General features: G+C 39.3%; 105 protein-coding genes, 5 tRNA genes and 1 pseudogene (1 of these 111 cut by a window edge). 37 read left to right on the forward strand and 74 right to left on the reverse strand.

The genetic code is table 11. The features are described from left to right. Nucleotides 1-344 precede the first annotated feature (344 nt). From QQK09_RS01435 to QQK09_RS01450, 4 genes are all read right to left on the reverse strand, one after another. Nucleotides 345-435 (reverse strand) — tRNA-Ser (locus QQK09_RS01435). 296 nt (nucleotides 436-731) lie between these two features. Then, nucleotides 732-822 (reverse strand) — tRNA-Ser (locus QQK09_RS01440). A 453-nt stretch (nucleotides 823-1,275) separates the two neighbouring features. Beyond that, nucleotides 1,276-1,366: transfer RNA gene (locus QQK09_RS01445), tRNA-Ser, on the reverse strand. Between the two features lie 123 nt (nucleotides 1,367-1,489). Beyond that, nucleotides 1,490-2,128, reverse strand: a complete 639-nt coding sequence (locus QQK09_RS01450; RefSeq protein WP_284202321.1) for a PilZ domain-containing protein — start codon at nucleotides 2,126-2,128, stop codon at nucleotides 1,490-1,492. A 224-nt stretch (nucleotides 2,129-2,352) separates the two neighbouring features. Between QQK09_RS01450 and leuS the strand changes: the two genes are divergently transcribed. The 3 genes from leuS (at nucleotide 2,353) to holA (ending at nucleotide 6,600) form a co-directional block, all read left to right on the forward strand. Further along, nucleotides 2,353-4,932: a leucine--tRNA ligase gene (gene leuS, locus QQK09_RS01455; RefSeq protein WP_284202322.1), complete on the forward strand. Its 2,580-nt coding sequence runs from the start codon at nucleotides 2,353-2,355 to the stop codon at nucleotides 4,930-4,932. Between the two features lie 140 nt (nucleotides 4,933-5,072). Then, nucleotides 5,073-5,603, forward strand: a complete 531-nt coding sequence (locus tag QQK09_RS01460) for an LPS-assembly lipoprotein LptE (protein WP_284202323.1) — start codon at nucleotides 5,073-5,075, stop codon at nucleotides 5,601-5,603. A 4-nt stretch (nucleotides 5,604-5,607) separates the two neighbouring features. Then, nucleotides 5,608-6,600: a DNA polymerase III subunit delta gene (gene holA / locus QQK09_RS01465; RefSeq protein WP_284202324.1), complete on the forward strand. Its 993-nt coding sequence runs from the start codon at nucleotides 5,608-5,610 to the stop codon at nucleotides 6,598-6,600. Nucleotides 6,601-6,783: 183 nt separating this feature from the next. Here holA and bamJ read toward each other — a convergent pair whose 3' ends face one another. The 5 genes from bamJ to grpE form a co-directional block, all read right to left on the reverse strand. Beyond that, the gene (gene bamJ, locus QQK09_RS01470) at nucleotides 6,784-7,404 is read right to left on the reverse strand and encodes a BamJ family beta-barrel-assembly machinery protein (protein WP_284202325.1); all 621 of its coding nucleotides are present in this window, start codon (nucleotides 7,402-7,404) and stop codon (nucleotides 6,784-6,786) included. Nucleotides 7,405-7,500: 96 nt separating this feature from the next. Then, complete coding sequence (locus QQK09_RS01475; RefSeq protein ID WP_284202326.1) at nucleotides 7,501-8,052, reverse strand: bifunctional adenosylcobinamide kinase/adenosylcobinamide-phosphate guanylyltransferase; 552 nt, start codon at nucleotides 8,050-8,052, stop codon at nucleotides 7,501-7,503. Nucleotides 8,053-8,135: 83 nt separating this feature from the next. Then, complete coding sequence (gene dnaJ, locus QQK09_RS01480) at nucleotides 8,136-9,266, reverse strand: molecular chaperone DnaJ (protein ID WP_284202327.1); 1,131 nt, start codon at nucleotides 9,264-9,266, stop codon at nucleotides 8,136-8,138. A gap of 145 nt (nucleotides 9,267-9,411) precedes the next feature. Further along, nucleotides 9,412-11,328: a molecular chaperone DnaK gene (gene dnaK / locus QQK09_RS01485; protein ID WP_284202328.1), complete on the reverse strand. Its 1,917-nt coding sequence runs from the start codon at nucleotides 11,326-11,328 to the stop codon at nucleotides 9,412-9,414. Nucleotides 11,329-11,536: 208 nt separating this feature from the next. Beyond that, nucleotides 11,537-12,124 (reverse strand): nucleotide exchange factor GrpE, encoded by a 588-nt coding sequence (grpE, locus tag QQK09_RS01490; protein ID WP_284202329.1) that lies wholly within the window; start codon nucleotides 12,122-12,124, stop codon nucleotides 11,537-11,539. Between the two features lie 140 nt (nucleotides 12,125-12,264). Between grpE and nadK the strand changes: the two genes are divergently transcribed. The 3 genes from nadK to ggt are packed head-to-tail and all read left to right on the forward strand — an operon-like array spanning nucleotide 12,265 to nucleotide 15,605. Beyond that, a complete protein-coding gene (gene nadK, locus QQK09_RS01495) occupies nucleotides 12,265-13,164 on the forward strand; it encodes an NAD(+) kinase (protein WP_284202330.1) in 900 nt (299 codons plus the stop codon). Between the two features lie 46 nt (nucleotides 13,165-13,210). Beyond that, nucleotides 13,211-13,849: a nicotinate-nucleotide adenylyltransferase gene (nadD, locus tag QQK09_RS01500; protein ID WP_284202331.1), complete on the forward strand. Its 639-nt coding sequence runs from the start codon at nucleotides 13,211-13,213 to the stop codon at nucleotides 13,847-13,849. A gap of 10 nt (nucleotides 13,850-13,859) precedes the next feature. After that, complete coding sequence (gene ggt / locus QQK09_RS01505; RefSeq protein ID WP_284202332.1) at nucleotides 13,860-15,605, forward strand: gamma-glutamyltransferase; 1,746 nt, start codon at nucleotides 13,860-13,862, stop codon at nucleotides 15,603-15,605. A 21-nt stretch (nucleotides 15,606-15,626) separates the two neighbouring features. Here ggt and QQK09_RS01510 read toward each other — a convergent pair whose 3' ends face one another. Both QQK09_RS01510 and QQK09_RS01515 read right to left on the reverse strand, forming a co-directional pair. Continuing rightward, complete coding sequence (locus tag QQK09_RS01510) at nucleotides 15,627-16,622, reverse strand: lipid A deacylase LpxR family protein (protein ID WP_284202333.1); 996 nt, start codon at nucleotides 16,620-16,622, stop codon at nucleotides 15,627-15,629. 287 nt (nucleotides 16,623-16,909) lie between these two features. Continuing rightward, a complete protein-coding gene (locus tag QQK09_RS01515; RefSeq protein WP_284202334.1) occupies nucleotides 16,910-17,575 on the reverse strand; it encodes a flagellar brake domain-containing protein in 666 nt (221 codons plus the stop codon). 343 nt (nucleotides 17,576-17,918) lie between these two features. Between QQK09_RS01515 and QQK09_RS01520 the strand changes: the two genes are divergently transcribed. Continuing rightward, the gene (locus tag QQK09_RS01520) at nucleotides 17,919-18,431 is read left to right on the forward strand and encodes a hypothetical protein (RefSeq protein WP_284202335.1); all 513 of its coding nucleotides are present in this window, start codon (nucleotides 17,919-17,921) and stop codon (nucleotides 18,429-18,431) included. Nucleotides 18,432-18,433: 2 nt separating this feature from the next. Here QQK09_RS01520 and mnmL read toward each other — a convergent pair whose 3' ends face one another. Next, nucleotides 18,434-19,342, reverse strand: a complete 909-nt coding sequence (mnmL, locus tag QQK09_RS01525) for a tRNA modification radical SAM protein MnmL/YtqA (protein WP_284202336.1) — start codon at nucleotides 19,340-19,342, stop codon at nucleotides 18,434-18,436. A 138-nt stretch (nucleotides 19,343-19,480) separates the two neighbouring features. On the opposite strand from mnmL, the gene QQK09_RS01530 reads away from it, so the two are divergent. Together QQK09_RS01530 and mqo are read left to right on the forward strand one after the other, a co-directional pair. Then, nucleotides 19,481-20,059 carry a thymidine kinase gene (locus QQK09_RS01530; RefSeq protein ID WP_284202337.1) on the forward strand — a complete coding sequence of 193 codons (579 nt, stop codon included), beginning with the start codon at nucleotides 19,481-19,483 and terminating at the stop codon, nucleotides 20,057-20,059. Nucleotides 20,060-20,440: 381 nt separating this feature from the next. Further along, nucleotides 20,441-21,961, forward strand: a complete 1,521-nt coding sequence (mqo, locus tag QQK09_RS01535; RefSeq protein ID WP_284202338.1) for a malate dehydrogenase (quinone) — start codon at nucleotides 20,441-20,443, stop codon at nucleotides 21,959-21,961. 76 nt (nucleotides 21,962-22,037) lie between these two features. Here the strand turns inward: mqo and QQK09_RS01540 are convergent, their stop codons facing one another. The 5 genes from QQK09_RS01540 to QQK09_RS01560 form a co-directional block, all read right to left on the reverse strand. Continuing rightward, entirely contained in the window at nucleotides 22,038-22,268 is a 231-nt protein-coding gene (locus QQK09_RS01540) for a hypothetical protein (RefSeq protein WP_284202339.1), read from the reverse strand. Between the two features lie 306 nt (nucleotides 22,269-22,574). Continuing rightward, nucleotides 22,575-23,252: an ABC transporter permease gene (locus QQK09_RS01545; RefSeq protein WP_284202340.1), complete on the reverse strand. Its 678-nt coding sequence runs from the start codon at nucleotides 23,250-23,252 to the stop codon at nucleotides 22,575-22,577. 2 nt (nucleotides 23,253-23,254) lie between these two features. Continuing rightward, complete coding sequence (locus tag QQK09_RS01550) at nucleotides 23,255-23,995, reverse strand: ABC transporter permease (protein ID WP_284202341.1); 741 nt, start codon at nucleotides 23,993-23,995, stop codon at nucleotides 23,255-23,257. Nucleotides 23,996-24,056: 61 nt separating this feature from the next. Then, the gene (locus QQK09_RS01555) at nucleotides 24,057-24,824 is read right to left on the reverse strand and encodes an ABC transporter substrate-binding protein (protein WP_284202342.1); all 768 of its coding nucleotides are present in this window, start codon (nucleotides 24,822-24,824) and stop codon (nucleotides 24,057-24,059) included. A gap of 55 nt (nucleotides 24,825-24,879) precedes the next feature. Then, a complete protein-coding gene (locus QQK09_RS01560; RefSeq protein WP_284202343.1) occupies nucleotides 24,880-25,647 on the reverse strand; it encodes an ABC transporter ATP-binding protein in 768 nt (255 codons plus the stop codon). Between the two features lie 291 nt (nucleotides 25,648-25,938). Between QQK09_RS01560 and QQK09_RS01565 the strand changes: the two genes are divergently transcribed. Further along, entirely contained in the window at nucleotides 25,939-26,499 is a 561-nt protein-coding gene (locus QQK09_RS01565; RefSeq protein WP_284202344.1) for an acetate uptake transporter, read from the forward strand. A 792-nt stretch (nucleotides 26,500-27,291) separates the two neighbouring features. On the opposite strand, the gene QQK09_RS01570 is transcribed toward QQK09_RS01565, so the two are convergent. After that, nucleotides 27,292-28,821, reverse strand: coding sequence for a hypothetical protein (locus QQK09_RS01570; RefSeq protein WP_284202345.1), 1,530 nt, complete (start codon nucleotides 28,819-28,821; stop codon nucleotides 27,292-27,294). Between the two features lie 629 nt (nucleotides 28,822-29,450). Between QQK09_RS01570 and QQK09_RS01575 the strand changes: the two are divergent. After that, nucleotides 29,451-29,594, forward strand: a pseudogene (locus QQK09_RS01575) (DUF2061 domain-containing protein); the annotation flags it as partial. A gap of 24 nt (nucleotides 29,595-29,618) precedes the next feature. Further along, a complete protein-coding gene (locus QQK09_RS01580) occupies nucleotides 29,619-29,843 on the forward strand; it encodes a DUF2061 domain-containing protein (protein ID WP_284202846.1) in 225 nt (74 codons plus the stop codon). Nucleotides 29,844-30,850: 1,007 nt separating this feature from the next. On the opposite strand, the gene QQK09_RS01585 is transcribed toward QQK09_RS01580, so the two are convergent. Then, complete coding sequence (locus QQK09_RS01585) at nucleotides 30,851-33,505, reverse strand: TrlF family AAA-like ATPase (RefSeq protein ID WP_284202346.1); 2,655 nt, start codon at nucleotides 33,503-33,505, stop codon at nucleotides 30,851-30,853. Nucleotides 33,506-34,279: 774 nt separating this feature from the next. Beyond that, complete coding sequence (pnp, locus tag QQK09_RS01590) at nucleotides 34,280-36,385, reverse strand: polyribonucleotide nucleotidyltransferase (protein ID WP_284202347.1); 2,106 nt, start codon at nucleotides 36,383-36,385, stop codon at nucleotides 34,280-34,282. A 266-nt stretch (nucleotides 36,386-36,651) separates the two neighbouring features. On the opposite strand from pnp, the gene QQK09_RS01595 reads away from it, so the two are divergent. The 3 genes from QQK09_RS01595 (at nucleotide 36,652) to secF (ending at nucleotide 40,050) form a co-directional block, all read left to right on the forward strand. After that, on the forward strand, nucleotides 36,652-37,119 hold the full coding sequence (locus QQK09_RS01595; RefSeq protein ID WP_284202348.1) for a hypothetical protein: 468 nt from the start codon (nucleotides 36,652-36,654) through the stop codon (nucleotides 37,117-37,119). A 204-nt stretch (nucleotides 37,120-37,323) separates the two neighbouring features. After that, on the forward strand, nucleotides 37,324-39,129 hold the full coding sequence (secD, locus tag QQK09_RS01600; RefSeq protein WP_284202349.1) for a protein translocase subunit SecD: 1,806 nt from the start codon (nucleotides 37,324-37,326) through the stop codon (nucleotides 39,127-39,129). Nucleotides 39,130-39,138: 9 nt separating this feature from the next. Then, nucleotides 39,139-40,050, forward strand: a complete 912-nt coding sequence (gene secF, locus QQK09_RS01605) for a protein translocase subunit SecF (protein ID WP_284202354.1) — start codon at nucleotides 39,139-39,141, stop codon at nucleotides 40,048-40,050. 57 nt (nucleotides 40,051-40,107) lie between these two features. Here the strand turns inward: secF and QQK09_RS01610 are convergent, their stop codons facing one another. Continuing rightward, nucleotides 40,108-41,304, reverse strand: coding sequence for a potassium/proton antiporter (locus tag QQK09_RS01610; RefSeq protein ID WP_284202355.1), 1,197 nt, complete (start codon nucleotides 41,302-41,304; stop codon nucleotides 40,108-40,110). Nucleotides 41,305-41,640: 336 nt separating this feature from the next. On the opposite strand from QQK09_RS01610, the gene QQK09_RS01615 reads away from it, so the two are divergent. Beyond that, nucleotides 41,641-42,924, forward strand: a complete 1,284-nt coding sequence (locus tag QQK09_RS01615) for a cation:proton antiporter (RefSeq protein WP_284202356.1) — start codon at nucleotides 41,641-41,643, stop codon at nucleotides 42,922-42,924. A gap of 132 nt (nucleotides 42,925-43,056) precedes the next feature. Here QQK09_RS01615 and rpsO read toward each other — a convergent pair whose 3' ends face one another. The 4 genes from rpsO to QQK09_RS01635 form a co-directional block, all read right to left on the reverse strand. Beyond that, the gene (gene rpsO / locus QQK09_RS01620) at nucleotides 43,057-43,326 is read right to left on the reverse strand and encodes a 30S ribosomal protein S15 (protein WP_284202357.1); all 270 of its coding nucleotides are present in this window, start codon (nucleotides 43,324-43,326) and stop codon (nucleotides 43,057-43,059) included. Between the two features lie 147 nt (nucleotides 43,327-43,473). Further along, a complete protein-coding gene (locus QQK09_RS01625; RefSeq protein ID WP_284202358.1) occupies nucleotides 43,474-44,277 on the reverse strand; it encodes an ABC transporter ATP-binding protein in 804 nt (267 codons plus the stop codon). Further along, the gene (locus QQK09_RS01630; RefSeq protein WP_284202359.1) at nucleotides 44,274-45,179 is read right to left on the reverse strand and encodes an ABC transporter permease; all 906 of its coding nucleotides are present in this window, start codon (nucleotides 45,177-45,179) and stop codon (nucleotides 44,274-44,276) included. Before QQK09_RS01630 ends, QQK09_RS01625 begins: the two co-directional genes overlap by 4 nt. A 15-nt stretch (nucleotides 45,180-45,194) precedes the next feature. After that, the gene (locus tag QQK09_RS01635) at nucleotides 45,195-46,154 is read right to left on the reverse strand and encodes an ABC transporter substrate-binding protein (RefSeq protein WP_284202361.1); all 960 of its coding nucleotides are present in this window, start codon (nucleotides 46,152-46,154) and stop codon (nucleotides 45,195-45,197) included. Nucleotides 46,155-46,955: 801 nt separating this feature from the next. On the opposite strand from QQK09_RS01635, the gene QQK09_RS01640 reads away from it, so the two are divergent. Further along, nucleotides 46,956-48,260, forward strand: coding sequence for a serine/threonine transporter (locus QQK09_RS01640; RefSeq protein WP_284202363.1), 1,305 nt, complete (start codon nucleotides 46,956-46,958; stop codon nucleotides 48,258-48,260). Between the two features lie 97 nt (nucleotides 48,261-48,357). Then, nucleotides 48,358-49,725 carry an L-serine ammonia-lyase gene (locus QQK09_RS01645; RefSeq protein WP_284202364.1) on the forward strand — a complete coding sequence of 456 codons (1,368 nt, stop codon included), beginning with the start codon at nucleotides 48,358-48,360 and terminating at the stop codon, nucleotides 49,723-49,725. A 77-nt stretch (nucleotides 49,726-49,802) separates the two neighbouring features. Here the strand turns inward: QQK09_RS01645 and QQK09_RS01650 are convergent, their stop codons facing one another. The 12 genes from QQK09_RS01650 to rlmE all read right to left on the reverse strand — a co-directional run bounded on the left by QQK09_RS01650 (nucleotide 49,803) and on the right by rlmE (nucleotide 62,347). Beyond that, entirely contained in the window at nucleotides 49,803-50,012 is a 210-nt protein-coding gene (locus QQK09_RS01650; RefSeq protein WP_284202365.1) for a hypothetical protein, read from the reverse strand. A gap of 147 nt (nucleotides 50,013-50,159) precedes the next feature. Next, a complete protein-coding gene (gene truB, locus QQK09_RS01655; RefSeq protein WP_284202367.1) occupies nucleotides 50,160-51,092 on the reverse strand; it encodes a tRNA pseudouridine(55) synthase TruB in 933 nt (310 codons plus the stop codon). Then, nucleotides 51,092-51,517, reverse strand: a complete 426-nt coding sequence (rbfA, locus tag QQK09_RS01660; RefSeq protein ID WP_284202369.1) for a 30S ribosome-binding factor RbfA — start codon at nucleotides 51,515-51,517, stop codon at nucleotides 51,092-51,094. Before rbfA ends, truB begins: the two co-directional genes overlap by 1 nt. A 93-nt stretch (nucleotides 51,518-51,610) precedes the next feature. Next, on the reverse strand, nucleotides 51,611-54,241 hold the full coding sequence (gene infB / locus QQK09_RS01665) for a translation initiation factor IF-2 (RefSeq protein ID WP_284202371.1): 2,631 nt from the start codon (nucleotides 54,239-54,241) through the stop codon (nucleotides 51,611-51,613). A gap of 19 nt (nucleotides 54,242-54,260) precedes the next feature. Beyond that, nucleotides 54,261-55,763 (reverse strand): transcription termination factor NusA, encoded by a 1,503-nt coding sequence (gene nusA / locus QQK09_RS01670; RefSeq protein ID WP_284202373.1) that lies wholly within the window; start codon nucleotides 55,761-55,763, stop codon nucleotides 54,261-54,263. 15 nt (nucleotides 55,764-55,778) lie between these two features. Beyond that, nucleotides 55,779-56,237, reverse strand: coding sequence for a ribosome maturation factor RimP (gene rimP, locus QQK09_RS01675; protein WP_284202374.1), 459 nt, complete (start codon nucleotides 56,235-56,237; stop codon nucleotides 55,779-55,781). A 386-nt stretch (nucleotides 56,238-56,623) separates the two neighbouring features. Then, nucleotides 56,624-56,708 (reverse strand) — tRNA-Leu (locus tag QQK09_RS01680). A gap of 16 nt (nucleotides 56,709-56,724) precedes the next feature. Further along, nucleotides 56,725-57,048, reverse strand: a complete 324-nt coding sequence (secG, locus tag QQK09_RS01685; protein WP_284202375.1) for a preprotein translocase subunit SecG — start codon at nucleotides 57,046-57,048, stop codon at nucleotides 56,725-56,727. Between the two features lie 159 nt (nucleotides 57,049-57,207). Then, nucleotides 57,208-58,539, reverse strand: coding sequence for a phosphoglucosamine mutase (glmM, locus tag QQK09_RS01690; protein WP_284202376.1), 1,332 nt, complete (start codon nucleotides 58,537-58,539; stop codon nucleotides 57,208-57,210). Between the two features lie 14 nt (nucleotides 58,540-58,553). Further along, nucleotides 58,554-59,390, reverse strand: coding sequence for a dihydropteroate synthase (gene folP / locus QQK09_RS01695; protein WP_284202377.1), 837 nt, complete (start codon nucleotides 59,388-59,390; stop codon nucleotides 58,554-58,556). 80 nt (nucleotides 59,391-59,470) lie between these two features. Then, nucleotides 59,471-61,453, reverse strand: coding sequence for an ATP-dependent zinc metalloprotease FtsH (gene ftsH, locus QQK09_RS01700; protein WP_284202378.1), 1,983 nt, complete (start codon nucleotides 61,451-61,453; stop codon nucleotides 59,471-59,473). A gap of 225 nt (nucleotides 61,454-61,678) precedes the next feature. Further along, nucleotides 61,679-62,347 carry a 23S rRNA (uridine(2552)-2'-O)-methyltransferase RlmE gene (gene rlmE, locus QQK09_RS01705; protein WP_284202379.1) on the reverse strand — a complete coding sequence of 223 codons (669 nt, stop codon included), beginning with the start codon at nucleotides 62,345-62,347 and terminating at the stop codon, nucleotides 61,679-61,681. 88 nt (nucleotides 62,348-62,435) lie between these two features. Between rlmE and yhbY the strand changes: the two genes are divergently transcribed. Then, entirely contained in the window at nucleotides 62,436-62,732 is a 297-nt protein-coding gene (gene yhbY / locus QQK09_RS01710) for a ribosome assembly RNA-binding protein YhbY (RefSeq protein WP_284202380.1), read from the forward strand. 69 nt (nucleotides 62,733-62,801) lie between these two features. On the opposite strand, the gene greA is transcribed toward yhbY, so the two are convergent. From greA to prfC, 4 genes are all read right to left on the reverse strand, one after another. Next, the gene (greA, locus tag QQK09_RS01715; RefSeq protein WP_284202381.1) at nucleotides 62,802-63,281 is read right to left on the reverse strand and encodes a transcription elongation factor GreA; all 480 of its coding nucleotides are present in this window, start codon (nucleotides 63,279-63,281) and stop codon (nucleotides 62,802-62,804) included. 62 nt (nucleotides 63,282-63,343) lie between these two features. Next, nucleotides 63,344-64,117, reverse strand: a complete 774-nt coding sequence (locus QQK09_RS01720) for a TatD family hydrolase (RefSeq protein WP_284202382.1) — start codon at nucleotides 64,115-64,117, stop codon at nucleotides 63,344-63,346. Nucleotides 64,118-64,132: 15 nt separating this feature from the next. Further along, entirely contained in the window at nucleotides 64,133-64,975 is an 843-nt protein-coding gene (locus QQK09_RS01725) for a DMT family transporter (protein WP_284202383.1), read from the reverse strand. Nucleotides 64,976-65,028: 53 nt separating this feature from the next. Continuing rightward, nucleotides 65,029-66,615 (reverse strand): peptide chain release factor 3, encoded by a 1,587-nt coding sequence (prfC, locus tag QQK09_RS01730; protein ID WP_284202384.1) that lies wholly within the window; start codon nucleotides 66,613-66,615, stop codon nucleotides 65,029-65,031. A gap of 380 nt (nucleotides 66,616-66,995) precedes the next feature. Here prfC and QQK09_RS01735 point away from each other — a divergent pair, with 380 nt between their 5' ends. Next, on the forward strand, nucleotides 66,996-67,427 hold the full coding sequence (locus QQK09_RS01735; RefSeq protein WP_284202385.1) for an RNA recognition motif domain-containing protein: 432 nt from the start codon (nucleotides 66,996-66,998) through the stop codon (nucleotides 67,425-67,427). Between the two features lie 72 nt (nucleotides 67,428-67,499). Here the strand turns inward: QQK09_RS01735 and QQK09_RS01740 are convergent, their stop codons facing one another. Together QQK09_RS01740 and QQK09_RS01745 are read right to left on the reverse strand one after the other, a co-directional pair. Then, the gene (locus tag QQK09_RS01740; protein ID WP_284202386.1) at nucleotides 67,500-67,835 is read right to left on the reverse strand and encodes a hypothetical protein; all 336 of its coding nucleotides are present in this window, start codon (nucleotides 67,833-67,835) and stop codon (nucleotides 67,500-67,502) included. A gap of 56 nt (nucleotides 67,836-67,891) precedes the next feature. Next, complete coding sequence (locus QQK09_RS01745; protein ID WP_284202387.1) at nucleotides 67,892-69,118, reverse strand: cystathionine gamma-synthase family protein; 1,227 nt, start codon at nucleotides 69,116-69,118, stop codon at nucleotides 67,892-67,894. 114 nt (nucleotides 69,119-69,232) lie between these two features. On the opposite strand from QQK09_RS01745, the gene QQK09_RS01750 reads away from it, so the two are divergent. Beyond that, complete coding sequence (locus tag QQK09_RS01750) at nucleotides 69,233-70,801, forward strand: ATP-binding protein (RefSeq protein ID WP_284202388.1); 1,569 nt, start codon at nucleotides 69,233-69,235, stop codon at nucleotides 70,799-70,801. 151 nt (nucleotides 70,802-70,952) lie between these two features. Here the strand turns inward: QQK09_RS01750 and QQK09_RS01755 are convergent, their stop codons facing one another. Then, nucleotides 70,953-71,162, reverse strand: a complete 210-nt coding sequence (locus QQK09_RS01755) for a cold-shock protein (protein WP_028866731.1) — start codon at nucleotides 71,160-71,162, stop codon at nucleotides 70,953-70,955. 366 nt (nucleotides 71,163-71,528) lie between these two features. On the opposite strand from QQK09_RS01755, the gene QQK09_RS01760 reads away from it, so the two are divergent. Next, entirely contained in the window at nucleotides 71,529-71,978 is a 450-nt protein-coding gene (locus QQK09_RS01760) for a YaiI/YqxD family protein (RefSeq protein ID WP_284202389.1), read from the forward strand. 66 nt (nucleotides 71,979-72,044) lie between these two features. On the opposite strand, the gene nqrM is transcribed toward QQK09_RS01760, so the two are convergent. The 9 genes from nqrM to QQK09_RS01805 all read right to left on the reverse strand — a co-directional run bounded on the left by nqrM (nucleotide 72,045) and on the right by QQK09_RS01805 (nucleotide 79,828). Continuing rightward, entirely contained in the window at nucleotides 72,045-72,269 is a 225-nt protein-coding gene (nqrM, locus tag QQK09_RS01765; RefSeq protein WP_284202847.1) for a (Na+)-NQR maturation NqrM, read from the reverse strand. Next, nucleotides 72,269-73,300: an FAD:protein FMN transferase gene (locus QQK09_RS01770; protein ID WP_284202390.1), complete on the reverse strand. Its 1,032-nt coding sequence runs from the start codon at nucleotides 73,298-73,300 to the stop codon at nucleotides 72,269-72,271. Before QQK09_RS01770 ends, nqrM begins: the two co-directional genes overlap by 1 nt. Before the next feature lie 6 nt (nucleotides 73,301-73,306). Next, on the reverse strand, nucleotides 73,307-74,527 hold the full coding sequence (gene nqrF / locus QQK09_RS01775; RefSeq protein WP_284202391.1) for an NADH:ubiquinone reductase (Na(+)-transporting) subunit F: 1,221 nt from the start codon (nucleotides 74,525-74,527) through the stop codon (nucleotides 73,307-73,309). Nucleotides 74,528-74,712: 185 nt separating this feature from the next. Further along, a complete protein-coding gene (gene nqrE, locus QQK09_RS01780; protein WP_284202392.1) occupies nucleotides 74,713-75,321 on the reverse strand; it encodes an NADH:ubiquinone reductase (Na(+)-transporting) subunit E in 609 nt (202 codons plus the stop codon). A 5-nt stretch (nucleotides 75,322-75,326) separates the two neighbouring features. Beyond that, entirely contained in the window at nucleotides 75,327-75,959 is a 633-nt protein-coding gene (locus QQK09_RS01785; RefSeq protein WP_284202393.1) for an NADH:ubiquinone reductase (Na(+)-transporting) subunit D, read from the reverse strand. After that, complete coding sequence (locus tag QQK09_RS01790) at nucleotides 75,952-76,725, reverse strand: Na(+)-translocating NADH-quinone reductase subunit C (RefSeq protein ID WP_284202394.1); 774 nt, start codon at nucleotides 76,723-76,725, stop codon at nucleotides 75,952-75,954. The genes QQK09_RS01785 and QQK09_RS01790 overlap by 8 nt, the downstream gene beginning before the upstream one ends. Further along, the gene (locus QQK09_RS01795) at nucleotides 76,718-77,923 is read right to left on the reverse strand and encodes an NADH:ubiquinone reductase (Na(+)-transporting) subunit B (RefSeq protein ID WP_284202395.1); all 1,206 of its coding nucleotides are present in this window, start codon (nucleotides 77,921-77,923) and stop codon (nucleotides 76,718-76,720) included. The genes QQK09_RS01790 and QQK09_RS01795 overlap by 8 nt, the downstream gene beginning before the upstream one ends. Nucleotides 77,924-77,925: 2 nt before the next feature. Next, nucleotides 77,926-79,266 (reverse strand): Na(+)-translocating NADH-quinone reductase subunit A, encoded by a 1,341-nt coding sequence (locus tag QQK09_RS01800; RefSeq protein WP_284202396.1) that lies wholly within the window; start codon nucleotides 79,264-79,266, stop codon nucleotides 77,926-77,928. Between the two features lie 250 nt (nucleotides 79,267-79,516). Further along, nucleotides 79,517-79,828 (reverse strand): BolA family protein, encoded by a 312-nt coding sequence (locus QQK09_RS01805; RefSeq protein ID WP_284202397.1) that lies wholly within the window; start codon nucleotides 79,826-79,828, stop codon nucleotides 79,517-79,519. A gap of 51 nt (nucleotides 79,829-79,879) precedes the next feature. Between QQK09_RS01805 and QQK09_RS01810 the strand changes: the two genes are divergently transcribed. Continuing rightward, a complete protein-coding gene (locus QQK09_RS01810; protein ID WP_284202398.1) occupies nucleotides 79,880-80,602 on the forward strand; it encodes an arginyltransferase in 723 nt (240 codons plus the stop codon). Between the two features lie 139 nt (nucleotides 80,603-80,741). Next, entirely contained in the window at nucleotides 80,742-80,960 is a 219-nt protein-coding gene (infA, locus tag QQK09_RS01815) for a translation initiation factor IF-1 (RefSeq protein WP_015465665.1), read from the forward strand. 77 nt (nucleotides 80,961-81,037) lie between these two features. Here infA and arfB read toward each other — a convergent pair whose 3' ends face one another. After that, nucleotides 81,038-81,457 carry an alternative ribosome rescue aminoacyl-tRNA hydrolase ArfB gene (arfB, locus tag QQK09_RS01820; protein WP_284202399.1) on the reverse strand — a complete coding sequence of 140 codons (420 nt, stop codon included), beginning with the start codon at nucleotides 81,455-81,457 and terminating at the stop codon, nucleotides 81,038-81,040. A 31-nt stretch (nucleotides 81,458-81,488) separates the two neighbouring features. Beyond that, nucleotides 81,489-82,091, reverse strand: coding sequence for a tRNA-uridine aminocarboxypropyltransferase (locus QQK09_RS01825; RefSeq protein ID WP_284202400.1), 603 nt, complete (start codon nucleotides 82,089-82,091; stop codon nucleotides 81,489-81,491). A gap of 30 nt (nucleotides 82,092-82,121) precedes the next feature. Between QQK09_RS01825 and rrtA the strand changes: the two genes are divergently transcribed. Then, a complete protein-coding gene (gene rrtA, locus QQK09_RS01830; RefSeq protein ID WP_284202401.1) occupies nucleotides 82,122-82,706 on the forward strand; it encodes a rhombosortase in 585 nt (194 codons plus the stop codon). A gap of 12 nt (nucleotides 82,707-82,718) precedes the next feature. Here the strand turns inward: rrtA and flgL are convergent, their stop codons facing one another. From flgL to flgJ, 3 genes are all read right to left on the reverse strand, one after another. Further along, on the reverse strand, nucleotides 82,719-84,230 hold the full coding sequence (gene flgL / locus QQK09_RS01835; protein ID WP_284202402.1) for a flagellar hook-associated protein FlgL: 1,512 nt from the start codon (nucleotides 84,228-84,230) through the stop codon (nucleotides 82,719-82,721). A gap of 355 nt (nucleotides 84,231-84,585) precedes the next feature. Next, a complete protein-coding gene (flgK, locus tag QQK09_RS01840; RefSeq protein WP_284202403.1) occupies nucleotides 84,586-86,607 on the reverse strand; it encodes a flagellar hook-associated protein FlgK in 2,022 nt (673 codons plus the stop codon). Continuing rightward, nucleotides 86,600-87,616, reverse strand: a complete 1,017-nt coding sequence (gene flgJ / locus QQK09_RS01845; protein ID WP_284202404.1) for a flagellar assembly peptidoglycan hydrolase FlgJ — start codon at nucleotides 87,614-87,616, stop codon at nucleotides 86,600-86,602. Before flgJ ends, flgK begins: the two co-directional genes overlap by 8 nt. 153 nt (nucleotides 87,617-87,769) lie before the next feature. Here flgJ and QQK09_RS01850 point away from each other — a divergent pair, with 153 nt between their 5' ends. Next, nucleotides 87,770-89,092 (forward strand): Na+/H+ antiporter family protein, encoded by a 1,323-nt coding sequence (locus tag QQK09_RS01850; RefSeq protein ID WP_284202405.1) that lies wholly within the window; start codon nucleotides 87,770-87,772, stop codon nucleotides 89,090-89,092. Between the two features lie 163 nt (nucleotides 89,093-89,255). Here the strand turns inward: QQK09_RS01850 and QQK09_RS01855 are convergent, their stop codons facing one another. The 10 genes from QQK09_RS01855 to QQK09_RS01900 all read right to left on the reverse strand — a co-directional run bounded on the left by QQK09_RS01855 (nucleotide 89,256) and on the right by QQK09_RS01900 (nucleotide 97,961). Further along, the gene (locus QQK09_RS01855; protein ID WP_284202406.1) at nucleotides 89,256-90,356 is read right to left on the reverse strand and encodes a flagellar basal body P-ring protein FlgI; all 1,101 of its coding nucleotides are present in this window, start codon (nucleotides 90,354-90,356) and stop codon (nucleotides 89,256-89,258) included. A gap of 46 nt (nucleotides 90,357-90,402) precedes the next feature. Further along, a complete protein-coding gene (flgH, locus tag QQK09_RS01860) occupies nucleotides 90,403-91,086 on the reverse strand; it encodes a flagellar basal body L-ring protein FlgH (RefSeq protein ID WP_284202407.1) in 684 nt (227 codons plus the stop codon). 11 nt (nucleotides 91,087-91,097) lie between these two features. Further along, nucleotides 91,098-91,886: a flagellar basal-body rod protein FlgG gene (gene flgG / locus QQK09_RS01865; RefSeq protein WP_284202408.1), complete on the reverse strand. Its 789-nt coding sequence runs from the start codon at nucleotides 91,884-91,886 to the stop codon at nucleotides 91,098-91,100. A 35-nt stretch (nucleotides 91,887-91,921) separates the two neighbouring features. After that, nucleotides 91,922-92,668, reverse strand: coding sequence for a flagellar basal body rod protein FlgF (locus QQK09_RS01870; protein WP_284202409.1), 747 nt, complete (start codon nucleotides 92,666-92,668; stop codon nucleotides 91,922-91,924). A gap of 156 nt (nucleotides 92,669-92,824) precedes the next feature. Then, nucleotides 92,825-94,222: a flagellar hook protein FlgE gene (gene flgE, locus QQK09_RS01875; RefSeq protein WP_284202410.1), complete on the reverse strand. Its 1,398-nt coding sequence runs from the start codon at nucleotides 94,220-94,222 to the stop codon at nucleotides 92,825-92,827. A gap of 12 nt (nucleotides 94,223-94,234) precedes the next feature. After that, complete coding sequence (locus QQK09_RS01880; protein WP_284202411.1) at nucleotides 94,235-94,927, reverse strand: flagellar hook assembly protein FlgD; 693 nt, start codon at nucleotides 94,925-94,927, stop codon at nucleotides 94,235-94,237. Between the two features lie 10 nt (nucleotides 94,928-94,937). Beyond that, nucleotides 94,938-95,357 carry a flagellar basal body rod protein FlgC gene (flgC, locus tag QQK09_RS01885; RefSeq protein WP_284202412.1) on the reverse strand — a complete coding sequence of 140 codons (420 nt, stop codon included), beginning with the start codon at nucleotides 95,355-95,357 and terminating at the stop codon, nucleotides 94,938-94,940. A gap of 20 nt (nucleotides 95,358-95,377) precedes the next feature. Beyond that, complete coding sequence (gene flgB / locus QQK09_RS01890) at nucleotides 95,378-95,779, reverse strand: flagellar basal body rod protein FlgB (protein ID WP_284202413.1); 402 nt, start codon at nucleotides 95,777-95,779, stop codon at nucleotides 95,378-95,380. 397 nt (nucleotides 95,780-96,176) lie between these two features. After that, nucleotides 96,177-97,007, reverse strand: coding sequence for a CheR family methyltransferase (locus tag QQK09_RS01895; protein ID WP_284202414.1), 831 nt, complete (start codon nucleotides 97,005-97,007; stop codon nucleotides 96,177-96,179). A 24-nt stretch (nucleotides 97,008-97,031) separates the two neighbouring features. Next, the gene (locus tag QQK09_RS01900; RefSeq protein ID WP_284202415.1) at nucleotides 97,032-97,961 is read right to left on the reverse strand and encodes a chemotaxis protein CheV; all 930 of its coding nucleotides are present in this window, start codon (nucleotides 97,959-97,961) and stop codon (nucleotides 97,032-97,034) included. 116 nt (nucleotides 97,962-98,077) lie between these two features. On the opposite strand from QQK09_RS01900, the gene flgA reads away from it, so the two are divergent. From flgA to QQK09_RS01915, 3 genes are all read left to right on the forward strand, one after another. Then, complete coding sequence (flgA, locus tag QQK09_RS01905) at nucleotides 98,078-98,767, forward strand: flagellar basal body P-ring formation chaperone FlgA (RefSeq protein WP_284202416.1); 690 nt, start codon at nucleotides 98,078-98,080, stop codon at nucleotides 98,765-98,767. 97 nt (nucleotides 98,768-98,864) lie between these two features. After that, nucleotides 98,865-99,173, forward strand: a complete 309-nt coding sequence (gene flgM / locus QQK09_RS01910) for a flagellar biosynthesis anti-sigma factor FlgM (protein WP_284202417.1) — start codon at nucleotides 98,865-98,867, stop codon at nucleotides 99,171-99,173. Nucleotides 99,174-99,188: 15 nt separating this feature from the next. Next, complete coding sequence (locus tag QQK09_RS01915; protein ID WP_284202418.1) at nucleotides 99,189-99,608, forward strand: flagella synthesis protein FlgN; 420 nt, start codon at nucleotides 99,189-99,191, stop codon at nucleotides 99,606-99,608. 12 nt (nucleotides 99,609-99,620) lie between these two features. Here QQK09_RS01915 and QQK09_RS01920 read toward each other — a convergent pair whose 3' ends face one another. Further along, nucleotides 99,621-100,079 (reverse strand): LPP20 family lipoprotein, encoded by a 459-nt coding sequence (locus QQK09_RS01920; RefSeq protein WP_284202419.1) that lies wholly within the window; start codon nucleotides 100,077-100,079, stop codon nucleotides 99,621-99,623. A 93-nt stretch (nucleotides 100,080-100,172) separates the two neighbouring features. Continuing rightward, the gene (locus QQK09_RS01925; protein ID WP_284202420.1) at nucleotides 100,173-100,934 is read right to left on the reverse strand and encodes a FlgO family outer membrane protein; all 762 of its coding nucleotides are present in this window, start codon (nucleotides 100,932-100,934) and stop codon (nucleotides 100,173-100,175) included. Between the two features lie 164 nt (nucleotides 100,935-101,098). Here QQK09_RS01925 and QQK09_RS01930 point away from each other — a divergent pair, with 164 nt between their 5' ends. The 3 genes from QQK09_RS01930 to QQK09_RS01940 all read left to right on the forward strand — a co-directional run bounded on the left by QQK09_RS01930 (nucleotide 101,099) and on the right by QQK09_RS01940 (nucleotide 103,918). After that, a complete protein-coding gene (locus QQK09_RS01930; protein WP_284202421.1) occupies nucleotides 101,099-102,247 on the forward strand; it encodes a flagellar assembly protein T N-terminal domain-containing protein in 1,149 nt (382 codons plus the stop codon). A gap of 18 nt (nucleotides 102,248-102,265) precedes the next feature. Further along, nucleotides 102,266-102,341: transfer RNA gene (locus QQK09_RS01935), tRNA-Arg, on the forward strand. A gap of 416 nt (nucleotides 102,342-102,757) precedes the next feature. Then, complete coding sequence (locus tag QQK09_RS01940; protein WP_284202422.1) at nucleotides 102,758-103,918, forward strand: hypothetical protein; 1,161 nt, start codon at nucleotides 102,758-102,760, stop codon at nucleotides 103,916-103,918. Nucleotides 103,919-104,606: 688 nt separating this feature from the next. Here QQK09_RS01940 and QQK09_RS01945 read toward each other — a convergent pair. Then, on the reverse strand, nucleotides 104,607-105,131 hold the full coding sequence (locus tag QQK09_RS01945; RefSeq protein ID WP_284202423.1) for a hypothetical protein: 525 nt from the start codon (nucleotides 105,129-105,131) through the stop codon (nucleotides 104,607-104,609). Nucleotides 105,132-105,919: 788 nt separating this feature from the next. Between QQK09_RS01945 and QQK09_RS01950 the strand changes: the two genes are divergently transcribed. The 5 genes from QQK09_RS01950 to malE all read left to right on the forward strand — a co-directional run bounded on the left by QQK09_RS01950 (nucleotide 105,920) and on the right by malE (nucleotide 113,320). Continuing rightward, a complete protein-coding gene (locus QQK09_RS01950; RefSeq protein WP_284202424.1) occupies nucleotides 105,920-106,240 on the forward strand; it encodes a cupin domain-containing protein in 321 nt (106 codons plus the stop codon). 1,045 nt (nucleotides 106,241-107,285) lie between these two features. Next, nucleotides 107,286-108,659 carry an MATE family efflux transporter gene (locus QQK09_RS01955; protein ID WP_284202425.1) on the forward strand — a complete coding sequence of 458 codons (1,374 nt, stop codon included), beginning with the start codon at nucleotides 107,286-107,288 and terminating at the stop codon, nucleotides 108,657-108,659. Between the two features lie 697 nt (nucleotides 108,660-109,356). Continuing rightward, on the forward strand, nucleotides 109,357-110,502 hold the full coding sequence (locus QQK09_RS01960; protein ID WP_284202426.1) for a HAMP domain-containing protein: 1,146 nt from the start codon (nucleotides 109,357-109,359) through the stop codon (nucleotides 110,500-110,502). Nucleotides 110,503-110,633: 131 nt separating this feature from the next. Next, nucleotides 110,634-111,884, forward strand: coding sequence for an early set domain-containing protein (locus QQK09_RS01965; RefSeq protein ID WP_284202427.1), 1,251 nt, complete (start codon nucleotides 110,634-110,636; stop codon nucleotides 111,882-111,884). Between the two features lie 200 nt (nucleotides 111,885-112,084). Continuing rightward, on the forward strand, nucleotides 112,085-113,320 hold the full coding sequence (malE, locus tag QQK09_RS01970) for a maltose/maltodextrin ABC transporter substrate-binding protein MalE (protein ID WP_284202428.1): 1,236 nt from the start codon (nucleotides 112,085-112,087) through the stop codon (nucleotides 113,318-113,320). A gap of 187 nt (nucleotides 113,321-113,507) precedes the next feature. Here malE and QQK09_RS01975 read toward each other — a convergent pair whose 3' ends face one another. The 3 genes in view from QQK09_RS01975 to QQK09_RS01985 are tightly spaced (at most 10 nt apart) and all read right to left on the reverse strand, a layout consistent with a single transcriptional unit that may run on beyond the window. Beyond that, nucleotides 113,508-114,371 carry an ABC transporter permease gene (locus QQK09_RS01975; RefSeq protein ID WP_284202429.1) on the reverse strand — a complete coding sequence of 288 codons (864 nt, stop codon included), beginning with the start codon at nucleotides 114,369-114,371 and terminating at the stop codon, nucleotides 113,508-113,510. A gap of 10 nt (nucleotides 114,372-114,381) precedes the next feature. Continuing rightward, on the reverse strand, nucleotides 114,382-115,263 hold the full coding sequence (locus QQK09_RS01980; protein WP_284202430.1) for an ABC transporter permease: 882 nt from the start codon (nucleotides 115,261-115,263) through the stop codon (nucleotides 114,382-114,384). Then, nucleotides 115,260-115,343: the 3' portion of an ABC transporter ATP-binding protein gene (locus QQK09_RS01985; protein WP_284202432.1), read on the reverse strand. The gene runs 1,035 nt beyond the window's last position; the window shows 84 of its 1,119 coding nt (coding positions 1,036-1,119); its start codon lies beyond the right edge, outside the window; its stop codon occupies nucleotides 115,260-115,262. Before QQK09_RS01985 ends, QQK09_RS01980 begins: the two co-directional genes overlap by 4 nt.

Raw genomic sequence — 115,343 nt, forward strand, 5'->3', positions numbered from 1 at the left:
ACTAACAACGATCATGACAATAAATTAGCAAGTGAATAGCCTTGCTAATTTTAATGCCTCGCAACTTTCCAAATAGCATCAAGATAGATTAAAAGATTAACCGCAATCTAATCTATCAAAAAGCATGAGCTGATTTACATACTCCCATTCCCCTCTACTCGACCTAAGGTAATACTAATTTGCATAATAATAAGTGAGTAATAACAGGTGTGCTGTGGTTTTGGCGCGTCTGGTTAACTTGAAAAGGTTTAGCGTCAGAGTGCATATGACTCAGTATAGAAGAGTTTAGCTAGGCAAGAATGCAAAAAGGCGCTAACTGTAAACAGTTAGCGCCTTTTCAAATGTGGCGGAGGAGGTCGGATTTGAACCGACGGAGAGCTATTAACCCTCGCTGGTTTTCAAGACCAGTGCATTCAGCCGCTCTGCCACCCCTCCGCAGAACGAGACGAATAATACAGAGTAGATGGGGCTGTTGTAAAGAAAAATAAACACAAAAAAAACCAACCGCTCAGATATCAAACAAAACACTTAAAATAATCGTAACAAGTCGAATAAAAGAACCTCATTAAGCAGAAGTTACATAGCAATCGCAATTTAACGTTTTTAACTAGAAATATCATTAATGGTATTTCTTCGCAGTGACTTGGCTTCTAATACCAATTACATTAAATTTTTTATGCTTAGAAATGCAAAAAGGCGCTAACTGTAAACAGTTAGCGCCTTTTCAAATGTGGCGGAGGAGGTCGGATTTGAACCGACGGAGAGCTATTAACCCTCGCTGGTTTTCAAGACCAGTGCATTCAGCCGCTCTGCCACCCCTCCGCAGAACGAGACGAATAATACCGACAATTGGGTAGGCTTGTAAAGTGAAATAAACACAAAAAAAAACAACCGCTCAGATATCAAACAGAACGTTTAAAATAGTGCCAACAAGATCGATTTATAGCCACAATCAACTAAAAAAGTAGCCCATCAAATTGCACTTAACGCCAAGGGGATGAACAACAGTCAACATAGGCCGCATTAAGACCAAAAGAATTAATACCATGATCATTCTTGCTGATTAACATCATCCCTAACTGCGTTGCGATTTTCATGGTGAACATCCTGATCACCACCGCTACTGCATAACCAGCTAAAACTGTTCAAAATCGTTCCATAGGATTTGATGAAGTGAGAAGCACTATCAGTAACGCATTTACCATGAATAACAATTATTTATCTTTAGAAAAGCAAAAAGGCGCTAACTGTAAACAGTTAGCGCCTTTTCAAATGTGGCGGAGGAGGTCGGATTTGAACCGACGGAGAGCTATTAACCCTCGCTGGTTTTCAAGACCAGTGCATTCAGCCGCTCTGCCACCCCTCCGCAGAACGAGACGAATAATACCGACAACAGGGTGGGCTTGTAAAGCATTAAAATAACAAAAAAGCACTGACTGCTAGTTTATTAAACAAAGCGTTCAAATAACCCTCGTCAGACTACCTCTCATCATTTAAAGTGATCTTTGTATGCATCTGGATATTGGGCTAAATGGCACTCAAAGAGATACTCTGTAAGCGTTGTTAATAACGTATCATCGACTTTATTGGTTAATAGGTAAGCAACCGTTTTATTGTCTACGCGATGGATTTTCGCCCCCGATATATCTAAGCGTTCCCGGTTTGGCAACTGTAGATAGATATGATTTAACAATTCAGGAAATTCGCCTTCATCTTGCGTATCAATTGATATTGATATACCAGACGCGGAGAGATCTTTTATCTTGTAATGCAGCGCTTCACCATGGTCATCAACAAGTGATATTGTTTTATCAGCAATTAAGCGCCATGACCGTAAATGCTCTCCATTTTCAAAAATTTTAGGCGCTTTAAAAGTCATTCGAAAATCAGAGAAATCGCCCGAATTAATTTGTACAGGAAAAACCAAGCGATGCTTTCCGTAATTAGCAACGAGTTGCAAACTGTCAGCAACACCTAACTGCGATAAAAGCGTTCCCTTACCATTCTCAGCACTAATATAATAATCGAGATCTTTTTTATCATCAGACTCTTTGTTATCCAAATTTAATTCAGATAACAGTTTAAATTCATCATCATTTATTATTGAGTTAATTGAATCACCCCTCATAGAACACTCACTACGTTGTATTTAAAAACAAAAAAATGAACCGACGCAATAGAAATCAAGTCACAGTCAAATAAATATACCGCACAATTCATTTTTTTGCTGCACATATACTATTTGATGGTTAAAAAGTAAGTCATACCCCTCATAAATATTGTTGCAATCCGCTCTCTGCTGTATCCTTACGCTTTACTTTTTTTCATTTATCATTGCTAGGCAGAATTAAGATGCAAGAGTTATATAATCCAAAAGAGATTGAAGCTAAATTCCAGAAAAACTGGGATGAAAACCAATCATTTAAAGCAACAGAAGATCCATCAAAAGAAAAATATTACTGCCTATCAATGTTCCCTTACCCAAGTGGTAAATTACATATGGGTCACGTGCGTAACTACACAATTGGTGATGTAGTCTCTCGTTATCAACGTATGCAGGGCAAAAATGTAATGCAACCGATGGGTTGGGATGCATTTGGTCTACCCGCTGAAAACGCAGCTATTAAAAATAATACTGCACCAGCAGGTTGGACGTACGAAAATATTGAATACATGAAGAAGCAGCTTAAACAGCTAGGTTTTGGTTATGACTGGAGCCGTGAATTGGCGACTTGTCAGCCTGAATATTACCGTTGGGAACAGTGGTTCTTCACTAAATTGCTTGAAAAAGACCTTGTTTACAAAAAAATGGCAACGGTTAACTGGGATCCAGTGGATCAAACAGTACTTGCAAACGAACAAGTTATCGATGGTCGTGGCTGGAGATCTGGCGCAATTGTTGAACAAAAACAAATTCCACAATGGTTCATTAAAATCACTGCATACGCACAAGAACTGCTTGATGATTTAGACCAACTTGATGAATGGCCAGAGCAAGTACGTACAATGCAACGTAACTGGATCGGTCGCTCAGAAGGTATTGAGATGGACTTTAAAGTAGTAGGAACAGATGAAACAGTTTCTGTTTACACGACTCGTCCTGACACAGTAATGGGGGTGACTTACATCGCTGTTGCAGCACAACACCCTATCGCACTTGAAGCAGCTAAAAACAACGCAGTCTTAGCAGCATTCTGTGATAAATGTAAAAACCAAAAATTAGTTGAAGCTGAACTTGCGACTATGGCAAAAGAAGGCGTAGATACTGGCGTTAAAGCAATTCACCCAATTACCGGTGAAGAAGTACCAGTATGGACAGCTAACTTTGTATTAATGGGTTACGGTTCAGGCGCAGTTATGTCTGTACCTGCACATGACCAACGCGACTTTGAATTCGCTAAAGAATACGGCTTAGATATTAAAGCAGTTATCAAACCAAGCGACGCTGACGTTGATGTTTCTGAAGTGGCTTACACTGAAAAAGGCATTTGTTTTAACTCTGGTGAATTTGACGGTTTAGACTTTACCGCTGCATTTGATGCGGTAGAAGCAAAATTAGAAAGCGAAAACAAAGGTAAGCGTCAAGTTAACTTCCGTTTACGTGACTGGGGTGTTTCTCGTCAACGTTACTGGGGCGCACCAATTCCAACATTAACACTAGAAGATGGCACGGTTGTCGCGGTACCTGAAGACCAGCTACCAGTTGTGCTACCTGAAGATGTTAAAATGAATGGTATTACTTCACCAATCAAAGCAGATTTAGAGTGGGCTAAAACAACTTATAACGGTCAACCAGCAACACACGAAACAGATACTTTTGATACCTTCATGGAATCAAGCTGGTACTACGCACGTTACTGTTCACCACAAAGTGATGATCAGATGCTAGACCCTGCAAAAGCAAACTACTGGTTACCTGTTGATCAATACATCGGCGGTATCGAGCATGCTATTTTGCATCTTTTATACTCACGTTTCTTCCATAAATTATTACGTGATTTTGGATTAGTTGACTGTGATGAACCGTACAAGAAACTACTAACTCAAGGCATGGTATTAGCAGATGCTTATTACTATGAAGATGAGAAAGGCGGTAAAGTTTGGGTTGCACCGACTGAAGCAATCACAGAAACCGATGAAAAAGGTAAAGTGATCAGCGCTAAAATGGAAAATGGCCAAGCACTTATTTTTGATGGCATGTGTAAAATGTCTAAATCAAAAAATAACGGTATCGACCCACAGGATATGATTGATAAATACGGCGCAGATAGCGTACGTTTGTTCATGATGTTTGCAGCACCTGCTGAGCAAACACTTGAATGGTCAGACTCTGCACTTGAAGGTTCATTACGTTTCTTAAAACGTCTATGGAAAGTAGCAAACGACCATGTATCTGCGGGTGATGTTGAAGCGTTAGATATTAAAGCACATAACGACAAGCAAAAAACACTACGCCGTGAACTGCATAAAACGATAAAGAAAGTAACCGATGATTTAGGTCGTCGTCAAACTTTCAATACTGCGATTGCATCAGTCATGGAGTTGATGAATAAAGTAAGTAAAGCACCAACTGCTGACGTTCAAGATCGTGCTATTATTCAAGAAGCATTAGTGGCGGTGGTTAAACTACTTTCACCAATCACGCCGCATATTTGTGCAGAGCTGTTTGAAGCACTTGGCGAGCAAGGCGAACTATTAACAACGCCTTGGCCAACGGTAGATGAAAGCGCATTAGTTGAAGATTCAAAACTAATCATCGTACAGGTAAATGGTAAATTACGTAGCAAGCTTACGGTTGCTGCTGATGCAACGCAAGAATCTGTTGAAGCATTAGGCTTAGCAGACGAAAACGTAGCTAAATTTACTGATGGAAAAACAGTACGTAAAGTAATTTATGTACCGGGTAAACTACTGAACATCGTAGCGAACTAAAGAAAGCGATAAGGCTGGAAAGCGGTAACGCTTAAAGGCCTAAAAAAGCTAGAAGGCGATAATGTTAACGATTCAGCCTTCTAGCATATTTTTCTGTAATGCCTTCTAGCATTTATTCCTCCTTTCTTAAAAGGCTAATTATGCAAATTTCGTTTAAATCGTTTAAAACCCTGCTATTACTAACTCCTTTACTGTTTTTAAGCGGTTGTGGATTTCATCTAAAGCATAATGATGGTCTAGTAGAAAAGTACCCTAAATTGCTATTACAAAGCTCACCTAACAGTGAATTAACACGCCTTATTAAATTACGTTTACGCGGTGCAGGTATTGAGTTAGTAACGACCCCTTCTGACGATATTGCAATTTTAAAAGTCGACAATGAACGCCGTTCATCACGTATTATCTCGTTAAATGTAAAAGCACAAAATGCCGAAACTGAATTAGGATTTACGCTAAATTATTCAATTCAAAGCCCGGGTTATGAGGCTCAACACTTCAATGTGAACCTGTATCGAGACTTCGTAGAAAGCTCGTCGCAAGCATTGGCTAAATCTCGAGAATCTGAGTTATTAACACGAGAGTTACGTGCAATCGCCGCCGATCATATTATCAGTACTATGCTAACTTTAGATGCCAAAAACAGCGCTAAAACAGATAACAAGAGCGATTAAGTAGATGCGTATTTACCCTGAACAACTGCATCAACACATCAAACAGCAACTACCGAACTGTATTCTTATTTTTGGTGATGAAGCGCTACTAACCTTAGAAGCGCATGATATGGTGCAACAAGTTGCAAAGTCCCAGGGCTATTTAGAAACGTTTAGTTTTAGCCTTGATGCTAACTTTGATAAAGATGGTATCTATTCACATCTACAAAGTTTATCGCTATTTTCAGAAAAAAAAATCATCTCATTAACACTTACTAAAACCAGTAAAGAGAATACTGCTTTTTTACGTGAGATAGCACCATTGCTAAATAGTGATATTCTCTTATTGCTACAGGGTCCGAAGCTTAATAACCAACAGTTAAATGGTGCCTGGTTTAAAAAACTAGAGCAGCAAGGACTATTTGTAGCAACGAATGCTCCGACAGCGCAACGCTTTCCACAGTGGATTTTTCAGCGTTTAAAGGCACTTGAACTGCAAGCTAATAAAGAGGTGATTGATTTTCTGTGTGTGCATTTTGAAGGTAACCTGTTAGCAGCAAAGCAAGAGTTTGAAAAGTTAGCTCTGCTCTATCCAAAACAAACACTGACACTAACCTTAGTTGAGCAATCAATAACGACACATAACCACTTTTCTATTTTCCAATGGGTTGATAGCCTGCTCGCCGGTGAGAAACAGCGTAGCAAACGCATTTTACATCAGCTTAAAGCAGAGGGTACGGAGCTACTATTATTAGCAGGTACATTAAGTAGTGAAGTGCAAAAACTCCTCAAGCTAAGCTATCAATCACAACATACGCCCTTGCCTACGTTATTAAATCAGCATCAGCCTAAACTATGGGCGAGCAAACAAGCCTTAGTATCAACTGCATTAGCACGTTTAAACAGCAAGCAATTAGAACAACTATTGATTCAATGCGCTGAATTAGAAGTATCGGTCAAAGTAGAAAACAGTAGCGATAATTGGTTAACGTTAGAATTAATGAGTGCAAGCTTTTAAGCGCTACGAGTCATGAGTTACGAGTTACGAGCAATGAGTCGCAATCAATGAGTCACGAGCAATGAGTTGCGAGGCAGTTCGAAGCTCGCAGCTAGAAACTCGAAGCTACAAAAAAGCCCCTAATCGGTTTCCAGATCAGGGGCTTTTTTATAGTCATTCATCAGGTTTCCCTGAGAGGAATACTTATTTAATAGCTAATAGCTCAACTTCGAATGCAAGTGTTGAGTGAGGACCAATCGCCGCACCAGCACCACGTTCGCCGTAAGCAAGCTCAGCAGGGATAGTAAGCTTGTATTTTGAACCAACAGGCATTAGTTGTAGTGCTTCAGTCCAACCAGCGATAACGCCGCCTACAGGGAATTCAGCAGGTTGACCACGTTCAACAGAGCTATCAAATACAGTACCGTCAACTAATGTACCGTGGTAATGAACACTTACTGTAGATTCAGCAGTTGGGATCTCACCTTCACCTTGTGTGATAACTTCGAATTGAAGACCAGAAGCCGTTACTTGAACGCCCTCTTTTTTAGCATTTTCAGCTAGGAATTCAGCGCCAGCAGCACCTAGAATTTTAGCTTGCTCTTCAGCAGCAACTTGCATGCGAGCAGAAATAGTTTGGAATGCTTCTTGTAGTTCTTGTTGAGAAACTTTACTTTCAGCGCCTGCAAATGCATCAGCAATACCAGCTGCAACAGCTGAAATGTCTAGACCTTCAAAAGGTTGTGCACGCAGTTGCTCACCCATTTGTAGACCAATACCGTAGCTTGCTTGAAGTTCTTGTGTGTTTAAGTTTAATTCAGACATGTTTCTCTCTTTCCTATTTAATAGTTAGATAATTATTTCTTACATAATAAATAAATGGGGAGTGAAATTTGTTTTTAAAGGGTTATTTAAAAAAAATTACACTTTTATTTTTTGTGCGATACCCGCAGTCACAACAGTCACATTATTAGCTAACCTTGCCACTTGTTGATTCAGTTCACCAAGCTTGTCGGCATAGACTCGCATCAATTTCGTTTCACCAATCAAACCACAACCAACTTCGCCAGTAACAATAATAACCGTTGCTTGTAAATTATTTAACTGCTCTAAAAATTGTGCCTTCACATGCTCATATTCAACAACACATTGCTTTAATGGTTTATCCTGAGAAAGATACCAACCTACCCAAGTAGATAAGCATTCGATCAATATAAGTTGCTTAGGCGTGTCATATTTGGTTAAGAAAGAGCTTAAGGTACGTGATTGATAATCGAGTTCACAAGTCATTATTTTACTATCTCGATGAAGTTGATGACGTGCAATACGACTTTTGGTCTCCTCACCAATAGCAAGGCTCGTGGCAATATAGATAGCATGTTCTTGTGCAGTGTCTTTTAGCAGTTCAGTTAATTGCTGCTCTGCAAAATCACTTTTACCACTACGCACACCGCCAATCACTAAATGTTTCATATTCTCACCTTTTTAAAGTTAAAAAAATACCATCACTAGGATGGTATTTTTATGCATACTTTCATCAAACCACCACTAAGTCATTATTTACTTAGGTCATCAAAAAAGTTTTTTAGATTATTTAAAAAACCATCTGATTTTGGTTTATGTTTTTTAGGGCTTGAAGAACACGTTTTCTCAAACTCTTTTAATAGTTCACGTTGCTTAGCAGATAGTTTAACTGGTGTTTCAACGATCACTTTACACATTAAATCACCCGTGCTGTGACTACGCACTGATTTCACGCCTTTATTACGCATACGGTACATACGACCGGTTTGCGTTTCTGCAGAAATTTTCAGTTTTACACGACCGTCTAATGTTGGTACTTCAATTTCACCACCAAGCGCAGCTTCAGTGAAACTAATTGGTACTTCACAGTATAGGTTATTACCGTCACGTACAAAAACTTCATGCTCACGTACATTCATCTGTACGTACAAATCACCTGCTGGAGCACCATGATCGCCCGCTTCACCTTCACCGCTTAAACGGATACGGTCGCCAGTATCAACACCGGCTGGGATTTTAACATTGAGTTTTTTACTGCTCTCGTAATGCCCATCACCATGACACTTATTACATGGATCAGTAATAATCTTACCTTTACCACGACACGTTGGACAGGTCTGATTCACCGCAAAGAAGCCTTGACGCATCTGTACTTGGCCTTGGCCATGACAAGTGCCACATGATTTGCTATCAGTGCCTTTTTTCGCACCAGAGCCATTACACTGCTCACAATGTACTTGTGTTGGAATCTCAATCTCTTTAGAGATGCCGTGAACCGCTTCTTCCAAGGTAAGTTCCATGTTGTAACGAAGATCTGCACCTTGTTGAGCACGCTGTTGACCACCGCGACCGCCGCCAAAAATATCACCAAAAATATCGTCAAAACCACCGCCGCCGCCGAAGCCGCCGCCACCAAAACCACCGCCTTGGCCTTGTTGGTTAACACCCTCATGACCATATTGGTCAAAGGCTGCTTTTTTATTTGGATCGTTAAGAATTTCGTAAGCTTCTTTTACTTCCTTGAATTTTTCTTCCAGCGCATCATCACCTTTGGTTCTATCAGGGTGATATTTCATCGCAAGACGTTTATAAGCTTTTTTAATCTCTTTTTCCGTTGCACTACGGCTTACACCAAGTACTTCATAACAATCACGTTTTGACATTTTTAGTTCTCAAATCTTATTTTTACATACAATAACGCGGATTATAGAGAACTCTATAACCCGCGTCATTCATTAAATAATGAACCTACCTTTATCTAACTACGATATTAGACTGCAATATCGAATTAAAGCAGAGGCGAGCTAATTACTTTTTATCTTCTTTTACTTCTTCAAACTCAGCATCAACGATATCGTCGTCTTGCTTAGCTTGTGCTTCTGGTTGTTCAGCGCCAGCTTCACCAGCTTGTGCTTTTTGTTGTGCAATTTCGCCTAATTTTGCAGACGCTTCAGCAAGTGCAGCAGTTTTAGCTTCGATTGCTTCTTTGTCTTCGCCTTTAGTCGCTTCTTCAAGCTCTTTTAGCGCTGCTTCGATTTTTTCTTTTTCGTCAGCTGGAAGTGCATCACCCGCTTCTTCGATTTGTTTCTTCGTTGCATGAATCATTGCATCAGCTTGGTTACGTGCAGCAACTACTTCTTCAAAGGCTTTATCCGCTTCAGCATTTGCTTCAGCATCTTGAACCATTTGTTCAATCTCTTCATCGCTTAGACCAGAGCTAGATTTGATCGTGATTTTTTGCTCTTGGTTAGTATCTTTATCTTTAGCAGATACGTGTAAGATACCATCAGCATCCATATCGAATGTTACTTCGATTTGTGGCGTACCACGGCTTGCTGCACGAATACCTTCAAGGTTAAATTGACCTAGAGATTTGTTATCACTCGCACGTTTACGCTCACCTTGTAAGATGTGAATCGTTACAGCAGACTGATTATCTTCAGCTGTTGAGAACGTTTGAGATTGTTTCGTTGGGATTGTTGTGTTTTTGTCGATAACTTTAGTCATCACACTACCCATTGTTTCGATACCCATTGATAATGGCGTTACGTCTAATAGAAGTACGTCAGTTTTATCACCAGAAAGTACCGCACCTTGAATCGCCGCGCCCATTGCTACTGCTTCATCAGGGTTAACATCTTTACGAGCTTCTTTACCGAAGAACTCTGCAACCGCTTTTTGTACTAGTGGCATACGTGTTTGACCACCAACCAAGATTACGTCATCGATTTCACTTACGCTTAAGTCAGCATCTTTAAGTGCAATACGTAATGGTTCAAGCGTTGCTTTAACCATGTCTTCAACTAGAGACTCTAACTTAGAACGTGTAATTTTAACGTTTAAGTGTTTAGGACCTGTTGCATCAGCAGTGATGTAAGGCAGGTTAATATCTGTTTGTTGTGCAGCAGAAAGTTCAATTTTCGCTTTTTCAGCAGCTTCTTTAACACGTTGCATAGCAAGTGGATCGTTAGTTAGATCGAAGTTTTGCTCGTTTTTGAACTCTTCAACAATGAAGTTAATTAGACGGTTATCGAAATCTTCACCACCTAAATGTGTATCACCGTTCGTTGATAATACTTCAAATGTTTTTTCGCCATCTACTTCGTCGATTTCGATGATTGAGATATCGAATGTACCACCACCTAAGTCGTATACAGCAACTGTGCTATCGCCTTTCGCGTTGTTAACACCGTATGCAAATGCAGCAGCAGTTGGTTCGTTGATGATACGTTTAACATCAAGACCTGCGATACGACCAGCATCTTTCGTTGCTTGACGTTGTGCATCATTGAAGTAAGCAGGAACTGTAATTACAGCACCAGAAACTTTCTCACCTAAGTAATCTTCAGCTGTTTTTTTCATTTTTTTCAAAACTTCAGCAGAGATTTGTGGTGGTGCCATTTTTTCGCCTTGTGCTTCTACCCATGCATCACCATTGTCAGCTTTAACAATTTTGTAAGGCATGATTTTAAGATCACGTTGTGTTTCTTCATCTTCGAAACGACGGCCGATTAAACGCTTGATAGCGAATAATGTATTAGTTGGGTTAGTAACAGATTGACGTTTAGCAGGTTGACCTACTAATGTTTCGCCATCTGTGTAAGCGATAATTGAAGGAGTAGTACGTTCACCCTCTGCATTTTCAATGATTTTAGCTACATCACCATCCAATACAGAAACACATGAATTGGTTGTACCTAAATCAATACCGATAATTTTACCCATTTTACTTCTCCAAACTTAATTTTGTTTTGTTTAATTGGTTTAATGACCTGGCGTTAAAGCATCATGTTTAAAGCCGTTGTCGTTTTGATACATACTATATGAGGGGCTATTTTTTACTTTCAAGGGAATTTGAAAAAAAAATTGAATTTATTTTGAAATAAAAAAAGGCACTCGAAAGTGCCTTTAATTTTTAATCACTTATTAACAACTATGCAGAAGCAACCATCACCATCGCAGGACGAATGATTACGCCGTTGTACTCGTAACCTTTTTGCATTACGACAACAACTTCGTTTGCCGCTTTGCCTTCAATTTTTTGTTGGCTAACGATTTGGTGTTTTTCTGGGTTCGCCTGTTCGCCAACTGGGTTTAATTGCACAATGCCAACTTTAGCAAATGAATCGATCATCGATTTAAGCGTTAACTCTACACCTTCAGCCATTTTAGCCAGTGCTTCATTTTCTTTATCGATGTGGCTAATTGCCATTTCTAACGAGTCTGCTACTGGTAATAACGCTTCAGTGAAACGCTTTAGGGTGCGTTTAACTTTGCTTTCAGCATCAATACCCGCTTTACGGATCTCATTTTGAGCATGGGCTTTAGCACGAATAACCTGATCTTTTTGCTCTTTTAACGCTTCTTCTGCAAGTGCTAGTTTTGTACCTAGCTCTTCGATCATATTAATCTCTTCAGAAGCCTCTGGCTCAACTAACTCAGCTTCAACGGCTGCAGCTTGCTCTTCACCTAGTACGGTTTCAATCGCTTCTTCAACGCTTACTTTTTGCTCTTCGCTCATTTTTTTAATCCTAACTGAATACAAATTGAATTTTAATAGCACTATTATGGGGATTCAAACAATAGTTTCAAGTCTGTTAATAAAATGATTTAAACAAGTTATACTTGCAACTATCTATATGGGTCATTAACAAGGTTATTATGAGCACTCAACAAACTGATTTTAGTGAATTTAAAACCATTGGTTTGATCGCCAAAGGGCAACATACTGGCGCGCAACAAACTTTACAATCACTATACAATTTTTTACAGAAGAAAGGTTTGACGGTTATTGTTGATCGACGTGTTGCTTGCGAACTAAATAATAACAATGTGGAAAGCAATAGTTTAGTCGGGATAGGTAAGTCATGTGATTTGGCTATCGTGATTGGCGGAGATGGTTACATGCTTGGTGCTGCACGTGTCCTTTCTCGTTTTGATATCGCAGTAATTGGGGTTAACCGAGGTAATTTAGGTTTTTTAACGGATCTTGATCCTGATAACTTTGAGGCACCACTCTCTGAAGTTTTAGCCGGTAAATACCTGGTTGAAAAACGTTTTTTACTTGAAGCTAAAATCTATAGCCATGGGCACCTAAAAAGTTGTAATACCGCGGTGAACGAAGCCGTATTACACCCCGATAAAATTGCTCATATGATTGAGTTTGAAGTGTATGTCGACGATAATTTTATGCTTAATCAACGCGCAGATGGATTAATTATCTCCACACCGACAGGCTCTACCGCCTACTCTCTTTCTGGTGGAGGACCAATTTTAACGCCTAATTTAGATGCGATTAGCTTATTGCCTATGTTCCCACATGCTTTGAACAGCCGTCCGATTGTTATCGATGCGAATAGCACGGTGCGCTTAAAAGTGGCAGAAACCAATAGCACTGAGATGCAGATAAGCTGTGATAGTCATGTCAATTTATCGGTTTTACCCGGCGATGAAGTGATCATCACAAAAACAGTACATCAATTAAAGCTTGTTCATCCTAAGGACTATAACTACTTTCATGTGCTGCAAAACAAATTAGGCTGGGGAAATAAATTCTTTTAAATGAGTTAGCCGCTATCTGTGATCAAATTTTAAGGCGTAATATATCGTGAAACCACAAGCAATTGGCTTTTTAGGCGGCAGTTTCGACCCTATCCATAATGGTCATTTAGTACCTGCTCTTGACGTGGCTCAACAGTTACAATTGCAGCAGTTGTTTTTAATGCCCAATCACATTGCCCCACATAAAGCAGGTAGCCACTGCAATGTGGAGCAACGTACAGAGATGGTGAAGCTTGCGATAAAGCAGTCACCACAGCTCAGTATTGATACCCGTGAACTTAATCGTGATAGTGCCAGCTATACCGTAGAAACCTTAAAAGAGATTCAAGCTGAATATCCGAATACACCGATCTGCTTCATTATGGGCATGGACTCTTTAATCCATTTTGATAGCTGGTATCAATGGCAAGATATTCTTAACTATTGCCACCTTGTTATCTGTGCACGACCGGGCTGGAAAGGTGAATTCAATGCAACGGTGCAAGCATTAGTCAATTCACACCAGACTCATTCAATGAAAGATTTACATCATCAACGATCTGGTAAAATCTATTTTCAAAAAGCCACCCTGCTTGATATATCCTCTACCCAAATCCGCCATAATATTAAACATGGTATTAGTATAGAAAATTTACTGCCCACGCTAGTTTGCGACTATATTAAAGAACATCAACTTTATAAATAGGGACGCCATTATGCGTTTAATGATGTATTTAACGAAACCACTCGTGCTGCTTGGTCTGTTTTTTAGTGTCTCTGTTACTGCGACTCCCCTACCAGCAGCAAAACAACAGGCCATTTATAGCTCAATGTCGATCCATCATCCTGTATGGGCAAAAAATGCAATGGTAGCAACACAAGAGGCGCTTGCGACACAAATTGGCGTTGATATTTTACAACAGGGTGGTAACGCCGTTGATGCAGCTGTGGCGGTGGGTTATGCCCTTGCCGTGACACTTCCACGGGCAGGTAACCTTGGCGGTGGCGGTTTTATGCTGGTTTATCTCAATAAACAGCAAAAAGCGATTGCTATCGATTATCGCGAAAAAGCCCCCTCTGCAGCATCACGAGACATGTATTTAGATAAACAGGGTAATACGCAAACACAACTATCCCGCTTTCACGGTCTAGCAGTAGGCGTACCTGGTACGGTGATGGGACTTGAACTTGCACGTAAAAAATATGGCACCCTGAGCCGCGAGCAACTGATTGCACCCGCTTTAAAACTTGCTTCAGAGGGCATTATTGTCAGCCCCGATTTAGCAAAATCACTCAATAAAGCACAGCCAAGATTAAGCAAATGGTCAGCCAGCAAACAGGTTTTTTATAAAGCAGATGGCAAAAGCTATCAAGTTGGTGAACGCCTCAAACAACTAGACTTAGCAAACAGTTTACGATTGATCAGTGAACAGGGAGAAAACGCCTTTTACCAAGGTACAATAGCGAAACAGATTAGCGACTCGGTGCTGCAAGCTGGAGGATTAATTACTCTTGAAGATATGAAAAATTATCATGCGGTTGAACGACAAGCGATTCAAGGGAATTATCGTGATTACCAAGTGCTCTCGATGCCACCGCCCTCTTCAGGTGGTATTCATATTGTGCAGTTACTTAATATGTTAGAAAACTACCCTCTGTCTGATTATGGGCATAACAGCGCCCAAAGTATCCATATAATGAGCGAAGCAATGCGCCGCGCTTATGCTGATAGAGCCCTTTATTTAGGTGATAGCGACTTTGTTGATGTCCCTATTGAAACGCTAACTTCTAAAGCTTATGCACTGCAACGCAGCAAACAGATAGATCCCAAAAAGGCAACACCCAGTAGTGAAGTTAATGCAGGGAAAGTTGCACCCTATGAAAGTAATGAAACAACCCATTTTAGTATTGTGGATCGCTGGGGAAATGCAGTTTCCAATACCTATACACTTAATTTCAGTTATGGCATGGGCATGGTGGCTAATGGAACAGGTATTTTACTCAATAACGAGATGGATGACTTTTCAGCTAAACCCGGCGAACCCAATGGTTATGGTTTAATTGGTGGGGAAGCCAATGCTGTTGCTGCAAATAAACGCCCATTAAGTTCAATGAGTCCAACCATTTTATTAAAAGACAATCAGCCTTATTTAGTCACCGGCACCCCCGGTGGCTCGCGTATCATCACCACCACACTGCAAATTATTTTAAATGTGGTGGATCATCAAATGAATATTGCTCAAGCAACTGCTGCACCGCGTATTCACCACCAATGGTTACCCGATTATATTCGTTACGAACAAGGTATTAGTGTTGATACCCTTAATTTGTTAAAAGCAAAAGGTCACGTGATGAAGCAACAGGCAACGATGGGCAGTACACAAACCATTATGCGTAATGAATATGGCGTCTTTGGTGCCTCAGATCCACGCACACCTTCGGCATTAAGTTTAGGTTATTAGGCACCGATAGGTTCAATCGCCTTAAAAATGATAAGTAATGGCGATCGAACCAAAACGTGAATCCTCTGCTTGCCCTTGGTATTCATCGGTGGCATATAAGAGGGTATATAAAATAGAAAAATTATAGATATTTGCCATAAAGCCCACAGAAACAGTTGCTTGAGGGTGGATAAGATCAACGCTATGGCTATCTTGAAAGGTATTACCATTGATAAAAATATCGTTAGCGACGTAGGATGCAGAAGCATTCAAGAATAGATACCAACCATAAGGTGTATTATTTAAACCATTAAATTTTTGCACTGGAAAAACGGTTGCTGATGAAAAGCTTTCAGTTAATCGTTGACCAAACCTGACACCAATCCCGGTTGAAAGATCACTGCGTAAGTTACCAACCCCACCATCAAGACCAGTTAATAGATCAAATTCAGCTCCTGCAAAATCGCTTTGATAAGCTCGCCATATACGCCTTGTTTGTAACCGAAACACCAACTCGTTACTAATCTGATTATCCCAGCCCTGTGGTTCTCGTCCCGCTAACACACTGTGCACCATCGATTGCACAAACTCCCCTCCCGCTATTGGCCCCACCGCTCCGAGAATTAACCCGACTTCATCACTCATCTGCTCATCATAAGCTAATAAGCTTACCTCCCAGGCGAGTAATCCGACATAAGGTGCATCCTCTTCTACCAACTCCTCAAGGGAGATATCGGTTGCGGTTTGTAACTGCTGGCCAAAACCATAACTGATCGAGTAGTTATTATTTGTATTGCCAGTTAGGTGTGTTTTGTTCGCCAAGTAGGCAATCCAAGCCGGTAGATTTTGATCATCTAATGCAGCAACATGGTTATAACCCCAATTTAAAAACAACCCATTGCTATACAGCCCATCATCTCTAAAAAAAGTATCGTTTTCAAAAATGAGGCTAGCAAAGGCGCGTTTCTCTGCTTGCTGGCTAGCCTGCAACATAAGTGGGAAAAAAATAAACAATAATATAGCGAAATTAATTTTCATATATCCCTCATTGACGGATCATATTGTTAGCTTGTTGCGTAGGAAAAATTATTACTAATAAGGCATGAGTTGTAGCCTTTCGAGAGGCTAACTCCATTAATCCTCTATCGGAGAATTAAATTAAAAATTTTAATTCTTTAATAGTGCTCTCACTTCATAAAATCGTATGCAACGATTTTGAACAGCTTTAGTTGCCCACCAGTGGTGGCGGAATAAAACTCACAACGCAGTTAGGGGTGATTTTAACCAGCAATAATGCTCACTTTATTAATTCTTTTGGTATTTTATTAATGGAATACATATTCGATAAGTAAAGGCTCAACAAACAGTTTCAAGGTATCTTCATCCCCTTCTAAAACACCTCCATATTGCATATAACCACTTTGCATATCTACTTTTTTACGGTTTTTTATAACGATGATAGTAGACTTAATATTATCTGAGATAGGTACTTGTAGCAGATATTTTTCCGAAGATGACGCCTGCGTTATTGCTTCCCCAATAAACGCACAACCTTGAATCGAAAGGTCACTCAAAAAACCTGCAGAGCATACTTTTTTAGTCTCGGGGTCTAATAACTTCGCTTCAATATGTATGGGTAAACGTTGGTCTTTACGTAACGGGACTTGCTGTAACTCTTTAGGGTAATCAAGTACTAACCAACGCCCTGCAATGCTCATTAATTTTTGTATATTAGATTGAAAAGCCACTATATTTGCATTCGGCTGCTCTGTATTCATTAAGCGCACAATAACTTTTTGCCCTTCACGTATGTACTGCTTTGCGGCAAGCCATTCACTATTATTGCCCATTGACAAAATAACCGACATATTCGGATCAACACCAATTAGTCGTGTTTTTAAACGTATCGGCTTAGTAGGGGTAATAATCTGTAAATGTACTTCGGTCGCACAGGCTATTTTATTGAGATAACTGCATTTATTCTCAGGCATACACCCACCTTTTTTTATTTTTAGTATAGCGACAAAATTAGCATGCTTAATAAGTTCTCTTCAGAGAAAGTTTAAAATATGTGAACAATAATAGGAAGATAGCATTGCTAATGCCTCGGTTATTACAAATACACTAACAAGTCGTCCCTAGATGTGGATAGGTTTAACAAAGCAATAGTATTGACTGTATTCTGACAAGCAACAAGCTAATCCATTCAATTAATCGTTAGCTATTGATTTTATAACAATAAAAATCGTTTATGCTCTCACTTTTCTACCCCGAGTACATACATTAAGAAGTACTATTTTATAATGCCTTTTTTATCATTAAAAAGTTACAAATATGCCTTCTCGTTTATTGTTTTTTTTACTTGCCTTTATGCTCTTTCCGATAAAAAGTTATGCTGAACGCACGACCTTGTACTCTGTTAATACAGGGTCTTTTTTATTTCATATTGCCCCTTTTGATACCGACTCTAATCAATATTTTGATAATCAATACTTATCTATTGAAAGAAAATTCAGCAAAGATTCAGACTATAGTTTATTTGCGGGCACCTTTTTAAACAGCCAAGCAAACCGCTGTCTACTACTTGGTTTACGCAAAGATTGGTACCGAGTGAATGATAAACTGGTCATTAAGGGGGTCTATTCATACGCAGGGGAATTTTTCTTTGATGCCTTTGAAGATTGTGGTGATGGTGGGTTTTATAATACCGTTAAAGAAAAAACGGGCGTTGGTTTCGCCCCTTATCTTTATCATGCGGCACAATATAATTTTACCGATTATTTTGCATTAGAGGCCGGTTTTATTTTACCCGTTATTTTTGTAATGAGTATGCAGTGGTCCTTTTGAACCTATTTTAACGCACTACCCTGACCGCCAAACTCTTGCATTAACTGACACATTCTATTTTGTACTGGCCAGCGTTTTTCACACCATAAAGGCGCCAACAGTTCGATTAATTTTGCCGTTGCAGATGTACGATGATAAACAACATCCATCGGCGTTTGCTGGATAAGTTGAACCGCTGATTGGCTATATTGCTCTAGCGTTAATGTTTCTAAACGGTGTGCCTGCCATGACTTTTCCATTAATGAGCCACGCACTACATGTAACGGGTGTAATTTTAATCCATCAACACCTACGTCAACGACCTGTTTTAATGTCTGCTGATAATCACTATCAGACTCTTTAGGTAAACCTAAAATAAGATGAGTACACACTTTAATACCACGTGCTCGCGCTTTACGCGTCACCTGCTCATACTCCTTAAAACCATGACCGCGATTAATACGCTTTAATGTTTTATCATTAGCGCTCTGTAAACCTAACTCCAGCCAAACTTCATAACCACGCATGATATAACTACTGAGTAAATTTAATACATCATCAGAAACACAATCAGGACGTGTTCCAACACAGATACCAACGATATTGGTTTCTGCAACAGCCTGTTCATAAAGTGATGAGAGCAATGATATTTCAGCGTAGGTACTGGTATAGGCTTGAAAATAAGCGAGATATTTTTGAGAACGATGCGCAACTTCATCAGCGCGTAAACGTAATTGTTCTGCAATCGTTAATTTTGACTGTGACTCATCACTAAAGGCTGCCACGTTACAAAAAGTACAGCCGCCTTTTGCTAAGGTACCATCTCGATTAGGACAGCTAAAGTCACCATGCAATGTGAGTTTATGTACCCGCTCACCATAACGCAGCTTAAGATCTTTCCCGATGGTGTTTACAAAATCAGTTAGTTGCATTGCACACTTTCTCATTACGAATAAAGTCGCGTATTTTGCATTAAAAAAAGCAGACAACCATGACGTTAGATCAAACATTAGCGCGCAAAATTGCTATTATGCTTTTTTTATTTCATCTGACTTTATTAGGCATCCATTTTGGCTCAACTCTATTTTTATTACTCCTCTATGAATGCGGGCAAATCAACCGCACTTTTACAAAGCTCTTATAACTACCGTGAGCGAGGCATGAATACCTTTGTTTTAACCGCTGCTATTGATGATCGCGCAGGTATCGGTAAAGTTGCTTCACGCATTGGCATTGAAACCGACGCTTACGCTTTTAATAGTAGTGATGACCTAAGTGAAATAATCAAAAAACAGCATGATAAGCAGCACCAGCATTGTATCCTCATTGATGAGTCACAATTTCTGAGTAAAGCGCAAGTAAGACAACTTACCTATGTGGTTGATTGCTTAGGCATTCCGGTACTATGCTATGGCATAAAAACAGACTTTCAGGGTGAACTATTTCCTGGTAGCCACTATCTACTTGCATGGGCAGATAAACTGATTGAGCTGAAAACCATCTGCCACTGTGGACGCAAAGCGAATATGATTTTGCGCCTCGATAGTAATGGCAAACCAGTCAGTGAAGGCGCACAAGTAGAAATCGGTGGCAACGACAGTTATGAATCGGTTTGCCGAAAACATTTCCGCCCTTTCTTTTGGGATTAATAGATAACTAAGTAATAACTAATAAGCAAAAAGTAGTGCACTTTATATTAACTCAGACAACTTGAGACCTTTTAATAAAATATTTAGTGCACTGCCAGCAAATAACATCACCCTAGCTAATACCTACTAACCTCTTCTAAATTAGGCAGTTAGCATCATATAACTCAGACATTAAATTCACATAAGCTGCCAAATACCCCCATTAAAAGCAATGACTTATAGTCAAATAAAAAAAAAGACTAAAAACCAAACAAAAACATCATGATATTTTATTAACTGGTTTCAGCAACAAAATTTAGCTAATATCCATCCTTTTTGAATGACAGGAAAAGCGTACAGGGAAACTTGTTTAGCTGTCGATGATTGTAAAGGGAAATTTCAATGAACGTAAAAAATGCAGATGTGCTGTTAGTTGGCGGTGGTGTAATGAGCGCTACATTAGGCATGATGCTGACACAACTGGACCCATCTTTAAAAATCATCATGGTAGAGCGACTAGATCATGTTGCACATGAAAGTACACATGGATGGAACAATGCAGGCACCGGTCATGCAGGTTATTGCGAATTAAATTATACCCCTGAAAATGACGACGGCACTGTTAGCATCAATCGTGCTCAAGCGATCAATGCCTCATTCGAAGTGACACTGCAATTTTGGTCTTATTTAGTCAAACATAGTGTATTGCCTGAGCCGAATCAATTTATTAACTCTATCCCTCACCAAAGCCTTGTTTGGGGTGACAAAGATGTTAACTTTTTACGCGAACGCTATAAATTACTGAGCGCACACCACCTCTTTAAAGATATGCAATACAGTGAAGACCCGAAAGTCATCAGTGAGTGGATGCCATTAGCGATGAAAGATCGCGATCCCACTCAGCCTGTTGCTGCGACGCGTGTTAACTACGGTTCTGATGTCGATTTTGGTGCGTTAACACGTAACATGATCAACAGCATGCAGAAATCGCCTAACTTTGAACTGGTATTAAATTATAACGTTCACCGTATTAGACAACAAAAAAATAAAAACTGGTCAGTGCGTATTAAAGAACGTACCGGTAAACACTCTGCCGTTATCGATGCAAAATTTGTATTTCTTGGCGCAGGTGGTGGTGCACTGCCTCTCTTGCAAAAATCAGGTATACCAGAGCGTAAAGGTTACGGAGGTTTCCCTGTAAGTGGTCAATGGTTAGTCTGTACTAAACCTGAAATCGTTGAGCAACATTACTCAAAAACCTACGGTAAAGCACCTATTGGTGCACCACCGATGTCAGTGCCACATCTTGATACGCGTATTATTGATGGCAAACCAGCACTATTATTTGGGCCCTTTGCAGGTTTTACTACGAAGTTTTTAACCAAAGGATCTAAAATGGATCTGTTTGGTTCAGTAGGAAAATCAAATCTTAAACCGATGCTTTCTGTAGGGTCTAAAAATATAGATTTAACCCATTACCTGATTAAAGAATCATTACAATCACATAAAGAACGTGTGAGTGCTTTACGCAACTTTTATCCTGAAGCGAGAGATGAAGATTGGCATTTAGCAAAAGCAGGCCAACGCGTCATGATCATCAAAAAAGATGAGGCAGGAAAAGGTAAACTAGAGTTTGGTACTGAGATGGTAGCAGCTGAAGATGGCTCACTTGCGGTATTATTAGGTGCTTCTCCTGGTGCATCAACATCGGTTCAAGCAATGATTGATGTTATTGAACGCTGTTTTGAAGATAAATTACAAACACCACAGTGGAAAGCAAAAATGTTAGAGATGTTCCCTTCGTACGGGCACTCTTTAATTGATAACGAACTCATACTTAATCAGGTTAAAAAAGAAAATCTAGCAACCTTGAAATTGAATACTAACAAAAAACAGGATCCAGATACGTTAAAATTAGCGTAGTTAAAGAAATTAAAGCAAGAGTGCACAATCAATGTCTGCTCTTGCTTTAAACAACAATAACCAATTTAATTAGCGATTAGTAGCTGTAGAAGTATGATTGCCCATTACTACTCTGCATTGCCACAACATCCACCTCAATCGTATCCCCTTGCTTATAATCATTAAGCGCTTTAAAGCACTCGATTTTCACAGCAGGATACAGCTCACTATCACATGGTAGTAATGTCGGCTGACCTTTTTTAGTTTCAAAACAGATTTGTGCTTCTAGACGAAGTGACTCTAAAGCGATAATATTTTCAGGCATCATTATTTGTTACTCCAGATAGGAGAAGTAACAGAAAAAGCGTTATTTTGGTGAAGAGTATTAGTTTGTTGCAGGTTTTTCATCGATCATGGCCTTATATAAGTTTAATAATAAGTCCATTTATTAGTTATTGTCATTTTGTGTGATTATTGTACCAAAAATGATCTTTATTTGTAGATTAAATGACACCAGTTACATTTCGTTACACTTGAGTTTGTGTATTCGCAACCGATTGGGGGGCAAAAGAAAAGTCATGATTGAGGGGATAAAATAGAGCAAGCATTCAACCTACTCTATTTTATAATTAAACTACTGCTCGATACGGTAATGTTTTTCCCACTGCTTAAAGATATAAATAGCACTAAATGTTAAGCACATATATAAAACAGCTGCCGCTAAGTAAGCTTCAAAAGGAGCATAATAGCGCGCATTAACAACGCGAGCAGCACCAGTAATATCAACAATAGTGACGATACCTGCAATGGCACTACCATGAATCATGAAAATAACTTCATTACTATAAGCAGGCAAAGCGCGACGCAGAGAGTTAGGTAGTGTAATACGGCGTAATGTTTGCCACTTGCTCATACCGTAAGCTTTAGCGGCCTCTAATTCGCCCTGGGGCATAGTAGAAATAACACCACGAACAATCTCAGCAGTATAAGCGCCCGTATTAAGGGTAAATGCTAATAGCGCACAAAACCATGCTTCTTGGAAATAGTGCCACATCCAGCTTTCACGTAACCAATCAAATTGTGCTGCACCGTAGTAAATAATAAACAGTTGCACTAAAAGAGGAGAACCCCGAAAGAAATACATGAATGCCCAGATAGGAAAGCGTATCAGTTTATTTTCACTGCTGCGTAATATGCCAGCAGGGATTGCAATACATAATCCGAGTATAAGTGACAAAGCAACTAGCCATGTAGTTGTCCATAAACCTTCAAGGTAAAACTGATATTCATTGATGATGATTGAAAAATCCATCTTTACCTCGTTTGTATGGAATATTTGTCTTCAAGACGCTTTAGCAGTGCACTTGAAATCGCTGTGAAAAATAGGAAGATAAAAGCAACAGCAAGGTAGAAAGTAAAAGGTTGCTGTGTAGAGCCTGAAGCATCCCCTGCTATTTTAACCATATCCTGCAAACCAATAATCGAGACTAATGCGGTTGTTTTAAGCAGCACTAACCAGTTATTACCAATGCCAGGTAGCGCATGACGCATCATCTGCGGAAAAGTAACACGGAAGAATATTTTATATTTACTCATGCCATAAGCTTTTGCCGCTTCTATTTGCCCTTTTTCAACTGATAATATCGCACCACGGAACGTCTCAGCCATATAAGCGCCAAAGATAAAGCCAATGGTTACAATACCTGCAATATAGGGGCTAATATCAATATAATCAGGTAAATATGCGTACCATTCATGGCTTGCATCTTGCTGAGTAAAATATTCATTAAGACTTTCATTGATGCTGTAACAGACGTTATTAATGAGCATCTGCCCACCAAAGAAAATAAGCAGCATTAAGATAAGATCCGGGATCCCACGAATAATCGTAGTGTACAGAGTCGCAATTGAACGCAATAAACGTGAAGGAGAAATTTTTGCGAGTGCACCTAGCAAGCCAAGTGTTATCGCAAGCACCAAGGAAAGCAGTGCAACTTGTAACGTTAGCCAAGCACCTTGTAGTAATAAGGATTGATAATTTAACAGTTCTTGCATAATGATTCTTTAATTAAGAGACAAAAAAAAGGATGGTTACCCATCCCTTTCGATACGATGATTAACCACCGTAGACATCAAAGCTAAAGTATTTATCTTGAATCTCTTTATAAACACCGTTTGCACGAATCTCTTTAAGTGCAGCATTAAATTGTGCCGCTAAATCTTTATCTTTCTTACGAATTGCAATACCAGCACCTTCACCGAACCATTTAGGATCGTTTAATTGTGGGCCTACAAATTCAAATTTATCACCACCCTCTTTTTCAAGAAGACCACCGGTGATCGCTGCTGAATCAGCCATTACGTAATCTAAACGTGATGCTTTAAGGTCTAAGTACGCTTCATCTGCTGAGCCGTAACGTTTAATTTTTGCTGATGGGTAGTTATCAGAGATATATAGGTCCATTGATGTTGCACGTTGTACGCCAATATTTTTACCCTTCATGAACTCATCAGTTGCTTCATAACCAGTATCTTTTAATGCAACAAAGCGTGCTGGAATATGTTGGTATTTATCAGTAAATGCCACTTTCTTTTGACGTTCTGCGGTAATGTCCATTGTTGCGATAATCGCATCAAATTTACGTGCCATTAAAGCCGGAATAATGCCATCCCAATCTTGCTTAACCAATGTACATTTAGCCTTCATTTCTGCACATAATGCATTGGCAATGTCGATATCAAAACCAGTTATGCTGCCATCAGCTTCGGTTTGACTAAACGGAGGATAAGCGCCTTCAACACCAATACGAATGCTTTTCCATTCTTTTGCTACTACATTAGATGATAAAATAACTGCTGCGATTAATAGGCTAATCTTTTTCATTGTATTTCCTTATTTTTTTGTGGGTAAAAATTATATTACTGATAAAAATAAACGTTTAATAAACCGACGAGATAAACTGTTTAAAGCGCTCAGATGATGGGTTTTCAAAAATATCTTCTGGTTTCCCTTCCTCTTCCACTAAACCTTGATGTAAAAATAATACTTTATTAGAAACATCACGAGCAAATGCCATCTCATGTGTCACAACAAGCATTGTCCTGCCCTCTTCTGCAAGACCACGCATAACATTTAATACTTCACCGACTAATTCTGGATCAAGTGCCGATGTAGGTTCATCAAATAACATCACCTCAGGCTCTACCGCTAACGCACGCGCAATAGCAACACGTTGCTGTTGCCCGCCAGAGAGTTGCCCAGGGTAATAGTCTTTGCGTTCATATAAACCAACACGCTGTAAGATAGCCTCTGCTTTTACGATCGCTTCTTTTTTAGGCACTCCTAATACATGTACAGGGGCTTCAATGACATTTTCAAGTACCGTCATATGAGACCATAAATTAAAGCTTTGAAACACCATTGCTAAACGACTACGAATACGTTCAACCTGCTGGTTTGAAGCAGGAATAGCGCCGAGTTTTTTATCTTGTTTCATGGCAATTAACTCACCATTAACACGAATCTCACCAGATGTTGGCGTTTCTAATAAATTAACACAGCGCAATAGTGTACTTTTACCCGATCCAGAAGAACCTAAGATAGAGATCACATCGCCTTTATGGGCCTCTAAATCGATCCCCTTTAATACTTCATTATCGGCGAAAGATTTGTGCAAATTTTTAATAGATAAAGTAGCTTGGCTCATCGTTCAACTTAAATTAGTGAAATAGAAAATGTTAATAACATTGTACATAAGTTTTAACAGCTAAATAGTAAAATTATTACAATAATCTTGAACCACCTTACATTTACATCAATTACATACATCAACGCAACCAAAGTGCAACAACAGAGATCTTGCTTTTAAAAAAAATATTATTAAAAAGTTTGTTCAAGTGCAAAAATAACAAAAATACCAAAAATACTTTACAAACTTATTTAGCATGGTATCGTGCGCGAAATTTCATTTTATCATACAAATATTAAGGTATAACCCGTGTCACAAACTATAAAATTAGCAAACCCAGCACCACTAGGCCTAATGGGCTTCGGTATGACAACTGTATTACTTAACATCCATAATGCAGGATTTTTTCCATTAGACTCTATGATTCTTGCAATGGGTCTTTTTGTTGGTGGTTTAGGGCAAGTTTGTGCCGGACTTTTAGAATTTAAAAAAGGTAATACGTTTGGTTTAACAGCATTCACTTCGTACGGCTTTTTCTGGATCAGCCTTGTTGCTTTATTATTCTTCCCGAAACTAGGTCTTTCTGAGCCTACTTCAGCAGCATTCATGGCATGGTACTTTATTATGTACGGTATTTTCACTGGCTTCATGTTTATTGCTACATTACGTGGTAACCGTGTATCTCAGTTTATCTTTGCTAGCTTAACTGTATTATTCTTCTTGCTAGCAGCACGTGACTTAACGGGCTCTGCAACGATTGGCGTGATTGCTGGTTATGTTGGTATTATCTGTGGTTTATCTGCAATTTACGACGCAATGGCACAAGTTATCAATGAACAATACGGAAAAGAAGTAATGCCTCTTTTCTAAATTAGAAAATTAATTTTCTAATATAAAAAACCGAGTTTACGCTCGGTTTTTTTATGCCTGCAATTTATTACCCCCACGCGCCTATGACGAACTGAACTAGCCTCTACTCATAGCGCAATACTGCCGTATAATTCGCTGCCCTTACTTGTTAAGAAAATCATTGATGCAGAAAAACGAAAACGGGACATTATTTCAGCCACGTTGTACACCTGTTTTACGTTTAACTATTTAAAGCTTTGTTATCTTACTCGTCTTCGCTCGTCGTGGTTGTTCAAAGAAAAGTAACTCGCCAAAGGCGAAATGCTCACTAAAAAACACAAAGAATGCCTGCATTTATCAGACTAAAGCAAAAGGAAAGGCCTGATCCTATTCACACTCGATAGAGTTCTTGCTCATCTGACGCTCGTTCAGTCTATTTTAAGTATTATTAGCAGTGGTTTCGCCTGTAGGCGAGTTACTTTCTTTTGCTTGCCCAAAAGAAAGTAACCAAAGAAAATGTGATGGTTAGGTTAATGCGTATTAAGTAAGTAAAGCGTGCAAGATTAGAAGCTTTCTAACCTATCATTCAAAACATATTTCGATTCTAGATTAGCGGGTCGCCAGAGACGAAACACTCACTAAAAACACAAAGAATGCCTGCATTTATCAGACTAAAACAAAAGGTAAAACCTCCCCCTATTCTGACCCATGTCGAATTTCGTCACCTAAAAAAAAAGGGAGGTGATACTTAATGTATCCCCTCCCTTTTAGCTTCTTGATTAGCGATTAACAGCTAATAGTTAAGTGCCACTGCTAGATAGACAACAGTGAGACAACCATGCCCACAGCACCTATCGAAGCTAATAGTAATACGATTTTCGGTGACATACTGCCATCTTTCTCAGCCGCTTTACCAAACAAACCAAATACTAATGGGTGAATTAAAAATGGCATCGCGAAGATAAACGCAATCAGACCAGCAGATTCACTACCAAACATCCCATCTTGAACGGCAGCAAATAGGCCGAAGTGAGAAAGTGCTGACGAAACGGCTAATGAAACATGCTCTAATGGCATACCCGCTAGATTTAATAGTGTGAAACTACCGAATACAGCAACTACCTGCCAACCCATTGAAAATTGCATCAGACCTTTTATTTCCAATGCTTCATCACCTTTTGATTTACGTAGGTTACGAATAGCAAACACAAGGAAGGCAAAACCAACCAAAATCAGTGGGATAGTCCATTCTGTTAGGATACTACCGCGCTCTGCACTAGCCGCTAAAATAGTAAATACAAAGATGTGCCCGACAAATGGAACATTAATCATGATAGGCGCACGAGCAGCAGCTTTATCGCCCAAATCACCAGCGGTACACGCACCCGTTAAACCAGAATGAGAAAGGCCACCAGCCATACCAGGTGCTAAATTACGTAGATGGTTTGCTTTAGCCAAGAAGATCATCACCGCAAGGCCTGCGAACATCCAGAATAGTTGACCAGAGAAACCATATAACATCACACTTTGCATACCGTCAATGGTGAATGCTTCTAGCATTCTTGAACCACCTACTAAGAAACTACCCCCTAATACCACAGGGATACCTGCAAATAGTAACGCATTTAATGTTGGGCCCAATTTCCAGTTATACAGGAAACCACCAAGGCTTGACGCAAGAATCATCGCAAAGAAGATCTGTGGTAATTTGATACTCGGTTCAATCCACTGCGCTAGCATATAAGATATTTTCATTACCAATAGAATGGCAATAACTTCAATAAATCCTTTACGGATATAGCTTTGTTTATTTAAGAACTTGGCTTTGTTATCAATAAAGATAAAAGCAACAATCAAACTAATATAGCCTAACAGTAGGTACGACTGACCAAGCGGGTTAGTCAACCCCTTGCCACTTAATAGAGAATGCACCATCTCTATCCCCATTAAGATGAAGAAAGAGCGAATCACATAATAAAGCTGTGTACTTGTTGTACCGAGCACCAGTTCATTACTTGAAGGCACTAAGTGCGCCTCTCCAGCATTATCTTTTTTCGACAATAAACGGCGGATCTCTTGTCCACCTACAAAAAATGAAGCAATTAATGCAATTACCGTTGTTTGACTAATAAGCGTGATAGCAGGTAACTCAGCAAGTCCAGGCGTTGCCATACCACTTTTAACTAACATGGCCCCCATCGCTAAACCGATAAGTACAATAACTAAAATTGATGAGTATTTTGTACCAGCAACAATAGTACGCGAAATTAACACCATAGAGATGATAAGTAACATCGCAATAAAAAAGTGGCCAAAGGCCGAAGTATGTAGCAACTGTTCCATTAAAGATAAGTCCAAGTAATGAATTGGAATGAGCACAATGCTCATTTAAGTAAAGTAAATTGAAAGCATTAAAAAAATTGTACTTTTATTATGCAATCACAATAACCATATAATAACACAAATAAAACCACCCAATTAAACTGCAACCCTATGATTACTAGTAAATAAATATAAAAAACAAACAAAATAAACAGTGTAAATAGCAGCTAAAAACAGAAAGCAACCAATAATAACCATGTATATCAAATGGTTAATAAAGCACCCTCAATCTTTACACTTTAAATGACGATAATTAGCCGTTGCTCCTTTATAGAGAACTTCAGCTCACTTAAACGAAATGCATTAACAAATGGATGCTTTAAAGGATTGGTAAAACGTTGGGGGGAGTCTTGATTTTCGCAGGTAGATGGCAAGTAAAATCAAGTTTACAAAATGAAAGGGATAATTCTCTCTGCTTTATTCAGCCTTTAAGCCAAGGCGAGTGGCTTTCTTTTCATGCCCAAAAGAAACCGATACCTACATGACAAGCAAAAGCTATCAATAAGATAGAAAACAACCATTGGCACAAATGATAATTGTTATCAATAATAGATTTATAAACAGGGACAACTTATAGGGATATCATTATTATGATTAAAACAATTACTTTTGCAGCTATACACTTTACTATCGCAACTTTGCTTGCTTTTACATTAACGGGTGACTTTTTATTAGGTAGTTTAATTGCCATTATTGAACCATCAATCAACACAGTGGCGTTCTACTTTCACGAGAAAGCATGGCAAACTTCCCCTTACTTGAAGCAACGTAAATCAAATACACAGGTAAAAACAGCAAGCTTTGCTGTTATCCATTTCAGTGTTGCTTTTACGGTAACTTACGGATTAACGGGTGATGCATTTCTCGGCGGCTTAATGGCTACGATTGAACCCGCAATTAATTCCGTTGCCTACTTCTTCCACGAAAAAGTATGGACAAATAAAGAGGCCAATCGCCACCAAACACATATTGTTTGCGCATAATCACAATACTCTGCTTCCCATCCCTGTTTTAGCCTCTTAATTAAGGCTTTTTTATGTGGGGTTTCACCTCTCAGCGAGTCACTTTCTTTGTTTGCTCGGTAACCGGTAAGACCTTGCTCGTCTGCGCTCGTCGAGACGGGTTCTATTGCTATCAACAGTGGTTTCGCCTGTAGGCGAGTCACTTTCTTTGTTTACTCGGTAACCGGTAATGACCTTGCTCGTCTGCGCTCGTCGAGACGGGTTCTATTGCTATCAACAGTGGTTTCGCCTGTAGGCGAGTTCATTTTCTTTGTACGGACTAAAGAAAACAGAACCAAAAGAAAACCGCCCATGCATTTTTTAATCTAGCTAAATTAATTCCTTTTTAACGCACCAGTTCGGACCGCACATCCCTGTGCGTAACCGAACTTAGCAACGGCATCCATGCCGTCGCTTGCTAAAGGAATTGATTGAGCTAGAAAAATACAGATGGGATCCGCGCAGCCACATTGATTCTACTTCTAGTCAGGATTTGAATGAAATTAATATAACAGATTGATTTAAAATGAACTAAGTTATGGATGTCCCGCTTTATTTCTCGTTTTCTTTGACTGTTCAAAGAATCTTGCTAATTCAGACTGCGAAACACGTTTCGGTTCTGAAAACGCCCCACTACTTTCACTGAACAGCGAGAAATGAGAATCAATGCGTACCCCCCCCCCCTTTCTATTTTCTTGCTAAGGCATGATTGCTTAGCAAGGATCGGCAGGGATGCCGATACTAAGCTCGATTCAGCACATGGATGTGCTGTACGAGCTGGTGCGTTATAAGCAATTTTGACGTGCAAATTAGAAAATAGTTAGGGCAGCCTTTCTTTTGGTTACTTTTCTTTGGCTGTTCAAAGAAAAGTAACTCGCCAGAGGCGAAATACTCACTAAAAAACACAAAGAATGCCTGCATTTACCAGACTAAAGCAAAAGGAAAGACCTGAGCCCAATATTTTTTGTAAACGACATGTTATTTAGCCCTTACTTAAAGCCATATTTTTCTTTTCTTCTATTAAATGCATCCTCGCCACCTTCAAGAATTTTGGCTGCAAGACTTTGAATATTTGGCTGATCTATTGAGCCTTGATTCTGAATAGGCAAAGTTGCATTTTCATTCGTTGACTCCAAAACTCCAATCCACTCAGCGTCACCAAAAACAGGTATGTTTGCGTTATGAGTAGCAAAAATAAACTGTCTAGTTAGTTTGCCATCTCGCACCTGAGTAACAATTCGCTCTGCTATAAATGCGTTGTCGAGATTATCTTCCGGTTGATCTAAAAGTAGAGGATCTTGGTTATCAAGTAAGAGCATGTGCAATAAGGCTGTGCACTGTTGACCTGTTGATAATGAATCAAGTTTTTTATATAAAGGCTCATCATTACTCGAAACATTCAACTCAATGCTAACCAAATCATCGATCTTAAACTCTTCAATTTCCATTATTTGTTTATTGCTGATTTTTGATAATCTGTCAGCGGTAGTGGAAGTCATCCCCCAATCTTTCTCTAATAAAGCAGCCTGTCCTTTCTTGATAGTCTCAGCTAATAGAGGTGCCGAGAACTCCTCTACTCCTTTCATCCAAGAAAGTCTTCCCTCAGCGACATCAGATAAACGATAGCTTACGATAAGTTTTATTAATCCAAGTCTGTTTTTTTCTGCTGAGTAATTTACCTTTATATTACCCTTTAACTTTCTATTCAGCCTTTTTACGCCCTTTTCAAAGGCGGTAGCTCTGTTGGTTTTTTTCTCAGACAACTCAGCCAGTAGCGCCTTTCTTGTTGCTATTTCTTTGTCCAGTTTACCTTGTTCATTTACAAGTTCCGCACGTTTGGGTTTTAATCTCTCGATATTTTTAATTAGATCCCGATATTGTTCACCAATTTGTTTTCCAGTTAAACCTTCCACAGGAGCCAACTTTTTAAACTCTTTAGTGATGGAGTCTTCTTGTAACTCTATGCTTTCTTGAAGTTCTTTATCAAGTAGTTCTATCTTCTGCTGAGAACTGTCTGAATCAAGTTCCATTTTTTCAATAGATAGATTGATGTTATCTTTTAATTCAACTAAGGCTAATTTAGCATTTTCAAATATTGTTTTATCGGGAAATTCCTTAATCGACTCTTCAGTAATAAAGTCAGCGCATGGGATAGATTCAGAAAACTCTTTTAGTGCTTCCTTTAACGTTTCCATCTTTCCTGAAACAGTTTTGAAGGTACTTCTTTCCGACTCAACGATTGGTAATAGTTTCAATTGTTGCTCTATTCCAAGCTCTTTATACCTATTTTCATCTTCCTCGTGAGCCTTCAAGTCTTCCACATCAGATTCCATGCTAGAGACACTAGATGTTAAATCAGATATATTATTTCTTGTTGTAACTAATGACTCTTTAACTGTTGAAATACCTGACTCTTGCTCAATTTTATCTGTATTTAGAAATCGCTCTACTACTTTTAGTTGTTCACTTGATTCTTTGGCGATTTCATGGATTTCATTTTGACCAAAGATTTCAATATCAGGTAATAAGTCTCTAGGAGAAAAAGTAGAAACAGATCCGCTTTCATCTTTTACTATCGGGGATTCACCATAGCGTCTTGATATTTTATATAATTTCCCATGTTTTACTGCTGATTTGACAGTCAATTCAGCGAATCCTGAACCAAGATTCTGCTTTATAACTTTAAGGTGCTGTGCTTTTGTTTCTTTACTAATAGGTTCAATATTTAACACATAACGAATTGATTCTATTAAAGTCGATTTACCTGTTCCTCTACCGCCTATTAAAGCATTTAAATGCTCGGAATAGTTGATATGAATTCCATCGAGAAACCCACCAACAAACCTAACAGCCTCTATTCTAGAGTAATATTTCTCTTTAATATCAGAGTTGAGGCGAACACGAGATTCAGAATCTGAAAACGCTAGTTTAAATGAGGAAAAGCAAGGTTTTGTCATCTTCACCAAGCAAGTCGCATTTTCCTTTCTTAATGTTTCAGGATCTTCTATATCTTTAGCATTTATAATCGCAATATTTTTTTCACGCTTATAATCTGGATTTTTATTAAGAAGGATCTGGTGATTTGCTTGATCACCTTGCTCTTTAAGTGCTTCTAATGAAGTAGGGATTTGTGCAGCATGTAAATTCGGGTTTTTCCAAATGTTGTTTAATTTTTGTTTTAAAACCCCGCTGTCATCTGTGCAATGTGCAGCATACACAAAGCCACCTTTATCTATAACGGTTGACAGAATAAAGTCTGCACTTTTAGTTGATGGATTTGTGCCGTTAGAAGTATCTATGTCAAACTCATATAAATAATTATTTAAAGTTTGAAGACTTGTATGTTCTGGGTATAAACAAACTAAATGTATTTTCTCACTAGATGCAATTTCAAACCCAGGAAAGACGATGACTCCTTGAACATTAAAGGTTTCTTTGATTTTCACAACAGAATCAACATTGCCATGATCGGCTATTCCAACAACTTTTATCGATTCCTCAAGGCAGACCTCTAATAATCTCTGATTGTAGTCATCTTCTGAAATATTCTGATTTTTCCCTCGGTACTGTATATAACTTGCAGGGTTTACTTGTAATGCGCACTTCCAGAATTTTGCCCTAGTGTGCTCAACAGCCATATTCATATATTCATCCTTAAATTTAACACCGAGGCTAGCTGGGCTTAATAACAGCTGAACTAACAAAACAATTTCTATAATAAATACATTATTAAAGAATAAACACTAACTTTCCCCATTATAATCAAACTGTAAAAACAAAAAATGGCCTAAAGCTCGTTTTCTATTTTAAATCAATTTTTCTTACAAACTAGGCCCTCTTAAATCGCCAAAGCAACGACTCTGAATTGGCTCAGGTCTTTTTTACTAGTAATAGATACAGCTTTAATTTAACTCCCCAAAAGGCAAAAGATCAGCCCCAACAAGCGCAGGCGAGCTAATACACAATGCAGCTGCGACTAGTCACCGTAAAGCTTTCCCAAGCAATGAACTCATTTTAGTAAAGACAAACAGGATGTTTGGATTAGTTTTGGCTAGTGCATGGATGCACGTCCGAAACGGTACGTTTAAAATGCGTTTGTTGATTGGATTAGAAAGCGTCTCGGTGTGCCTTTTTCTTTGCTCTTTTATGTACAGGTTTCTTTTGGGCAAACAAAAGAAAGTAACTCGCCTACAGGCGAAACCACTGCAAATAACAACCAGTAATGCCCCGACGAGCGATAGCGAGCTAATTCCAACGTTAGAACATAGAAGCTAATAAAAATAGTCTCAACGAGCGCAGACGAGCTATTCACCACACAGTTAAATCATCACCAACAACTTTCCTACAGGCATAAAAAAAGGAAGCCGAAGCTTCCTTTATAAAAGTAATGTAAGACTCTTCATCGAAGAGTCACAAGATTATTCAGCTGCAGGAGCTTCTTTCTTTTCCATTGCTTCTTTAATACTTAGACGTACACGGCCTTGGCGGTCTACTTCTAGTACTTTAACTTTAACTTCTTGACCTTCTTTCAAATGGTCAGAAACTTTCTGTACACGCTCTTCACAGATTTGTGAGATGTGAACTAGACCATCTTTACCAGGTAAGATGTTAACGAATGCGCCGAAATCAGCTAAACGTACAACTTTACCTTCGTAGATAGTACCAACTTCAACTTCAGCAGTTAGCGTTTTAATGCGGTTGATTGCATCATCAGCTTGCTCACCAGAAGTTGCAGCAATTTTAACTGTACCGTCATCTTCGATTTCAATCGTAGTACCCGTTTCTTCACATAAAGAACGGATAACTGCGCCGCCTTTACCAATAACGTCACGGATTTTATCCGTTGGGATTTTGATAGTGTGAATACGTGGTGCGAATTGAGAAATCTCTTGACGACCTTCAGAAATCGCTTCGTCCATTACCGTTAGGATATGTAGACGTGCAGCTTTTGCTTGGTTTAAAGCAATTTGCATGATTTCGCGTGTGATACCTTCAATTTTGATATCCATTTGAAGTGCTGTAATACCAGCATCAGTACCCGCTACTTTAAAGTCCATATCACCAAGATGATCTTCATCACCTAAGATATCAGAAAGAACAACGAACTCTTCGCCTTCTTTAACTAGACCCATTGCAATACCAGCAACAGACGCTTTAAGTGGAACACCAGCATCCATAAGAGCTAGTGATGCGCCACATACAGAAGCCATTGAAGATGAACCGTTAGATTCAGTGATTTCCGATACAACACGAACTGTGTACGGGAATTCTTCAACTGTAGGCATTACTGCTAATACACCACGTTTAGCTAGACGACCGTGACCAATTTCACGACGTTTAGGAGAACCAACAAAACCAGTTTCGCCTACACAGTATGGAGGGAAGTTGTAATGTAATAAGAAGTGATCTTTCTTCTCACCCATTAGGCTGTCGATGATTTGTGCATCACGTTGTGTACCAAGTGTTGCTGTAACTAATGCTTGTGTTTCACCACGTGTAAATAGTGAAGAACCGTGAGTACGTGGTAAAACACCAGTACGAACGTCAAGAGCACGAACGCTCTCAGGATCACGACCATCGATACGTGGCTCACCTTTAATGATGCGCGTACGTACAACAGTTTTTTCTAAATCATGTAGGTATTCGCCTACTTGCTTAGCTACTAATGTTTCATCAGCTTCTAATAATTTAGCTTTAACTTCTGAAGTGATCGCTTTGATTGCATCGTAACGATCGCCTTTATCACTGATTTGGTAAGCTTCTTCGAAACGTGCTTGTGCTTCAGTAGCAATCGCAGTATCTAATGCTTCGTTACGTGCAGGAGCAGCCCAGTTCCAAGCAGGACGTGCAACTTCTGCAGCGAATGCTTTGATTGCTTCAACAACAACTTGTTGCTCATCGTGACCGTATACAACAGCGCCTAACATTACGTCTTCGCTTAGGATAGCAGCTTCAGATTCAACCATTAATACAGCGTTATCAGTACCAGATACAACAAGGTTAAGATCACTTGTTTCTAATTCTGTTTTAGTTGGGTTAAGTAGGTATTGACCTTCTTTGTAACCAACACGAGCACAACCGATAGGACCGTTAAAAGGCATACCAGAGATAGAAAGAGCCGCAGATGTTGCGATCATTGCAACGATATCTGGGTTAACTTCTGGGTTGATTGAAACAACAGTTGCAATCACTTGTACTTCGTTTTTGAAACCTTCAGGGAAAAGAGGACGAACTGGACGGTCAATAAGACGTGCAATTAACGTTTCTTCTTCAGATGGGCGGCCTTCACGTTTGAAGAAACCACCTGGAATTTTACCTGCAGCGTATGTTTTTTCTTGGTAGTTAACAGTAAGAGGGAAGAAATCACGCTCTTGATCATCTGCATTTTTACCAACAACAGAAACGAATACACACGTATCGTCCATGCTACACATTACAGCGGCAGTCGCTTGGCGTGCAATTACGCCAGTTTCTAGTGTTACAGTATGTTCGCCATACTGAAAACTTTTAACAATAGGAGTCATTTTTTTTCCTTTAATAGTATTATTTTCATTTTGCTTTTTATCGCGCCCATAGTATACGTCAAAGGCTTTGCTTTAAAACATTTTTGCTGTTTTTTTTTAGGGTTAATAATCAGCCAATGAAATATAGCGTACTGTTAATTTTACGGTTTGTTTATTATTGGCACTTTAATCTATTTTTTTGCTCATTTAATTCTGATGGTTGGGTTGTGTTAGCCCTTTCAATGGGTATAATCAGCTCCTACTCTGTTAATAGGAAATAGACAAATTTGTTTCGAATAGTTGCAATATTCATCACACTATTTTTATCTACTTCAGTCTTTTCTGACGTCGTAGAAAATAACTTATCGGTGCCTCAGGCAAAATCGATTGAGTTGATGAGTGACAACCAAAATTTGAACATGGCTATTTCTGATAGTTACGTTTTAGAAACAGAGTTAATAGAAACCAAAGACTCATCTCTACAGCCAGTCTCTGATCAGCAAGGTGAATTAATTGATTTTATAACACCTCTTCGTGCAAATTTATTAAACTATAAACAGTTTCAGTCACCTGATTACATATTTGTCTACGCATTATTAACTGCACAGCTTGATATTTTTGAAAATAATGAAAATACACTAGCAGAAACTCCTCCTGCTTGGTTTATGTCATTCTCTGGTAATAGTTCTCGACTATCTGGCTGGAAAGAAAGTAATAGTTTATACACTGCCAAAAACACCTACCACCTTAGTTAACCTCCTGCTTTTGGGTAAGTACTTTACTTAAAACCCGTAGCAATATTATAAATTTATCGTTCTAACACCACTTTATGGGGTTCGTTTACGCTGAAATTTCTATGATGGAAAATATACATTCATCTATTCAGCATCAATCGTTACTCCGTGGCTAATAATTTTATTTTACTACATGCATTCATTGTTATGCATGTTGAGGTTCCTATGAAACAACCACATAAAACGATTAATCGTTACTCTAAATGGCAATATATAGTGATTATTTTCACGCTTGTCATTCTTGGCTTAAATGCTTTACCTAACTGGTTTGGTGAGAAAGCAGCACTGCATATACAAAGTAATTCAAATGACGCCGTCATGCTTAGTAGCACCACTATTTTTAACCAGCTATCTGAACGCGGTATTGGTGTTGAACTGATTGAACAAAAACGCAATCAAAACATCGTATTACTTGAAGATGAAAGCCAACAGCAAAATGCTCGCGATATCTTAGATTCTTTATTAGGCGATGATTACAGTGTGGCAATGGCAATGGAATCAGCAAGCCCAAGTTGGTTAAAAAAGGTGGGTGCTAAGCCCGTTAAATTAGGGTTAGATTTACGTGGCGGCGTACAATTTGTCATGGCTGTTGATACCGATGCAGCCATTGCTGAGCGAGAGGTGAAAATAAAAGAGGATCTCAGCCAGTTACTACGTGAATATAAAGCTCGTGGTGCACGTATTGGCACCCTGCAAGATGGTTCAACTGTATTACGTTACCCAGCACGAGTGGATCAACAAATTATTGAAGTGATGGCTGAACTCACCACGCTTTACCCTGAGCTATCGCAAACAAAAAATAGTGCTAGAGAGATCATCATCAGCACCAATGACCAATTCGCTCAAACCTACCATCAAGAGTTAATGCGTCAGAATATTACGACTATGCGCGATAGAATTGAAGCGCTTGGTATCACTGAAGCTGTCGTACAACGACAAGGTAATAACTTCATACGTATTGAACTGCCTGGTGTACAAGACCCTTCACAAGCAAGACGTATTATTGGCGCAACCGCTTCGCTAGACTTCCATCAACTGCAAGCACAAGGTGGCAGTTTATATAAAAGTAATTCTGGTGAAATGGTACGCCTCAATAACTCACCTATCTTATCTGGCACACATATCACTGATGCACGATCTCAGTTTGGAGAGATGGGCCTACCAGAAGTGTTTATTACTTTAGATAGCGCTGGCGGTAAATTAATGTCGGACTTTACAAAAGATAATATCGGTAAACCGATGGCAACACTGTATTCCGAATATCAACAAAATGAGCAAGGTGAATTAGAGAAAAATAGCAAAGTCATTAGCGTTGCAACAATACAAGCACACCTTGGTTCGCGATTTACAATTAGTGGCATGGAAAGTGTACAAGCAACACAAGATTTAGCCATGTTACTTAAATCAGGTAGTTTAACAGCACCCGTTACGATTGTTGAAGAGCGTACACTTGGGCCCTCACTTGGCGAGCAAAACATTAACAATGGCATGGCGGCAATCATGCTAGGTTTAAGCATGATGTTAGTGTTTATGGCACTTTGGTATCGTAAATTAGGCTTAATCGCCAATGTTGCATTGATTCTAAATGTGGTTTGTTTACTCGGTTTATTATCATTGGTACCAGGCGCGGTTTTAACCCTACCAGGCATTGCAGGTTTTGTATTAACGATTGGTATGGCCATTGATACCAACGTGCTTATTTTTGAGCGTATTAAAGAGGAACTCAAACGAGGAAAAAGCACCGCGCTTGCCATTCATCATGGCTATAAAAATGCATTAAGTACCATTATGGATGCCAATATCACTTCGCTGATTATTGCCCTCATTTTATTTTCCGTCGGTTATGGCCCTATAAAAGGCTTTGCTATTACTCTAGGCTTTGGGATCTTAAGCAGTATGTTTACAGGTATCTATGTCTCGCGCGCTTTAGTGAATACGTTTATCACTAAATTACCTGAATTAAAGAAGTAGGAGAAACTTATGAAAACAACTAAAACAGGCTTTACCTTAGCGCGCTATATCGGCTTTTATAGCTCATTAGTCATTATTTTATTTTCACTACTAACTATCCAATTTAAAGGGTTTAATTTCGCGGTCGACTTCACCGGGGGCGTTATTACCGAGATACAAACTGATCAACCAGTCAGCGAAACGCAATTACAAACAGCCTTGAGCGAAGTGATAGACACTCCTTTTTCATTAATTAATGTAGGCAGTGATTTACAATGGTCAATACGCCAAGGCATTGATAGCGAAAAGATGCCTGAAACCTCATTGCTAATGGGCAATCTCGATGCCGACTTTTCCGTTGAAGTATTAAGCGCGAGTGTTATCGGACCGCAAGTCGGTGATGAGCTTTTTGAAGCAGGCGCATTAGCAATCATCGCATCATTAATCGCGATGTTACTGTACCTATCATTGCGATTCGAATGGCGCTTAGCAAGTGGCTCTGTTGCCGCACTGTTTCATGACATTATTATTGTGTTAGGTATTTTCTCTTTATTACAAATCGAATTTGACCTAACCGTATTAGCTGCATTACTTGCGGTGATTGGTTATTCATTGAATGATTCGATTGTTATATCCGATAGGATTCGAGAGATGCTCAGAACAAAAATGAAAGGAAGCTTAAATGAGATAATTAACAGTGCTATTTTATCAACTTTAACACGTACTTTAATTACATCAGGTACAACATTAGGCACTGTATCTGCTATTTGGTTATTAGCAGGGCAACCTTTAGAAGGTTTCTCTATTGCCCTCTTCACCGGTATTTTAGTAGGTACATTTTCATCGGTCTGTATTTCGGCAACAGTACCGGAATTGTTAAGCCTCAAGAGAGAACATTATCAACGCCCTGAAGAGGTAAAAGAAGTTGAAAACTACCGCTAACACAAATGGTTAGCACTTCAAGCCAGACATATTCCTGTCTGGCTTTTTATTACCTTATTACTTATCGTCTTTCACTAAACCTAGTTTCTTCGCTAGTGGCTCAATCGCGCCACCTTGTAATAGCACCGAAAATAACACCACAAAGAACACCATGTGTATCATCTCTACAGAGCCTTCAATACCAGCGGTAGCGGGGATCAATGCAAACACGATCGGTGTTGCGCCTTTTAACCCAATCGATGAGATAAACAAGCGTTTCTTCCACGTTGCTTTTGTAAAAGGCAAATAACAAATTTGTACAGCGAGTGGTCTTGCAATAAAAATAAGCAGCAGCGCAGGGATGACTGAGATCCAAAATACCTGCATTAAGTTTTGTGGGAAAATTTGCAAACCAATCAAAATAAACATCAATGACTGCGCTAACCAAGCAAGACCATTGAAAAAGTGTTTATTTACTTCGCAACCACGTACCAGTTGATTACCGATCACCACACCCGCGATATATACCGCCACTAATACATTGCCACCAATGACCTCAGTGCCATAAACAGTGATAGTGAAACACGCTAAAATAAACACGGGAATTAAACCGTATTCTTCTAATTTAATATGATTAAGCGCTATTACGCATAATTTACCTAAAACAAAGCCAACAATCGCACCAAATAAAATCTGCTGAGCTAATAAAACACTAATACTAGAAATGGTAGGGGCAAGACCAGTGCTGCTCACGAGAATATCAGTCAGCATAACCACCATTAACAGTGCCACAGGGTCGTTCGTCGCCGATTCAAACTCTAAAACGGTATCCGTATTTTCTTTTAGTTTTAGTTTTTTTGATTCTAAGATAGAAAAAACAGCAGCGGCATCTGTCGATGAAACAACCGCAGCAAAAAGCAGGCAGGTTAAATAATTAAAATCTAATAAATAATATAAGATCACAGAGAAGAATAGCGTCGTTAATAACACCCCTGCACTGGATAAAGTACCGCCCTCTTTCCAAGCTAATTTAATGCTCTTAGTGGATGTATTTAACCCCCCAACAAAGACAATGACATTTAACGCCATGCCACCAATAAAAGAGGTTAATTGTAAATTATCGTAAACAAAATCAAACTCGCCATTACCAAAAACCAAACCGACACACATAAAAATAATTAACGACGGGATACCGACTGTTTTCGAGGGATGGTGTAATAAGATACCAATAGCCACTAAGCTAGCAACCCCGATCATTATCATTTCAAAAGACATACTTTCTCCGTTTTAAGGTTTATATTAGTAAGTTTAGAGTAGATTTCAGCGTTACTTTAGATCTGCAATGAATGATTCAGAATGCAGGCAACAATGACCTCATATTATACTAAATAATGACTTAAGTTATTCATGTAATTATGAAAAAAATCAACAACAAGGTGACAAAAATAATACTTTTAAAAGCGGAAATGCTCAAAAAATAAATTCAGTAATTTCCTTAAAAACAGTAAAGTATAACCATACGCTTTTTTAACCTTAGCAATTAATACCAAAATGGCGTAATTAACTATACTTAGCCTCCAGTTAGCCCTATTTCTAAAAGATGAGATTACTATGACAGTCTATGCAACGCTTTGCTTTCTTGGTGCCGCAGCAATATTGATCGCCTTTTTAAATACTAAAATAGGTAAGATGCAAAATACGATTGCTATCACGGCAGGCTCATTAATCTTATCCCTTATTATTGTAATTGCAGGTAAAAATGGCTTTACCGCATTAGAAACACATGCGGCCGAGCAACTTGTAAAAATAGACTTTAATAGCTTTCTCTTAGATGGCATTTTAGGCTTTCTATTATTCGCTGGCGGATTAAATATTAAGATCAGTAATATTAAAGATCAGAAATGGGAAATCACCGTATTAGCGCTTGGGGCGACACTTTTTTCAACGTTTTTTATCGGTTATGTCCTATTTTATAGTTGCCAGCTTTTAGGTTTTCAATTCGACCTTATTTATTGTCTTCTTTTTGGTGCCCTCATCTCTCCAACGGATCCGATCGCGGTATTAGCCATAGTAAAAAAACTCAATGCACCAAAACGCATCTCTACACAAATAGAGGGTGAATCCCTATTTAATGATGGCTTTGGCTTAGTTATTTTTATTACTTTGTATAGCATTGCTTTTTCTGGTGGAGATGTCTCGGTAGCCAGCGTGAGTGGTGTTTTTTTACATGAGGCGATTGGCGGTATTGTTTATGGTTTGGTTTTAGGCGTACTGTTTCATTTCCTGATCCGCGCAGCCAACGACCACTCGATGGAACTTTTATTAACTATCGGTATCCCAACCGCAGGTTATGTATTGGCGGGTACACTCGGTGTATCCGGTCCTTTGGCGATGGTTGTATCGGGGATTATGATCGGTAACTGGACACGCATAAAAGGCTTTTCAGATGAAGGTAAGGTTTTACTTGATGGATTTTGGGAGTTGGTGGATGAATTTTTAAACGGCATTCTCTTTCTATTAATTGGCCTGAGTATGTTGCAATACAGCTTTCATCAAGAGGATTGGATATTGATGGTGATTGCGATTCCAATTGTATTAATTGCACGTTACTTAAGCATTAAGCTTTCCTACGTAGGATTTCAACGATTTCGTCAATATAACCCCTACTCGGTATCAATTTTAACCTGGGGTGGTTTACGAGGCGGACTTGCATTAGCGATGGCGATGGTTATTCCTGCCGGCGTCATGGTGATTCCTGATAAGCAGATCGATGTGCGCGAGATCATTCTGGTGATGACCTATTCGGTGGTATTTTTCTCTATCTTGATACAGGGTTCGAGCATCGTGCCATTAATTAATAAAGCCAAAGCTTGGCAAGAGAAACAAGACAGCTGAGGGCTAGAGGCTGTTGTTAGTGGTTAGCCGTTTGTTGAAAGCTTGAAAGCTGATCGCTTGATAGCATTTCCCAAACTCCAGATACAAAAAAAGAGCCATAAGGCTCTTTTCATTAACAAGGTTAAGTCGAAATTAACGACGTAGACCTAGTTCTGCGATAAGTGCTGTGTAAGCAACAACGTCTTTACGCTTAAGGTAATCAAGTAATTTACGACGCTGAGCAACCATGCGTAATAGACCACGACGGCTGTGGTGATCATGGATGTGCTCTTTGAAGTGACCTTGAAGGTGGTTGATTTGAGCTGTGTACAAAGCAACTTGTACTTCAGATGAACCAGTATCGCCTTCTGCGCGACCAAATTTTGCTACAATTTCAGCTTTCTGTTCTGCACTTAGTGACATAACATACTCCGATATTTTGTGGTTATGTGAATAACCTATTTAAATTATTATCGCCGATCACTAATTCAGCGATAAAGTGAACGGCGAATTTTACGGCGTATTAATTAATTAATCAATACTTATTCACGTTAATTTCGCCGCTATTAATTAACTGCCTAAAAGCAATTTATCATCGTCAAGCTCTTCACCGTCATTACGCGCCTGTGCAAACAAATTAAGTAGATCTTTCACTTCATAATTAGCACGCTCTTTACCTTCTAAATCAAAGATAATCTTGCCTTCATGCAACATCACAGTGCGAGAACCATGATCTAATGCTTGGCGCATAGAGTGCGTCACCATCATTACCGTCAATTGCTTTTCGGCAATGATTTGTGATGATATATCCATGATTAACGCGGCGGTTTTAGGATCTAGTGCGGCAGTATGCTCATCCAATAACAAAATACTGCTTGGCTGTAGTGCTGACATTAACAAACTGACCGACTGACGTTGACCACCGGATAAAAGCCCCATCTCACTGTCTAAACGGTCTTCAAGGCCGAGGTTAAGACGACTTAATTGTTCTTTAAAGATTGCGCGTAGCTTATTGTTAAGTGCAAAAGAGAGCGTCCCTCTTTTACCTCGCCCATAAGCAAGCGACATATTCTCTTCAACGGTTAAATCGCCGCAAGTACCCGCTAGAGGATCTTGAAAAACACGAGCGATATCTTTCGTGCGGCCTGTTGCTGGCAACTTCGTCACATTACGATCACCAAAGAAAATATCACCTCTGGTGGTTCTTATATCTCCGGCAATGGTATTAAGTAGTGTCGATTTACCCGCACCATTGGAGCCAATAACAGTGACAAACTCGCCCGAAGGAATAGTTAGATCGACGCCCCTTAATGCCAACTTCTCTGTTGGTAACCCATGGTTAAAAGTAACGTGTAAATTATTACAACGAATCATCCATTATTCCTCTCTGCTTGTTTGGCTTTCCACTCACTACGTAGTTTAGGGAAGACCAATGCAAGTGCCACTAAAACAGCGGTGATCAAGTTTAAATCTGACGCTTTAAAGCCTAAGAAGTCAGCATTTAGTGCTAATGAAACAGCAACACGATATAAGATAGAGCCAACAATACAACTTAATACGATGACCCACATCGAGCGACTCGCAAACAATGATTGACCGATAATCACCGCAGCTAAACCAACAACAATGGTACCGATACCCATGGTTGAATCTGCAAAACCATTGGTTTGAGCAAACAATGCTCCCGCTAAGCCAACTAAACCATTAGATAGCGCTAAACCAACGTAGACCTTCTCAGTCACGACGATACCATTTGCTTGTGCCATACGTTTGTTTGAACCAACGGCACGCATCGCTAAGCCATATTGGGTATTTAAAAACCAAGCAACCAATAACGCAGCTAGCACCGCACAAATTGCAACAAATATGACTTTCATATACATATCAGGAATACCAAAAATTCCTTCAAAAGGCGTTAATATTGTTGGTTCCATAATTAAAGCGACATTGGGTTTACCCATGACACGTAAATTAATCGTATACAGTGCCGTCATAGTTAATATACTGGCGAGCAAGTGGAGAATATTAAAGCGTAGGTTTAACCATGCGGTAAGCAAACCAGCACAAGATGCAGCTAACGTCCCTAACAAGGTTGCTAAAAAAACATTTTGTCCCGCAACGATCAATGTTGCAGTAACAGCGGCACCCAAGGTGAAACTGCCATCAACCGTTAAATCGGGAAAGTCTAAAATACGGAAAGTGATATAGACACCTATGGCAACTAAGCCATAGATGAATCCTATTTCTAACGTTCCTAAAAAAGCAAAAACAGACATAGTGATAACTACTTATTATTTAATGACTTTAGTGGCACGTGCAAGTACCGCTTCTGGTACAGTTACACCCATTCGCGCAGCCATTTTAGTATTAACAAATAAGTCAGTACCTTCAGCCATTTTCACATCGATCATACCTGGTTTTTCACCTTTTAAGATACGTATAACGAGATCACCTGTTTGACGGCCTAAATCACCATAGTCGTAACCAACCGCGGCAACTGCGCCACGCTCAACAGAGCCTGTATCTGCAGCAAAAACGGGGGTTTGTGAATCAATGCCCACTTTTACAACCGACTCAAATGCACTGATAATAGTATTATCCGTTGGACAGTAAATCGCATCGACTTTACCAATCAATTGTTTAGTTGCAATCATTACGTCGGATGACTTAGGTGCTGCTGACTCAATAATTTCAATGCCCATTTCCGATGCAGCTGCTTTTAATGCCGTAACAATAGAAACAGAGTTAGCTTCACCCGGATTATAAGGGACGCCCACTGATTTTAGGTTTGGTAAAAACTCTTTAATTAGCGCGAGATGTTGCTTGACGTTAACCATGTCTGATAAACCAGTCACATTACTACCAGGCTTGGTTAAACTTGGTACTAATTTAGCGCCAACGGGGTCTGTTACAGCAGAGAATACAACCGGGATATTTTTACTTGCACTCACTGCGGCTTGAGCCGAAGGCGTTGCAATAGCGACAATCACATCGGGTTCATCACCGACCATTTTACGCGCAATTTGTGCAGCGATAGCGGGTTGTCCCTGTGCACTTTCGTAGGTGAATTTAAGGTTTTCATCGGTATAACCATTTTCATTTAACACCGCCTTGATGCCATCACGAACAGCATCTAACGCAGGATGTTCAACTATCGCAGTGGTTGCGACATAAACGGTTTTAGCTTGTAAGCTAGAACATAATAAAAGTGTTGATAATGCTGCTGCTTTATAGATTGAATTTAATTTCATTTTGTAATCCCTTAATAATGAATTTATTTTTACCTCTATCGGATAATGCTCATAATCACTGCTCATCACCGATAAAGCCGTTCACTTTAAGATAACCTTAACAACTATGATGTGCAAAGCAAAAATATCATTGTTTAGATGTATTCCTGATAACTTTGTTACACAACAAATATTATCTAATAAGCAAATATTCAGTATTCTTATTGACGATAAAAAGGATAAATAGATTTATTTAAGGTCAATGTTAATGCGCTATCAAGAGGACTATTATCAGTTCTCTTGCACTTAACGATTTGTTAGAAAACACGCCCCTCTCCACCCTATACAGTGAAAGACCCCACCCACAAAAAACAACAAAACATCACAGGCAAAAATTTGTGACGCAAAAATAAAAGAAAATAATTTCTTTTATTTATTTATGAAACGATAAACGTTTTTTACTTCAATTTATCACACAAGGTAAAATGGTTTTACCAGAAAACAACACTAAAAACCCCTTCAACTACCGAAAATACTCACTTCAACAAAATACAACTGGTATAAGATTAAACCAAACCAACTTCAAAAAGACTAACAACGTGATGCATCGCTCATTTTTAATCAGTAAAGCCGTAAACGACAAAAACACCAATAAAAATCATATACACAGAGAAATGAATACGTTTAAATGGCGCCGTCAAAATGACACGACAGCTTTACTCTTTAGTACGAACGGAATTGAATTAGAGGTGAATACAACTCACAAACACCTCTGAGAAGTAATGAATACTTTAAACGGAGGCAATGTTTAAGGTATTTATGATGAACGAACAAACAGCAATAACCCCTGAGTTAAATGCAGGCGCTACCAATACTCCCCAAACTGAAAAACTCGATATAAATCGCTGGAACAAACAAGATACAACTTGGATGTTAAGCCTCTTTGGTACCGCTGTTGGTGCTGGTATTCTTTTCTTACCGATTAATGCAGGATTAGGTGGTTTTTGGCCTTTAGTTGTCATGGCACTCGTAGTTGGCCCAATGATCTACTGGGCACATCGTAACCTTTCACGTTTCGTTTTATCTTCAAACAACCCAAATTCCGATATCACAGATGTCGTTGAAGAACATTTTGGTACAGGCGCAGGGAAATTAATTACCTTACTTTATTTCTTTGCTATCTACCCGATCGTACTTATCTACGGTGTCAGCATCACTAATACTGTCGATAGCTTTATGGTTCACCAATTAGGTATGGAATCTCCTGCACGCTGGTTACTATCAATCATCCTGATTGTGGGTATGATGTCGGTGATGCTTAGTGGTGAAAAATTAATGCTTAAGATCACTCAGTTCTTAGTATACCCACTCGTATTTATCCTCTTTGGTATGTCTTTATTCCTTATCCCTGACTGGAACCTTTCAGCCGTCAGCCAAGTGCCAAGCGCTGTTGATTTCACAACAACACTTTGGTTAACGATCCCAGTACTTGTGTTTTCATTTAACCATTCTCCTGCTGTAAGTAGCTTTGCAACTAAGCAGCGTGAGCAGTATGGTGACCGCGCAGTTGAAAAGTCAGATGCTATTTTAAAACGTACTTCAGCAATGTTATTAGGCTTTGTAATGTTCTTCGTATTTTCTGTTGTACTTAGCCTTACACCAGACATGTTAGCAGACGCTAAAGCTCAAAACTTACCAGTACTTTCTTACCTTGCAAACGTGCATGGTAGCCCACTTATTGCTTACTTCGGCCCTATTGTTGCTTTTGTTGCGATTATCTCTTCATTCTTTGGACACTACTTAGGTGCACGTGAGGGTATGAACGGAATCATTCTTAAACAAGCAAAATCAATGGGCAAAGAAATTAGCCTTAAAGCTGTGAATCGTTTCACTATTGGCTTTATGTTCACAACACTTTGGTTGGTTTCAGTACTAAACCCCGGCGTATTAGGCATGATTGAAAATCTAGGCGGACCAATTATCGCTACGATTTTATTCTTAATGCCAATGTATGCAATCAAGCGTGTACCTGCGATGGCAAAATACCAAGGTACAATTGCTAATATCTTTATCACATGCATGGGTTTTGTCGCTATCTCTGCAATCTTTTTTAAATTGGCCGTTTAACGAGTCATTAAACGGGAGAGTGATGATGAACTCTCCCGCTATCCCCCCTATCAACTCACCCCGTTAAAAGTTAGTTGTTATTACAAGGTAATAAATTATGTACAGCGTCTTCGATATTTTCAAGATTGGTATTGGCCCGTCTAGTTCTCACACATTAGGTCCTATGAAAGCAGCAAAACAATTTATTGATGCGCTACAACAGGAAGTAAAACTGACCAATATCACTGCCGTCAGTGTCGATATTCATGGTTCCTTATCATTAACTGGTAAAGGCCATAATACAGATTTAGCGATTATTTTAGGCCTTGCAGGGTTTGAGCCTGAGCATGTGGATTTAGATATCATCTCTGATTTTATTAAAGCGGTTGAAACAACCGAAACACTCGCACTTGATTTAGATAACCATACTATTGCTTTCCCTCGTGGTACAATTAATTTCATTAATGAAGCACTACCATTACATGAAAATGGGTTAGTGCTACATGCCTTTGTTGACGATAAAGAAATATTCTCACAGACCTATTACTCGACGGGTGGCGGTTTTATTGTAGAAGAGAGTCATTTTTACGATCAACAATCCAGTCAAGAAAATGTTCCTTATGCATTTAACAGCGCCAAAGAACTCCTTAAGCATTGCAGCGATAACAACATCACTATCAGTTCATTAATGATGAAGAATGAGCTTACACGCCATAATAAAGCACATATTGATGAACGTTTTGAAAAAATATGGAAAACAATGGTGGAAGGTATTGAGCGTGGTTGTGCAACAGATGGGCTTTTAGCAGGTCCGTTACGCGTCCCTCGCCGTGCTCCAGCACTAAACAGACAGCTTGCCATTAATAACAATATGCTCGCAGATCCCATGATATTGATTGATTGGGTAAACATGTTTGCGCTGGCCGTTAGCGAAGAAAATGCCGCCGGTGGACGTGTTGTTACCGCGCCAACCAATGGTGCAGCAGGTATTATCCCAGCAGTACTTGCATACTATGATAAATTCGTAGCAAAAGTAGAAGCCGACCAATATAGTCGCTTCTTTTTAACTGCCTCTGCGGTAGGTGGACTGTTTAAGGGCAATGCCTCTATATCAGGTGCAGAAGTAGGTTGTCAGGGTGAAATAGGTGTTTCATGTTCAATGGCAGCTGCTGGCTTAACTGAAATTATGGGCGGGACACCGGACCAAGTTACAGAAGCAGCAGAAATTGCAATGGAGCATCACCTTGGATTAACCTGCGACCCTGTAGCAGGACAAGTGCAAGTACCTTGTATTGAACGTAATGCTATTTCTGCAATGAAAGCGATTAATGCTTCACGTATGGCAATGCGTCGACAATCTGTATCTTGTGTTTCACTCGATAAAGTGATTGAAACGATGTATGAAACTGGCAAAGATATGAACGCAAAATACCGCGAAACATCACAAGGTGGATTGGCAATAAAGATTGCTTATACTTGCACTTAGAACAGAAATTGAAATGACAAAAAAGCCCGATTAACATCTCGGTTAATCGGGCTTTTTATTATAGAAACACACCCTATCTAAGCTTCTACTTCTAAACCTATTTGGGTACAACCTTTTTCACACTTCACACCGTTTTCACCTTCACTAGAAACACATAGTTGTAACGGTTGCTTACAGGTGGCGCAAAAAACAGTTTGCCCCTTACCAATCTTTTTAATCATATTCTTCTGCTCATTAAAAGATTTAGCAGAAGATTTGTTAATAGAAGAGAAATCAAGTTTAGTCATAATAGAGTCTTAAATTAGCTTTAAAGATATTGGATCAATAATGGCTTTTCAGGGCTAGACAAGCATTAAAGCGAAAGCACGGTCCTAGGTTTCCCAAGTAAGTACTTTCAACGCAGAGGCTTGACTAAATAGCGACAATCTGAAAAATCATAGGTTAACGAGGCGTTTCGGTGCAATAAGACCATCATCATTCATCTGCCCCATACCGATAAAGGTACGTGCATCACCGACGGTAATACGCACTAGCGTATCATCAGGAGCACCAAATACTTGCACCGGTTGACCATGCAGCATGTAATCACCCATCTCATCACTGATATTAACTTCTGGGTAGTTTTTTACCGCAGTGTCCATATCAAGCAAAAGTGGATCTAACAAATCATAAGGGCTGATCTCTTGCTCATTAGCTTGATCTATTAATGCGTTTAATTGCTCAAGCGTTACCATACGATCATAAGGGTAATCAGCAACCTGAGTACGACGCAACATAGAAACATGCGCACCACAGCCAAGTAATTCACCTAAATCGTCAGTAATAGTACGGATATAAGTACCTTTACTAACATGGATATCTAAATCAACTTCATCACCTTCAAAGCGTAATTGATTGATTTCATAAACAGTGATTGGGCGAGCAGGACGATCGATGGTGATACCTGCACGCGCATATTTATACAGAGGTTTTCCTTCAAATTTCAATGCTGAATACATTGAAGGAACTTGCATAATATCGCCACGGAATGTATCTAGCGCCACATCGAGTTGTTCCTGTGTGACAGAAACCGGCTTTTCACAAACCACTTCACCTTGCGAATCACTAGTATCAGTGCGTACGCCTAGTTTTGCAGTAACGATATAACGCTTATCTGAATCCAATAAGAACTGTGAAAACTTTGTCGCTTCACCTAAACAGATTGGTAACATGCCCGTTGCAAGTGGATCAAGCGCACCAGTATGGCCCGCTTTATTTGCAAAAAAGATGCGTTTCACACGTTGCAATGCATGGTTAGAGCTAATATCTGTAGGTTTATCTAATAAGACAACCCCATTAATGCTACGACCTTTACCACGCCTTGCCATTATGCTTTTTCCTCTTGCTCGCTTGACTCTTCTTCTTCATCAACACGACCAGATTCTACGATCTTCACTTTATCATTTTTAACTGCACCACTAACAAGCTCAGAAATACGTAGACCTTCTGTTAGGGTTTCGTCAAAACAAAAACGTACTTCAGGCACGATACGTAAACGCATTGCTTTACCTAATAAACGACGAATGTAACCTGCAGCAGAGTTTAAACCCTCTAGAGATTCTTCGTTAGTTTGGTCGCCAATTGTTAAGAACGTTACGAATACTTTTGCGTAAGCTAAATCACGTGTGATATCAACACCAGAGATAGTAACCATGCCGATGCGTGGGTCTTTAACTTCTTGCTGTAAGATGCGTGCAAGTTCTTTTTGAACCTGTTGCGATACACGTGAGGTACGGCTGTAATCATTCGCCATTATTTACTCCTAGATCAATTGCTTGATCATTATTCTTTATAAACAACAATGGAGGCACACAGCCTCCATTGTTCAAATTATGCTGACTTTAAATTAAAGAGTACGTTTAACTTCAATAATTTCAAATACTTCGATTTGGTCACCAACACGTACGTCATTGTAGTTCTTAACGCCGATACCACATTCCATACCGTTACGTACTGTTTCTGCGTCATCTTTAAAGCGACGTAGAGACTCAAGCACACCTTCGTAAATTACGATGTTTTCACGTAATACACGGATAGGGTTGTTACGCTTGATGCTACCTTCAGTTACCATACAACCAGCGATTAAGCCAATCTTAGGTGATTTGAAGACTTCACGTACGTCAGCAATACCAGTGATCTCTTGTTTGAACTCAGGTGATAATAAACCACCCATAGCAGAACGAACTTCATCGATTAGATCGTAGATGATGCTGTAGTAATGCAGGTCAACCGCTTCGTTATCAATCAATTTACGCGCAGATGCATCAGCACGTACGTTGAAACCAATTACGATTGCGCCAGAAGCCGATGCTAAAGATGCATCTGTTTCTGTAATACCACCAACACCACGACCGATAATGTTTACTTTAACTTCATCAGTAGATAGTTTGTTTAGTGATTCAGTAATCGCTTCAAGTGAACCTTGTACATCAGACTTAAGTACGATGTTAAGTTCAGAAACTTCGCCAGCTTCCATGTTAGAGAACATGTTATCAAGTTTTGCTTTCTGTTGACGAGCAAGTTTGATATCGCGGAATTTACCTTGACGGTAAAGCGCAACTTCACGAGCTTTTTTCTCATCTTTAACAACAGACGCTTCATCACCCGCTTGCGGTACACCAGAAAGACCTAATACTTCAACTGGAATCGAAGGACCAGCAGATTCGATTGGCTTACCATTCTCATCACGCATTGCACGAACGCGTCCGTACTCAAGACCACAAAGAACGATATCGCCTTGCTTCAATTGACCTTGTTGTACAAGGATAGAAGCAACTGGACCACGACCTTTATCAAGACGAGATTCGATAACAACACCTGATGCAGGACCTGTTGCTACCGCTTCTAAATCTAACATTTCAGCTTGTAGCAAAATGCTGTCTAGTAGCGCGTCAACACCGGTACCCACTTTAGCTGAAACGTGTGCGAAGATATTGTCACCGCCCCACTCTTCAGAGATAACGTCATGCTGAGAAAGCTCAGTTTTAACGCGATCTAAGTCAATACCTTCTTTATCAATTTTGTTTACTGCAACAATTAGCGGAACACCAGCAGCTTTAGCATGCTGAATCGCTTCAATTGTTTGTGGCATAACACCATCGTCGGCAGCAACAACTAGTACAACGATATCTGTCGCTTTAGCACCACGTGAACGCATTGATGTAAAGGCAGCATGTCCTGGAGTATCTAGGAATGAAATCATACCTTTATCAGTATCTACATGGTAAGCACCGATATGCTGTGTAATACCACCGGCTTCACCATCTGCAACTTTTGCACGACGGATGTAATCTAGTAGTGATGTTTTACCGTGGTCAACGTGACCCATGATAGTAACAACAGGTGCGCGAGATGTTTTATCTCCGCCTTGTTGTGCTTCAGCCATTACTGATTCTTCTAACTCATTTTCTTTAGTTAGAATAACTTTGTGGCCCATCTCTTCTGCTACTAATGTTGCAGTTTCTTGGTCGATAACTTGGTTGATAGTCGCCATAGCGCCCATCTTCATCATCTCTTTGATAACTTCAACGGCTTTAACTGCCATTTTATTAGCAAGTTCAGCAACGGTAATTGTTTCACCAATTTTAATATCACGTTCAACAGGTGCAGCTGGTTTTTCAAATGCTTGTTGAAGAGCAGAAGGTGTAGCAACACGTGATTTTTTACCACGACGACCACGACGACCTTGTGCAGCAGGAACTGGTGCAGGTGCTTTTTTCTTCTTCTTACGACGGCTTGGACCTTCAGCTTTCGTATCAGAAGCATCTTCCGCTGCTTGCGCTTCTTTAGAAGAAGTCATATGGAAATCTTGAGCCGCTTCTAAACGTTTACGTTCAGCTTCTTCTTTTGCCCAACGTTCTGCATTTTCTTCAGCTAATTTTTTCGCTACTTCAGTTAACTCTTCAGCTTCTTTTTCAGCTTTTGCAGTTGCTTCTTTATCCGCTTTTTTAAGTAGCGCTTCAGCTTCTTTTTCAGCTTCAATTTGTTCTGCTGTCTTTTCAACTTTCACTGTAGATTGCTTCTCTTTATTTGCAGCTGCTGCTTTTTTCGCTTTCTCATCAGCTTCTTTTTTAGCCGCTAATTTTTCAGCTTGTGCTTTTTCAGCAATTGCTTTTTGTGCATCTACTTCAGCTTGTAATAAAGCTTGTTCAGCAGCTACTTCTGCTGCTTTTTCTTCATTTTCAGCTGCAATTTCTGTATCAGTGCGTTTTACGTAAGTACGTTTTTTACGAACTTCAACATTCACAGATTGACCTTTAACGTTTAACGTTGTTTTAGTTTTACGTTGTAGTGTCATTTTTTTCTTTTGCTCACCACCATGTTGCTTTTGTAGGTAAGTCGTTAGTGTTTCTTTTTCCGCTAAACTTACTTTATCCGATGCATTTTTAGTAATACCTGCATCAGCAAATTGTTTAACCAGCGTTTCTGCTGATTTGTTTAGCTCTTTTGCAAGCTCATTTAATAAAATATCTGACATTATTTTCTCCTATCTGTGCTTATTCAGCATCTTCGCTAAACCAACAGATGTTACGTGCAGCCATAATAAGCTCACCCGCTTTTTCTTCGTTTAATTCTTCAATCTCAATTAGGTCGTCCACCGCTTGCTCTGCAAGATCTTCAAGTGTGATAACGCCTTTACTTGCAAATACAAATGCAAGATGAGGTTCCAAGCCTTCAAGAGCAAGTAGATCATCAGCAGGTTTAGCACCTTCTAGATTCTCTTCTACCGCCAACGCTTTTGTTGCTAAAACATCTTTAGCGCGTGTACGTAGCTCTTCAACCATATCTTCGTCAAAGCCTTCGATTGCAAGTAGCTCATTAACTGGTACGTAGGCAATCTCTTCTAATGAAGTAAAACCTTCTTCAACTAATACAGCAGCAAAATCTTCATCAACTTCAAGTGATTCAGTGAATACCGTGATAACAGAATCAGCTTCAGCTTGGTGCTTCGCTTTTAGCTCTGCAACTGTCATTACGTTTAATACCCAACCAGTAAGCTCAGATGCTAAACGAATATTTTGACCGTTACGACCAATCGCTTGTGCTAAGTTTTCTTCTTCAACTGCGATATCCATACTGTGCGTATCTTCATCAACAACAATAGAAGCAACTTCAGCTGGCGACATTGCATTGATTGCAAATTGCGCTGGATTTTCATCCCATAGGATGATGTCAACACGTTCGCCGCCTAACTCACTAGAGATAGCTTGTACACGTGCGCCACGCATACCAACACAAGCACCAATTGGGTCAATACGTTGGTCGTTTGATTTTACTGCAATTTTTGCACGTGAACCAGGATCGCGAGCAGCGCCCATTAGGTCGATCATCTCTTCAGCAATTTCTGGCACTTCCAAACGGAATAGCTCAATCAACATCTCTGGTTGTGTACGTGTCATAAATAATTGTGCGCCACGTGCTTCTGGACGAACATCAAATAACAAACCACGTAAACGATCACCTGGACGGAAATTTTCACGAGGTAACATTTCGTCACGGAAGATAACCGCTTCAGCGTTACCACCAAGGTCAAGCAGGATGTTTTCACGATTCATGCGTTTTACCACACCCGTGATTAACTCACCTTTTTGCTCTGCATATTGCTCAACTACTTGAGCTCGTTCAGCTTCACGTACTTTTTGTACGATTACTTGTTTTGCAGTTTGTGTCGTAATACGGTCAAACTTAACAGAATCGATTTCATCTTCGATGTACTCACCGATTTGAATCTCTGCGTTATCAAATTCAGCTGCTTCGAACGTCATTTCTGAACATGGGTTTTCCATATCAGCATCTGGCGCTAGCACTAACCAACGACGGAACGTTTCGAAATCACCCGTTTCACGGTCAATAACAACACGTACTTCAATCTCTTGCTCATATTTCTTTTTTGTTGCAATCGCTAATGCGCTCTCTAGTGCTTCAAAGATTGCTTCACGTGGAAGACCTTTCTCGTTAGATACCGCTTCTACGACTAATAAAATCTCTTTATTATTCATCTTTCATCGCCTTAATTAATCAAATTTTGGAACAATATTCGCTTTCTGGATGTTACTCAATGCAAAGCGTTCAAGCGTTCCATCAACGTTTACACAAATTATTTCGCCTTCAACACTGTCGATAATGCCTTTCCATTTACGACGGTTTTGAATTGGCATACGTAGTTGTATTTTTACTTCTTCACCAGCAAATGCAGCATAATGTGCAGCACTAAATAGAGGGCGCTCTAGGCCTGGTGATGAAACCTCTAATGTGTATTCATTAGTGATTGGATCTTCAACATCCATCAGCGCACTGATTTGACGGCTAACAGCAGCACAATCATCAACTAAGATGCCCGCATCTTGGTCAATGTAAACACGTAGTGTTGAGTGACTGCCTGCACGGATATATTCAATACCCACTAATTCATAACCTAAATCTTCTACACTTGGTGTAAACATTTCAGTTAATCGTTGTTCTAAACTTGCCAAATCTATCCCCTTTTTATACCTAATTATTTAGGTTCAGAAACAAAAAAAGGGCATATAGCCCTAATCTTTTCTTACCTATTTGAGCTTTTCAGATAGGTAAATAACAAAAAAGCCCCAATAAATTGGAGCTTCATTCAGTTGCTTGCATAAAACAAGCGAGACCTGGAGTGAAAACCAATGGTCTGAATGGCCAAACTGTTAAATATTTATTTACAGTTCGCTTAATGGCGCGAATTATAAACAGATTTTAGTCGCTAAGCAATGCTTATTTTTGTAGCACTGCATCACTTCGTAAAGTGCCCACAAGGAAAATCAGTTGCGTGAAAAAGATGGGAGCATTAGATATAAAAAAACCCAAAGTAACTCAGTTACTTTGGGTTTAAAATTGGTGCGGATGGAGAGACTTGAACTCTCACGGCCTAAGCCACAGCCCCCTCAAGGCTGCGTGTCTACCAATTCCACCACATCCGCATTTTTTAAAACTTTATTACTCAGGAATTTGAGTTGAGGTATCTACTTCTACTGGCACTTCAACAGCTTGTTCAACTGTTAGGTCAGAGAAAGCATCATCAGCTGATACTTTATTAGTAGATAAGTTACCAAGTACAAGACTTAACACAAAAAAGGCTACAGCAAGAAGTGCAGTTGTCTTTGTCATAAAGTTACTCGCGCCACCTGCACCAAATACTGTATTTGACGCACCAGAGCCAAATGAAGCACCCATACCGGCACCTTTACCCTGTTGAATCAAAACGAAACCAACAAGAATAATTGAAACAATTAAATAAACGACTAACAGTATTTCATACATAAAAATATACCTAATATTCCTTAGAAACTTACCCACTCTAATAGTAGAGCGGGCGAATAATACTGAAAACAGGCCCAAACCACAAGACAATAAACTGACATTTTTAATCTTTTATTGCTTTAATAGCTTATTCGCTTGTTTTTTATGCAAAAGAGCAAGTTACGCTTTAACTTTATCTGCAATTTGTTGTGCATAAGCCTGCACAACCTCTGATTTTTCATCCGCTTCAACCATCACGCGGAAAACAGGTTCAGTGCCTGATTTACGAATCAAGACACGCCCTTTGTCTTCTAATAACGCTTCAACAGCTTTAACCTCGGCTAATACCTCTTCATCTTGAAGTGGATCGATTTCATTATTAAATCTGATATTTAAGAGAATTTGTGGGTATTTTTTTATGCCTTGGCGTAGTTCATTTAGTGTCATACGACTACCACACATTGCACTCATCACTTGTAAGCCAGAAACAATACCATCACCAGTTGGTAAAAGATCTGAACATATAACGTGCCCAGAATTTTCGGCGCCAATGCACCAATCATTTTTTACCATTAATTCCATTACATGTTTATCACCAACATCACTGCGATCGAATGGAATGCCTAATGTTTTTAGCGCTTGCTCTAACCCTAAATTAGACATAGTTGTACCCACTGCACCACCTTTAAGTTTGCCAGTTCGCAACTTATCACGTGCAATAATGTAAAGCAGTTCATCACCATCTAACACGTAACCGGTATGATCAACCATCATCACACGATCGCCATCACCATCAAAAGCGATACCAAAGTCAGCTTGCTCTGCAACGACACGTTCAGAGACCGCTTGCATGCTTGTTGCGCCACAATTTAAGTTAATATTAAGGCCGTCTGGTTCAACGCCCATCGCAATCACATCAGCACCCAACTCACTGATCACCATCGGTGCAATGTGATAAGTTGCACCATGAGCACAGTCCACTACGATTTTAAGACCACTTAAATCATACTTTGATGGGAAAGTACTCTTACAAAATTCAATATAACGCCCAGCTGCATCATTAATACGATACGCTTTACCTAGCTCACTAGAATCAACACATATAAGGGGTTTATCAATCTCAGCTTCAATGTCTAACTCATTCTGCTCTGAGAGCTTGATACCCTCGTCCGAGAAAAACTTAATGCCGTTATCATAAAATGGATTATGAGAAGCACTGATCACGATACCAGCAGTTGCACGGAAAGTACGTGTCAAGTAGGCAATAGCAGGAGTCGGCATTGGGCCCATTAAAACAGGACGTAAGCCAGCAGCGGTTAAACCTGCCTGCAATGCAGCCTCTAGCATGTATCCAGAGATACGCGGATCTTTACCAATTAATACTTTTTTAGATCCTGATTTTGCTAATACGCGACCTGCAGCCCAACCTAATTTAAGTGCGAATTCAGGTGTAATTAAGGACTCACCTACTTTTCCACGGATACCATCAGTACCAAAATATCTTTTTTTCATGTCTAATCTTCTTATTATTTTTTGTTAAAAGCGCTAACTTGTTGTAATACTTTGATGATATCAACTGTTTCAGCCACATCATGTACTCGAATTATTTGTGAACCTTGCTGTATTGCGATTAATGCGCCAGCCAAGCTTCCAGCAAGACGTTCATTTATATCACGATTCAATAAATGCCCAAACATTGATTTACGTGAAACACCGGTTAACAACGGGTACCCTAAATCAACAAATTGTTTAGTTGCTGCGAGCAGTTCAAAATTATGCTTCAACTGCTTACCAAAGCCAAAGCCGAGATCTAATATTATATTATCTCTTTTAATGCCAGCGTTGATACAGGTCTCAGCACGCCCCAATAAAAAACTTTCAACATCTCCCAATAGGTTTTCATAATGTGGCGCAGTTTGCATTGAACGAGGTGCTCCCTGCATATGCATTAAGCATACAGGTACTTGTGCTGCAACTGCGGCTTCTAGTGCCCCCTGTTCCTGCAAAGCACGAACATCATTGATAATATTAGCCCCTGCTTTTACAGCTTCGGTCATTACTGAAGCTTTACTGGTATCGATAGAGATCCAGCAATCTAACTGTTGCGATATTTTTTCAATCACAGGCAATACACGATCTAACTCTTCCTGAGTTGCAACATCAGCGGCACCGGGGCGAGTAGACTCACCACCGATATCAATAATAGTAGCGCCCTGCTCAACCATTTTTGTTGCTTGAATTAATGCGTTATCAATATTGGAAAAGTTTCCACCATCGGAAAAAGAGTCTGGAGTAACATTTAAAATCCCCATTACTTGAGGTGTGCTTAAATCAAGTGTCTTATGTCCACTTTGCAATTGCATAAATACGAATGCCTTTCATTTTTAAATTAAAAAAAAACCTAAGCAAGCTTAGGTTTTTTGATGTTTAAATAACTGCGAGGTTATTTATCTTCTTTTTTCTGCTCAGAGTCAGCTTTAGTAATGACCGGTTCTTCTGTTTCAGCAACAACAGGTTCATCTTGCACAACTTCTTCAGATACAGTCTCTTCTGCTTTAACCGTTTCTTCTACAACTGCCGCTTTAGGCTCAGTTGTTTCTTTAGCTGGCTCAGTCTTTTCGTCTCCCCACCCTGCAGGAGCACGTACTTCAACTCGCGCCATTAAGTCATCTACTTGTAAAGCATCAATCGTTTCATATTTCATTAACGCATCTTTCATTGCATGTAATACATCAAGATTGTCAGTTAATAATTTGAAAGCACGTTGATAGTTACTTTCAATGAAACTACGTACTTCATCATCAATCAATTTACCCGTTTCATGGGAAACCGTATTTGAACGTAATGAGTTCGCTTCAGCAGTTAATAGAATTGGACCTAATTTTTCTGAGAAGCCCCACTCCGTCACCATTGCGCGAGCAATCGCAGATGCTTGTTTAATATCTTGCGATGCACCGGTTGAAACGCGGTCTTTACCGTAGATAAGCTCTTCAGCAATTCGCCCACCGTAAGCAACTGCGATACTACTTTCAAGCTCTTGGCGGTTTTGACTAATTTGATCACCTTCTGGTAAAAATTGTGTCACACCCAACGCTCGACCACGTGGAATAATTGTTACTTTATGAATAGGATGATGCTGTGGCACTAATTTAGCCACAATTGCATGTCCCGCTTCATGGTAAGCAGTTGATTCTTTATCTTCTTCACGCATTACCAAGCTACGACGCTCAGATCCCATTAAGATTTTATCGCGTGCTTGTTCGAAATCTTCTTTGGTAATCGTACGTTTATTTGAACGAGCTGCAAACAACGCGGCTTCATTCACAAGGTTTGCTAAATCAGCACCTGAGAAACCAGGTGTACCACGCGCTAGAATTTTTGCTTCTACGTCATCCGCTAAAGGAACTTTACGCATATGTACATTTAAGATCTGTTCACGACCACGTACATCAGGCAAGCCAACCACCACTTGACGGTCAAAACGACCTGGGCGTAATAATGCGGCATCTAATACATCAGGTCTGTTTGTAGCTGCAACGACAATAATACCTTCATTACCTTCAAAACCATCCATCTCAACCAATAATTGGTTTAACGTTTGTTCACGCTCATCGTTACCACCACCAACACCACTACCACGTTGACGGCCTACGGCATCGATCTCATCGATAAAGATGATACAAGGTGCAGATTTCTTTGCTTGCTCAAACATATCACGTACACGTGATGCACCAACACCCACAAACATCTCAACAAAATCAGAACCTGAAATCGCAAAGAAAGGTACTTTCGCTTCGCCAGCAATCGCTTTAGCAAGCAAGGTTTTACCCGTACCAGGAGGACCTACTAATAAAACACCAGTAGGGATACGTCCACCTAACTTTTGGAATTTAGTCGCGTCTTTTAGATAATCAACCAGCTCTTTAACATCTTCTTTTGCTTCGTCACAACCAGCAACATCAGCAAAAGTAGTTTTGATTTGGTCTTCACCCATCAATTTGGCTTTACTCTTACCAAAGGACATTGCGCCACCTTTGCCACCACCTTGCATATTACGCATGAAGAATATCCATACACCAATTAGCAGTAACATTGGGAACCAAGAAACAAAGATAGATGCTAAGAAGCTTGTTTCTTCTGGTGCAGTACCTTCTACTTTTACATTGTGCTTGATTAAGTAGTTCATTAAATCAAGATCAGGCGCTGGAATATAGGTCTCAAATGTACTTTGATTGGTTTTTACACCTTTAATCACTTGACCATCAATCAGAACTTGTTGAATTTGCCCTTGGCTAACCTCTTTATTAAAGGTTGTATAGTCCATTGCGCTCTGTTTGTTACTATCGCCACCAAACCCTTGGAATAGGGACATTAAAACAACTGCGATAACCAACCACAATATTAGGTTTTTTGCCATATCGTTCAAGATGTAAACCTCATGTTAATAAATAAAAATTCAATTGTTAGACTACTACAGTTTAAAAAGAGTCGCCACAAGATAGTTGCCATAAAATGACCATATAAAGTAAAATTTACAAAGTTATCCGTATATATTAAGAACTAAGCCACATTACTCTAGTTGAATATATAGAGGATAGCTTAGTTGTTTAAAAACAACTAAATGCAAATCACCAAAACAGTCAGAATATATTTAACCTTTAAACCCGGTCGCTACGAGATACACTTCTCTAGAGCGAGCACGTGAAGATTCAGGTTTACGTGTTTTTACTACTTTAAAGTGTTTCTTAACTTCAAGCATATAATTATCGAAATCAGCGCCCATGAATACCTTGACGATAAAACTGCCATCTTTCACCAAAACATCTCGACACATTTCTAAGGCAAGCTCAACAAGGTACATTGATTTAGGTTGATCCATCGCAGCATTACCACTCATATTAGGAGCCATATCAGATAACACTACATCGACCTTACTGTCGCCAATGCGGGATAACAGGGCGTTTAATACATCGTCTTCACGGAAATCACCCTGTAAAAAATCGACACCTGCAATAGAATCCATCGCAAGAATATCACAAGCAATGACTTTACCATTTAAACCAACTGTATCCACGCACCATTGTGACCAACTACCTGGCGCGGCACCTAAATCGACAACTGTCATGCCCGATTTAATTAATTTATCTTTATTATTGATCTCTTCGAGCTTAAACACAGCACGAGAACGTAAGCCTAATCGATTGGCTTCTTTTACATAGAAATCATTAACATGCTCTTGCATCCAGCGTTTAGAGCTACCCGAGTTACTCTTTTTTAATACGCCTGGTTTTGATTCGCCAGCGTTAACTTTTTTGCCCATGAGGATTTCTCGTATAGTTATAAATAGTAAAAGATATTATTTAAGGGTAGAATGGCTTGTTTTCAACCCCTAAAATGAAAGAATTTGTATGAATCTATCAAATAAACAAAAGAAACACTTAAAAGGTTTAGCACACCCACTAAAACCTGTTGTGCTACTTGGTCAAAATGGCCTAACTGAAGGTGTACTTGCAGAGATTGAGAATGCCCTTAATTTCCACGAGTTAATCAAAGTTAAAGTTGCAACTGATGACCGTGAGATGAAACAACTAATTATTGATGCGATTGTTCGTGAAACAGAAGCAGTTAATGTAGCAAAAATTGGTCACATCGTCGTGTTATACCGTCAAAGTGAAGAAAAGAAAGTTGACTTACCACGTAAGTGATTTTTAATCTTAACTTTGCAGCTAAAAAAGCCCAGTTTATCTGGGCTTTTTTGTGCTTAAGAGAGTAGATTAAGCAATATATTGTACATTGATGATTTCATAATCAATGGTGCCACCTGGCGTTTTGATCGAGATTTCATCATCAACCATTTTACCAATTAAGCCACGCGCGATTGGCGAACTTACCGAGATTAGATTTAGTTTAATATCGGCTTCATCATCACCTACAATTTTGTAAGTCACTTCATCATCGGTATCCACATTCACAATAGTCACTGTTGAACCAAAGATCACTTTGCCATTATTTGCAATTTTACTGATATCAATAATTTGCGCATTAGAAAGTTTTGCTTCGATATCTTGAAGACGTCCTTCACAGAAACCTTGCTGTTCACGTGCTGCGTGATATTCCGCATTCTCTTTAAGATCACCATGTTCACGGGCTTCTGCGATTGCAGCAACGATCTCTGGGCGAGTTACATTTTTTAATTGCTCAAGTTCGCGGCGTAACGCAGCAGCACCAGTTGCAGTCATCGGATATTGAACCATGGAAAATCACCTTAAATTTAAACTATTTGAAAAAGGGGCTTATTTTACGCTTATTTTGTAAATTAGTCATTGGATAACGGAAATATATTACACACATTAGTGTAAAGTTGTGTGGCAAGCTGTGATTTTGGCTCTTGGCGTAATTCACTTAAAACATTAAAAATAGTAATAATATTCAATGGTGTATTGGTTGTGCTTTGCTGTTGATAAAGCGGCATATCTGGCGCATCAGTTTCTAAAATCAAAGATTCAATGGGTAATTGAGCGACCGTTTCTCTGGTTTTTGTAGAGTTAGGGTAGGTGATAACGCCACCAATGCCTAGTTTAAAACCTAATTTAATAAATTCATGGGCAACCTCAATACTGCCCGAAAATGCATGGTATACACCACCGTGCATAAATTTTTGCTGCTTCAACAAGGTTAAAATCCGCCCTTGCTTTTTGACACAATGTAAAATAATAGGTAGTTGCAACTGCTGTGCTATCACCAACTGTTTCAAGAAAACGGACTCTTGTAAGGCATCATCAGCCGCCGCAAATTTATCTAACCCTATCTCCCCAAGCGCAATACATTTTTTACTGCGAGTTGAAAGCTTAGCCGCTAATATCGTTAAATCTTGCTCTTGGAAAGAGGCTAAAAAATGCGGATGTATGCCGAGTGCATAATATAAGGGAGAATAGTGAGTGCAGAGTTGCTCTAACTTTGTCCAGCGATTTTCTTGTGTGGCAGGTATGATCAACTTAGTAATATTGGCTTGATTTAACTGCTTAAGCAATGCCTCTATGTGATCGCTAAAACAGTCAAAATCAAGGTGGCAGTGACTATCAATAAACATCTTTTCTCCTAATTGCTAACGATTCACTTTGGGCGTTTTAAAGTTTAATAGCATAGCGCAGAAGATAAGTACTGTGCCAAATATTGATAACAATCCGAAAGGCTCCTGATATAACAAAAACGCCACAATCGCGACTAAGGGTAAACGCATAAAATCGAGGGTAACGACCGTAGTGACTGTACTGGTGAGCATCGCTTTGGTCATACAGAAATGCGCCGTTAATGCCGCGAGTGATACAACACCAATCCAGCCCCACTCTACTAAATTTGGTGCAGTCCAATGGGATAACATTAATACACCACCTAATGGCAACTGAATCAGGCACATATAAAAAAGTATCGTCAACGCGTGATTATTCTTAGAGAGCATTTTAGTGGTGCTATGTGCACAAGCATAAAAAACAGCAGCAGCAAGGACAATCAATGATGCATTGTCAATATGGGTAACCGATGGCTTAACAATGAATAACACCCCAATAAAAGCAACAATAATAGCGATTATTTTACTACTATTTAAACGTTCTTTGAGAAAAATAGAGGCGATGATGGCAGTCCAAAAAGGCACCGTAAACTCAATCGCAAAAACCTGTGCTAGCGGAAGAGTCGCTAATCCCACAAACCAGCCATATTGGCCTAAAAAGTGAAATAGATTGCGTAAGATATGACCTTTGAACTGTGTGGTTTTAAAATACTGCTGCTTGTTTATTGAGAAAATGATTAAACTGATAACGATCAGCCCTAATAAACTTCTGAAGAATAAAATTTGGAAGGTGTTGAGATTACCTAATTCGCGCCCGGCAACAGCCATCAGCGTAAATGAGCATATCGTACCTGTCATCCATAACAGCGTTTTATTCATTATGCTCTCATAAAAAAAGCCTAACTAAGTTAGGCTTTTAATTTGTTGGTAAATTAATGCTCGCGTGTTTTGCGGAAATTAACCGCAGGATAACGCTCAATCGCAAGGTTTAGATTTACCATTGTAGGCGCAACATAGGTTAAGTTATTACTACCATCTAATGCTAAGTTATCGTAAGCTTTTTTCTCAAACTCAGCCATTTTTTGGTCATCGTCACTATCAACCCAAAGTGCGGTTGCTACATTAATGCCTTCATAGATAGCATCAACCTTATATTCTGATTTCAAGCGTTGTACAACCACTTCAAACTGTAGTACACCTACCGCACCAACAATAAGGTCATTGCTACGTAATGGACGGAATACTTGTACAGCACCCTCTTCCGATAGTTGCATCAAGCCTTTTAAAAGCTGTTTCTGCTTAAGTGGATCTTGAAGGCGAATACGACGGAACATCTCCGGTGCAAAGTTTGGAATGCCCGTAAATTTAAGTGATTCTGTCAATGTAAATGCATCACCTATTTGAATTGTTCCGTGATTATGTAAACCAATAATATCACCAGGGTACGCTTCTTCTGCTGCACTTCGATCACCAGCCATGAAGGTAACCGCATCAGAGATACTTACCTTTTTACCCGTGCGTACGTGTAGCATTTTCATGCCTTTTTCATACTTGCCAGAACAAACACGCATGAATGCGATACGGTCACGATGTTTCGGGTCCATATTCGCTTGAATTTTAAAGATAAAACCAGAGAACTCTTCTTCTGTTGGTTCTACTACACGCTCTTTTGCGATACGTGCTAGTGGTTTTGGCGCCCATTCAGTTAAGCCATCTAATACATGATCAACACCAAAGTTGCCTAACGCTGTACCAAAATAAACCGGCGTTAATTCTCCGCTTAAGAACATTTCTAAATCGAATTCATTAGAAGCACCAACAACAAGCTCCATCTCTTCACGTAAATCATCCGCATGAAGTGGTAATACCTCATCTAACTCAGGGTTATCAAGCCCTTTAATGATACGTACTTCTTGAATCGTATGACCTTGGCCTGTTGAATATAAAATCACTTCATCGCGTAAAAGGTGATAAACACCTTTAAACTCTTTACCCATGCCAATAGGCCAAGTAATAGGTGCACAAGCAATATTTAAAACGTCCTCTACTTCATCCATCAGATCAATAGGATCACGCGTATCACGGTCACACTTATTCATGAAAGTAATGATTGGCGTATCACGCAAACGTGTTACTTCCATCAATTTAATAGTACGTTGCTCTACACCCTTCGCTGCATCAATAACCATCAAACATGAATCAACCGCTGTTAACGTACGGTAAGTATCTTCCGAGAAATCTTCATGTCCAGGCGTATCCAAAAGATTAACAATAGAGTTATTGTAAGGAAATTGCATTACAGACGTCGTAATCGAAATACCACGGTCTTTTTCCATCTCCATCCAATCTGATTTAGCATGCTGCCCTGATTTCTTACCTTTAACCGTACCCGCTTTTTGTAACGCGTTTCCGAAAAGTAATACTTTTTCAGTAATAGTGGTTTTACCCGCATCTGGATGAGAGATGATTGCGAATGTACGTCTAGAGTTGACTTCCTCTAGGAACTTAGTGTCTGCCATTATTTAAATTCTCTTAATATGTACACGCATATGCACACAAATATTTTTAATAGGGTTCGATTTTTCGAATGTGCGCAACTATAGCAAATTAAGATCAGCAATTCATTTATTATCAACCTATGGCGTACTCGTATAATTAAAAAAACACAAGTAAGGAAAGGCATATATTCCGTTCGATGAAATATGTTCGCATGACACGATGCTTATTTTTTATAGTGTTAATTATTGTTCTATTTGCTAGTTAGCTAATGAACTGATAACAAAGCACTTCAACAACATCCCCCATCTCTCTGCAAACAACACTAAAGCAAGTCAGTATCATTGTTAAAATATATGCTAATATAGCTAGCTGAAAATGTTTTAATCAAAAATGGTGTTTTATGAAATTATTAGTACGTAATCTTGCTGTGGCAACAACAGAAGAAAAGTTAATCAGTTTATTTAGTGAGCATGGCAAAGTGCAGTCGTGTAATTTAGTGTTAGACGCTAAAACAGGAAAATCAAAAGGTTTTGGTTTTATTGAAATGCCTAAGCCTGGTGATGCTAAAGCCGCAGTTAAAAACTTAAATGGTTTCAAATTAGCTGGCAACATTATCCGTGTAAAAAGAGCAGAATCAAAACCAGTTGAAACAACGGTTGTTGAAGAAAAGCCTGCTGCAGTACAATTTAAACAAGCCCCTAAAGTGGCACTAAAAGCACCTGTAGTTGAAGTATCAGTAGAAGTAGAAGTTACTGCTGATGAAGCGGTAACAGAAGCAGTCGTAAACCCTAAAGATATCTGGGGTAAAGTGAAAGAGTCTGACGACTACTAAGCTGAATTACGCTTATTGATAACTCAATAGCCACTATCGCCAGTGGCTATACCCCTCCCCTAAATAACCATGCTAGTTAGCGGTCATCTGCCGAGATAAGGCATCAAAACGACTCAAACAAATTTTTTGTAGATTCTGCATGCCTACTTTCAACAAGACTTTCTCACTTTTATCCCAAGCTAAATAAACCTCAGTAGCGTCGGTAGCTTTAAAGTGCAATATTGATAAACGTATATCATTGAGCATTTTCTGATAATAAATAAGCATTTCACGATCATTGATATCGTTAGATATCTGGCTGCAGATTTGGTAATTAGCAAGCGAACGACCGAGTTCATCGGTATCTCTGTTATTCGCCCAGGCAACTGACTGACTAAATAGCAGCAGCATACATATAATTGCTTTCATAATATCCTTATACAAAAAAAGAGACTTCATGTCTCTTTTTTGGGGCAACCTACCTTTTAAGCAAGTGCTTGTTTAAAATCAGCGATTAAATCCGCCGTATTCTCGATGCCAATTGAACAACGGATCATATTTTCGCTAATGCCCATCTCTTGTCGTAGTTGTAGCCCCATCTCAAAGTAGATAGTTGGTGCAACGGGTAATGCTAAGGTACGGTTATCACCTAAGTGAGTCGCACTGATGACAACATTAAGTTTATTAAGCAGTTCACAACAATCTAACCCATCAACTAAATCAAAGCTTAATAACGCACCAAAGCCAGAAAAAAGCTGTTTTGCACGGTCGTGTTGAGGATGCTCTGTTAGGCCTGGGTAATACACTTTTTCAACTTTTGGATGTGCCTGTAAGAACTCAGCTAAGACCATTGCATTATGACATTGACGATCCATTCGTAACTCCATGGTTTCACTGCCAACAGAGATAAGATGTGCGCCTTGAGAGCTCAAACAAGCCCCCATATCACGTAAACCTTTCTTTTTGATCTGGCTGATACCCCAAAGTTGGCTATCACCTTTACGGTAACCATCAAAAATATTGGCGTAATTTTCCCAGTTGAATAGACCAGTATCAGTGACTGAACCACCCATTGCATTGCCGTGGCCTGCAACATATTTAGATAACGATGTGGTGATCAAACTTGCTTTAACTGAATTTGCGTTAAAAAGGTAGCTAGAAGTGATAGTGTTATCAATAACATACACTAACCCTTGCGATTCACAAAAATCACCAATCTCAGCAAGCGCACTAATTTGTGTCACAGGGTTAGCAATCGTTTCAACAAACACCATTTGTGTATTTGATTGCTTCGCACTAACAACGTCTTCAATATCGGTTGCATCAACAAGCGTCACTTCAATGCCGTAACCTTTTAAAGTATTCAATAAGCTAGTTGTGTTACCAAAAAGAAAACGACTACAGATAAGGTGATCGCCCTCTTTTAATAGCGTTAAAAACGTATTAACAATCGCAGCCATACCTGATGAAAATACAGCGCTTGCAACACCATCATCCATCATTTGAATTTTTTTACATAGCGCATCTAATGTCGGTGTTGATGAACGAGCATAAGCGTGGCCAGGTTGTCCTTGGAAGACATCAATTAAGCCTTGAACATCTTCAAAACCATACGGAACCGAATTATGGATAGGAGCATGGACAGCGCCAGCTTCTAAATTAAGTGAATGGTCTGCATGAACTATTTTTGTAGTAAAACCTTGCTCTGACATCTAAATTCCTTGACTGTATTTTTAAAAGCGTTAGCTTAATGCGATTATCTAATCGGTTTTGTTATATTATCTACCGTTAATTTTGCAGCCATTATACAGAGATAAGGAACTAAGTTGAAATCGAATCTATATAGTATTTTCATCTTTCTTATTGGATTAAGCGCCACTTATATCATCACTAAAAACGTTCAACAGATTGAAATAAAAACTCAAAACAGAGAGCTGATGCTTCACAGCCAAGCGATTACGCATAACATTCAGCAGCAGATATCACAGCATGCTCAACAGTTATCTGTCGCAGCCCAACGCTGGAAAAGCATTGAACATATCAATGATAATTGGCAAACTGAGGTAGATACCCTTATTGAGCTACTGCCTAACTTCAGTAACCTCAATATTTATTTATTAGCAAAACAACCGACACTCACTATAGACAGTGATGCTCAACGCTATTTTGCAACATTACCCGAGCTGTTACAGCAAGCAAAGCATCTTCAAACGCTCAATCATAACCAAAATGAGAAAAAAGCAACTTACCTCAGTGCCCATAAAACCCGAGAAGACAATCAAACCATTGTTTATCTCCACGCTCCCATTTTTTATGATAAAAAGCTTTTAGGCTACTTAGAAGCTACACTCAATATCACAACACTACTCGATAATCAGGTAGCAAAGCACCAAATATCATCCCCATTCTCACTCTCAGAAAGTGGGCGAGCAATATATAGCGTATTGCCAGAAAATATAATGATTCATGATATTAAACAACAGTCGAATATTCCTCTGCTAGGGTATGACTGGAAATTAATGGTTTGGCCATTACAGCAATACCATTTTTATCAATACGTTTTATACATCGGTATATTATTGTCTATCTTTTTTTCTCAATTGTTTTATTTAGTCTCCTACAATAGGCGAGTGAAGCAGGAGTTAGCGGCTTATAAATTACATTTATCAGCAATCAATAAAGACTTTACTGCGAGCAAATCAAGATTAGTGCAGTCCAATAAGCTCTCATCATTAGGGGAAATAGCAGCAGGCATCGCCCATGAAATAAATCAACCGCTGCAAGTTATCTGTATCCACGCAGAAATATGCCAAGATAACTTAAAAAACAAAAATTATATAAAAGTTGATAGAAGCTTCCGCTCAATCATCTATCAAGTAGAGCGGATAGAAAAAATAGTTAAACAAGTCGGCAGTTTTGCTAGGAACAGTGAACTTGATAATTATACAGAGCAAGCGCCCGCAACGATTTTTGAAAATGTCATAAATATAGTTATCAACCAATATAATCAAGATAATGTGGAGTTACGCCAGATACTACCCACTTCATTAGCCACTATTTCATGCAATAAGATTCAAATTGAACAGGTTTTGGTTAACCTTCTTATTAACGCTAAAGATGCGGTAGAAGAGAGTGAAGAAAAGGTAGTCTTTATTAAAGCCCATAATAAGCAAGACAAGTTATACATCGAAGTATCGGATACGGGTTGTGGAATTGAGATCAGTAAATTAACTGATATTTTCACTCCTTTCTACACCACCAAAGCTTTGGGCCGCGGAACAGGACTCGGATTATCAATAAGTTACTCTATCATTCACCAGCATAATGGCGAATTAAAGGTAACCAGTGAAATCGGTAAAGGCAGTACGTTTACGGTTATTTTACCGCTCGGTTAATAGTCAGTGGTTAGTGTGAGGAGTCTTAACTTTTAACTAACAACTGATCGCTGACAGCTAATAACTTTCTTATAGGCAAAAAAAAAGGCAACCCCTTAGGATTACCTTCTATTCAATCAGAATGGACTAATTAAAGTCCATCGAAGCTATATTAAAGAGCTACGATGTTTTCTGCTTGAGGACCTTTTTGACCTTGAGTAACAGTAAACTGTACTTTTTGGCCTTCAGCAAGAGTTTTAAAACCAGTGCTTGCGATTGCAGAGAAATGTGCGAAAACGTCAGGACCGTTTTCTTGCTCGATGAAACCAAAACCTTTAGATTCGTTGAACCATTTTACTGTACCAGTAGTAGTTGTAGACATAATAGTCATCCTATTTAATTTTTGAGTAATTTAACCTTGAAAACCAAGGCATTTTTGCTAGAAGTGTTGCTATTACTTATGAAGTATAGGATTCGGTACATAATACGGAACAATTGAACATAAATATAAAACGAACTTTCAAGCTGGTAAAGAGTATATATGGCTAAAAAAGAGTGTCAACATCTATTTAACAAAAATATAAAACCTTTACAAACTAAACCAGTAATTAATATCTTTATCACATATTTCCAGCTCCCTTTATTGCATCTAATGATATACCTCGCGACTGAATAAAATTGATTGAATGGTGACTGCTAGGGTGTTCCAGTATAAAATATCTACCTCTTTTATACACAGGTAAAACAGATGACAATTTGGATAGATGCAGATGCCTGCCCGGTTCCTGTTCGTGAAATGGTAATACGCGCTAGCGAACGTACAAGTACTGCGTTGGTATTTGTAGCGAACAGTCCTCTTCCAGTTCCGCGTAGAGCACTCATTAAAACCGTACAGGTCGATCAAGGTTTCGATGTCGCAGATAACTATATTTCGCAACATGTTGAGAAGCATGACCTAGTGATAACACAGGACATTCCGCTAGCTGCAGAAATAGTAGAGAAAGGTGTTACAGCGCTTAACCCACGCGGAGAACTTTATACTCCGGAGAATATTCGTCAACGCCTAGCAATGCGTAACTTTGCTCAGGAAATGCGTGATATTGGGCAAAATACAGGTGGCCAGTCTAAATTTGCAGATAAAGAGAAACAGGCATTCGCAAATGCCTTAGATAGATGGCTACAGAAAAACCGAGGATAGAGGATAGTTATTAGTAGTTAGTTTTTAGCTAACGACTAATAACTGACAACTAATGACTATAAGTTTTTAAAGTATTTGCCCTTCGCTTTTAAATTTAGCAATCCGCTCAGCCTCTGCATTTTTCTTTTTACGATTTTCACAGGGGTCATCACAGTCACAAGACTTTTCAATGCCAACAGAAGCAAGGCCACCACAACTTCCACCAATGGTTTTTTTATTGAAAATATAACCAATTGCCATCGCTGTAAACACTAATAAAAATACCACAAAGGTAGCAATAAAATAGATCATCATTTTTCCTCTATTAAGTAAGGCTTAAACTCAGCACTGACATGTTCAACAAATTCATCGCCCTGTTTTACAATTAAAAATACCGCTAGGTTATTCTTTTCTGCAAAAACAAAACCATCCTCAGGCCCAAGCACTGTAATGGCAGTAGCTAAAGCATCAGCCATCATACTACTTTCGTGAATAACCGTGACAGATACTAATTTGTGATTAATCGGCTTACCCGTTTTCGGATCAATCGTATGAGAGTAACGAATACCATCATACTCATAATAGTTACGATAATCACCAGAGGTCGCAATACTATTATCACCAACCTGAATTAAACGTTGTACATTTTGACCAGCACTAGGTCGCTCAATAGCCAATGTCCACTGTTTATTACCCGGCTTTTTACCCTTTGCACGCAGTTCTCCACCAATATCAACTAAGTAGTTATTTATGCCAATTTCTTGTAGATATTCAGCAACAACGTCGACGCCATAGCCTTTAGCGATAGACGATAAGTCGACGTATAATTCAGGAATGGTTTTATAAAGCGTATTACCACGAATACTCAAGTATTGGCTGCCAACAAATTTTTGACGCGATTGTATCACCTCGGTACTTGGCACTTTGGTTGGCTTTTTATCAGGACCAAATCCCCATAGATTAACCAAAGGACCCACAGTTACATCAAAGGCGCCTTGCGATTGCTCAAACAGCGTTAATGATGCTTGTACTACATAAGCCGTTTCTGGCGAGACCGTTAATGACGCTTGCGCTTTATTAAAACGGGATAGTTCAGAATCAGGTCGATAGGTCGACATTTGATCATTCACTAACTCTAGTTTTTTATCTATCTCTGTTTGTAATTGAGTGTCTGTGTGATCAACATCTTTTTGTAATGCAGGATCCAACACCATGGTGACACGATAATAAGTCCCCATCGTACTACCTTCGAGAATAACAATCTTCTGCTCAGGTTGACTACAGGATGAAATAAAAAAGGCTAGCCCTATTAAGGCTAGCCATTTAGTTATCTGATTAATCACTGTTGATTAACCGAAATCATCTAGCATGATGTTTTCATCTTCAACACCTAACTCTTTCAGCATTGAGATAACAGCAGAGTTCATGACAGGAGGACCACACATGTAGAATTCACAATCTTCTGGCGCTTCATGATCTTTAAGGTAATTTTCAAGTAAAACGTTGTGAATAAAGCCTGTTTTACCTTCCCAGTTATCTTCAGGCTGCGGATCACTTAACGCAACATGCCACTCGAAGTTATCATTCTCTCTCGCGATAGTATCAAAATCTTCTACGTAGAACATTTCACGCTTAGAACGTGCACCGTACCAGAAACTACATTTACGTTTTGTATGTAAACGACGGAACTGATCAAAGATATGCGAACGCATTGGCGCCATACCAGCACCACCACCGACAAATACCATTTCATTTTCAGATTCTTTAGCGAAGAACTCACCAAATGGACCAGAAATTGTCACTTTATCACCCGCTTTTAAGCTAAAGATATAAGATGACATTTTGCCACAAGGTAAAGACAGATCACGTGGTGGCGGCGTAGCAATACGCACGTTCAACATGATGATTCCTTCTTCACCTGGGTAGTTAGCCATTGAGTATGCACGAATCGTTTCGTCATCCACTTTTGACTCTAAATCGAAAAACTTAAAGTGTTCCCAATCCCCACGATACTGCTCTTCAATATCAAAATCTTTATATTTGATATGATGCGCAGGCGCTTCAATTTGGATATAACCACCCGCTTTAAACGGAACGGTTTCACCATCTGGAATTTGTAGTTTAAGTTCTTTAATAAATGTTGCTTCGTTACCATTAGAGATAACCGTACATTCCCATTTCTTAACGCCGAAGATCTCTTCAGGTAGCTCAATGTTCATGTCTTCTTTAACACTTACCTGACAAGCTAAACGCTCGCCCTCTTTTGCTTCTTTTTTACTGATATGGTCAAGTTCAGTTGGTAGAATATCACCACCACCCGCGTTTATTTTAACGCGACACTGACCACACGTACCACCGCCACCACAGGCAGATGATACAAAAATACCAGAGTTTGCTAACGCACCAAGTAACTTACCACCCGCTTGCGTTTTGATGCTTTTATCTGCATCACCATTAACAGCAATTGTAATGTCACCTGTGCTCACCAATTTCGCTTTTGCTGCTAAAATAATAACAACTAAAGCAAGTACAATAATGGTAAACATGGCAACGCCGAGAAATATTTCCATCGACTTTTTCCTTGTTTTGGGGAGGTGAAAAACACCTCCGAAATTCAATTAAGCTAAAACATCTTATTAATAAATTTTTAGAGCTAAATCAGTTAAGTTAAATTCAACAAGAAAGCACGCAATTTATCAGTATAAATGAGCAGTTCCGACGCCGAAGTTGGCCTAAATGACAACGATCTAAATATTTATAGTTGGATACCTGAGAATGACATGAAACCTAATGCCATTAAGCCAGCTGTTACAAATGTAATACCTAAACCACGTAAACCATCTGGCACGTCTGAGTATTTCATTTTTTCACGGATACCCGCTAATGCAACAATCGCTAATGTCCAACCGACTCCACTACCAATACCGTAAACCGCTGATTCAAGTAAGTTATAATCACGTTGAACCATAAACGACACACCACCAAAGATGGCACAGTTAACGGTAATAAGTGGTAAGAAAATACCGAGGGCTTGGTACAATGCAGGGAAGTATTTATCTAATACCATCTCTAGAATTTGTACTAAAGCCGCGATAACACCGATAAAGGTGATAAAGCCTAAGAAGCTAAGATCGGCTTCTGGAAAACCAGCCCAACCTAACGCACCAGGTGCTAATAGATTAAAGTAGATGATTTGGTTAACGGGTACAGAGATCCCTAATACTACGATAACCGCGACCCCCAAACCCATTGATGTTTTAACTTTTTTCGATACAGCAAGGAATGTACACATGCCTAAGAAGAAAGCTAACGCCATATTTTCGATGAAAATAGAACGCACAAATAAACTAAGATAATGTTCCATTTAAACTACTCCTTTGGCTCAACTTGATCTGGACGTGCAACACGGATAGCCCAGATGATGCCACCAATAATAAAGAACGCACTCGGTGGAAGTAGTAATAGACCATTACTTTGGTACCAACCTCCATTAGACGTTAGTGGTAGAATCTCAATACCAAATAGCGCACCCGCACCAAACAACTCACGGAAACCGCCAACAAGCACAAGGATAAAGCCGTAACCTAAACCATTACCGATACCATCCATGAAGCTTGGGAAAGGTTTATTTTTCATCGCAAATGCTTCTGCACGCCCCATTACAATACAGTTTGTAATGATTAGACCAACATAAACAGATAATTGCGTAGATAAGCCATAAGCGTAAGCTCTAAGTACTTGGTCAACAACAATTACCAATGAAGCAATAATTGCCATCTGCACAATAATACGCACACTATTTGGAATAAAGTTACGGATCATTGAGATAAACAAGTTAGAAAATGCGGTAACAAAAATAACCGCCAGCGTCATTACAACTGCTGTTTCTAATGTTGTTGTCACAGCAAGTGCAGAACAAACACCCAAGATTTGCAATGCAATAGGGTTATTATTCACAACAGGAGAGGTTAATACCTCTCTTAATTCACCAGGTTTAGCCATTGTTTAGTGCTCCTTCACGAACTTTAGTAAGGAATGGACCAAAGCCTTGCTCGCCTAACCAGAAAGTAAAGGTATGCTCAACACCAACACTAGTCAGTGTTGCCCCTGATAATCCATCAATTTCATGTTTAGAATCTGCAGGTGCTTGACCCTTAGTGATCTTAATTGCAGGAGAACCATTTTCATCAAATAACTCTTTGCCCACAAAGTGAGAGCGCCAACGTGGATTTTGTACTTCACCACCTAACCCAGGAGTCTCACCTTGATCGTAATAAGTGATCGCATCAATCGTATTACCGTCAGGCTGAATCGCAACAAATGCATACATTGTTGACCATAGACCTGCACCGTGAACCGGCAGAATAATACGTTGTAACTGACCATTATCATCAGACACTAAATAAACCGTTGCCAGATTTGCACGACGACCAATTTTAGCCACATTTTGTTCTGCAGTTAGCTTGATACTAGTCGCAGGATCTTTTGCAGCAGCACGTTGATCATAACTTGGATCATCAGCAGCAAACTCACCAGTACTTAAATCAACTAGCTTAGTTTGAATGTTTGAAGAGAAGATTTCAGACACTGATTTCTCAGTCTCAAGGCCAGCAACAGCAAGAATATTGCTTTGCTTATCAATCTCTTTATTTTTTATTTGTAGCGGACGTAGACCAACGGCTGCGCCTGCAACAATGATTGAACATACTAGACAAACTGCTAGTACTACAATCATCGTTTTTCCGAATGTTTCCTGTTGATTAGACATTACGTGTCAACCTCCGCTTGATATTTCCTTGCACAACAAAATAGTCGAATAGAGGTGCAAACAAGTTAGCAAATAGAATAGCTAACATCATACCTTCTGGGAAAGCAGGGTTTACTACTCGAATCAATACAACCATCAAACCAATCAGTGCACCGTACATCCATTTACCTTTATTCGTAAATGATGCAGATACCGGATCCGTTGCCATAAAGACCATACCAAAGGCAAAACCACCCATTACTAAATGCCAGTACCAAGGTAGTTGGAACATATGGTTTGTATCACTGCCAATCACATTAAACAACAGTGACGTCGCAACCATACCAATCATTACACCAGCAATGATGCGCCATGAAGCGATTCCGGTAATAACAATAAATGCACCACCAATCAAAATAGCTAAGGTTGATACCTCACCAATACTACCTTGCATATTACCAAGGAAAGCATCCATCCATGATAGGTTTGCTTGCACTGCATCGAGTCCACCCTGTGACATCACGCTTAATGATGTAGCACCAGAGAAGCCATCTACCGCAGTCCATACCGCATCACCAGAAATATCTGTAGGGTATGCAAAGAATAGGAAAGCACGACCTGCTAATGCAGGGTTTAAGAAGTTACGCCCTGTACCACCAAATATCTCTTTCGCAACAACAACACCAAAGGTAATACCTAAAGCGACTTGCCATAAAGGAATACTAGCAGGCACGATTAATGCAAATAACACAGAAGAAACAAAGAACCCTTCATTCACTTCATGTTTACGCACACTTGCAAACAATACTTCCCAGAAGCCACCAACAATAAATGTAACGGCATAGATAGGTAGGAAATACATCGCACCAAATAGGAAGTTATCAAGCAGACTCGCACCCGACCCCATGGTCACGCCAAGCATGTTTAATATAGCAACACGCCAATCATCAAGGGCTGCATAGCCACCAATAATTGCTTCATTTGCTTGAATACCAGTATTGTACATACCGTAAAACATGGCAGGAAATGTTGCTAACCAAACGAAAATCATCATTCGTTTTAGATCAAGGTTGTCACGGACATGAGTGATGCCCTTGGTGACATAACCAGGAGTATAGAAAAATGTCGCCGTTGCTTCGAACAGAGCGTACCACTTTTGATAGCGGCCTCCTGACTCGAAATGTGGTTCCATTTTCTCAATTATATGTTTAAGACCCATTGTTAGCCTTCCTTCTCAATTTTACTTAGGTTTTCACGTAAGATTGAACCGTAGTCATATTTACCTGGGCAAACATAAGTACATAGCGCTAAATCTTCTTCATCTAGCTCTAAACAACCTAATGTTTGTGCACCATCACTATCACCTACAATTAAGTCACGTAATAATACGGTTGGCAAAATATCCAGTGGCATAATGCGTTCATATTGACCGATAGGTACCATTGCACGTTTACTACCACCGGTTGTGGTTGTAAATGCAAAGCGCTTAGTTTTATTTAAAGCAGAAAGGAATACACGAGCAACGGAATGCTTGTTCAAACCAGGCGCGCCCCAACCAAACAGTTCTTTCTCATAGCCTTCAACTAATGCAGAAACTTGGTTATGGTAACGACCAAGATAAGCATGAGGACCATACGCTGTTACACCACACAGTACTGAACCAGACACGACGCGTATTTCACCAGCAACCAACTCGTTAGCAGTAAGCTGAGCAATCGATGCGCCCACAACCGTTGTTAATAAACGAGGTTTATTAACCGCAGGTCCCGCGAGAGAGATAACTTTCTGAGTATAAATCTCACCAGTGACAAATAGCTGACCAAATGCGATCACATCTTGGTAATTAATAGACCAAACATGCTTAGTGATAGAAACAGGATCAACAAAGTGGATATGTGTACCGGCAAGACCAGCAGGATGCACGCCAGCAAATAATTTCTCTTCTACGTTGCTCGCTGCTGATGTTGGCAGTTGACCTTCAGCTTTACAAACATACACTTTTCCAGCTGTTAACTGTGATAAAACAGCTAAACCATCACTAAATGCTTGTTGGTTTTCATTAATAATCAGTGCAGCGTCTGCTGCTAATGGATTGGTATCCATGGCAGTAACAAAAATTGAAGCGGGTTCAGCATCGATAGCAGGTACTTTACTAAATGGACGAGTTCGCAGAGCAGTCCATGCACCAGATTCAACTAAGTTGTCAACAATTGCAGCACGCTCAAGCTGAGCTAATTGCGCACGTTCAAATTTTGGAAAAGAGATGCTCTCTTCACCTTCAACTGAAATAACGACAGATTGCAAAACACGCTTTGCACCACGATTGATCTCTTTAACTACACCAGATGCTGGAGCGGTAAATTTAACACCGGGGTTCTTTTTATCAGCAAAAAGAACTTGGCCTTTCTTTACAGTATCGCCGGCTTTAACAGCCATCGATGGACGCATACCAACATATTCTTCGCCTAGTATAGCTACTTCAGTAATGACAGGGCCATTCTGAATAACTTGCTCTGGTGCTCCACTGATCGGGAGATCCAGTCCTTTTTTTATAGTAATCATATTTATTTGCACTATGTTTACGGGAAGAAGAGTTAGATGCCTTTCGGCATAAAAACATTACAAGTCACCAAATTGATAAAATTAGCTTTAACGATTCAGTAACAAGTAGACTAAAAAATTCGGGCATATATTATCATTATTTAACATTAAATTGCCATCGCTATTGCACGTACTTAGTGCATTGAGTTCAAATTTTTCTGTGTAATAAAGTTACATAAAAACAGTAATCTTTTAACATTTGACAACAATTCTATTTCCCTCCTCCCATACAATCTGCAGAAAGCGGAGAAATATTGCCTTTTTGTGCCCACTGTTCAGGTGTATAGGTGTGCATTGCTAAGGCGTGGACGGGGCCAGCTAACTGAGTAGATAATAGTTCATTAATCAATCTATGCCGAGCGATCAGTAATTTCCCTGAAAACTGCTCACTGACCACAGTCACTTTGAAGTGTGTTTCAGAATTAACCGGCACAGCATGACGAAAGCTTTCATTTTCAACCTGTAAATATAAACAATCTATATTTTCCGATAATATTTTTTCTATAATGTCTTGTACGTTCATCTCGCTATCCTTAAGCTGTATTAATAATCAAATCACAATAGCAGGTGTTTTTTGTCGACTCAATCTACTTCCCTTAACGTGGGTATCACAAAACCTTTTCCTTGTTCCTATTTGGAGGGACAACAGGAAACATTAGTTATGCTCGTTGAACCTGAAACGAATGCAAAAACCTATTACCCAACCTTGCTTGAGAATGGGTTTAGACGCAGTGGCGATCAAGTTTATCGCCCTCATTGTGAAACCTGCCAAGCGTGCCAATCGTTAAGAGTTTCAGTAAAAAACTTTACCAAATCACGTAGCCAAAAAAGATTAATAAATAAAAACAAAGCACTGACGGTAAAAATGGCGAAAAAAGCAGGTGAGCAGTACTTTGAGCTTTATCAGCGTTATATCAACCAAATTCACTCTGATGGGCCAATGTTTCCGACCTCAAAAGCGCAATATGATGACTTTATCAACAGCCAATGGAATGACGCCGTTTTTATTGAAATTTATGACCAAGCTAAGCTGATCGCAGTGAGTATTACTGACCAAATGACTAGCCCAAAAGGTAAAATGTGGAGTGCCTTTTACTGTTTTTATGACCCCGATTATCCAGCAAATTCATTAGGTAAATTTGCTGTTTTAAGTCAACTAAAACTGGCAATAGAACATAATATTGATGACTTATATCTTGGTTATTACATCGAATCTTGTCAAAAAATGAATTACAAAACACAATTTAATCCGCATCAACGATTTATAGATGGTGAATGGAAAAATTTTAATCGATAGGTTTTTTTGCAAATAGCGCAATAAACAAGCAACAAACCTTTACCCATTGCTATAATTCTGGCATGATGCGCCGATTGAAATTAGCACCATTCCTCGAAATGATTGAGGAAACTAAAAAAACATTAAGGATCCATTAAGAATGGCAAAAGAAGATAGTATTGAAATGCAAGGCACCATCATGGATACCCTGCCTAACACAATGTTCCGCGTAGAATTAGAAAACGGACACATGGTGACTGCACATATCTCTGGTAAAATGCGTAAAAACTACATCCGTATCTTAACGGGTGATAAAGTGACAGTACAATTAACACCTTACGACTTATCAAAAGGTCGTATCGTATTCCGTGCGCGTTAATCGTTAATTAAACGCCCATGAAAAAACCAGCCTCGTGCTGGTTTTTTAGTTTTAGCGTCTTCTTAAATACTCAAAGACTAATAATCTATCTTCTTGCTACGTAAATTTTTAGTGGTACCACGCTGTGTTTTTTTATCAACACGTCGCCTTTGCGAATTGCGCGTCGCTTTTGTTGGCCTTCTTGCTTTTTGTACCACCACTGCCGATAGAATGAGACTTTTTAAACGATCTAATGCGTCGCTTCGGTTCTTCTCTTGAGTTCGATGACTTTGCGCTTTAATAATAATCACGCCATCACTGGTAATACGCGCATCAGAAAGCTGTAACAAGCGTTCCTTATAAAATGGAGGTAATGTTGAGCTTTTGATATCAAAGCGCAGGTGTATCGCAGAGCTCACCTTATTAACGTTTTGTCCACCAGCACCCTGTGCCCGAATTGCCGTTAATTCCAATTGCCAATCGGCAATTTCGACACCATTAGATATCTTAAGTGGCATCTAAGTGTTCCTTCTTTATATCCATTTTAATTCACTTTTTATCTAAGTAATGACGCTGATATATCTCAGCAGGCATCTGTGAAATTTGAAAGTCGATCATAAATTCAAAGCTTTTTAGGAGCGGCATAAATTTTTCATGGTTGCCCTCTAATTGCGCTAGCAGATAATAACCCGCTTCCACCGTTGATAATCCATCTTCGCGTGGCGATTTACGTAATCGGTAATTACTTTTAGCATCAACGTTAATAAATACTTTAGGCAATGCTTGTAAAAAAGGGTTACTCATTAGTAATTTGTACGCTTTTTTCCAGCTGCCATCGAGTAATATAAACTGACTATTTTCATTAAAATTAGGCTGTTCATTTAATCCACTCGCAGGGATTGCATCATCTCCAGGAAAAAGCAGATAACTATTATTAAGATCAAAATCTTGCTCATCAAACATTTCGCCAATAGAGAGTTGTATTTTACTTAAAGAGAGCTTTAAAATACGTGCGGTACCGATCGCTTTCTTTTCTTCACTGGGGTCTTGCAAAATATGTAACGGATACATATTATCAATCGACTCTATAGTGCTACAAATACAAGCAGAGCTCGCTTTTAAACAGTTTGAACAAAGCGCCCTTTTAACCATTGTTACCCCCTAATATAGAAATGAAACCGCATGCGCTCACTTGTTATTGAAACGATGCTTTATACTTTAATCTGTCTTGGTATCTATTTATTAGAGCCACAAGCGAGTTATTGGTTAGCATATTACCACACAGGTATTGAGCAATTCGAGCTTTGGCGATTGCTAACGGCAACTTTTTGCCACACCAACTTTAATCACCTTGCCATGAACCTCATTGGATTAGTTATCACCTTGGCGCTGTTTATTGACACTTTCAAAAAAACATGGCTATTTCCTATCATTATTTTTAATAGTTTATTTATTGCTATTGCACTGTTTTTCTTCGACTCAGAGGTGATCTGGTATGTTGGATTTTCGGGTGTTTTACACGGGCTGTTCAGTTTTGCCGTGATGAACGATATTGCAGCTAAAGACCGCTGGGGCTATCTACTTGGTGGTGGCTTATTGATTAAAGTGCTTTACGAGCAACTTTATGGCGCCCAACAAAGTACTATCGATATGATTGGTGCACCAGTATTAATAAACGCTCACCTCTATGGGGTCGCGGCTGGTGTTATTTTCTATTTTATTAACAAACATTATAAATTAACAAGTTACCCAGGTAAGAGCATTTAATAGCCAGTCACACTAGATAAGTTTAAACAAGCTTAGTGATTGCATCTGCACAAAGGTTTGCTGAGAAATCTCTAACATACTCATCTGCATCTGAAACTCACTGATCGCAGCAGCCATATCAAGATCCTCAAGGCTAGAAAGTGTTTTCTGATTAGTCAGATTAAAGTCTAAGGTTGCTTCGCGCTGATTATCAATAGTATTCAAACGACCACCTACAGAAGTGTGAATATTAGACACATTACTCATCGCATTATCAACTTGTTGATGAGCAACCATTAGCACCATGGCGCGTTGTGCAGACGTCGCGTCGTCGGAACCTGGCATTCGCAGTGCATCAATTGATTGCTGGATAGTCGTAAAGATATCTTTCTCTCCACTCTGGCGAAGTGTAAAGCTATCCAAGTCTTGTACCTCACCTTTTATCTCAGTTTTAATGCCATTAAATTCTATTGATTGCCCTTCTTGGTAGGTTGTAGGTTCAATAAATTTGGTCATTTTGTATTGGTCTGCATCATCAGGTACACCATTAACATCGATCGATATACCATCAATGGTTATTTGTTGTGTACTGCTGTTTGTGCTGTCATAAAGAGCAGGCAACGATGAGACGCCATTAATTTGTAACTCAAAGACCCCCGAACTGACTGGGCTTTCAATGAAGTTAATATTTACATCACTTGCAACACTTGGGTAAACGCCAGCTGGATTGACGTTACCAATAGCTGCATTATTAAGATCTACCGCAGCGATTTTTACACTCGCATTACCAGTGGCGCCACTATCATCTAAGCCATAAACGGAATATTCAGGTTCATCACCCGGAGCCACTGTGCTTACAGTAACCGTATAATCTTGATCAACAAAATCACGAGCAAGCTTACTATCGATCACAGCTCCCTCAGAAATAACCCCTGATCCACTATTATTTTGATTAACTTCAGAGACAAAGGTGCCATTACCTTCCGGTATCTGGGTAAAAAGCGCAGCACCTGAGTCATAACCTTGTACTAATACACCAGGCCCAACTCTAAACTTACTACCGCCTCCATCACCGTGGTAATCAATATCGCCAAACTCATCACTTTGAAACGGTTGCGTATCCACTTGAAAACCAGCAAAGATATATTGGCTATTACCATCTTTAGTATTCGCCACACCAACAAGTTCTTCACGCAAGCCCTCTAGCTCTTTCGCCATTGCCTCACGCCCTTCTCCGTCATAGGTTTCATTACCTGCGGTGACCATGATTTCGCGTACACGTTGCAAAATATTAGTGGTTTGTGACAAAGCCGTATCTTCAAGTGCATTTGCTGATTCAGCAATATCTGCATTTTTTAAGTATTGTTCACCCACGCTGACGTCTTGCTTTAAACGCTGAATAGTGGCAATAGCAACAGGATCATCAGAACCATTCAATACACGCTTTTGCTCTGACAAATGCATGTTTTGCTGATTTAATGAAGACTGTTGTCCCATTACACTATTCATATTACGTTGAAAAAAGACTTGGGTGGAAATACGCATAATTGTCCCTCTGAATACCTATTATGAGTCGATGACTCAATCTAAACTTAACAATGCAATAATTATTCCAAGTTGATATTTATAGGAGGTAAACCGCAGTTGTTAGTTATTAGCGAACAGCTAAAATCAAGCTATCAGATTTAGTACTCTACCTACGTGGCCATTCATAGCAAACTAAAGGGGAGAAGAGATAATATTGTTTAGAAGATTAGAGGATTAAATGATTACATGATTACATGATTACATCGGAAGTATGCGTCCCCACAGGAAGCATGGGAACGAGTAGTAACTACTTATCTGTATTCACTAGGTGAATAACTGACCGCTTAAAGCGAATGACTGACGGCTTCCTGACCTATCTAGATGCCTGTAATATGGTGTCAAAAAGTTCAGAAGCAACCGATATCACACGTGCAGCAGCGCTATAATGTTGCTGAAATTGTAATAGATTTGCAGCCTCTTCATCCATATTAACGCCACTCATGCTTTGCATACGTTCAAAGGATTGATTTTGAAGAATTTCCATAGTCTGCATCGTGGTATCAGCATTTGCTGTTTTAGCACCAACTTCTGAAATCATGCCACTATACACATCGGCGATTGTCGCCTTGTTACCGTTCATAATTTTCTGGTTCTGTAGGTCAGCGATTTTTAACATATTGCTGTTATCACCCGCGCCCGTTTCATTAAAGTTAAGGCTAAAACTATCACCGGCTTGTGCAGAGCCAGAAACCATCTCTACTTCAACACCAGCAAAAGCAAACGTCGCTTTGCCACTAAGCGGATCAATCGTGCTTGTGAGCCCAGATAAAGCAGTCGCACCATTTTTATCCACAACATCATAGGTAATGTTCCCACTAGCAGGATCAATACTAATAATGTCGATGTTAAGTGGATTATCTACATCCATATAAAGTGCATGTGATGGATCAATAATCGCACTCGTTCGTAATAACGCATTACCATTGTTTGCTTGTGCTGCTATTGTTTTTATCTCCGCATCAGCAGCCGCTACTTTTTCAGGATCCGTTAACTGTACCGTTGCTTCTTGTGCCGCTAAACGTGTTGGACGTAATGAAAATGACTTTCCTTTTTGAGGCAGATTATTGGGGTCGATTGAATCAATCCCGATACTGATTCCCGCCCCAGGTATATCAACACGCTGTGACTCGGACATATCCACTGCTAATGGTGTCAGTCTTTCACCTGTAGTGCGATTTGTTGCCGTAAAAGAGAGCGTTTCAGGTGGGCCAGCTTGGTAATCTTCCACTACCAGATCAAACTCATCAGGACTTAATTTACTGAGGTCATCAATACGCACACTCAGTTGCATTTTACCTAAACCATCATCATGAGAGAGTACGCGCTTTTGCATTGTTAACGGTGCATTAAGGTCATTAAATAGATTACCCCCAATTTCACCATCAAGCGTCATCCCTTGTTTTTGCTGTTCATTAATAGCGTGTGTTAATCCGATAACATTTTGACCAAGCTGATTAAAAGCGCGTTCAACATCATTATTTCTTGCGTCAAATAAGCCCGCAACTGAGCCGCCTAATCGCCCGCCATCAATAACCGCGAGGTTACCATTAACACTGAGTGCTAACTCTTTTCGAGAAGGATCGGGATCCCCATTAACCGATAGCATCTGTAGTGCAGTGCCGCCCATCACCAACGATTGACCACTGCCGATATAGACATTGATCATAGCGTTATCAGAAGGCACGACTGAAACGTCAACATATTGACTTAACTTAGTCACTATTTGGTCGCGCTGATCTAATAGGTCATTTGCGTTACTACTTACACCTGCGCCGGTAACCGCAGAGATCTGTTGATTGAGTGAAGCAAGGTTACCTGCAAGGGAAGAGATCTCTTTGGCTGAATTAGTAATATCATTATTAATCGAGGAATACTGAACCTCTAAACTATCGTAGAGGCGATTATATTGAGCAACCGTATTATTCGCAGACTCTAGAAATACTTGGCGCGACTCTAATGTATTCGGACTATCTGCAACGCCATTGATCGATTCAAACATATTTAAAACAGGTTGAGCGACCGAAGTGCCTGAGCTAGAAAGCAATGTATCTAACTGACTGCTTTGTTGATAGACCTCTTTTGCATACTCAAATTGCGAAGTATTCATCATGTTTTCAGTAAAGGCGAATTGATCATAAGCACGTTCAATACCACTGATCATCGAACCACGACCAACAAAATAGTTACCCGATCTATCTGCACCTGCGGTTGATATCTCAACACTTTGACGTGAATAACCTTCAGTATTCACATTGGCGATATTATGACTGGTGGTATTCAGGCTCGCTTGAGATGAATAGATGCCCGATAAACCAATTTGAAATAGATCAGCCATTTAACTCTCCCTCTGCAACAGCTTGCTTGAACGATTCATTATTCATTATCTGTTTAATCTTATCGGCATATTGTGGATCCGTTGCATAACCCGCTTTCTGTATCTCTTCGATATAACGATCTGCATTAGTGCCTTGCTGTAAGGCTTCTTGGTAACGTTGATTGGTGCTGATGAATTTTCCATAATCGGCAAAACTCTGCTCATAATTGTCATAAGCCCTAAAATCTGAACGACGCTTAACACCGATTCCGTTTTCTACTTCCAGACTATCCTTAGCCACTTTGTCACCTTGCCAAGAACGGTGGGCTTTAATATTAAACAGATTAAAACTACTTTGATTATCACTGTTATTAATCACCTTCTTACCCCACCCTGTCTCTAATGCCGATTGCGCCACTAATACCTCAGGTGAAATACCTAATGCTTTTGCCGCTTTTTTAGCGTACGGCATAAGCGTTTCAATGAATGATTTTTGATCGGTAAAAGGTTTATTTTCAACTCTACTTTCAAGTTCAGCGACAGGCTTAGCGGTATTGATAACCGGTTGGTTAAAGGCAGGTAGTGACGGTTGCATTTTATCGGGTTTATTCAAATCAACAGCCGCCAATGCTTTGTTGAGATCCATCATTTTTGATGTTTCACTGTTTGGCATCACCATCTCATCTTGAGGTACAGATTTAGGGCCCGCTATAGAGGTAGGATCAAGTTGACGCACCAGTGCATCTGCGAGCCCAAGAGAACCATGGCGACTGATATCAAGCGCCAGTTGCTTATCCTGCATATCGGTATAAAACTTGGTATCTTTGTTATTAAATGGGCTGTCAGTTTCAAAGGCTTCATTTGCCTGACGCATTGATTTAATTAACATACTGGCAAACATCGACTCAAACTGATTAGCAACTTCACGGATCGATTCTTTACTATTACCCTGCGCTTTTTGACGCAGTTGATCTAACCCTTGTAGGTCAAAGTAATTGCTAGATTGTGTCACTGCACTGTTGGTCATCATTCGTCCCATTTAATCCAATTTTACTCACACTCTAAACAAAGCAATTATAGTGCCACAATTAAATAAAACCGCAGTACAGAGTACTTTAATAAAGTTGATATAAAGGTCGACTCAAGTAGAATGCCCGCATCAATCTTATAGGGAATAATAAATATGAATCCAGTTATATTGGCGGTTTGCCTGATGCTCGTGTTATCGCTCATGCGTATCAATGTTGTCATCGCATTGACGCTCAGTGCGTTAGTGGGCGGCTTGAGTGCAGGGCTTTCTGTGGCAGATACCGTCAGTGCATTTGAAGGAGGACTCGGTGGAGGAGCAACAATCGCATTGAGCTATGCAATGTTAGGTGCGTTTGCTGTCGCCATCTCAAAATCAGGTATTACTGACCTGTTAGCACAAACGGTGATTAAACGTCTGCATGGACATAATCCAGATAAACTTTCTCTGGCGATAAAATACGGCGTGTTAGGCAGCATTTTATTAATTACTATCTCATCACAGAATATTATTCCTGTTCATATCGCCTTTATCCCGATCTTAATTCCACCGTTACTTTCTGTATTTGCCAAACTACGTTTAGACAGACGTTTAGTCGCTTGTATATTAACCTTCGGTTTAGTGACACCTTATATGGTATTACCGGTTGGCTTTGGTGGTATTTTCTTACACAACATTCTGCTTAAAAATCTCCACGATAACGGTCTTCAAGCAACGGCAGCACAAGTACCGATGGCAATGTTACTACCTGCACTCGGTATGGTAACAGGGCTACTCATTGCCGTATTTTTCAGTTACCGCAAACCGCGTGATTACCCTGTAACAGCAGAAGATGCCGTTCAGCCAGAAGCTAAAACACTTAATAAACGCCATATTTTGGTTGCTGTTATTGCAATTATATCAACGCTAACAGCGCAGCTATACACAGGTTCAATGATCGTTGGTGCCCTCGCTGGTTTTACAGTATTTACCGTAGGTGGCGTGATTGCTTGGAAAGAAACACAAGATGTGTTCACCAAAGGTGTACATATGATGGCGATGATTGGTTTCATTATGATTGCAGCAGCTGGTTTTGCCGCAGTAATGAAGGCAACCGGCAGTGTAGAAAGCTTAGTCTCGTTTTTAAGCGGTAGTATTGGTGATAATAAAGCCTTAGCTGCACTCTTAATGTTAGTTATCGGTTTATTAGTCACAATGGGTATTGGATCTTCATTCTCAACGATTCCAATTATTGCCACTATTTACGTACCATTGGCGATCGCATTTGGTTTCTCTCCTATGGCAACTATCGCGTTAGTGGGTACTGCTGCAGCATTAGGCGATGCCGGCTCCCCTGCTTCCGATTCTACATTGGGACCAACATCGGGTTTAAATATGGATGGAAAACATGACCATATCTGGGATACCGTTGTACCAACCTTCATTCATTATAACTTACCCTTAATCGCATTTGGCTGGATTGCCGCGATGACGCTGTAAGTCGTTAATAACTGTTAGTAGCCGTCAGTTATTAGCGGTCAGCTGTTAGTAAAAACAAAAAAGCCCCACTTCATTAGCACAATGAAGTGGGGCTTTTAAATTTTACTGCTTAACTAACTAATAACTAATAACTAATAACTAATAACTAATAACTAATAACTTCTTAGATTATTATCAACTCACCCTGCAGTGCGCCAGCTTGTTTGAGTGCTTCCAGTATCGCCATTAAATCCCCCGGAGCTAAGCCCACTTCATTAACTGCACGTACAAGGTCATTCAAACTCACCCCGGTATCAAACTTAAACATGCGGCTATCCTCTTGAGTGATATTAATCGTGCTGTTATCGATCACCTCAGTGTTGCCGCCTGCAAATGCATTAGGTTGTGAAACCTCACGGTTCTCACTCACTGTGACACTAATACCACCATGGGTAATTGCGGTAGGTAATAATTTAACGTCTTGACCAATAACAATGGTGCCAGTACGTGAGTTTACAATCACTTTTGCAGTACTACGTGCCGGTTCAAAGGTCAGGTTTTCCAATGTGGATAGGTAAGAGACACGTTGTGATATATCACGAGGCGCTAATACTTTAACTGAAGTCGCATCTAGCATCGATGCGGTATTCGGCCCAACAAGGTTATTAATCGTGTCCGCAAGACGTTTTGCCGTAGTAAAATCTGACTGGTGAAGGTTAAACGTAATGCTATCACCACTTGCAAAAGGAGAAAGTATTTCACGCTCAATAATCGCACCGTTAGAGATACGCCCAACTGTCGGTGTATTAATCACCACCTTTGAGCCATCAGCACCTTCTGCCCCTAAACCACCGACGACCAAGCTTCCCTGCGCCAGTGCATAAACATTACCATCGACCCCTTTCAAGAAGGTTTGTAGTAACTCACCACCACGTAAACTTTTTGCTTCACCAATCGCTGAAACGGTAATGTCAATTTTCTGACCACGTTTGGCAAATGCCTCTAATTCGGCAGTGATGGCAACTGGCGCTACATTTTTAATGTTGAGCTTTTGGCCTGCGGGTATATTAATACCAAAATTACGTAACATGGTCGCAAAAGCTTGCTCTGTAAATTTACTGCTTCTTTCGCCTGTGCCCGGTAAACCAACCACCAAACCATAACCGACTAATTGGTTACTACGCACCCCCTGTACACTGGCGAGATCTTTAATACGCGCAGAAAAAGAGCTGCTAGAAAAACTGATAATGATTAAGCTAAGTAATATTTTTTTAAATGAAAACATGGGGTGCCCCTTGAGCAATACACACTCGATAAATTAGATTAACCGATTAGATAGGCCAATATGGCCCTGAGAAAAATGAAGTTAACCACCCTTGCTTTTGGGTATTAGCAAAGTCACCGGTACCACCGTATTGAATGCGTGCGTTAGCAACTCTGCGTGATGAAATCGTGTTATCAGAGCTAACATCTTCAGAACGAACCACCCCTTTGATACGTACATATTCTTCACCATTATTGAGCATCAACCACTTCTCACCGCGAATCATAAGGTTACCATTATTTAAAACACGTACGATATTCACCGAAATGCTGCCTTGCAAATTATTACTTTGGTCTGCGTCTGCATCCCCTTCAAATTTGCTGCTTTGATTTAAACCCGCACTACCACCTGAGATGGTGAGCGGTGAACTACCCTTAGAAGGAAAGAGCGTTTGATCAATACCCAAATCATAGCTATTTTTCTTCTCTTGACTGGTGCCTGCATTTTTACTGGCTGAAGTCGCCTCTTCCAAATAGACTGTAATAATATCGCCAACACGATGTGCTTTAATATCAGAATAAAGATTATTACCAAAGTTCTCTTGAAACATTGAACCCGTATTAATCATCTCAACACTTGGCTCCATTGGTTCAACAGGGGCAAACTCAGGATCATTTTTTACTTCTGCATTAGGTAAAGAGGTACAACCTGTAACGACAGCTAAACCTATTAATAAAATAAAGTTAACCATAACGCCTCCGATTATAATTGCTGGCTTACGTAAGAAAGCATCTCATCAACTGCAGAAATTACTTTTGAGTTCATCTCATAAACACGCTGACTCTCAATAAGGTTCACTAACTCTTCGGTCACATTTACATTAGAGGTCTCTAACATGCCTTGGCGTATAAAGCCCATGCCATCAGCACCCGGAACGCCTTGCAGCGCGGCACCACTTGCCCCTGTTTCAGAGTATAAGTTCTCCCCTAATGGTTGTAGCCCAGATGGGTTAACAAAATCATTAACATTAAGCTGACCAACTACTTGGTTTTCTACTTGCCCTGCGATACGCACTGATACTTCACCTTCAGCACCGACACTGATCGACTGCGCATCATTAGGAATTTGAACTTGTGGTACTAATGGATAACCAGAGCCAGGGGTAACAATAACCCCGTCTTCATTTAACTGAAACTGACCATTACGTGTAAACGATGAGCTCCCATCAGGCATCTCTATCTCAAAGAAGCCACGCCCATCAACCATTAAATCTAATGAATTATTGGTCGTCAGTGCATTACCTTGAGAGAAGTTTTTCTGAACAGCAACAACTTTAGCACCCGCGCCAATCATTAAACCCGATGGCAATTTGGTATCTTGAGTCGCATTTGCACCCGGCTGATTGATATTTTGATAGAGTAAATCTTCAAACACTGCACGGCTCTTTTTGAAACCTACCGTACTTGCATTGGCCAAGTTATTAGAGATGGTCGCTACATTTGTTTGTTGAGAATCTAAACCTGTCTTACTTATCCATAAAGCGGGATGCATATATTTCTCCTTAAATTTTTGAAATTAAATGATCGTTAAACAACACGTAATAGAGATTCAGAACTTTTATCGATCTCTTCAGCGTTTTTCATCATTTTTATCTGCATTTCAAAATGTCGTTGCAAGTTAATTAAACTGGTTAACTCACTACTTACATTCACATTAGACGCTTCTAGCGTGCCATTTTGTATACGTACCGTCGGGTCCAATAGCGCGTCAGCACCATCAGCACGCCTAAATAATCCATCTTCGCCACGCACAAGATCTTTTACATTTGGGTTAACGAGTTTAATTTGTGCAACTTCTTCCATTGCTTCAGCAGGTGCGCCTTCAGGTCTCACTTCAACCATACCATCTTGACGAATATTGAATTTTTCAACTGGCAATGGAATAAAAATGGGCTGGCCTTGAACATCAAGTACTTGATTACCTTTATTATTAATCAAAAAACCTTGCTGATTAATATTAAGCCCTCCAGAACGCGTCATCGCCTCCCCACCCAGATCACTTTCAACCGTAAACCAGCCATCACCTTGGATTGAGATATCTAAGTCGCGCCCCGTACTTTGTAAGGCACCACTTTCAAAATTTTGTCCCGCCTCTTCCGTTACAGCAAAAACGCGAGAAGGTTGTCCCTCACCATAAACTTGCATACTGCGCGCTTGCTCAAAGCTTGATTTAAAGCCAGTTTTATTGGCGTTAGCAATATTATTAGAGTGAATCGCTAAAGCATTCATACTCTCTTTAGCACCAGACATTGAGATGTAAAGAAACTTATCCATTTGCACTCCTTAAGCGACGAATTCAATATGTATTTATTGAGGGACCGAGATAGGTTGAAATGCAAAAGGTGTGCCAATTGAAAATATAAGTGCCATAAAAACAAAAATGCACCTGAAAAGGTGCATTTTTATTGGCTAAGTAGATAAAACAGTAGGTTATCTGATCTGTAGAATGGTTTGCTGCAGGGTATTATTTATCTCTAATGCACGCGAGTTTGCTTGGAAATTACGTTGTGCGGTAATCAAGTCGACCAATTCCGTCGTTAAATTGACGTTTGATTGCTCTAGCGCGGCTGAATTAATCGAACCAAAAGAGCCAGATGCCGCTTCGCCAGCAATCGGGTCTCCAGAGTTTTGTGAGGCTATCCATGATGAGCCAGTTTGTGCTAAACCTTGTTCATTACGAAAACGAACAATCGCAACGCGTGATAATGGTTGCGATGTACCATTACTATAAGTCGCTTTTACTAAGCCATCATCACCGACTTCAACACCGGTTAATCGCCCTACCGTTAAACCATCTTGCTCTAATGCTGTTACTTCAAATGAAGAGGCAAATTGAGTCGGCTCTTTAAAATTCAAGGTTAACTGTTGTGCACCATCAGCACCTGGGTCAAGTACCCCAGCACCGTTGATACCCAATGGAGCAAAGGTTAAATTCGCAGGCGTATTACCTTTATAACCACCCACATCATCAAAGTTTAAAACCACACCGGTACGTGTTGCACCATTGGCATCAGTATAAGTTGCATTAGCGTTCGCATCTGCAACCCCATCTCCCGTTGTATCTTTTTGATACTGGCTTGTTATAGGTCCATTGGTACCATCCCAAGCATCAATACCCACTGTTTCACCATCCTTCGACATCGTCATGAAAGCAACCCAGTTACTTTCGCCACTGTAAGATGCGCCTTCCGGCTTAACATAATACGTGCTCATGATGTGTGCTTCGCCTAATGAGTCATAAACAGTGACCGAGGTAGAATTATTATAAGTAGAAGGGTCATTCGGATCAAAATTGGCCGGATCATAGGTTTCATCACCAGCAGGTAAATTCAATGTCACCCCAACTTCAGAGGTTTTCACCGGGGTTCCCGCTGTCTCTGGAATTTGAATCGGCTGAGTTGTACTCACACTCACTGAAGAAGAAGTACCATCGGCATTCACTGGAAATGCCTGTAGATAATTACCGCTATTATCAACAATAAAATTTTCATTGTTCAGTTTGAAGGTACCTGAACGTGTGTAGCTCAGACTACGATCATCTAAATTACCCGCGGTAGCAAAAAAACCACTACCCGTAATCGCTAAATCTAAAGGATTTTCCGTAAACTTCAAACTACCTTGATGAAATTGCTGCGCAACGGCGGCAACGGAAGCACCGTCGCCCGTCTTTGTTTTACTGTTAGAGAAAAGCGAGTTCGCATACACACTTTGAAACTCTGCGCGCGACTCTTTAAAGCCAACCGTATTTACGTTAGAGATGTTGTTTGCCGTTGAATCTAAATCTTTTTGTGCGGCAGATATTCCACTTAATGCAATATTAAAAGACATAATATTTCCCTATTATTTATTTTCTGCAACTTCAATTGCATCCGAAAGCTCAATGCCACCTAACCCTTTAAGGTTTAAATGCACATTCGCTCGACCTCCGCCCAAACTGACACTTTCAACGTGTGCGTAGTTTGCGACAACTAATTCTTCACCTTCACCATTCACCATCCCATTAGCCTTTAGGGTATAAGTATCTTCAGGTAGGCGCTCACCATCATTATTAAGGCCATCCCAAGAAAAACGCTTATTACCCGCGCCGATATCACCAAGGCTAATCGAACGCACCACAACGCCATCACTATTCTCAACAGTGACCATGCTATTGTAAGCACCTGTTGTGGTATTGATTGATGCATCGATACCACCACTTTCGGCAAGAAAGCCGGTATTACTTGGGATCAATACTTTTTTACCCACCAACGATGATGCCTGCAGCGCTTGGCTTGAGCTCAATACTTCTTTCATGCCCGCAAACTCAGTTCCCATGGTGCTGATCCCTTCCGCTGTGGTAAAGGATGCCATTTGTGCAATCATCTCTGTATTTTCAACAGGTTTGAATGGGTCTTGATAAGCTAACTGCTGCGAGAGCAGTGCAAAGAAGTCTTCTTGTTGTAACTTCTGCTTTCCATCAATCTCATTATTAGCTGCGACCTGCTCTGCGGTCAGTGGCTTAGTAAGATTTAGCGATGGATTAATTGTACTCATAGCTCACCCCTTAGCTTTTGCCCATTTGCAATGTTCGACTTAACATCTGTTTTGCAGCATCTGCTATTTGTACATTGGTTTGGTAAGAGCGTGAAGCACTGATCATATTGGCCATCTCTTCCATTACATTGACATTCGAGTGGTAAATAAAGCCATTCTCATCTGATTTAGGATGATTAGGTGCATACTCCTGATTAAGCGGTGCGGCACTTTCTACAATTCCCTGCACCTTGACACCCACACTACTCGCTAATCCACCTTTTGCGCGATTTAATTCTGCAGCAAATACTGGGTGACGTGCCTTATAGGTTTCTTCACGATTACTACTTACGCTATTCGCATTGGCTAAGTTACTGGCAGTGGTATTTAAACGAAGAGACTGCGCACTCATGCCCGTTGCCGAAACATCTAATACTCTTAATAAGCTCATAAAAACTATCCTCGTACCACTTATTGGCCTTTAATCGCTTTGCGAAGGCCTGAAATTTTACTGTTTAAGAAATCTAAACTCGCTTGATATTCCATACTGTTTTTCATAAACAAGTTACGTTCAACTTCTGTATCTACCGTATTACCATCACCTGTATCAGGTTGATTTCCTACTCGAAACAACTCACCAGATTGGGCCATTGAAAAAGATTGAGCAGATTTATGACTACTATGAGTACGCTCTAAAAACACACCCGATCTAGATTTTGCATTTTGTAATGCATCTTTAAAATCGATATCTCGCGCTTTATAGCCAGGTGTATCTGCATTAGCAATATTTCCCGCTAGTACTTCTGTTCTACGAGAACGAACACCAAGCGTATGCTGATGAATACCAAATGCTTTTTCAAAGTTAATCGCCATAAATTTCTCCTATAGATCAAACTATGCAAAGCATGTGCCAGAATAAAAAAACAATCTTGTTTTTATCCCTTACGATGTAAAGAGAGTGGTGGATATCAATCTAAATGATTTACTTCCCCCTTCAACATACGGTTGTGTTCAGGGTTTGTTGAGGAAAAATAAGGCGTAGAATTGAGTAATAACGGGTTATTACCATTGAATGCACGTAACTCACTATTCTTTGAATTCCCCACAGAGCGGGTAGTTATGCGAAATAGCATTAGGTCGTATAGTGTTATGCAGGGGTTATATTCTGAATATGATAAAAAGAGGCTATCGCTATAAGGTTAAAAGTAATTGCGGGGGTAATAAGAGAGGCAATAATTGCCTCTCTTATTACAAAGAGGCAATACTATGGCTAGTTTTTAAGTTGATAGATGATACCAGGGTTACATCTTACCATTTCAAATTTATCTGTTAGCCCGGTTAGCGACTCAGAGGCGCCTAAAATAAGGTATCCTCCAGGATTTAACGCACCAGCAAACTGATTCAAAATAAGCGATTTAACTTCACTAGAAAAATAGATTAAAACATTACGGCAAAAGATAATATCGAACTTCCCTAAGCCTGCGTAGCTATCTAACAAGTTATAGCTTCTGAAGTTTGTCATTTTTTTGACTTCAGGCTTAATTTGCATCTTTCCTGCACCATCATCCAGTCGTTCAAAAAAAAGTCTTTTACGTTCATCAGACAAACCACGTGATAAAGCAAGTGTGTCATAAACACCTGATTTACATTGAGCTAACATCGTATTAGAGATATCTGTCCCTAAAATCTGGACGTTCATCCCCAGTACCGACTTCTTTTTTTGATACTCAGTGGAGGTCATCGCTATCGAATAGGCTTCCTGACCAGAAGAACTGGCTGCAGACCATATTTTAATATTCTTTTTCTTCGCTAATATCTCTGGATAAATTTTATTACTTAGCAGTTCAAAAGGATAACGATCACGAAACCATAAGGTTTCATTGGTTGTCATCGCATCAACAACCGCAGTCCTTAACTCTCTATTTTTATAACTCATTGACTGTTGGATTAAATCAGAAAGTTTAACAATAGAAAATTTAGTCATTAAAGGAATTAATCTACTTTTTACTAAGTACTGCTTATTTGCCCCTAATACGATCCCACATTGCACCTCTAAGAAGTCGGAAAATTGCTTGTATATGTCATCAGAAAGGGCTCTCACAAATAGTTTCTCACTTATTAATTATTATTTTGGGTGATCTAAATTAATCACCCTTTGTACTGCTGTCGCTAACTCATCGGGGTTGAATTTTGCAATAAAATCATCTGCCCCGACCTTCTCCACCATCGCTTGATTAAAAATACCACTCAAAGAAGTGTGTAAAATAATATGCAGATCAGAGAGATCTGGATTATTTTTCACTTCAGCAGTTAACGTATAACCATCCATTTCAGGCATCTCTACATCAGAGATCATTAATGCGTAGCGATCTATTACAGGTTGGGTTTTAGAGATTTCTTTTAATAGCTCAAGTGCTTCTTTACCATCTTTTACAAGATCACACTCAATACCTAATGCACTAATTGCACGTTGAATCTGTTTTCTGGCTACAGAGGAGTCATCGGCAACAAGGATTTTTTTATTAGCCATTTTTTCCTGAATGTGATCATCGATCACTTCTGCAGTCACTTCAGTGTTCACTGGCGCTATTTCATCGAGGATTTTTTCTACATCTAAAATTTCAACTAGTGAGCCATCAATTTCGGTCACAGCAGTTAAGTAATTATAACGACCAACACCATTTGGCGGGGGTAAAATATTTTCCCAATTGATATTGATAATACGCTCAACAGAGCCCACTAAAAAACCTTGAATTGAGCGATTGTACTCGGTAATAATAATAAAGCGCTCTTCAATATTTTCTATTGCACGCCCTCCAGTCGCCAAGTTCATATCGATAACCGATATAGTTTGCCCTCTGATATGAGCAATACCACGAATCGCGGGATGAAGTTTAGGTAAGACGGTTAATGGTGGGCACTGTAAAACCTCTTTAACTTTAAATACATTAATACCGTAGCGCTGAATACCGCCTAATTTGAACAATAATAGTTCAAGCCTATTTTGTCCTACCAATTGCGTGCGTTGATTCACCGAGTCTAACAAGCCAGCCATATTAACTTCCTTATAATTTGTAGCCATGCACAAGATAATAGTCCTATAATATCAGTGTTTACATAATTATGAACACACTATATTGCAGTAATAACTGCTTACAAAAGGTCACTATTTTGATACGTTTTTTATTTCTGCTCAGTAGTTTAATATGCTCTTATAGTTTCTCTGATAGTAATTATCGAAATGAGTTAGAAAACTTTGCTCAAAAGCTTGTTTTTGATAAATATAATTCACAAAATGAACTTAATAACAATGAAAAATTAGATCTGCAGGTCGCCCCACTAGATAATCGCCTTAACTACCCACAGTGCCAAACAGAGCTGATCGGTGAAATAGTCAACGACAGTATAAAAAGAAATACCTCAGTAAAAATAAGCTGCCTAGATGAAACGCCTTGGACAAATTACCTACGCGTAAGAGTCAATGTATTGCAAAAAACAGCGGTGGTGACCACCGGTGTCAGCAAAGGCCAAACCCTCAATCAAGACAATGTAACCGCGGTGTATATGGATAAAACACTGATTCGTAATGGGGGGTTTATTTCACCAGAGTCACTTTACGGCACACGCTTAAAACGTAACTTAAGCGCCGACAAAGTGATCCGTGACAGAGATGTCTGTTTTGTTTGTAAAGACGATAAAGTCTCTATCTATGCAACTAATGTAGGTTTATCGATTAAAGCCTCAGGAATCGCCCTCTCTGATGCCAATATTGGCGGTACGGTAAGGGTTAAAAATAGCCGCACACAACGCATCATCGTCGCGACTGTTACCGGCCTCAAAGAAGTAAAAGTTTCATTCTAGAAATAGTTACTCTTTTATTGAAATTAACGCTAAAATCATTAAAGAATTCGTTAAACATGCCGACATTATTAATATGTAATCTTTTTGGAAGATAATTATGAGCATAAATATTAATCGCCAAGCGACACAAAAAAGCATTGTTGTTGAGCAAAACAAAGCTCAAGTAAAACAAGATGCTAAGCAACCAGCGGTCGCGAGCAGCGAAAAAAACAGAGACTCTGTGCAACTAACAGCACAAGCACAGAATTTAAAAAAAATGGAAACTGCAAGCGAACCACAAGTGAACAAACAACGTGTAGAAACACTTAAAGCTGCGATCTTAAATGGCGATTACAAAATTAATACTGAACGATTAGCTGAGAAACTCAGTAAATTTGAAGGTGAGTTTGGAGAGGCATTTGCCTAACAAAGAAGTAGGATTATGTTACTAGAAAAGTTAGCGCAACAATTAAAAAACCTCAATTCTCTGCAAGTACTGCTTGAAGAGGAAAAGCGTTGCCTGACAGAAAAAGATTTCAGCTCATTTAACGATACCTTGTTTAATAAACAGAAATCACTGCAAACTATTGCAACACTCGATAGACAATTAACTAACGCAGAAAATTTACAGCAAATAAATGCCAGTGATGAACTAAGTACACTAAGAAGTACACTTGAAACAGAACTGCAACACTGTCAAAAAATGAATAATATGAATGGTAAATTGGTCGCATTAAGCATGAAAAGTAACAAGCACCTGATGCAAATAATGACCCAGGCTAAAGGCCAAAATAGCGTAACCTACAACCAAAAAGGATCACTGCAAAGTGGTCGACTTCTCGGTAAAAACATTCAAGCTTAACGGCACAAAGCATTAATAGTAAATTCCCTCTTGCACCTTAATAACTGAAGTACCGTGATCACTATACTGAGTATTGGTTAAATAAGGTAAGCTTTCCATCTTAAGCTCTAGCTCAGTAATATAAAGGTCGCCCTCATGGTAACTTTTTAATACCCTCGCACCTTTTACTAACCCTTTTACACTCATTTTTATTCTATCATCGCCTAAATATGCCCCTTCAACACTATTCTCAGCCGTCAATAAAACCCCATATATTTGCTCTGCCATCTCTTTATAAGCTTCAATTTTTGACGCTTTAATCGCATTTAACATTTTTAATTCAAAGGTCTTACCGGATTGCCCTTCAATAGGTGCAGCGCCAACAGAATGAAAGGTGTAAAGGATATTACTCTCGGGCTCAGGCGTGTCTATTGGATAGGTACAAGCTGAGAGCAGAGAGAGTAGTAATAATGCAGATAGATAAGATTTCATGACAGTTTCCTTACTTGATTAATAATCACTAACCAAGCAAGAAGTGATCCAATGACCAATATATAACAGACTTTAATTAATCGAATTGTTAGTTTATCTAACTAACTGAACTTGTGCGCTACTTTTGTTAATAAAACGGCTATCACGTGCGAGATATTTTTTACTTTGAGCATTGTACTCACCACCGACAAACATATTATGTGGAACAAATGCACTGCTGGTTGATTCAACCAGATTTGATTTCGCATTAACGATTCGTATATTGAAAATAACCCCTTCTTCATTACGCGACATAGTACCTGTCAATATACGCTGTACATCTAAGTTTTTGTTTAACTTCTTCCAATCACGCGTTAAAGCAAACTCTCCGGTTTCAACTAACTGGATATTACCCGTTAATTTAAAATCGATAACACGTAAATGGCGAATATGTAACTCGTGAAAAAATTGCTCAGAAACAGTTTGTCCAAGCCAGTTTGTCACTGAGTGGTCATTCAAATCAACAATAGAGGTCAGTGCGATGGGTTGATTATGGTATTGCTTAGGGAAATTATATAAAAGTTGGTCAGCCATTTTACTCACCACTTCAGACAATAACAGTGACTTCTCACCATTAAATGAATAGCGTTGACCGAAACCATTAGACTCTGTTTGCATCACCGCTTGTTCTTGATTATCAGCAGTATTCACTGAATGTGTTACATAATAATACAGATAATCATGGTTATTTTGACCTTGGCTATTCACCGTTACTTCTGGTTTATTAGCATCTTTCTCGGTATTGCCTTTGTGCGTTATCAGCGTACATCCCTGCAACAATAAAAGAGCTGCGGTGATAAGTAATATTTTTTTCATCGATGCCTGCCTTGAAGAATATGATTATTGATTAATTCAAAGAGTTTATCGGCATAAAAACAGATAACTTTAATCGTCAATAGAATAAATAAAACAAAAATATCAAGCTAGTGGTATACATTTTGCTTTGTTTAGCAGGTTAAACATTCAATCAAGGTCATTCCATGAATAGCTATGCTTTATTTTTCCTACTTATTTTTTCTAGCATCACACAAGCTCAGTGGTTTGAGTCATCAGCAACAGCGGTTGTGAACGATGGTAATTGGGAAGGTGCTCGTGAAGATGCACTTAAAAAAGCGGTAAAAAATGCGCTACTTTTCTCTGGAGGAGCGATCTCTAGCCTGCAACAAGTCAAAAACGGCGTATTAGTCGATAATAAATTAGTATTAAATAGTGAAGGGGAAATAAAAGCACTGGCGATTATTAAAGAAGAAAAAGGCAATCAACGCTTAGATATCACCATTAAAGTCGACATTCAACAATCAGCAGCAAGCTGTGAAGGCAGCCACTTTCCAAAATCGATTGCCCTTACCCGTTTCAAATTAAATACCCCCGAACAAGCAGTCGACGGCCGTATTTTTGATATCCACCAGCTGATCAGCAAAACCCTCTTTAACCAACTCCAGCTTTCTCCACAAATACTCAATGTACGCCAGTTTATTGACTCACCAGTTAAGCTAGGAACTCAATACCAAAATAATAACCAGACAGACACGCTGCACGCATTAGCAACAACCAGTGACAGTCAATTTATTGTGTATGGCGAAATTAATGACATCTCGGTACAGTTTAAAAGTAAAAATAGCTTATCTTACTGGATCAGCGATCCCACTCGCTACTTTCACCTCACCGTGTACCTTTATGACGCGTTGCAGGGACACTTAGTTTCTAGCAAGCAGTACCGCACACAAGCCGACTGGCAATATAACCAACATGAGCAAGCTAACCTTCAAAGCAAAGCCTTTTGGAAAAAAGATTATGGGCAAGCAATTCTCTCGCTACTTGATGAGGTCAATACAGACCTAACGGCGCAACTACAATGTCTACAGCCAACAGCAAAAGTGATATCAGTAAAAAGTAATAGCGTACAAATTAATCTTGGAAAACATAACGGCCTAAAACATGACAGCCTATTATCGTTATTTCATTCAAGCAGCCAGAAAGATCAATTTGGCATTGAACGCAGCTCAATAAATCAATACCCAAGCACCATGAAGGTGGTAGAGATAGGCAATAACAGCGCGCTGATACAGCCGGTCGATAACCACCCATTAGACAATATTCAAATTAATGATGTAGCACGTGTTAAATAGTTGATATACTAGATAAATCTCTTCATAGCTCAACAGGATAGAGCACCCGCCTCCTAAGCGGATGATCGGGGTTCGAGTCCCTGTGAGGAGACCATTCAATTCAAAGCCCACAAACGTAGTAATGACTCACTTAAGTTTAAAATGCACATAGTAGGTGTAGTTAGTGAATATAAATATATTCATACATGCCATAAATTACGTTTGATCCAAAAACGCGCCCAAAAATAATAAGTTCAAGAAGTAACTCGCTCGCCCCCATTGCGAAATAGAAAATCAATTTAGATTTTGCAATTCAAAATTAAAGACCATACCCATTATTATTTCTAGTTATGCTCATTGCCTCATTACTATATTTTTTTGAAAATGCAGTGATTAATCCCACAAAGTACACATATATCTACATTAGAGATATTTTAATGTGTAGGCTTTGATGTAAGTTTCTGCTTTTGCATTTTTATGGCTATTCAGCTCTTTATGATAAATAAAAAATTAACTCTACGATTTAAGAAAATGATGATTAAATTCCACCTTTTAGGCGTTATTCTTCTCTGTCAGAGTACGTTTTCTTTTGCTAACACGGTAGTTTTGGGAGATAACCTTTTATTAAACCCAGGGTTTGAAGTTAATATTGATGGCTGGTTGCTACCCACAGAAGCTAAAATAATGGCTGGAAGCAATACCAATCAATCTTCATTCTTGCTGATGCAAGCCACTTATATCGAAGATAATGGGTACAACAATCAAATACAAGCTTCTCAATGTGTTGCCATTGGTAATGCCGAAGAGTTTGAGGTCAGAGCTGATTTTAATTATCAAAAATCACCCATCATTGCCTATGGGCACCGACTTAACCTAGTGTGGTACGAAGGGGGGAAATGTGACCAAGGCGGCCAGTATGGCACCTACCTACAGCCCAAAAAAACACTAGGCTGGCAAACATTGCATGATGGATCAATTAAGGCAGCATTAAATGCTAAGTCAGTGCAGCTAACCCTTGTTCAGAATCAAAGAACATCTGCAATTGAGCTATCGCTCCTAGAAAAATGGTGGTCTGAACTACTTTCTTTTTTTGGTTTTTTTTATGCGCCTGAATTAGCACAAGGAGCATGGGATAATATTACTTTAATCCCAACTAAACTCGTAAAAAACACCCCTGCAGAATTACGCTTCTCTAGCGAATATAGCTTACCTCGTGGTGACAATTACTTAAAGAATCCGTCTTTTGATTCAAAAGCGCATTGGCGAGTCTGGCACGGTGGACAATGGGTAGCTAATGAAGAAGGCACTAACCACGGTGCTTTAAAAACTAGCTTATCCAGCAAAACTAACTCACTTGGTACTGGGGCATTTAGTCAATGTATTAACTTAGGCCGAGGGGATGTATTTGAAACAGGCATACGTTTTAAAGCTGATCCTGAATCATCACAAACGGGTGGTGGGCGTATCAGAGTATCTTGGTATCAAGATTTAAATTGTAAAGGGCGTTATACCACATCGGGCAGGCATGCAGATCCCAAAGTGATTGAAGGTTGGCAAGAATTACATGTTCCGGAGTTAATACCTGCAAAAGGTGCTAGAAGCGTGGTGGTGTCAGTTATAAAGTCAATCCATGGTCCAGGCCAGCATTCTGCCTTTTGGGATGACGCCTATTTCCGTGAGAGTAAAAAATAAACCAAGTACGAGTATCATTATGATCTGTTCATCTATTTAAAGCTTTTCGATGAGTGTTTAACAATTGTATCAAGTCTTTCCTTTTGCCATTAAGCTCACTATTGAGAGATAATTAGCATAAATAAGGCCTAAACAGATAAATAGATAAATAGAGCAAAATTTCTAAGTCGCAATGTGCCCCATAGCGAGCTAGAATATCAACTCGATTTCGTCCCAAAAGAAACTTAGATACTATAATTGATCTCCAGCTTTACTTAACCAAAATAGTTAAAAACTGATTCTGAGTAGAAACATTTAAATAATATGATGGTCAGTTTCACTACTTTCTCAATAAATGAAAAAGTCATTCCTATTCAGCCCTAGGTATCACCTCACCTTAGTTAGTAATACTTAAGTCTCTTAAAACACACTAAAAACTAACTAAAGGAAGCCACATTAAAATTAAAAATCCAATGCCATACGACTTTAAATACTGCAGAAAAGATCTCGCCCCCCCATTAACTTTTCACTAATGTATATTATGAAACTATCTTTTAATGATGCTTTTTTTCATCTAGGAGTTAGCTTGTTATGATTCAATCTGGCCAATCTCAAGTATCTTTAGCTGATACTCAATACTCTAGAAAATTCTTGGAGCATCGACGTCATATTTAATGGCTATCCAGTTTTATACTCTAGGTACATAGACTCAAGCATCGCATTGAGTCATCAATATAAGTGCTTTACCTTGTTTATTAAATGCAACCGTAGTTGGTTCTTCACTATCAAACTTTATGCCGACAGTCGCACTGGTTATTTCATTACCGGACACTCGGATATTACCTAATTCGCTTCTCTCCAGTGTGTCGTCAACATCAATTGTAAAACTGACTGACTGTTTTGCATTAATTGATTTAACATTCAATGATAAGTGTTTATCACCATCTTTCACTTTTCCTGAAGATGTTAAGGCTAAGTCTCCCTCTGTTACTTCAAAGGGTTGAAAAACTTCTACGCCTTGACCCGCTGCAGTTGTATCAAATATCAAGCCGCCTTTACTGTTAGAAAGATCCACTTTCAAAACAATATTTTGTAAATTACATTCACTGGTATTTTTAAAGACAAATTTATCTTTTGGCGCTCCTTCCAAAAACTTCACTTCTATATTGGCATAGGCATATTCGCCACCGCACAACATAACCAGTAACACTGCTGATAATAAGATATTAGACATAATATTCACCCTAGCTTTGATAGTATTGAATTGACATTAATTTATACAATAACAATACGAGCCATAACGGTTTGAAGATCAACATTAACCGTGAGTACCTATCTGAAAACACTCTGGAAGATAAAGATCAGGACACTCAGAAACTTTTGACTGATATACTTTCTTGTAATTCTTGATCTTTTCTCTTTTTTACGTGTTGCACTGGTTTTTCTTGCAAACGAAGAGAATAGGGGCAGATCTTGCTTTTTGCTACTACTCTCTATTGAGAGGAAATCAGCATAAATTAGGTATTCCAACCGATAATAGAGCAAATATGCTAAGGCGCTCTGTGCCCCTAAACGAGTTAGAAATATCAGTAACAAACTCCCCATTATAAAATGATTTGTCTACCAATATAGTTACTACAGAACTGTAGACATGCTCTCATTTCAGCGAACTCATTAAGCGAAAATTATAAGAGGCAATTAGTTATTTTTTTACTACTTTATATCAGCCAATTAACTTTTAGGGTTCCATAAATAGGTGCAACAAGTTCCAGTAAAAAATATATGCATGTCCTGATCTTCTTTAGGAAATTAAATTATTTATCTAGTGTCGAAAAATATGCTACCATTTGTAATACAAAATGATTAATACGTAATGATACTAATCTATGATAATTGCATGGGTAAACTCTCCCTTCGAGAGTTGCTTGTTATTAATAGACAGAGGTAACTCAACAGCTGTTAAGGTTTAATGCCTAACAATGTAGAATATTTTTGTCGTACTGAAAATAAAAAGGTGAAAACATGTTTGTATACAATAAAGACGTTGTTCTTGAAGAGTTTGATAACGGCCCTTCACGTAAGGTTCTAGCATACAGCGAGAACATTATGACTTGTGAAGTACATTTCGAAACTGGTACAGTGGCAGCAATGCACAATCACCCACACGAGCAACTAACTTACGTTGTTTCTGGTAAATTTGAATTCACTGTTGGTGAAAACACTCAGATCGTTACTGCTGGTGATGCTATCTACAAAGAGCCAAACGTTATGCACGGTGCTACGTGTCTTGAAAAAGGTATTCTTATCGATAACTTCACGCCAATGCGTAAAGACTTCGTATAAAAAACAAATAGAACCCAGCTATTTAGCAGGGCTCGAAAAGTTTATGAGGCTCCGCAATTGCGGAGCCTTTTTGTATCTAGCGAGATTGTAAACTTAGTATTGGAGGGCAAAGTAGTAAGCCAGATCGTAGCTGAAAGTCTAAAAACGCAAAATGAAAGATCTGCCCCACTTTGCACTTTTAATCCTCGCTAATAAAATGGTTCGCCTCACCCTAGTCTAAACTTAGAGCCATCCTCAATAACAAGGTCAGTTGGTCTCTCAACTCTAAATGACTTTTCACCTTTCTATACCCGTTACCATTCAAGGTGCTTTATTCAATCGCCAGCTCGGATACCAAGGCAAGGCGCAGTATGATGACAATGGCTAGCCCTTATCAAATACAGCAACGATGAATTAGTTTTCGAGCTGACGACCCGCAGGGCAAGTTTTGAGGCAAACATATTCGTTGTTAGAAAGTATCGATTGAACCCGTTAGACCTTCAACTTCCTACCTAGAATCTGTTCACCTCACTGCTTGTTGATTTTTGAACCTGAATGATAACGGATATATACACCATCAGTTTTATCTTCGATATTCTATACAGAAGAGACCCTAACTGGATCACAGTATTATGGATACTGATCATCAATCGCCTTGCTCAGTTCAAGCCTTTTCTTTAAAGCTAATTTAGTCATATGCTTTTCTTTAATTTAATTTAATTTTATCTTCTATATGACGGATTTAACATTGAAATGGGTAACGATTAAGTCCAATGCGCCACTAGTAAAAAAGTGTCATTAATAACTAATGATCTGATTCGTTACAATGTTCGCTTACAATAAATTGGTTAGATAGTTGTGAACATTTACCATATTACGATTCTGAGGTGTGTTAAGGGCAGTTAACTACTTGTAGTGAATGAAATATATCAACTTCATATTTAACTAACATCCCCAGGGTATTTAACTTATAGTCAGCATCAATATGACTGTAACGGCCTTTCATGCCTAAGCGAGTTAATATTCGCCACTCTAAACTTTTCTCTATTAATCATTCGAGTACGACATGAATACCATAGAAAGCCAAAATAATAATGCCCTTGATGGTCCCATCATTAGCACTTTTTTAAAGTATCTTCTTCCCTCCACCGTTGGCATGCTGGCAATGAGTTCAGCTTCCATTGTAGATGGTATTTTTATTGGCAACTTTGTCGGTGTCGAGGCACTCGCAGCGGTCAATCTTATCATCCCATTACTCTCAGTGCTCTTTGGTGTGGGACTCATGCTCGCGATTGGTGGTTCGGTAAGAGCAGGTAAGTTTCTGGGACAAAAAAAACAAAACGCAGCCTCAGCAATATTTAGTAAAACCCTGATCGCCACCATCGTGTATGCGATTGCCATTATTGCGATTGGTCTACTGCTTGAGCCTATTCTGTTTCGTTTACTCGGAGCGGGGGAAATACTCGCGCCGTTAATGAGTGAGTATTACCGTGTGGTACTACCCTTTTTTGTCGCACAACTAAGCACAATTGTACTGTATTTCTTTATTAGACTGGATGGTTTCCCAACACTGGCATCGACAGCATTAGTAATAGGAGCAGTGCTTAACATTGCGCTTGATTATCTTTTTATCGCCGTCTTTGACTGGGGATTAAGTGGTGCAGCCTGGGCAACCGGTCTATCGCAACTATTACCATTATTAACGCTATTAGCCTACTTTTTCAAAAAAAAGCGTAAGCTTCACTTTTCAATAAAACAAAACAACTGGTCAGAAATTTTTCACGCGGCCTATAACGGCTTATCCGAATTCATTAATGAGATATCAGCAGGAATAATCGCGCTTATTTTCAACCTACTACTCATCTCTCGCGCGGGCATCGAAGGCGTTGCAGCGATCACAGTACTGAACTACCTCTTGATGTTGGGTTTCATGGTCTATTTTTCCATTGCAGACACCGCACAAGTGATGATCAGCCAAAATTTTGGGGCTCGAAACGTAGCACGCACCAAGCAGTTATTAGCAACCACCTTGTTGGTAACCAGCGTTGTGAGTGTCATTGCGATCTTGATTTTATTATGTTTCAACGAATCACTGATCACGATGTTTCTCGATGACCAAGGCACGGAAAAAACCGCTACGATGGCGATAGAGTTTGTTTATTACATGTGGCCAATATTTATATTCGCAGGGGTAAACATGGCGATATCTGGCTATCTCACCGCGATTCACCTACCATTTCAGTCCGGTGTTGTCTCTATTTGTCGTAGCCTTATCTTCCCTGCAACATTATTGATTACATTGTTTATGCTCTTTGACGATAATCGATTTGTCATTGCCCTGCCTATTGGTGAATGCCTAACCTTTTTGATCGCCCTTGCCTATTTCATTCGCCATAAACCTGAACGCGCCATTGCAGAAGATCACGTTAAAAATGGATAGTTACTTAAACGAAAGTAAGGATAAATAGAAAGATATCCACGGTATTAATGGCATTGCAGTGCGCAAAGCGCATCTGGTTGGGTGTTTTAATCTGACTTTTAAAAATAATAGTACCAAGTCTTGAACCTTCAATTTAATAAACTAAGATAATTTAGCTAGGGGCTTTGTGCCCCATAGGCGCTTAGAAAACACGACTATGTGTTACGTTAGTACTGAGCCACAACACAGTACGTATTTTTCAAATCAGTGCAAATTATAAGGTACTGTGTTCTTTTAATAACAACTTCACATGACAACAGTTAGTTTCTTTGAATTAACGAAATTTATTTTTGATAAAACAGCCTACTTTCAGAAATGAAAAAGTATTTTAAATTGCAGATTTAGATCACTGAATTGTACGTGACATGCATTTTATCTATGAAGAAATGAAAAAATAGCATTTCACCCCACATCACCAACCCCCTATTATTCATAGACATACAGCAAACAGAACGATGTATCTAATGTAAAAGCCGTTTAATAACATTAAATTCTGTCATTAAACGTCACCATAACAAGGAGGAAAATAAACCCTATTGTCCTCGTGATTCAAGTAATAATTTAAACATTAGACGCTAAAGAATGGCTGTATAGACATTATCAATGCAGCTAAAAACCAATAATTCAAAGCAATTTAAACGGGTGAAACAAAAATCACATGCTAATTAAAAACAAATTAATCATCAACACTGCGGTCACTGTCTCGAGCATGTTAGCCATGCTATTTCTAATGAACTTCTCTGCCTCTACAGCACAGCAAGAAATTCTACTCGCACAAAATACCAGTAAAATTGAAGCCGGAGTATTGCAATTAAGACTCCATGAAAAGAACTTTTTAGTGCGCAAGAAGGTCTCTTATGCGGAGCAATTTAACTATCAAATTACCAACCTGAAGTTAAGAATTGAAAAATTAAAAGAAGACTTAAAAGAGATCAACATATCAAGTCTTGAGACGATCTCGCTAAGCCAAAACCTAGCTAACTATGAACGATTTTTTAGTAAAGTTGTTGAAGCACAAAGACGCATTGGCTTTACCCCTCAAGATGGTCTTTACGGTGAACTTAGTGACGCGGCCAACAACGTAGAAGCGACTATTCCTGACTCTGTTATATTCTTAAAAATGATGCTGGAAGTACGAAGCAGTGAAAAGAATTACATGCTTCTCTTTGATGATAAATACCTTGAAAAATTTAATAACGATTTTGATGTATTGCATAACAGTGTGAAAACAAGCTTCTTAATGAACTCCCAGAAAAAGCTGACCTTAGAGGCACTAGAAGCCTATAAAGCAACATTTTCATTACTGACTAATGAGCAACAAAAACTAGGTCATCACTATGATCAAGGTTTCCAAAAAACAATGAATCAAAATGCCATAGAGTTTCAATCTAATTTGATGAGTTTAGTGAAACAAAGTAATGAAGCGAGTAGTGAATATATGAGTAAAATCATGAAAATTACTTACGCATTATTCATCTTGGCACTCTTAATTTCGATTATCACTGCCTGGGCATTATCGCGCAATATTATTAGTGCTATTTCACATATTAAAAACGCGATTATGAAAATATCTGAAAGCAACGATTTAACCATTGTTGTCGAGACAAAAAGTAAAGATGAATTTGCTGATATCGCCAAGGTATTCAATTACATGATTTCAAACTTTCAAACATTACTTACTTCGATTAAGAAGTCCGAGACTAATTCAGAAAAGGCCCCTGAAATCCTCAGCGAGACATTCAGTGAGGACTCCTTCTGGGATGATTTTACACTTGAACTATTCCCTGGCGATGAGAAAAAATAGAAGCTTAAATGGCTCATTAATAATGTGATTAATCCATTATTGTAACAAAAAATAAAAAGCCCATTTATATGGGCTTTCAAAATAGGGATAAAGGGATGTACCGCAACGCTTTAATTGTAAGTTTAATTTTTATGTCATCTTTTAGCCTAGCTTCAATAGAAACACTGGCGCAGGTAAAAAAAGGCAAAAACGAGGTTAAAGTGCAAAAAATCGGAGAATCCGCATGCACTTTAAACTATAAAAGTGGCGATCACTTAACCACTGAGGGTGCACCGGTTTTTTACACCTTTCAAGTAGAAGTCGCAGAGGGTGAAATACAAAGAGGAATGCTGTCATCAATTCCACATTCAATAAAACCTAATCGCAACATCACCTTATCTTTCTATGATCGTTACGATAAAAACATCTATGAATATAGTGGCGAGGTGTCTCAATACGGTCAAATATTCTATTCAACCAATTTATATTTACGCTTTTTAAGATCTAAAAAAACACTGATTAGGCAAGGCAACGTTGCTGCAAATATGCCGCTTTATTCACAGGTAAATATTCCGAATAGTGTAAAAAACAAGTTCGAAAACTGTGTTAGTAACCTCAAGAACGTACTACAAAAATACTGTGCAAGTTCAACGTCTGCCACTAAACAATGTGAAGTAAATCAGCAGCGAGGGACTAAAGCATTCGCAGGTCTTATCATTAAAGAAGATCCGGTAGAGGTAGCAAAGGCAGCACAAATAGCAAAACTCAAAGAGCAGGAAAAAGCGGCACAACTAGCAAAACTTAAAGAGCAGAAAAAAGCAGCGCAGCTAGCAAAGCGTAAAGAGTTAGAAAAAGCAGCAAAACTTAAAGAGCAGAAAAAAGCAGCACAAATGGCAAAACTTATCGCCCTGGAAAAAGCAGCACAAACGGCAAAAGTTATAGAGCTGGAAAAAGTAGGACAAGTGGCAAAAGTTATGGAGCAGGAAAAACAAAAAACACCCATAAAAATGTCGCGTAAAGATTTTATGGCAGCGTGTAATAACCCAACAATAAATGAAAGAGGCCCAATTAAAAAGCAGCTATATATTCGAGGGAACTTTAAAAATACTGCTTGGGGAACTGACAATAAACGCGCCTTTAAATATAAAGGAAATAATATCTATCAAGTCGTTATTAATGAGAAAGCAGGTCGTTACCAAATGCAGTATGCGAGCAAAGACTGGTCATTACAATTCACCGCTAATTACTTGGCTTTAGAACCCGCTGTTGAAAACAGTTTAAAGAAAGGCTATTACGAACAAAATACCACCGTAGCATTACCTGAGTCAGGGAAATATGTTTGGAGTCTTCAATTCTCTGAGAGCGGTGCACCACAAAAAATATTGGTTTCATTGTGTAAGTGATGTCTAGCATGCCTTTAATAATAGTATTAGAGGCACGTTACTTGGTTCAAGGGGCATCAGTGCGGGGGGGCAATTCCGGCACTTAAAATAGTTATATATTGGCCTATAAAATCATTGATTTTATTGACCAGATTCACTCATTAATAAGAATCTAATCTGCCTTATGCTGAATTAGCTTCACCTATAATAAAGGACAAAATATGCGCCACTTGTTAGGAAAATTATCCAAAAATTTAAAAATATTAATTGCTCTGCTTTTTGCGGCGGTACTCATTACCATTATTTGGTTTGTTACTCAGACGATCAACAAAAACCAGCCTGCCCCAGCATCTTCAGCACAGCTAACAATATGGATAAATGGTGATAAAGGTTACGACGGATTAGCGTTAGTTGGCAAAAAATTTGAATATGATACCGGGGTAAAAGTGATTGTTGCACACCCAGATGAATTAGCAGAAAAGTATCAACAAGTCGCAGCAACCGGTGATGGACCAGATATTATATTTTGGGCACACGATCGCTTTGGGCAATGGGCAAAAGCCGGCTTGCTGGCTGAAGTAAAACCAAGCGAAGCTTTCAAAGATAAAATAATTAATTTCACTTGGAATGCGGTGACTTATAACAATAAATATGTGGGTTACCCTATCGCAGTCGAATCTCTTTCTCTTATCTATAATAAAGATTTAATTGCCACACCTCCTACCACTTGGGAAGAGGTAAGCGCCATTGATCAACGTCTGAAAAAAGACAATAAATCTGCCATCATGTGGAACCTATCAGAACCTTTCTTTAGCTGGCCATTACTGGCGGCCGATGGTGGTTATGCATTTGAATTTCAAGACGGCACGTACAATCCCCAGGATACTGGCGTTAATACGACGGGTGCTAAAGGCGCATTACAGTTTATTGTCGATATGATTGAACGTAAAGAAGTAAGCCCTGATGTCGATTATGCGATTGCCGAGTCTGCATTTAACAGCGGCAAAACAGCAATGACTATCAATGGTCCTTGGTCATGGGCTAATCTAGATAAAAGCGGTATTAACTACGGTGTTGCAGTACTTCCAACCTATAGAAGTAAATCAGCGAGACCATTTGTAGGTGTTTTAACAGCCGGTATTAATAGTGCAAGCGAAAATGAATTATTAGCAAAAGACTTTATTGAAAATTATCTGTTAACCGATGAAGGCCTAGCACTTGTTAATGATGATAAGCCACTCGGTGCTGTCGCATTAAAATCTTACCAAGCCGAATTGGAAGAAGATCCTCGTATCAATGCAACAATGAGCAATGCCGAAACAGGTGAAGTGATGCCTAATATAGCTGAAATGTCTAAGTTTTGGTATGCCGAAAAGGCAGCCATTGAGAATGCCATACAAGGTCGTCAGAGTGTTACTGATGCTTTAGATGGAGCAGCAGAGACTATTTTGAAATAGCCATTAAACACGGCTCTTTCTTATAAAGACCGTTAATGAGATCAGTACAAAGCCCAGTGTTATAGGTATAACAGTGGGCTTTTTTTATAGACGGCAATACATGTCTGCGCTTTCAACAGCCTGTTAACGTAGCTAAAATATCATTCTCTCAAATCGACAACACCACTCCCCCGCTCAGATTAGCTCATTACTTAATAGAACTATTTTTTCCCTTAAGAAAATAATTAGCGAATGCCAATAATATACTCGCGAGCATTAATAATAATGAAACCGCATTGATAACAGGTGTGGCACCTTCACGCAGGCGATCATAAAGAGTAATAGTTAACGGGCTGTCGGAACCAACCAACATCAAGGTCGTATTGAAGTTTTCGAAGGACATAAAAAAACTGATCACGGCGGCACCAACAATCGCAGGCAATAGGTAAGGAATTGTAATCGTGCGTATCGCCTGTAACTTGGTTGCCCCTAAATTTAACGCGGCCTCTTCTAAACTGAGATCAAAATTACGTAACCGTGCAGCAACAATCAAGGTACAAATCGTCGTAATGAAAGCGAACTGACCGACGACGACCAATGCCAAACCAGGTCTCAGTATTTCGATATCAATAGCCCATACTTCGTCAAAATAATTGGCAATCGTTGAACTCATAATTAAGATCGAAACACCTAAAATAACCCCCGGTATCACTAAGGGCAATAACATCAACATATATAAAATATTTTTACCCGGAAAGGTTTTTCGTTCAAATAAAAACGCATTATTGACAGCTAAAGACACGGCTAAAATAGTCGTAAAACTGGCAACCAAAAAACTTGTTCCGATTGATTTATATAACTGCTGATCATGAAATAAACCGAGTTTTGGCTCTGCATCCGAGAAAAACCAACCCCAGGTAAAACCCTGCCAAGGTAAAGAGGGAAATAAGCTGTCGTTGAATGCAAACACTGCAACAACAACCAATGGCGCCATTAAAAAAGTAAAGAATATAAAAGCATACAGCCTGAAACTTGATTTAAATAACTTTGACTGGGGAATCGATGGAATCATAAAGCGCCTCCTAAGACATGACTTTGCTGAATGATTGTCGGCTGAGTTTTAAGCCAAGCCACACTATCAATGACGATATGGATAATAACAACACGCCAAATGCCGAACCCTGTTGCCAGTTAAAGCGCGTAATGAATTGGGTAAATATTTGCTCTGTAAACCATAAACTTGATTTACCACCAAGTAGAATCGGTGTTAAATAATTACCTAAAGTGAGCATAAATACCACGATACACCCCGATACAATCGCAGGTTTTGCATGCGGTACAACGATATGCCAAAAAACAGAAAATCCGTTGCCGCCCAAGTCGTAACCCGCTTCAATGTAACTATCATCAAGGCTGTCTAAGGTTGATGTCAAAGGCACAACCATAAACAACATACTGCTATAGACGAGACCTAACATGATGGTTGCGTCGGTATAAAGAAACTCGATCGGGCCATCAACAAGACCGATGTATTGCAGGAAAGTACTAATGACACCACTTTCACGCAATAAAATCATCCAACCGTAGGTGCGCACTAGTTCACTGACCCAAAACGGGATTAAACAAAGCACAAACAATAAACCTTTAGCACGCCCTCTTAACATTTTTGCGATGTAATAAGAGATTGGGAAAGCAATGATTAAGGTTAAGATCGTGGCAATGATCGACATGATCGCAGTGCGTAAAAAAGTGTTCCAATATAATGGTTCAGTAAAAAAAGCGATAAAATTACTAAAGCCATATTCATAGATGCGCGGTGCGACACGTTCTTGCAGAGAGATATTTAACATGGTTAATTGAGGTAAAATGACTAACAAAAACAGCCATAATAGAATCGGGCAAAGTAGTAACAACAGGCCCAATTTAATTGGTGTGCGCGCATTTGCTGTGCCGATTGTTTTCATGACACTTCTAATTCTTTAGGAAATGTTTTTACTTGTTGGAAGGGAAATGAAATTTGTAGCTTATCGCCCTTTTGTAAATG

Source organism: Psychromonas marina (genome assembly GCF_030161115.1).
Taxonomy (GTDB): domain Bacteria; phylum Pseudomonadota; class Gammaproteobacteria; order Enterobacterales; family Psychromonadaceae; genus Psychromonas; species Psychromonas marina.

Bases quoted from the DNA above. Each gene is read 5' to 3' on its own strand.
- QQK09_RS01940 (WP_284202422.1), top strand. From the start codon at position 102,758: ATGATGATTAAATTCCACCTTTTAGGCGTTATTCTTCTCTGTCAGAGT.
- QQK09_RS01855 (WP_284202406.1), bottom strand. From the start codon at position 90,356: ATGTTTTCATTTAAAAAAATATTACTTAGCTTAATCATTATCAGTTTT.
- QQK09_RS01725 (WP_284202383.1), bottom strand. From the start codon at position 64,975: ATGAATAAAACGCTGTTATGGATGACAGGTACGATATGCTCATTTACG.
- nqrE (WP_284202392.1), bottom strand. From the start codon at position 75,321: ATGGAACATTATCTTAGTTTATTTGTGCGTTCTATTTTCATCGAAAAT.
- QQK09_RS01610 (WP_284202355.1), bottom strand. From the start codon at position 41,304: ATGTCTTTTGAAATGATAATGATCGGGGTTGCTAGCTTAGTGGCTATT.
- QQK09_RS01920 (WP_284202419.1), bottom strand. From the start codon at position 100,079: ATGAAATCTTATCTATCTGCATTATTACTACTCTCTCTGCTCTCAGCT.
- secF (WP_284202354.1), top strand. From the start codon at position 39,139: ATGAAAACAACTAAAACAGGCTTTACCTTAGCGCGCTATATCGGCTTT.
- secD (WP_284202349.1), top strand. From the start codon at position 37,324: ATGAAACAACCACATAAAACGATTAATCGTTACTCTAAATGGCAATAT.
- QQK09_RS01790 (WP_284202394.1), bottom strand. From the start codon at position 76,725: ATGTCTAATCAACAGGAAACATTCGGAAAAACGATGATTGTAGTACTA.
- QQK09_RS01785 (WP_284202393.1), bottom strand. From the start codon at position 75,959: ATGGCTAAACCTGGTGAATTAAGAGAGGTATTAACCTCTCCTGTTGTG.
- QQK09_RS01460 (WP_284202323.1), top strand. From the start codon at position 5,073: ATGCAAATTTCGTTTAAATCGTTTAAAACCCTGCTATTACTAACTCCT.
- flgB (WP_284202413.1), bottom strand. From the start codon at position 95,779: ATGGCGATTAACTTTGAAAAAGCATTTGGTATTCATCAGCATACGCTT.
- flgC (WP_284202412.1), bottom strand. From the start codon at position 95,357: ATGAGCTTATTAAGAGTATTAGATGTTTCGGCAACGGGCATGAGTGCG.
- grpE (WP_284202329.1), bottom strand. From the start codon at position 12,124: ATGAGCGAAGAGCAAAAAGTAAGCGTTGAAGAAGCGATTGAAACCGTA.
- QQK09_RS01880 (WP_284202411.1), bottom strand. From the start codon at position 94,927: ATGAGTACAATTAATCCATCGCTAAATCTTACTAAGCCACTGACCGCA.
- rlmE (WP_284202379.1), bottom strand. From the start codon at position 62,347: ATGGGCAAAAAAGTTAACGCTGGCGAATCAAAACCAGGCGTATTAAAA.
- flgM (WP_284202417.1), top strand. From the start codon at position 98,865: ATGAGCATAAATATTAATCGCCAAGCGACACAAAAAAGCATTGTTGTT.
- nqrM (WP_284202847.1), bottom strand. From the start codon at position 72,269: ATGATCTATTTTATTGCTACCTTTGTGGTATTTTTATTAGTGTTTACA.
- QQK09_RS01850 (WP_284202405.1), top strand. From the start codon at position 87,770: ATGAATCCAGTTATATTGGCGGTTTGCCTGATGCTCGTGTTATCGCTC.
- prfC (WP_284202384.1), bottom strand. From the start codon at position 66,615: ATGGCAGACACTAAGTTCCTAGAGGAAGTCAACTCTAGACGTACATTC.
- QQK09_RS01635 (WP_284202361.1), bottom strand. From the start codon at position 46,154: ATGAAATTAAATTCAATCTATAAAGCAGCAGCATTATCAACACTTTTA.
- QQK09_RS01625 (WP_284202358.1), bottom strand. From the start codon at position 44,277: ATGATTCGTTGTAATAATTTACACGTTACTTTTAACCATGGGTTACCA.
- QQK09_RS01515 (WP_284202334.1), bottom strand. From the start codon at position 17,575: ATGCCTGAGAATAAATGCAGTTATCTCAATAAAATAGCCTGTGCGACC.
- QQK09_RS01520 (WP_284202335.1), top strand. From the start codon at position 17,919: ATGCCTTCTCGTTTATTGTTTTTTTTACTTGCCTTTATGCTCTTTCCG.
- greA (WP_284202381.1), bottom strand. From the start codon at position 63,281: ATGGTTCAATATCCGATGACTGCAACTGGTGCTGCTGCGTTACGCCGC.
- flgL (WP_284202402.1), bottom strand. From the start codon at position 84,230: ATGCGTATTTCCACCCAAGTCTTTTTTCAACGTAATATGAATAGTGTA.
- nusA (WP_284202373.1), bottom strand. From the start codon at position 55,763: ATGAATAATAAAGAGATTTTATTAGTCGTAGAAGCGGTATCTAACGAG.
- rbfA (WP_284202369.1), bottom strand. From the start codon at position 51,517: ATGGCGAATGATTACAGCCGTACCTCACGTGTATCGCAACAGGTTCAA.
- QQK09_RS01585 (WP_284202346.1), bottom strand. From the start codon at position 33,505: ATGAATATGGCTGTTGAGCACACTAGGGCAAAATTCTGGAAGTGCGCA.
- QQK09_RS01960 (WP_284202426.1), top strand. From the start codon at position 109,357: ATGCTAATTAAAAACAAATTAATCATCAACACTGCGGTCACTGTCTCG.
- QQK09_RS01965 (WP_284202427.1), top strand. From the start codon at position 110,634: ATGTCATCTTTTAGCCTAGCTTCAATAGAAACACTGGCGCAGGTAAAA.
- flgE (WP_284202410.1), bottom strand. From the start codon at position 94,222: ATGTCTTTTAATATTGCATTAAGTGGAATATCTGCCGCACAAAAAGAT.
- infB (WP_284202371.1), bottom strand. From the start codon at position 54,241: ATGTCAGATATTTTATTAAATGAGCTTGCAAAAGAGCTAAACAAATCA.
- QQK09_RS01760 (WP_284202389.1), top strand. From the start codon at position 71,529: ATGACAATTTGGATAGATGCAGATGCCTGCCCGGTTCCTGTTCGTGAA.
- leuS (WP_284202322.1), top strand. From the start codon at position 2,353: ATGCAAGAGTTATATAATCCAAAAGAGATTGAAGCTAAATTCCAGAAA.
- rrtA (WP_284202401.1), top strand. From the start codon at position 82,122: ATGCGCTCACTTGTTATTGAAACGATGCTTTATACTTTAATCTGTCTT.
- QQK09_RS01800 (WP_284202396.1), bottom strand. From the start codon at position 79,266: ATGATTACTATAAAAAAAGGACTGGATCTCCCGATCAGTGGAGCACCA.
- QQK09_RS01450 (WP_284202321.1), bottom strand. From the start codon at position 2,128: ATGAGGGGTGATTCAATTAACTCAATAATAAATGATGATGAATTTAAA.
- yhbY (WP_284202380.1), top strand. From the start codon at position 62,436: ATGAATCTATCAAATAAACAAAAGAAACACTTAAAAGGTTTAGCACAC.
- QQK09_RS01475 (WP_284202326.1), bottom strand. From the start codon at position 8,052: ATGAAACATTTAGTGATTGGCGGTGTGCGTAGTGGTAAAAGTGATTTT.
- flgK (WP_284202403.1), bottom strand. From the start codon at position 86,607: ATGGCTGATCTATTTCAAATTGGTTTATCGGGCATCTATTCATCTCAA.
- nadK (WP_284202330.1), top strand. From the start codon at position 12,265: ATGAGCACTCAACAAACTGATTTTAGTGAATTTAAAACCATTGGTTTG.
- flgH (WP_284202407.1), bottom strand. From the start codon at position 91,086: ATGGTTAACTTTATTTTATTAATAGGTTTAGCTGTCGTTACAGGTTGT.
- QQK09_RS01630 (WP_284202359.1), bottom strand. From the start codon at position 45,179: ATGTCTGTTTTTGCTTTTTTAGGAACGTTAGAAATAGGATTCATCTAT.
- QQK09_RS01825 (WP_284202400.1), bottom strand. From the start codon at position 82,091: ATGGTTAAAAGGGCGCTTTGTTCAAACTGTTTAAAAGCGAGCTCTGCT.
- QQK09_RS01740 (WP_284202386.1), bottom strand. From the start codon at position 67,835: ATGAAAGCAATTATATGTATGCTGCTGCTATTTAGTCAGTCAGTTGCC.
- QQK09_RS01930 (WP_284202421.1), top strand. From the start codon at position 101,099: ATGAATAGCTATGCTTTATTTTTCCTACTTATTTTTTCTAGCATCACA.
- truB (WP_284202367.1), bottom strand. From the start codon at position 51,092: ATGGCAAGGCGTGGTAAAGGTCGTAGCATTAATGGGGTTGTCTTATTA.
- mqo (WP_284202338.1), top strand. From the start codon at position 20,441: ATGAACGTAAAAAATGCAGATGTGCTGTTAGTTGGCGGTGGTGTAATG.
- nqrF (WP_284202391.1), bottom strand. From the start codon at position 74,527: ATGGAAATATTTCTCGGCGTTGCCATGTTTACCATTATTGTACTTGCT.
- QQK09_RS01980 (WP_284202430.1), bottom strand. From the start codon at position 115,263: ATGAAAACAATCGGCACAGCAAATGCGCGCACACCAATTAAATTGGGC.
- QQK09_RS01720 (WP_284202382.1), bottom strand. From the start codon at position 64,117: ATGTTTATTGATAGTCACTGCCACCTTGATTTTGACTGTTTTAGCGAT.
- QQK09_RS01805 (WP_284202397.1), bottom strand. From the start codon at position 79,828: ATGAACGTACAAGACATTATAGAAAAAATATTATCGGAAAATATAGAT.
- flgJ (WP_284202404.1), bottom strand. From the start codon at position 87,616: ATGATGACCAACAGTGCAGTGACACAATCTAGCAATTACTTTGACCTA.
- QQK09_RS01925 (WP_284202420.1), bottom strand. From the start codon at position 100,934: ATGAAAAAAATATTACTTATCACCGCAGCTCTTTTATTGTTGCAGGGA.
- QQK09_RS01745 (WP_284202387.1), bottom strand. From the start codon at position 69,118: ATGTCAGAGCAAGGTTTTACTACAAAAATAGTTCATGCAGACCATTCA.
- QQK09_RS01560 (WP_284202343.1), bottom strand. From the start codon at position 25,647: ATGAGCCAAGCTACTTTATCTATTAAAAATTTGCACAAATCTTTCGCC.
- QQK09_RS01615 (WP_284202356.1), top strand. From the start codon at position 41,641: ATGACAGTCTATGCAACGCTTTGCTTTCTTGGTGCCGCAGCAATATTG.
- ggt (WP_284202332.1), top strand. From the start codon at position 13,860: ATGCGTTTAATGATGTATTTAACGAAACCACTCGTGCTGCTTGGTCTG.
- QQK09_RS01510 (WP_284202333.1), bottom strand. From the start codon at position 16,622: ATGAAAATTAATTTCGCTATATTATTGTTTATTTTTTTCCCACTTATG.
- QQK09_RS01915 (WP_284202418.1), top strand. From the start codon at position 99,189: ATGTTACTAGAAAAGTTAGCGCAACAATTAAAAAACCTCAATTCTCTG.
- folP (WP_284202377.1), bottom strand. From the start codon at position 59,390: ATGCAATTGCAAAGTGGACATAAGACACTTGATTTAAGCACACCTCAA.
- QQK09_RS01640 (WP_284202363.1), top strand. From the start codon at position 46,956: ATGAACGAACAAACAGCAATAACCCCTGAGTTAAATGCAGGCGCTACC.
- QQK09_RS01645 (WP_284202364.1), top strand. From the start codon at position 48,358: ATGTACAGCGTCTTCGATATTTTCAAGATTGGTATTGGCCCGTCTAGT.
- pnp (WP_284202347.1), bottom strand. From the start codon at position 36,385: ATGACTCCTATTGTTAAAAGTTTTCAGTATGGCGAACATACTGTAACA.
- arfB (WP_284202399.1), bottom strand. From the start codon at position 81,457: ATGCCACTTAAGATATCTAATGGTGTCGAAATTGCCGATTGGCAATTG.
- infA (WP_015465665.1), top strand. From the start codon at position 80,742: ATGGCAAAAGAAGATAGTATTGAAATGCAAGGCACCATCATGGATACC.
- QQK09_RS01945 (WP_284202423.1), bottom strand. From the start codon at position 105,131: ATGTCTAATATCTTATTATCAGCAGTGTTACTGGTTATGTTGTGCGGT.
- QQK09_RS01975 (WP_284202429.1), bottom strand. From the start codon at position 114,371: ATGATTCCATCGATTCCCCAGTCAAAGTTATTTAAATCAAGTTTCAGG.
- dnaK (WP_284202328.1), bottom strand. From the start codon at position 11,328: ATGGGTAAAATTATCGGTATTGATTTAGGTACAACCAATTCATGTGTT.
- QQK09_RS01550 (WP_284202341.1), bottom strand. From the start codon at position 23,995: ATGCAAGAACTGTTAAATTATCAATCCTTATTACTACAAGGTGCTTGG.
- QQK09_RS01950 (WP_284202424.1), top strand. From the start codon at position 105,920: ATGTTTGTATACAATAAAGACGTTGTTCTTGAAGAGTTTGATAACGGC.
- QQK09_RS01900 (WP_284202415.1), bottom strand. From the start codon at position 97,961: ATGGCTGGCTTGTTAGACTCGGTGAATCAACGCACGCAATTGGTAGGA.
- rpsO (WP_284202357.1), bottom strand. From the start codon at position 43,326: ATGTCACTAAGTGCAGAACAGAAAGCTGAAATTGTAGCAAAATTTGGT.
- QQK09_RS01735 (WP_284202385.1), top strand. From the start codon at position 66,996: ATGAAATTATTAGTACGTAATCTTGCTGTGGCAACAACAGAAGAAAAG.
- glmM (WP_284202376.1), bottom strand. From the start codon at position 58,539: ATGAAAAAAAGATATTTTGGTACTGATGGTATCCGTGGAAAAGTAGGT.
- QQK09_RS01555 (WP_284202342.1), bottom strand. From the start codon at position 24,824: ATGAAAAAGATTAGCCTATTAATCGCAGCAGTTATTTTATCATCTAAT.
- QQK09_RS01545 (WP_284202340.1), bottom strand. From the start codon at position 23,252: ATGGATTTTTCAATCATCATCAATGAATATCAGTTTTACCTTGAAGGT.
- secG (WP_284202375.1), bottom strand. From the start codon at position 57,048: ATGTATGAAATACTGTTAGTCGTTTATTTAATTGTTTCAATTATTCTT.
- QQK09_RS01755 (WP_028866731.1), bottom strand. From the start codon at position 71,162: ATGTCTACAACTACTACTGGTACAGTAAAATGGTTCAACGAATCTAAA.
- dnaJ (WP_284202327.1), bottom strand. From the start codon at position 9,266: ATGTCAAAACGTGATTGTTATGAAGTACTTGGTGTAAGCCGTAGTGCA.
- mnmL (WP_284202336.1), bottom strand. From the start codon at position 19,342: ATGCAACTAACTGATTTTGTAAACACCATCGGGAAAGATCTTAAGCTG.
- QQK09_RS01870 (WP_284202409.1), bottom strand. From the start codon at position 92,668: ATGGATAAGTTTCTTTACATCTCAATGTCTGGTGCTAAAGAGAGTATG.
- bamJ (WP_284202325.1), bottom strand. From the start codon at position 7,404: ATGTCTGAATTAAACTTAAACACACAAGAACTTCAAGCAAGCTACGGT.
- QQK09_RS01795 (WP_284202395.1), bottom strand. From the start codon at position 77,923: ATGGGTCTTAAACATATAATTGAGAAAATGGAACCACATTTCGAGTCA.
- malE (WP_284202428.1), top strand. From the start codon at position 112,085: ATGCGCCACTTGTTAGGAAAATTATCCAAAAATTTAAAAATATTAATT.
- flgG (WP_284202408.1), bottom strand. From the start codon at position 91,886: ATGCATCCCGCTTTATGGATAAGTAAGACAGGTTTAGATTCTCAACAA.
- QQK09_RS01955 (WP_284202425.1), top strand. From the start codon at position 107,286: ATGAATACCATAGAAAGCCAAAATAATAATGCCCTTGATGGTCCCATC.
- QQK09_RS01570 (WP_284202345.1), bottom strand. From the start codon at position 28,821: ATGGAACAGTTGCTACATACTTCGGCCTTTGGCCACTTTTTTATTGCG.
- QQK09_RS01540 (WP_284202339.1), bottom strand. From the start codon at position 22,268: ATGATGCCTGAAAATATTATCGCTTTAGAGTCACTTCGTCTAGAAGCA.
- QQK09_RS01650 (WP_284202365.1), bottom strand. From the start codon at position 50,012: ATGACTAAACTTGATTTCTCTTCTATTAACAAATCTTCTGCTAAATCT.
- holA (WP_284202324.1), top strand. From the start codon at position 5,608: ATGCGTATTTACCCTGAACAACTGCATCAACACATCAAACAGCAACTA.